This window comes from Mesorhizobium sp. LCM 4577 (assembly GCF_001854795.2).
GTDB classification, from domain to species: domain Bacteria; phylum Pseudomonadota; class Alphaproteobacteria; order Rhizobiales; family Rhizobiaceae; genus Mesorhizobium; species Mesorhizobium plurifarium.
Map to the genome: position 1 here is coordinate 171465 of NZ_MDDU01000046.1, position 115343 is coordinate 286807.

The 115343-nt window shown below is 64.3% G+C and carries 107 protein-coding genes, 1 tRNA gene and 1 riboswitch (2 of these 109 cut by a window edge); of the genes, 69 read left to right on the plus strand and 39 right to left on the minus strand.

The features are described from left to right. Positions 1-1080 carry the 5' portion of a precorrin-6y C5,15-methyltransferase (decarboxylating) subunit CbiE gene (gene cbiE, locus LCM4577_RS27975; RefSeq protein WP_071074395.1) on the minus strand. 162 nt of this gene lie to the left of the window's left edge, so the window shows 1080 of its 1242 coding nt (coding positions 1-1080); the start codon lies at positions 1078-1080; its stop codon lies beyond the left edge, outside the window. A 1-nt stretch (position 1081) separates the two neighbouring features. On the opposite strand from cbiE, the gene LCM4577_RS27980 reads away from it, so the two are divergent. Next, positions 1082-1849 (plus strand): cobalt-precorrin-6A reductase, encoded by a 768-nt coding sequence (locus tag LCM4577_RS27980; protein WP_071031596.1) that lies wholly within the window; start codon positions 1082-1084, stop codon positions 1847-1849. Here LCM4577_RS27980 and LCM4577_RS27985 read toward each other — a convergent pair. The 9 genes from LCM4577_RS27985 to LCM4577_RS28025 form a co-directional block, all read right to left on the minus strand. Beyond that, the gene (locus LCM4577_RS27985; protein ID WP_071074283.1) at positions 1813-2577 is read right to left on the minus strand and encodes a precorrin-3B C(17)-methyltransferase; all 765 of its coding nucleotides are present in this window, start codon (positions 2575-2577) and stop codon (positions 1813-1815) included. The two genes, LCM4577_RS27980 and LCM4577_RS27985, sit on opposite strands and share 37 nt — an antisense overlap. Beyond that, positions 2574-3323, minus strand: coding sequence for a precorrin-2 C(20)-methyltransferase (locus LCM4577_RS27990; protein WP_071074284.1), 750 nt, complete (start codon positions 3321-3323; stop codon positions 2574-2576). The genes LCM4577_RS27985 and LCM4577_RS27990 overlap by 4 nt, the downstream gene beginning before the upstream one ends. Continuing rightward, positions 3320-3952, minus strand: a complete 633-nt coding sequence (locus LCM4577_RS27995) for a precorrin-8X methylmutase (protein ID WP_071074285.1) — start codon at positions 3950-3952, stop codon at positions 3320-3322. The genes LCM4577_RS27990 and LCM4577_RS27995 overlap by 4 nt, the downstream gene beginning before the upstream one ends. Next, positions 3953-5440 carry a precorrin-3B synthase gene (gene cobG, locus LCM4577_RS28000; protein ID WP_071074286.1) on the minus strand — a complete coding sequence of 496 codons (1488 nt, stop codon included), beginning with the start codon at positions 5438-5440 and terminating at the stop codon, positions 3953-3955. It lies immediately after the preceding gene. After that, positions 5437-9195 carry a cobaltochelatase subunit CobN gene (locus LCM4577_RS28005; protein WP_071074287.1) on the minus strand — a complete coding sequence of 1253 codons (3759 nt, stop codon included), beginning with the start codon at positions 9193-9195 and terminating at the stop codon, positions 5437-5439. The genes cobG and LCM4577_RS28005 overlap by 4 nt, the downstream gene beginning before the upstream one ends. A 16-nt stretch (positions 9196-9211) precedes the next feature. Next, positions 9212-10249 carry a cobalamin biosynthesis protein CobW gene (gene cobW / locus LCM4577_RS28010; protein WP_071031586.1) on the minus strand — a complete coding sequence of 346 codons (1038 nt, stop codon included), beginning with the start codon at positions 10247-10249 and terminating at the stop codon, positions 9212-9214. 2 nt (positions 10250-10251) lie between these two features. Then, the gene (locus tag LCM4577_RS28015; RefSeq protein ID WP_071031585.1) at positions 10252-10677 is read right to left on the minus strand and encodes a DUF1636 family protein; all 426 of its coding nucleotides are present in this window, start codon (positions 10675-10677) and stop codon (positions 10252-10254) included. Positions 10678-10716: 39 nt separating this feature from the next. Continuing rightward, positions 10717-10920: riboswitch (cobalamin riboswitch) on the minus strand. Between the two features lie 59 nt (positions 10921-10979). Next, complete coding sequence (locus LCM4577_RS28020; RefSeq protein WP_071074288.1) at positions 10980-11393, minus strand: hypothetical protein; 414 nt, start codon at positions 11391-11393, stop codon at positions 10980-10982. Between the two features lie 66 nt (positions 11394-11459). Beyond that, on the minus strand, positions 11460-12659 hold the full coding sequence (locus LCM4577_RS28025) for a winged helix-turn-helix domain-containing protein (protein ID WP_071031581.1): 1200 nt from the start codon (positions 12657-12659) through the stop codon (positions 11460-11462). Between the two features lie 335 nt (positions 12660-12994). Here LCM4577_RS28025 and LCM4577_RS28030 point away from each other — a divergent pair, with 335 nt between their 5' ends. The 24 genes from LCM4577_RS28030 to LCM4577_RS28145 all read left to right on the plus strand — a co-directional run bounded on the left by LCM4577_RS28030 (position 12995) and on the right by LCM4577_RS28145 (position 38455). Further along, positions 12995-13360 carry an NADH-quinone oxidoreductase subunit A gene (locus LCM4577_RS28030; protein ID WP_040982049.1) on the plus strand — a complete coding sequence of 122 codons (366 nt, stop codon included), beginning with the start codon at positions 12995-12997 and terminating at the stop codon, positions 13358-13360. Next, on the plus strand, positions 13351-13932 hold the full coding sequence (locus tag LCM4577_RS28035) for an NADH-quinone oxidoreductase subunit B family protein (protein WP_015317338.1): 582 nt from the start codon (positions 13351-13353) through the stop codon (positions 13930-13932). The genes LCM4577_RS28030 and LCM4577_RS28035 overlap by 10 nt, the downstream gene beginning before the upstream one ends. Before the next feature lie 4 nt (positions 13933-13936). Beyond that, positions 13937-14542 carry an NADH-quinone oxidoreductase subunit C gene (locus LCM4577_RS28040; protein WP_071074289.1) on the plus strand — a complete coding sequence of 202 codons (606 nt, stop codon included), beginning with the start codon at positions 13937-13939 and terminating at the stop codon, positions 14540-14542. 9 nt (positions 14543-14551) lie between these two features. Next, entirely contained in the window at positions 14552-15742 is a 1191-nt protein-coding gene (locus LCM4577_RS28045) for an NADH-quinone oxidoreductase subunit D (RefSeq protein ID WP_040999123.1), read from the plus strand. Positions 15743-15762: 20 nt separating this feature from the next. After that, the gene (locus LCM4577_RS28050) at positions 15763-16149 is read left to right on the plus strand and encodes a hypothetical protein (protein ID WP_131803533.1); all 387 of its coding nucleotides are present in this window, start codon (positions 15763-15765) and stop codon (positions 16147-16149) included. A 52-nt stretch (positions 16150-16201) separates the two neighbouring features. Next, the gene (locus LCM4577_RS28055; RefSeq protein WP_071074291.1) at positions 16202-17530 is read left to right on the plus strand and encodes an NADH-quinone oxidoreductase subunit E; all 1329 of its coding nucleotides are present in this window, start codon (positions 16202-16204) and stop codon (positions 17528-17530) included. Positions 17531-17540: 10 nt separating this feature from the next. Then, on the plus strand, positions 17541-18845 hold the full coding sequence (gene nuoF / locus LCM4577_RS28060; RefSeq protein ID WP_041007653.1) for an NADH-quinone oxidoreductase subunit NuoF: 1305 nt from the start codon (positions 17541-17543) through the stop codon (positions 18843-18845). Between the two features lie 75 nt (positions 18846-18920). Continuing rightward, positions 18921-19604 (plus strand): NADH-ubiquinone dehydrogenase, encoded by a 684-nt coding sequence (locus LCM4577_RS28065; RefSeq protein WP_041007651.1) that lies wholly within the window; start codon positions 18921-18923, stop codon positions 19602-19604. A 75-nt stretch (positions 19605-19679) separates the two neighbouring features. Next, on the plus strand, positions 19680-21761 hold the full coding sequence (gene nuoG, locus LCM4577_RS28070; RefSeq protein WP_071074292.1) for an NADH-quinone oxidoreductase subunit NuoG: 2082 nt from the start codon (positions 19680-19682) through the stop codon (positions 21759-21761). 2 nt (positions 21762-21763) lie between these two features. Beyond that, positions 21764-22807 (plus strand): NADH-quinone oxidoreductase subunit NuoH, encoded by a 1044-nt coding sequence (gene nuoH, locus LCM4577_RS28075; RefSeq protein ID WP_071074293.1) that lies wholly within the window; start codon positions 21764-21766, stop codon positions 22805-22807. Then, the gene (gene nuoI, locus LCM4577_RS28080) at positions 22807-23298 is read left to right on the plus strand and encodes an NADH-quinone oxidoreductase subunit NuoI (RefSeq protein WP_040982026.1); all 492 of its coding nucleotides are present in this window, start codon (positions 22807-22809) and stop codon (positions 23296-23298) included. Before nuoH ends, nuoI begins: the two co-directional genes overlap by 1 nt. A 129-nt stretch (positions 23299-23427) precedes the next feature. Further along, on the plus strand, positions 23428-24048 hold the full coding sequence (locus LCM4577_RS28085) for an NADH-quinone oxidoreductase subunit J (protein ID WP_071031573.1): 621 nt from the start codon (positions 23428-23430) through the stop codon (positions 24046-24048). A gap of 1 nt (position 24049) precedes the next feature. Continuing rightward, positions 24050-24358: an NADH-quinone oxidoreductase subunit NuoK gene (gene nuoK, locus LCM4577_RS28090; protein WP_027168992.1), complete on the plus strand. Its 309-nt coding sequence runs from the start codon at positions 24050-24052 to the stop codon at positions 24356-24358. 11 nt (positions 24359-24369) lie between these two features. Next, positions 24370-26343: an NADH-quinone oxidoreductase subunit L gene (nuoL, locus tag LCM4577_RS28095; protein WP_071074294.1), complete on the plus strand. Its 1974-nt coding sequence runs from the start codon at positions 24370-24372 to the stop codon at positions 26341-26343. Continuing rightward, positions 26343-27848: an NADH-quinone oxidoreductase subunit M gene (locus LCM4577_RS28100; RefSeq protein ID WP_041011894.1), complete on the plus strand. Its 1506-nt coding sequence runs from the start codon at positions 26343-26345 to the stop codon at positions 27846-27848. Before nuoL ends, LCM4577_RS28100 begins: the two co-directional genes overlap by 1 nt. Positions 27849-27862: 14 nt before the next feature. Continuing rightward, positions 27863-29299, plus strand: coding sequence for an NADH-quinone oxidoreductase subunit NuoN (nuoN, locus tag LCM4577_RS28105; protein ID WP_071074295.1), 1437 nt, complete (start codon positions 27863-27865; stop codon positions 29297-29299). Between the two features lie 4 nt (positions 29300-29303). Then, the gene (locus tag LCM4577_RS28110) at positions 29304-30125 is read left to right on the plus strand and encodes a biotin--[acetyl-CoA-carboxylase] ligase (RefSeq protein ID WP_071074296.1); all 822 of its coding nucleotides are present in this window, start codon (positions 29304-29306) and stop codon (positions 30123-30125) included. Positions 30126-30219: 94 nt separating this feature from the next. Further along, positions 30220-31890: a ribonuclease J gene (locus LCM4577_RS28115; RefSeq protein WP_071074297.1), complete on the plus strand. Its 1671-nt coding sequence runs from the start codon at positions 30220-30222 to the stop codon at positions 31888-31890. A gap of 155 nt (positions 31891-32045) precedes the next feature. Continuing rightward, positions 32046-32450, plus strand: coding sequence for a methylmalonyl-CoA epimerase (gene mce, locus LCM4577_RS28120; protein WP_041011890.1), 405 nt, complete (start codon positions 32046-32048; stop codon positions 32448-32450). Beyond that, entirely contained in the window at positions 32447-32731 is a 285-nt protein-coding gene (locus tag LCM4577_RS28125; RefSeq protein ID WP_071074298.1) for a DUF1467 family protein, read from the plus strand. The genes mce and LCM4577_RS28125 overlap by 4 nt, the downstream gene beginning before the upstream one ends. Before the next feature lie 563 nt (positions 32732-33294). Then, the gene (gene proS / locus LCM4577_RS28130) at positions 33295-34623 is read left to right on the plus strand and encodes a proline--tRNA ligase (protein WP_071074299.1); all 1329 of its coding nucleotides are present in this window, start codon (positions 33295-33297) and stop codon (positions 34621-34623) included. Next, positions 34620-35906, plus strand: coding sequence for a lipoprotein-releasing ABC transporter permease subunit (locus LCM4577_RS28135; RefSeq protein WP_071074300.1), 1287 nt, complete (start codon positions 34620-34622; stop codon positions 35904-35906). The genes proS and LCM4577_RS28135 overlap by 4 nt, the downstream gene beginning before the upstream one ends. Continuing rightward, positions 35903-36586 (plus strand): ABC transporter ATP-binding protein, encoded by a 684-nt coding sequence (locus LCM4577_RS28140; protein ID WP_198541099.1) that lies wholly within the window; start codon positions 35903-35905, stop codon positions 36584-36586. Before LCM4577_RS28135 ends, LCM4577_RS28140 begins: the two co-directional genes overlap by 4 nt. Positions 36587-37204: 618 nt before the next feature. Next, positions 37205-38455, plus strand: coding sequence for an SRPBCC family protein (locus LCM4577_RS28145; RefSeq protein WP_071074301.1), 1251 nt, complete (start codon positions 37205-37207; stop codon positions 38453-38455). A gap of 7 nt (positions 38456-38462) precedes the next feature. Here the strand turns inward: LCM4577_RS28145 and lipB are convergent, their stop codons facing one another. Beyond that, on the minus strand, positions 38463-39206 hold the full coding sequence (gene lipB / locus LCM4577_RS28150; protein WP_041007622.1) for a lipoyl(octanoyl) transferase LipB: 744 nt from the start codon (positions 39204-39206) through the stop codon (positions 38463-38465). A 236-nt stretch (positions 39207-39442) separates the two neighbouring features. On the opposite strand from lipB, the gene LCM4577_RS28155 reads away from it, so the two are divergent. Then, positions 39443-39527, plus strand: a tRNA-Leu gene (locus LCM4577_RS28155). Positions 39528-39673: 146 nt separating this feature from the next. Beyond that, positions 39674-40267, plus strand: a complete 594-nt coding sequence (locus tag LCM4577_RS28160; protein WP_274535012.1) for a CatB-related O-acetyltransferase — start codon at positions 39674-39676, stop codon at positions 40265-40267. A 104-nt stretch (positions 40268-40371) separates the two neighbouring features. Here the strand turns inward: LCM4577_RS28160 and sucD are convergent, their stop codons facing one another. From sucD to LCM4577_RS28185, 5 genes are all read right to left on the minus strand, one after another. Continuing rightward, positions 40372-41271 carry a succinate--CoA ligase subunit alpha gene (gene sucD / locus LCM4577_RS28165; protein ID WP_071074303.1) on the minus strand — a complete coding sequence of 300 codons (900 nt, stop codon included), beginning with the start codon at positions 41269-41271 and terminating at the stop codon, positions 40372-40374. A 13-nt stretch (positions 41272-41284) separates the two neighbouring features. Next, positions 41285-42472 carry a malate--CoA ligase subunit beta gene (locus LCM4577_RS28170; RefSeq protein ID WP_071074304.1) on the minus strand — a complete coding sequence of 396 codons (1188 nt, stop codon included), beginning with the start codon at positions 42470-42472 and terminating at the stop codon, positions 41285-41287. Positions 42473-42490: 18 nt separating this feature from the next. Further along, on the minus strand, positions 42491-43453 hold the full coding sequence (locus LCM4577_RS28175) for a CoA ester lyase (protein ID WP_071074305.1): 963 nt from the start codon (positions 43451-43453) through the stop codon (positions 42491-42493). Positions 43454-43463: 10 nt separating this feature from the next. Further along, positions 43464-44654: an aminotransferase class V-fold PLP-dependent enzyme gene (locus LCM4577_RS28180; protein ID WP_071074306.1), complete on the minus strand. Its 1191-nt coding sequence runs from the start codon at positions 44652-44654 to the stop codon at positions 43464-43466. A gap of 122 nt (positions 44655-44776) precedes the next feature. Continuing rightward, positions 44777-45448 carry a response regulator transcription factor gene (locus LCM4577_RS28185; protein WP_073985920.1) on the minus strand — a complete coding sequence of 224 codons (672 nt, stop codon included), beginning with the start codon at positions 45446-45448 and terminating at the stop codon, positions 44777-44779. A 360-nt stretch (positions 45449-45808) separates the two neighbouring features. Between LCM4577_RS28185 and mgtE the strand changes: the two genes are divergently transcribed. Both mgtE and LCM4577_RS28195 read left to right on the plus strand, forming a co-directional pair. Beyond that, a complete protein-coding gene (gene mgtE / locus LCM4577_RS28190) occupies positions 45809-47227 on the plus strand; it encodes a magnesium transporter (RefSeq protein ID WP_041012222.1) in 1419 nt (472 codons plus the stop codon). A 143-nt stretch (positions 47228-47370) separates the two neighbouring features. Next, entirely contained in the window at positions 47371-47757 is a 387-nt protein-coding gene (locus LCM4577_RS28195; RefSeq protein WP_027168973.1) for a MerR family DNA-binding transcriptional regulator, read from the plus strand. Positions 47758-48081: 324 nt separating this feature from the next. Here the strand turns inward: LCM4577_RS28195 and LCM4577_RS28200 are convergent, their stop codons facing one another. After that, positions 48082-48561: an isoprenylcysteine carboxylmethyltransferase family protein gene (locus LCM4577_RS28200; RefSeq protein WP_071074307.1), complete on the minus strand. Its 480-nt coding sequence runs from the start codon at positions 48559-48561 to the stop codon at positions 48082-48084. Next, positions 48558-49559 (minus strand): heparan-alpha-glucosaminide N-acetyltransferase, encoded by a 1002-nt coding sequence (locus tag LCM4577_RS28205; protein ID WP_071031537.1) that lies wholly within the window; start codon positions 49557-49559, stop codon positions 48558-48560. Before LCM4577_RS28205 ends, LCM4577_RS28200 begins: the two co-directional genes overlap by 4 nt. Positions 49560-49844: 285 nt before the next feature. Between LCM4577_RS28205 and LCM4577_RS28210 the strand changes: the two genes are divergently transcribed. The 8 genes from LCM4577_RS28210 (at position 49845) to LCM4577_RS28245 (ending at position 57311) form a co-directional block, all read left to right on the plus strand. Then, the gene (locus LCM4577_RS28210; RefSeq protein ID WP_071074308.1) at positions 49845-51047 is read left to right on the plus strand and encodes an MFS transporter; all 1203 of its coding nucleotides are present in this window, start codon (positions 49845-49847) and stop codon (positions 51045-51047) included. Between the two features lie 232 nt (positions 51048-51279). Then, on the plus strand, positions 51280-52353 hold the full coding sequence (locus tag LCM4577_RS28215) for an ABC transporter substrate-binding protein (RefSeq protein WP_157900510.1): 1074 nt from the start codon (positions 51280-51282) through the stop codon (positions 52351-52353). Between the two features lie 30 nt (positions 52354-52383). Then, the gene (locus LCM4577_RS28220) at positions 52384-53103 is read left to right on the plus strand and encodes an ABC transporter ATP-binding protein (RefSeq protein ID WP_071074310.1); all 720 of its coding nucleotides are present in this window, start codon (positions 52384-52386) and stop codon (positions 53101-53103) included. Beyond that, the gene (locus tag LCM4577_RS28225) at positions 53100-53864 is read left to right on the plus strand and encodes an ABC transporter ATP-binding protein (protein ID WP_116390191.1); all 765 of its coding nucleotides are present in this window, start codon (positions 53100-53102) and stop codon (positions 53862-53864) included. Before LCM4577_RS28220 ends, LCM4577_RS28225 begins: the two co-directional genes overlap by 4 nt. After that, a complete protein-coding gene (locus LCM4577_RS28230) occupies positions 53861-54748 on the plus strand; it encodes a branched-chain amino acid ABC transporter permease (RefSeq protein ID WP_071074311.1) in 888 nt (295 codons plus the stop codon). Before LCM4577_RS28225 ends, LCM4577_RS28230 begins: the two co-directional genes overlap by 4 nt. Further along, on the plus strand, positions 54748-55821 hold the full coding sequence (locus LCM4577_RS28235) for a branched-chain amino acid ABC transporter permease (protein WP_071074312.1): 1074 nt from the start codon (positions 54748-54750) through the stop codon (positions 55819-55821). The genes LCM4577_RS28230 and LCM4577_RS28235 overlap by 1 nt, the downstream gene beginning before the upstream one ends. Next, complete coding sequence (locus LCM4577_RS28240) at positions 55818-56702, plus strand: MBL fold metallo-hydrolase (RefSeq protein WP_071074313.1); 885 nt, start codon at positions 55818-55820, stop codon at positions 56700-56702. The genes LCM4577_RS28235 and LCM4577_RS28240 overlap by 4 nt, the downstream gene beginning before the upstream one ends. Before the next feature lie 36 nt (positions 56703-56738). Continuing rightward, positions 56739-57311: a cysteine hydrolase family protein gene (locus tag LCM4577_RS28245; protein WP_071074314.1), complete on the plus strand. Its 573-nt coding sequence runs from the start codon at positions 56739-56741 to the stop codon at positions 57309-57311. A gap of 9 nt (positions 57312-57320) precedes the next feature. Here the strand turns inward: LCM4577_RS28245 and LCM4577_RS28250 are convergent, their stop codons facing one another. Beyond that, complete coding sequence (locus tag LCM4577_RS28250) at positions 57321-57926, minus strand: TetR/AcrR family transcriptional regulator (protein WP_071074315.1); 606 nt, start codon at positions 57924-57926, stop codon at positions 57321-57323. Between the two features lie 126 nt (positions 57927-58052). Further along, positions 58053-58859: an SRPBCC family protein gene (locus LCM4577_RS28255; RefSeq protein WP_244508449.1), complete on the minus strand. Its 807-nt coding sequence runs from the start codon at positions 58857-58859 to the stop codon at positions 58053-58055. 472 nt (positions 58860-59331) lie between these two features. Between LCM4577_RS28255 and LCM4577_RS28260 the strand changes: the two genes are divergently transcribed. The 3 genes from LCM4577_RS28260 (at position 59332) to cobO (ending at position 61317) form a co-directional block, all read left to right on the plus strand. Then, complete coding sequence (locus tag LCM4577_RS28260; RefSeq protein ID WP_041007609.1) at positions 59332-60018, plus strand: gamma-glutamylcyclotransferase; 687 nt, start codon at positions 59332-59334, stop codon at positions 60016-60018. A gap of 122 nt (positions 60019-60140) precedes the next feature. Next, entirely contained in the window at positions 60141-60686 is a 546-nt protein-coding gene (gene cobU / locus LCM4577_RS28265; RefSeq protein ID WP_071074316.1) for a bifunctional adenosylcobinamide kinase/adenosylcobinamide-phosphate guanylyltransferase, read from the plus strand. A 1-nt stretch (position 60687) separates the two neighbouring features. Beyond that, on the plus strand, positions 60688-61317 hold the full coding sequence (gene cobO / locus LCM4577_RS28270; protein ID WP_071074317.1) for a cob(I)yrinic acid a,c-diamide adenosyltransferase: 630 nt from the start codon (positions 60688-60690) through the stop codon (positions 61315-61317). A gap of 97 nt (positions 61318-61414) precedes the next feature. On the opposite strand, the gene cbiB is transcribed toward cobO, so the two are convergent. Beyond that, on the minus strand, positions 61415-62422 hold the full coding sequence (cbiB, locus tag LCM4577_RS28275) for an adenosylcobinamide-phosphate synthase CbiB (protein WP_071074318.1): 1008 nt from the start codon (positions 62420-62422) through the stop codon (positions 61415-61417). Here cbiB and cobD point away from each other — a divergent pair. Both cobD and LCM4577_RS28285 read left to right on the plus strand, forming a co-directional pair. Continuing rightward, positions 62421-63476: a threonine-phosphate decarboxylase CobD gene (cobD, locus tag LCM4577_RS28280; RefSeq protein WP_071074319.1), complete on the plus strand. Its 1056-nt coding sequence runs from the start codon at positions 62421-62423 to the stop codon at positions 63474-63476. The genes cbiB and cobD overlap by 2 nt on opposite strands. After that, positions 63473-63982, plus strand: a complete 510-nt coding sequence (locus LCM4577_RS28285; protein ID WP_071074320.1) for a tyrosine phosphatase family protein — start codon at positions 63473-63475, stop codon at positions 63980-63982. The genes cobD and LCM4577_RS28285 overlap by 4 nt, the downstream gene beginning before the upstream one ends. Positions 63983-64000: 18 nt before the next feature. Here the strand turns inward: LCM4577_RS28285 and LCM4577_RS28290 are convergent, their stop codons facing one another. Continuing rightward, entirely contained in the window at positions 64001-64798 is a 798-nt protein-coding gene (locus LCM4577_RS28290; RefSeq protein ID WP_071074321.1) for a creatininase family protein, read from the minus strand. A gap of 61 nt (positions 64799-64859) precedes the next feature. After that, positions 64860-65243, minus strand: coding sequence for a RidA family protein (locus LCM4577_RS28295; protein ID WP_040981965.1), 384 nt, complete (start codon positions 65241-65243; stop codon positions 64860-64862). A 253-nt stretch (positions 65244-65496) separates the two neighbouring features. Between LCM4577_RS28295 and LCM4577_RS28300 the strand changes: the two genes are divergently transcribed. The 7 genes from LCM4577_RS28300 to LCM4577_RS28330 are packed head-to-tail and all read left to right on the plus strand — an operon-like array spanning position 65497 to position 72085. Beyond that, positions 65497-66501 (plus strand): ABC transporter substrate-binding protein, encoded by a 1005-nt coding sequence (locus tag LCM4577_RS28300; protein ID WP_040981962.1) that lies wholly within the window; start codon positions 65497-65499, stop codon positions 66499-66501. Positions 66502-66516: 15 nt separating this feature from the next. After that, positions 66517-67338, plus strand: a complete 822-nt coding sequence (locus LCM4577_RS28305; protein WP_040981960.1) for an ABC transporter ATP-binding protein — start codon at positions 66517-66519, stop codon at positions 67336-67338. Further along, positions 67325-68176 (plus strand): ABC transporter permease, encoded by an 852-nt coding sequence (locus tag LCM4577_RS28310; RefSeq protein WP_071074322.1) that lies wholly within the window; start codon positions 67325-67327, stop codon positions 68174-68176. Before LCM4577_RS28305 ends, LCM4577_RS28310 begins: the two co-directional genes overlap by 14 nt. Before the next feature lie 36 nt (positions 68177-68212). Beyond that, positions 68213-69514, plus strand: a complete 1302-nt coding sequence (locus tag LCM4577_RS28315) for a cytosine deaminase (RefSeq protein WP_071074323.1) — start codon at positions 68213-68215, stop codon at positions 69512-69514. After that, the gene (locus tag LCM4577_RS28320) at positions 69514-70917 is read left to right on the plus strand and encodes an FAD-binding oxidoreductase (protein ID WP_071074324.1); all 1404 of its coding nucleotides are present in this window, start codon (positions 69514-69516) and stop codon (positions 70915-70917) included. The genes LCM4577_RS28315 and LCM4577_RS28320 overlap by 1 nt, the downstream gene beginning before the upstream one ends. Next, entirely contained in the window at positions 70917-71498 is a 582-nt protein-coding gene (locus LCM4577_RS28325) for an NAD(P)H-dependent oxidoreductase (protein ID WP_071074325.1), read from the plus strand. Before LCM4577_RS28320 ends, LCM4577_RS28325 begins: the two co-directional genes overlap by 1 nt. Continuing rightward, positions 71498-72085: an NAD(P)H-dependent oxidoreductase gene (locus LCM4577_RS28330; RefSeq protein ID WP_041011868.1), complete on the plus strand. Its 588-nt coding sequence runs from the start codon at positions 71498-71500 to the stop codon at positions 72083-72085. Before LCM4577_RS28325 ends, LCM4577_RS28330 begins: the two co-directional genes overlap by 1 nt. 167 nt (positions 72086-72252) lie before the next feature. Here LCM4577_RS28330 and LCM4577_RS28335 read toward each other — a convergent pair whose 3' ends face one another. The 4 genes from LCM4577_RS28335 to LCM4577_RS28350 are packed head-to-tail and all read right to left on the minus strand — an operon-like array spanning position 72253 to position 78937. After that, the gene (locus LCM4577_RS28335; RefSeq protein ID WP_071074326.1) at positions 72253-74700 is read right to left on the minus strand and encodes an FAD-dependent oxidoreductase; all 2448 of its coding nucleotides are present in this window, start codon (positions 74698-74700) and stop codon (positions 72253-72255) included. After that, the gene (locus tag LCM4577_RS28340; protein WP_071074327.1) at positions 74697-75878 is read right to left on the minus strand and encodes a pyridoxal phosphate-dependent aminotransferase; all 1182 of its coding nucleotides are present in this window, start codon (positions 75876-75878) and stop codon (positions 74697-74699) included. The genes LCM4577_RS28335 and LCM4577_RS28340 overlap by 4 nt, the downstream gene beginning before the upstream one ends. Further along, entirely contained in the window at positions 75878-78331 is a 2454-nt protein-coding gene (locus tag LCM4577_RS28345) for an FAD-dependent oxidoreductase (protein WP_071074328.1), read from the minus strand. Before LCM4577_RS28345 ends, LCM4577_RS28340 begins: the two co-directional genes overlap by 1 nt. Before the next feature lie 18 nt (positions 78332-78349). After that, the gene (locus tag LCM4577_RS28350; RefSeq protein WP_244508450.1) at positions 78350-78937 is read right to left on the minus strand and encodes a helix-turn-helix domain-containing protein; all 588 of its coding nucleotides are present in this window, start codon (positions 78935-78937) and stop codon (positions 78350-78352) included. A 235-nt stretch (positions 78938-79172) separates the two neighbouring features. On the opposite strand from LCM4577_RS28350, the gene LCM4577_RS28355 reads away from it, so the two are divergent. Continuing rightward, complete coding sequence (locus LCM4577_RS28355) at positions 79173-79877, plus strand: nitroreductase (RefSeq protein ID WP_071074329.1); 705 nt, start codon at positions 79173-79175, stop codon at positions 79875-79877. Positions 79878-79891: 14 nt separating this feature from the next. On the opposite strand, the gene LCM4577_RS28360 is transcribed toward LCM4577_RS28355, so the two are convergent. From LCM4577_RS28360 to LCM4577_RS28380, 5 genes are all read right to left on the minus strand, one after another. Beyond that, positions 79892-81274 carry an MFS transporter gene (locus tag LCM4577_RS28360; protein WP_244508451.1) on the minus strand — a complete coding sequence of 461 codons (1383 nt, stop codon included), beginning with the start codon at positions 81272-81274 and terminating at the stop codon, positions 79892-79894. A gap of 209 nt (positions 81275-81483) precedes the next feature. Continuing rightward, positions 81484-82071: a sarcosine oxidase subunit gamma family protein gene (gene soxG, locus LCM4577_RS28365; protein WP_040982465.1), complete on the minus strand. Its 588-nt coding sequence runs from the start codon at positions 82069-82071 to the stop codon at positions 81484-81486. Between the two features lie 7 nt (positions 82072-82078). Beyond that, the gene (locus LCM4577_RS28370; protein ID WP_071074330.1) at positions 82079-85072 is read right to left on the minus strand and encodes a sarcosine oxidase subunit alpha; all 2994 of its coding nucleotides are present in this window, start codon (positions 85070-85072) and stop codon (positions 82079-82081) included. Next, positions 85069-85362, minus strand: a complete 294-nt coding sequence (locus LCM4577_RS28375; RefSeq protein ID WP_071034075.1) for a sarcosine oxidase subunit delta — start codon at positions 85360-85362, stop codon at positions 85069-85071. Before LCM4577_RS28375 ends, LCM4577_RS28370 begins: the two co-directional genes overlap by 4 nt. 70 nt (positions 85363-85432) lie before the next feature. Next, positions 85433-86692: a sarcosine oxidase subunit beta gene (locus LCM4577_RS28380; RefSeq protein WP_041011860.1), complete on the minus strand. Its 1260-nt coding sequence runs from the start codon at positions 86690-86692 to the stop codon at positions 85433-85435. A gap of 194 nt (positions 86693-86886) precedes the next feature. On the opposite strand from LCM4577_RS28380, the gene LCM4577_RS28385 reads away from it, so the two are divergent. From LCM4577_RS28385 to LCM4577_RS28460, 16 genes are all read left to right on the plus strand, one after another. Beyond that, positions 86887-89376 (plus strand): mechanosensitive ion channel family protein, encoded by a 2490-nt coding sequence (locus LCM4577_RS28385; protein WP_071034072.1) that lies wholly within the window; start codon positions 86887-86889, stop codon positions 89374-89376. Between the two features lie 182 nt (positions 89377-89558). Continuing rightward, positions 89559-89822, plus strand: coding sequence for a hypothetical protein (locus LCM4577_RS28390; RefSeq protein WP_071034071.1), 264 nt, complete (start codon positions 89559-89561; stop codon positions 89820-89822). A gap of 260 nt (positions 89823-90082) precedes the next feature. Further along, positions 90083-91516, plus strand: coding sequence for a UbiA family prenyltransferase (locus LCM4577_RS28395; protein ID WP_071074331.1), 1434 nt, complete (start codon positions 90083-90085; stop codon positions 91514-91516). Further along, positions 91516-92868 carry an FAD-binding oxidoreductase gene (locus LCM4577_RS28400; protein WP_071074332.1) on the plus strand — a complete coding sequence of 451 codons (1353 nt, stop codon included), beginning with the start codon at positions 91516-91518 and terminating at the stop codon, positions 92866-92868. Before LCM4577_RS28395 ends, LCM4577_RS28400 begins: the two co-directional genes overlap by 1 nt. 123 nt (positions 92869-92991) lie before the next feature. Then, positions 92992-93441 carry an EamA family transporter gene (locus tag LCM4577_RS28405; protein WP_041011856.1) on the plus strand — a complete coding sequence of 150 codons (450 nt, stop codon included), beginning with the start codon at positions 92992-92994 and terminating at the stop codon, positions 93439-93441. Then, positions 93438-94445, plus strand: coding sequence for an NAD(P)-dependent oxidoreductase (locus LCM4577_RS28410; RefSeq protein WP_071034066.1), 1008 nt, complete (start codon positions 93438-93440; stop codon positions 94443-94445). The genes LCM4577_RS28405 and LCM4577_RS28410 overlap by 4 nt, the downstream gene beginning before the upstream one ends. Before the next feature lie 24 nt (positions 94446-94469). After that, positions 94470-95945: an aspartate aminotransferase family protein gene (locus LCM4577_RS28415; RefSeq protein ID WP_071074333.1), complete on the plus strand. Its 1476-nt coding sequence runs from the start codon at positions 94470-94472 to the stop codon at positions 95943-95945. Between the two features lie 12 nt (positions 95946-95957). Beyond that, on the plus strand, positions 95958-97190 hold the full coding sequence (locus tag LCM4577_RS28420; RefSeq protein WP_071074334.1) for a hypothetical protein: 1233 nt from the start codon (positions 95958-95960) through the stop codon (positions 97188-97190). After that, positions 97187-97945: an FkbM family methyltransferase gene (locus tag LCM4577_RS28425; protein WP_071074335.1), complete on the plus strand. Its 759-nt coding sequence runs from the start codon at positions 97187-97189 to the stop codon at positions 97943-97945. Before LCM4577_RS28420 ends, LCM4577_RS28425 begins: the two co-directional genes overlap by 4 nt. Before the next feature lie 143 nt (positions 97946-98088). After that, positions 98089-100650 carry an FAD-dependent oxidoreductase gene (locus LCM4577_RS28430; protein ID WP_071074336.1) on the plus strand — a complete coding sequence of 854 codons (2562 nt, stop codon included), beginning with the start codon at positions 98089-98091 and terminating at the stop codon, positions 100648-100650. A 99-nt stretch (positions 100651-100749) separates the two neighbouring features. Then, the gene (locus LCM4577_RS28435; protein ID WP_071074337.1) at positions 100750-101517 is read left to right on the plus strand and encodes a site-2 protease family protein; all 768 of its coding nucleotides are present in this window, start codon (positions 100750-100752) and stop codon (positions 101515-101517) included. Between the two features lie 58 nt (positions 101518-101575). Then, positions 101576-102517 (plus strand): phosphoribosylaminoimidazolesuccinocarboxamide synthase, encoded by a 942-nt coding sequence (locus LCM4577_RS28440; protein ID WP_071074338.1) that lies wholly within the window; start codon positions 101576-101578, stop codon positions 102515-102517. Positions 102518-102596: 79 nt separating this feature from the next. Further along, a complete protein-coding gene (locus LCM4577_RS28445; RefSeq protein ID WP_071074339.1) occupies positions 102597-103439 on the plus strand; it encodes a DUF1194 domain-containing protein in 843 nt (280 codons plus the stop codon). 147 nt (positions 103440-103586) lie between these two features. After that, the gene (locus tag LCM4577_RS28450) at positions 103587-104537 is read left to right on the plus strand and encodes an ABC transporter substrate-binding protein (RefSeq protein WP_071034051.1); all 951 of its coding nucleotides are present in this window, start codon (positions 103587-103589) and stop codon (positions 104535-104537) included. 67 nt (positions 104538-104604) lie between these two features. Further along, positions 104605-105381: an ABC transporter permease gene (locus LCM4577_RS28455; protein WP_071074340.1), complete on the plus strand. Its 777-nt coding sequence runs from the start codon at positions 104605-104607 to the stop codon at positions 105379-105381. Then, positions 105378-106169, plus strand: a complete 792-nt coding sequence (locus tag LCM4577_RS28460; protein WP_071034106.1) for an ABC transporter ATP-binding protein — start codon at positions 105378-105380, stop codon at positions 106167-106169. The genes LCM4577_RS28455 and LCM4577_RS28460 overlap by 4 nt, the downstream gene beginning before the upstream one ends. A 20-nt stretch (positions 106170-106189) precedes the next feature. On the opposite strand, the gene LCM4577_RS28465 is transcribed toward LCM4577_RS28460, so the two are convergent. From LCM4577_RS28465 to LCM4577_RS28475, 3 genes are all read right to left on the minus strand, one after another. Continuing rightward, positions 106190-107128 carry a GlxA family transcriptional regulator gene (locus LCM4577_RS28465; RefSeq protein WP_371410086.1) on the minus strand — a complete coding sequence of 313 codons (939 nt, stop codon included), beginning with the start codon at positions 107126-107128 and terminating at the stop codon, positions 106190-106192. A gap of 301 nt (positions 107129-107429) precedes the next feature. Beyond that, complete coding sequence (locus LCM4577_RS28470; RefSeq protein WP_112099240.1) at positions 107430-107564, minus strand: hypothetical protein; 135 nt, start codon at positions 107562-107564, stop codon at positions 107430-107432. Positions 107565-107909: 345 nt separating this feature from the next. Further along, positions 107910-108095 carry a hypothetical protein gene (locus tag LCM4577_RS28475; protein WP_040981897.1) on the minus strand — a complete coding sequence of 62 codons (186 nt, stop codon included), beginning with the start codon at positions 108093-108095 and terminating at the stop codon, positions 107910-107912. Positions 108096-108316: 221 nt separating this feature from the next. On the opposite strand from LCM4577_RS28475, the gene LCM4577_RS28480 reads away from it, so the two are divergent. Next, complete coding sequence (locus LCM4577_RS28480; protein WP_040981895.1) at positions 108317-109216, plus strand: LysR substrate-binding domain-containing protein; 900 nt, start codon at positions 108317-108319, stop codon at positions 109214-109216. A gap of 1 nt (position 109217) precedes the next feature. Here the strand turns inward: LCM4577_RS28480 and LCM4577_RS28485 are convergent, their stop codons facing one another. Then, complete coding sequence (locus LCM4577_RS28485) at positions 109218-110180, minus strand: alpha/beta hydrolase (protein ID WP_071074341.1); 963 nt, start codon at positions 110178-110180, stop codon at positions 109218-109220. Positions 110181-110490: 310 nt separating this feature from the next. After that, complete coding sequence (locus tag LCM4577_RS28490; protein ID WP_071074342.1) at positions 110491-110676, minus strand: hypothetical protein; 186 nt, start codon at positions 110674-110676, stop codon at positions 110491-110493. A 292-nt stretch (positions 110677-110968) separates the two neighbouring features. On the opposite strand from LCM4577_RS28490, the gene LCM4577_RS28495 reads away from it, so the two are divergent. Beyond that, positions 110969-112009 (plus strand): acyltransferase, encoded by a 1041-nt coding sequence (locus LCM4577_RS28495; RefSeq protein WP_071074343.1) that lies wholly within the window; start codon positions 110969-110971, stop codon positions 112007-112009. Positions 112010-112015: 6 nt separating this feature from the next. Here the strand turns inward: LCM4577_RS28495 and LCM4577_RS28500 are convergent, their stop codons facing one another. Then, complete coding sequence (locus tag LCM4577_RS28500) at positions 112016-114085, minus strand: ASKHA domain-containing protein (protein WP_040981889.1); 2070 nt, start codon at positions 114083-114085, stop codon at positions 112016-112018. A gap of 101 nt (positions 114086-114186) precedes the next feature. Here LCM4577_RS28500 and LCM4577_RS28505 point away from each other — a divergent pair, with 101 nt between their 5' ends. After that, complete coding sequence (locus LCM4577_RS28505) at positions 114187-114429, plus strand: hypothetical protein (RefSeq protein ID WP_116390195.1); 243 nt, start codon at positions 114187-114189, stop codon at positions 114427-114429. Positions 114430-114508: 79 nt separating this feature from the next. Here LCM4577_RS28505 and LCM4577_RS28510 read toward each other — a convergent pair whose 3' ends face one another. Further along, a protein-coding gene (locus LCM4577_RS28510; protein WP_071074345.1) for a methyltetrahydrofolate cobalamin methyltransferase crosses the window boundary here: on the minus strand, positions 114509-115343 show its 3' portion. The gene runs 143 nt beyond the window's last position; only the last 835 of its 978 coding nucleotides appear in the window; the start codon falls outside the window, past its right edge; the stop codon is at positions 114509-114511.

The following is a 115343-nucleotide window of genomic DNA, read 5'->3' on the forward strand; positions in this document are numbered from 1 at the left end:
GGCGACGAGCCGGCCACCAGGACGCAGCGCCTTGATCGCCTTTTCCAGCACGCCGGCATCGCTGCCGCCGCCGCCGATGAAGATGGCATCAGGCGTCTCCAATTTTGCCAGCGCCTTGGGCGCGGCGCCTTCGACCACGACGAGGCCGGGCGCGCCACAATGCGCGGCATTGCGCCGGATGCGGGCGGCGCGCTCGCCGTTAGCCTCGATGGCGATGGCGCGCAGCGAAGGGTGCGCCAGCATCCATTCGATACCGATCGAGCCGGAGCCGGCGCCGATGTCCCACAGCAATTCGCCGCGCCGGGGCGCCAGCGCGGACAGGGTGACGGCGCGGATCTCGCGTTTGGTGATCTGGCCGTCATGCTCGAACAGATGATCGGCAAAGCCGACAGTCAAGGGCAGGATGCGCGCATCCGGCGTCGATTCAATTTCAAGCGCCAGCACGTTGAGCGGGTTGATGTTTTTGAGATCGAAGGCGTCGGCGCTGGCTGTGCGCCGCTTCTCGTTCGATCCGCCAAGCGCTTCGAGGACCGTCAACCGCGACGGGCCGAAGCCAAGTTCATCGAGCAGTGCGGCGATGGCTACCGGCGCGTCGGCGTCCGATGTCAGGACAAGGATGCGCGCGCCGGGATGGAGCAGGGGGCGGATCAGGTCGATCGAATGGCCGTGCAGCGAGATGGTCTCGATGTCCTGCAAGGCCCAGCCGAGACGGGAGGCCGCCAGCGATAGAGACGACGGCGCGGGCAAGACAAGCATCTCATCCGGACCGACCTTGCGCGCCAGCGTGACGCCGACGCCGTGAAAGAACGGGTCGCCGGACGCGAGCACGCACACGGCTTTGCCACGAAGCGCCAGCACATCGCGCATTCCAGTGTCGAAGGGCGTCGGCCACGGGCGGGCTTCGCCTTTGGCCAGGGATGCCACCAGAGCGAGGTGCCGCTTGCCGCCGAAGATGATTTCGGCCCCGGCGATCCTGCGCTTGGCCTCGTCGCCGAGACCCGCTACACCGTCCTCGCCAATGCCGACGATGGTGAGCCATTTTGAGGCGCGCTTGGCGGCGAGCGGACCCTTAGCAGGCATGATGACCCACCGCATTCTGATCCTCGGCGGAACGACGGAAGCCCGGCAACTGGCTGCGAAGCTGGCTCGTCGCGCGGATTTCTCGGTCACGCTGTCGCTGGCCGGCCGCACCGAAAGCCCTGTCGCGCAGGGCGTGCCGGTGCGTGTCGGCGGCTTTGGCGGCGCCGGCGGGCTGGCGGGCTATCTTCACGAGGAACGTATCGATCTGCTGATCGACGCCACGCATCCATATGCCGCGCGCATCTCGGCCAATGCCGCCGAAGCAGCAACGAAATCCGGCGTGCCGCTCCTGGCGCTGCGCCGTCCCGGCTGGGAGCCCGTCGCGGGCGATCGCTGGACGCTCGTCGACAGTGCCGCCGAGGCGGCAAGTGCGCTCGGTACGGCGCCGCGCCGCGTTTTCCTTGCGATTGGCCGGCAGGAGGCCGGCGCCTTCGAGGCTGCGCCGCAGCACCGTTACCTGATCCGTAGCGTCGATCCGGTCGAGCCGAAGCTCGCGGTGCCCGATGCGCTCTACTTGTTGGCGCGCGGACCGTTTCCGGAAGCCGACGAGCGGGCGCTGCTCGAAAAATACGGCATCGACGCGATCGTTTCCAAGAACAGCGGCGGCGAGGCGACCTATGGCAAGATCGCCGCTGCGCGGGCGCTCGGCATCGACGTGGTCATGATCCGCCGGCCACCTTTGCCGGACGTTCCTTCGGCCGAGACCGTCGATGCGCTGGCGGCAAAGCTCGATCATCTGTTCGACCCCGTTGCCGAACGCGGCGTGTAGACGAGCGCGGGTCTTTCGTCGCGCTTGATGATACGGGTCTCGGGCGAGCCGATGATGATGCAGGTCGACATGTCGGCTTTTGCCGCATCGGCGTCCGCCAGCAGGAAAACCTCGATGCGCTCGTCGGGACGGCCGGCGGCGCGGCCGAAGATCACCGGCGTTGTGCCGGGCAGGATCGCCTTCAGGCATTCGAAGGCGCGGCCAAGCTGCCAGGGGCGGGCCTTGCTGATCGGGTTGTAGAGCGCGATGACGAAGCCGGCTCCGGCCGCCGCCAGCAGGCGCAGCTCGATCAGCTCCCACGGCTTCAGGTTGTCGGACAGCGAGATGGCGCAGAAATCGTGCCCGAGCGGCGCGCCGATGCGGGCGGCGACGGCAAGCATGGCGGTGACGCCCGGGACGACCGAAAGGTCGATGGCACGCCATTCGGCGGGACCGGCTTCGATCGCCTCGCAAACGGCCGCGGCCATGGCGAAGACGCCGGGATCGCCGCCGGAAACGACCGCGACGCTGTGGCCCTCGGCCGCTTTGGCCAACGCTTCGTTGGAGCGCGCAAGCTCCTCGCGATTGTCGGAAGCGATGCGGGTCTGGTCGGACCGCAATTCGAGGCGGTCGAGATAGGGTTTGTAACCGTAGAAGAAGGAAGCCTCGGCGACGGCATTGGCAGCCTGCGGCGTAACCTGGTCGGCGTTGCCGGGTCCGAGACCAATGACGGTAAGGCGGCCGCTCATGGCTTGGCTCCAGGGCGCGCCGACCAGCCGGCGACCAGCACGATGGCGAAATAGGGCGCCTTGTCGTCCGGCTTGTCGGCGAGCCGCATGGAGACGCTGCCCGGCATGGTGCCGCGCTCGACATAGACGGCCTTGGCCAGCTTGCCGGTGGCTTCGAGCGCGCGCCTGATCTTCGGCAGGTTGCGGCCGACCTTCATGATCACCGCTGCATCGGTGTCGGCCAGCCGACGGGTCAGCTCGAACTCGCTCATCGTGCCCGGCAACACTGTCAGCACATCGTCGCCCTGGACGATCGGCACGCCGGTCTGCGACCAGCAGCCGGACATGGCGGTGATGCCGGGGATGACCTCGGTCGGGAAGCGGTGCGCGAGGCGCACATGCAGGTGCATGTAGGAGCCGTAGAAAAGCGGATCGCCCTCCGACAGCACCGCCACCATCCTGCCGGCGCCGAGATGCTCGGCGACCTGCTCGGCCGACTGCTCGTAGAAATCGGTGATCTGCGCGCGGTAGTCGTCGTGATCCTTGTCGATCTCGGTCGTCACCGGATAGAGCAGCGGCAGCTCGACCATCTCCGGCCGGAAGCGCGCCTCGACGATGGCGCGCGCGTTGCTGTTGTTGCCGCGCTTGGCGAAATAGGCGACGACGTCGGCCTCGGCCAGGGCCCGCGCCGCCTTCAACGTCAAAAGCTCGGGGTCGCCGGGACCAGTGCCGACGCCAACCAGACGGCCTTTCAAAAGAGCGTTCACAGGCCGGGCCTCGCCAATGAATTAAGCGCGGCGGCGGTCATGGCGCTGCCGCCCAGCCTGCCGCGCACGATGGCGTAGGGCACGCCATAGGAATTCTCGGCCAGCGCGTCCTTGGATTCGGCAGCACCGACGAAGCCGACCGGCATGCCGATGATCGCGGCAGGCTTGGGCGCGCCGTCACGCAGCTTTTCGAGCAGGTAGAAGAGCGCGGTCGGCGCGTTGCCGATGGCGACGACCGAGCCTGCCATACGCTCGCCCCATAGGTCGATCGCGGCCGCCGAGCGGGTGTTGCCGATCGCCTTCGCTATGTCGTGCGTGCGCGGGTCGCGCAGCGTGCAGATCACCTCGTTGCCGGCGGGCAGGCGCGCGCGGGTGACGCCGTGCGCCACCATCTCGGCATCGCAGAGGATCGGCGCGCCGGCGGCAAGGGCCGCGCKGGCCGCATCGACGAAACTGTTGGAAAAAACGAAATTCCTGGCGGCTTCGACCTGGCCGCAGGCATGGATCATGCGGATCGCGACATCGGCTTCCGCCTCTGAGAAGCGCGACAGGTCCGCCTCGGCGCGGATGATGGCGAAAGAGCGCTCATAGATCGCCATCCCGTCATGGATGTAGTCGTAGGCGGCCATTTACTGGTTCCGTCGATAGAGTTCGGCGATGCCGGCCGCGCCAAGCCTTGCGAGGCAAGCGGCGGCGGTTTCGCCTTGATGTCTTGCGTCGTCGATCGCCGCCGCAATGCCGGCGACCCCGCGCGCGGCGTCATAGCCCGGCCTGTATCCGGCAGGAAGGGCCTTTGCCGTCCCGTCCACGACAAGTCCGGCTCCGTTTTCGTCGCCGACCAAAGTGAGCGTCGCTGCGCCGGGATGCGCGCAGCCCTTGGCGCAGCCGGAAATGTGCAGGGTCAGGGAGGCGTCGAGGAGGTCGGCGCTTTGTTTTGCGATCGCCTCGGCGATGGMGCGGGTGGCGATGCGGCCCGAGGCGCAGGCCGGCGTGCCCGGGYAGGCGGCGATGCGCGTGCGGGGGTCGGTGGGGGACGTGACAAAGCCGAGGGCGGCGGCGGAGGACTGGAGCAAGGAGGGGGCGGAGAGGCTGAGGAACAGCAAGGCGCGGCCGGGGGCGAGGCGAATTTCGGTGGCGCCGAGGGTTGAGGCTTGTGTGGCGAGGTCGATGAGGGGTTGGGCTGGCATGCTGCCATAGGGCAGGCCAATGCCGAGGGCGTGACCGGTGCTGAGGTCGAAGATGCCAATAGAGGATCGATGGCGCTCTACGGCGCCCCCCTCTGTCCTGCCGGACATCTCCCCCACGAGGGGGGAGATCGAGCCGTCGCCGCCGGTTTCGCCAATCGCCGACCTGGAAAGATGAGAGTTCGCTGCAGAGAGGGAGCCGCCGCGCAAGCTGCTAATCTCCCCCCTTGTGGGGGAGATGTCCGGCAGGACAGAGGGGGGCGCGAAGGAATGCCAGCCAGCGAGAGACGCCAGCTGCCGCTCCGACAAATCGCGGGTGTGGGCCTCGCGGCCTTTTTCAGCGACCATCCTCAACGCCGCCACAGCGATGTCGCGCGCAGTCTCCGCATCGGCCGTCGCGAGCGCCTTTACGCTTCGACCATCCCCGCTGAACGACACGGCCCAAACGGCACCGGTGCCGGCCCGCACCGCTCTCAGCCTCACGTCAGCCGTAAGCGCGTCCATGTTCAATTGCCCGCTGCCATCGACAACCACCGACACCTTCGRCCCTAGCCGTGCCGTCAGCCCGGCCTCTTCGATCGCCAGCCTGATCCGCTCGGCCAACGGTCTCGGATCGGCAATCTCCTCAGGGTCGATCCCCGCAAGCGGCCCCGTCTCGACCGGCACGCCGCTCCGCACCTCGATGCCCAGCACATCCACCTCCGCCGCCAGCAGCCGGGCGCTTTCCGCTGTCAGCCCCCGGATCTGCAGGCTGCCGCGCGCGGTTACTTCCATGATGCCATTGCCGTGGCGCAATGCGGATTCGCCGAGTCGGATCAGCAAGTTGGGAGCAAGTCCTCCAGCGACCGGATTGAGCCGCACCAAAAGCCCGTCGCCGGTCTGCATCGGCGCGCTCAACGCAGGGCAGGCGCCGCGTCGCGAGAAGGCGTTCATGCCGCCACCCCGCTCGCCCGGGCCTCGGCGATCAAAGCCGCGAGATCGTCGTCGATGGAATTCCTGAGCGGATGCCAGAGGCCGCGCCGCCGCGCGGCGAGGAAGCGCTCGGCGATGACCTTGGCGGCGGCAGGGTTCTCGCGCAGCAGAAAGGCGCGGACGTCCGGATCACCGACATAGGCGTCATGCACCGCCTCGATCAGCGCGCCTGATATGGCATGGGTGGTCTCGGCGAAGCCGACCAGCCGGTCGACCGTTTCGGCGAATTCCGAGGCGCCGCGCGGCCCGTGGCGCATCTGGCCGGCGATGAAGCGCGGGTTGACGGCGCGGGCGCGGACCACGCGCGACACCGCTTCGCCGACCGAGCGCGGCTTCGGCTTCTTCGGATCGGTCGTGTCCAGCACGATGACGTCGGCGTTGCGGCCAAGCGCGGCAAGAGCCGCCGAAAAGCCGCCAATGAAGGCGACATCGGCCGAACCTTCGAGGATGTCGCGGCCCGGGTCGTCGCCGGTATGGACGAGAAGGTCGGCTTCGGCGATCCGTCCCTCGAAAGCGCCGGGCGCTGAAATCGCCTCGCCATCGGCGCCGCCATAGGCATGCGAGGTGGCGTCGAGATAGGCGCGGCCGATCTCTTCGCGCAAGACCCATTCGCCGCGCGACAGCAGGTCCTCGACGCCGGCGCCATAGGTGCCGGGCGATGTGCCGAAAATGCGCGGCTCGATCTTGCCTTGGGCACGGGTGGCTGCGGCAAGCGGGTTTTCCGAATCGTCTTCGTCGCGGCCGGCGACGGCGTTGGCGGCTGCATCGATCAGCGCGATCTGGGTCGGGAACATGTCGCGGAACAGGCCGGAGATACGCCAGGTGACGTCGACGCGCGGGCGGCCGAGCGTGGCCGGCGACAAGACCTCGATGCCGGTGACGCGACCGGTGGCGGCATCCCATTGCGGCCGGCAGCCCATCAGCGCCAGGCCTTGCGCGATCTCCTCGCCGCCGGTGCGCAACGAGGCCGAGCCCCAGAGGTCGATGACCAGCGAGCGCGGCCAGTCGCCATGGCTCTGCATGTAGCTGCGCACCACTTCCTCCGCCGCCGCCTGGCCGAGATCATAGGCGGTCGGCGTCGGCATGGTTCGGGGATCGGACGTGAAGAGGTTGCGGCCGGTGGGCAGGACATCGGAGCGGCCACGCGCCGGCGCGCCGGCGGGGCCGGCTTTGATGTGGCGGCCGTCGAGCGCGGCGAGCAGGTTGCGTTTCTCGGCCGCCGCGCTTTGCAGGCGCAGCGGATCGGCTTCATCCTCCGGCGCGCGGCCATAGACGTGCAGCCCGTCCTTGACGGCGAAATCCTTGAGGTCGCAGAGCCAGGCGTCGATGCGGCGCAGCGCTTCGTCGGGTTGGTCGGTCTTGGCGACGCCAGCTTCCGAGGCAAGCCCGGTCTTGCGCGCCGTCTCGACGATCAGCTTTGCCAGGCGATCGCGGCGGCGACGGTCGAGCCCGTCGGCCTGCGCATATTCATCGACCAATCGCTCGAGCTTCTGCTGCGCCTCGTCGAGGCCCGCGCCGGTCAGCGGCGGCGGCAGATGGCCGAGCGTGACGGCCGCAATGCGGCGCTTGGCCTGCGCCGCTTCGCCCGGATTGGAGACAATGAAGGGATAAATGACCGGCAGCGAGCCTGTGACGATCTCGGGGAAACAGGCGTCGGAGAGCGCGACGGTCTTGCCCGGCAGCCATTCCAGCGTGCCATGCGCGCCGACATGGACGATGGYGTGGACGCCGAGCGATTTTTGCAGCCAGAGGCCGAAAGCGATGAGTTCGTGGCGCGGGGGGAGCGTCGGGTCGTGGTAATCCGCGCGGCGATCGGCGGAGCGGCCACGGTCGGGGGCCAGCGCGACGGTGACGTTGCCGAAGGTGGCGGCGCGGAAGGGGAAGCGGTTCTGGGGGGTAGCTTGCAAGAGTTCGCGTTCTGTCGCCCCCCCCTCTGTCCTGCCGGACATCTCCCCCTCAAGGGGGGAGATTGGCAGTTCCGCCGCCGGCTCTCCCCTTGCCAGGCCGGAAATTGGCGAAAGCCGAGGTGAAGGAATAATCTCCCCCCCTGAGGGGGAGATGTCCGGCAGGACAGAGAGGGGGGCCTCGCGCAGACCTATCCGTTCAGCCTTTCCCCACGCTGCCTCAAGCGTATCGCGTGCAACTGCAGGCAGTTCGGCCGAATAAGCCAGGTAGTCACCCAAAGTAAGGCTTTCCCCACTCACCTCCAACGCATCCAGCAAATCCCGCGGCGATTGCGGAATCCCTTCAACCGCATAACCCTGTTCCTTCAGGTCCTGCAGCATCGCAAGCACACTGGAGGGCACATCAAGCCCAACGGCATAGCCGGTCCGTCCCGGCGCGCTCGGGTAATCCGGGATCAGGATGGCGAGCTTGCGCTTTGTCCGTTCCRCCCGCTGCAGGCGAATAAACGCTGCGATGCGCTTGGCCACCTGCGACACGCGGTCGGCTTCCGGCCGGTTGGCGAAAGCGCGGAAGGCCAGCGCCGGATCGGTATCGACCTCGCCCTTGAAGGAGATTGCGCCGGCGAGGATACGGCCGTCGAGCTCGGGCAGGACCACATGCATGGCGAGATCGGCGGGCGCCAGGCCGCGCTGGTTCTTTTCCCAGACCTCGCGCCTCGTCGTGGCGACGATGACCTGGAAGACCGGCACGCCGGCGCGGTCGAACAGGGTTTCGGCGCCGGGTTCCGCGCCGGAGGCAAAGGCGGTGGCAGTGACGATGGCGGCGGGACTTAGCGAGGCGATGGCGTTCTCGACGAAGGCGAGGGATGTCGGGTCTTTGAGGCTGGAGACGAAGATCGGCACGGGCGCCAGGCCTTGCTGCTCCAACGCTTCCGCGAGAGCGTCGATGGGCGCTACGTCTGCCGCCAATAGCATCGAGCGGTAGAAGAGGATGGGGATGACGCCGAACTTGTTGGCGTCGAGTTCCGTCGCCCCCCTCTCTGTCCTGCCGGACATCTCCCCCTCAAGGCGGGAGATTGCTTTGTCGTCGACGGTTTCGCCAATCGCAGACGTTGCAGATGGTTCTTTTGACGCCCTTGAAGAAAACGCGCCAGGGTTGATGACGGCTGATCTCCCCCCTTGAGGGGGAGATGTCCGGCAGGACAGAGAGGGGGGCGAAGGATCGCCGACCTCTGAAAGGTCCGGCTTCTCAACGACACCAACTCCCGGCTCATAAAACCCCGCCTTCGGTACGCTCACCAGCTCGGCAACCGCCGCTTCAGCCCCCGCCAGCCTCGCCAATCTCCGCACCAGCGCCGCCATGTTCGCCGGACCGCCCTCTCGGAAATAGCCGAGCAAGGCGTCCAACTCCTCGCGCGGCAGGGTCGAGGCTTCGATCAGGCGCTGGTCCTCGTCATGGCTTTCACCGGGCAGCAGCGCCAGCTTGATGCCGCGCTCGCTCGCCACTGCCGCCAGTTGGTCGCAACCGTAGCGCCACCACTCATAGCCACCGAGGATGCGGACGAGGATGACCCTGGCGTGGCGGGCGACGCTGTCGATCCAGAGATCGACCGACATCGGGTGGCGAAGGTCGCGCAGCGCCGCAAGCCGCATCGAGGGCAGCCGCGCCGCATCGGCCTTCCAGGCGGCGGCCAGGCCGGCGAGATCGCTGTCGGTGAAGGACAGGGCCACGACATCCGCAGGCGTCTGCCTGAGGTCGATCGGCTCGGCAAGATCGTCGAGCGAAGCGGATGTGGTGGCGAGGATATGCATCGCTGTCCGATTTGCCTCAGCCGGCGAGGATACGCTCGATCGCCGGGCGGTTCAGCCCCTTGAGGCCGATGACGACGAGCCGCGAGCGGCGGTCGTCCTCGGCTGTCCAGGCGCGGTCGTAATAGTGGTTGACACGTGGGCCGACGGCCTGCAGCAGGAGGCGCATCGGCTTGCCGCCGACTTCGACGAAGCCTTTGACGCGCAACACGTTCTCCTGTTCGGCGGCAAGGGCGACGCGCTTTGCCAGTTCGTCCGGATTGGCGATCGACGGGATGTCGATGACGAAGGAATCGAAATCGTCATGCTCGTGGTCGAGCTCGTCGTCGTGATGGGTCTTGCGGTTCTCGATGTCGTCCTCGACGGCGAGGCCGAGGCCGAGCAGCACCGACGGGTCGACTTTACCGTGAGTGGTCGGGACGACCTTGACGGCGCGCGCCACGTGCTCGCCGATAACGGCGTTGGCGCGCTGCGAGCCGGCGGCGTCCATCAGGTCGCTCTTCGACAGGATGATCAGGTCGGCGCAGGCGATCTGGTCCTCGAACACCTCTTCGACTGGATCGTCATGGTCGAGCGAGTCGTCCGCCGCGCGCTGCGCCTGCAAGGCGTCCATGTCGGATGCGACGCGGCCGTCGGCCAGCGCCGGGCCGTCGACCACGGCGACGACGCCGTCGACCGTGACGCGGCTCTTCACCGTCGGCCATTGGAACGCCTGGACCAGCGGCTTCGGCAGAGCGAGGCCCGAGGTCTCGATCAGGATGTGGTCGACCTTCGGCGTGCGGGACAGGATCTGGTCGAGCGCCGGCACGAAGTCGTCGGCGACGGTGCAGCAGATGCAGCCATTGGCGAGCTCGACGATGTTTTCTTCCGGACAGGTGTCGACGCCGCAGCCCTTCAGGATCTCGCCGTCGATGCCGACATCGCCGAACTCGTTGACGATGATCGCCAGCCGCTTGCCCTTGGCGTTTTCGAGCAGGTTGCGGATCAGCGTCGTCTTGCCGGCGCCGAGGAAGCCGGTGACGACGGTGCAGGGCACGCGGGATAAGGAAGCGGTCATGGTCAGTCCTTCAGCATGTCGAGGGGAGGGATGCGGGCAACCAGGCCGCGCTTGAGGGAATCGGGCCGGCCCCGCCAGGGGATCAGGCCATCGGTCGAGGTGGCGAAGAGCTTTGCGCCGGCAACGAGGTCGGCGCCGCTGGTCGTGTCCAGATCGCCGAAGACGTAGCTCCAGCAGCCGTCGCGCAGCAGCGCGGCGCTCAATCGGCGCTTGCAATTGCCGAGGCATTCGACGGTGCGAATGCGGATATTGTCGCTCGAGGCGGCGCGGCGCGTGTCTTCGGCCAGCAGCGCGCCGGCGCGGGGATGTGCGTCGGATCCGGTTTCGTCGCGGCAGGACGAGCAGACGATGACGGTCACGCCGGCCAGCGCATCGGGCTCGGACGAAATGTCCGCACTGTTTGCCGGGAAACTGCCGTTGCGATCCAAAACCAGGCTCCTTGCCCGGAAAACCCGCCGGGCATTCGGATACTTTTAGTCTCAGACGGCAGGTCTCCTGGCTCGCGGGTCGTCGCCTCAGATGCCGCCTTCCCGGGAACATCCCAGTGGTTTTCGGCCGGGGCTCGTCGCTTACAGTTGCGGGGACAGCCGCGGATTTGGGTTTTGGCCCGCACCGCATTCCCTCTTGGCTCCTCCCTTTGCCGGGAGAAGACCGTCTGGGTCAGGATTTAGGCTTACGGCCAGGCGCCTGTCAACGCGTGGCTACGACACGGTCGTGTGGGCCAGYGCCATTACCAGCCCTCCCAGCCCTTCGGCGGCTTTATCGGTTTAAGATATGTTCCCACGAGGCGACGGGGCGCAGCGGCTGCCGGAAGCATGGTTGGCGAACAACCTCTCGGGCAGATCGGGCTCCACATCAAGATAACCCGGCTCCTATCCGATTCTGGTTGCTGATCGTCGAGCAGATATTGATCGCCAACCGTCAGCAGGCCACAGGACTGCTTGATGTCGTCGTCGATCTCTCCGTGTTCGGAACTCAGCCAGCGCAGCAGCAAAAACGCCGCCGCGTCGGCGTCTACGCCGCCGCAGTAGATTACGGGTTTGGTGACTTCTACCCATTTCGACTGGGACGCAGCGTTTGCATCGAGCGTAGAAGACAGCATTAGAGCTGCTACTACCAGACACTTGAAACCATTGAGGGTCATCAAACCAAAGCTCGGTTCATAGCAAGCTTTGTTCTATTTTTGTTCTTTTTGTTTGTCAACGCGCTGCTATGGCATCGCCATGTCGATCAGCGCCGGTCCGAGGTCGCCGGCCGGCGTCACTTCGATCGCCTGCAGGCCGAGCCATGCCTGCATTTGCTTCAGTTCGTCGAAGAGCTGTGCGGCGGTTTCAGCGGGAGCACCGGCTTCGGCATAAGCGGCATGGACGCGCAGCACGCTGGCCGGGCGGTCGGCGCGCAGATCGACGCGGGCAACGATGCGGTCGCCGAGCAGGAAGGGCAGCACGTAGTAGCCGTATTGGCGCTTTTCGGCCGGCGTGTAGATCTCGATGCGATAGCGGAAATTGAAGAGCTTTTCGGTGCGCGTGCGTTCGAAAACCACGGGATCGAACGGGGCAAGCAGGGCACGCGCCTCGATCCGGCGCGGGATTCGCGCGTCCTTGTGGAGATAAGCGGGCTTGTCCCAGCCTTCGACCTTCACCGGCAGCAAATCGCCGGCTTCGACCAGTTCCTCGATGCGGTCCTTGGTGTCGCCGGGCGCCAGCCGGAAATAGTCGCGCAGGTCGCCATAGGTGGCGATGCCGTGGGCGCGTGCCGAGATGCGCAGCAATTCGCGATGCGCGTCCTCGACCGAGGGCACGGGCAGGTCGAGCACGGCCTGCGGCAAAACGCGCTCGGGCAGGTCGTAGTAGCGTTCGAAGCCGCGCCGGTAGGCGGTGGTGATGCGACCGGCCCAGAACAGCCATTCGAAAGCGTGCTTGGCCTCGCTCCAGCCCCACCAGCCGCCATTGCCCTTATGGCCTTCGATATCTGAGGCGGCGATCGGACCGCGATCGGCGACCTCTCTATAGATCTCATCAATCATGTCCTTGCGTTCACGGCCCCATTTCGCCAGGCCGAGATACATCTCGTCGCCCTGCTCGGCGCGCTGCATGCGCCAGCGCATCAAGGGATAGGTCTCGACAGGCAGGAACGAGGCCTCGTGCGCCCAATATTCAAAGACCGCACGCTTGCGGGTGACCGCCGCATTGTCGAGCAGCGCCAGCGGGTAGGGGCCAAGGCGTGAATAGAGCGGCATATAATGTGCGCGCACCACCGCACTGACGGAATCGATCTGCAGCAGGCCGGTCCGCGAAAGCACGCGGGCAAGATGGCGTCGGTCCGGAACACTATTGGGCCTGGGGTCGTTGAACCCCTGCGCGCCGAGCGCGATGCGCCTGGCCATGGCGAGCGAGATTTTCTCCTTCATCAAGGTGTCCTTGCCCCGATCGTCCGTCGGATTTTTAGCCGGTGATTCCGGCCATGCTAGCAGGCAAATGGCGGGAGATATGTCAGGAGAGAAAAGTGGAGTAAAAAGTGAAGGAAATCAAACAGGAGCGGATCGGACCAGTTTCTTCCGATAAGGCGTCCAGGGCCGCGATTTGAACAAGGTTTGACTTGCGTCACCGAAACCGCTGCGCTAACCCTCGCCGCGTTGCAGCATGGGCCCTCTTAAAACGGTTCAGCGGTTAAACTGTCACGCTTCCGCATTAGAGTTCGTTGCTGTAATCAAAGTGAACTGCCCCGCCGAAGGAAAGCCGCCGCATGAGCGCACTCCTGAGTTCTTACCTGCCTATCGTCCTGTTCATCGCCGTGGCGATGATCGTCGGTCTGGCGCTGATCGTCGCTCCTTTCCTGGTGGCCTACCGCAATCCCGACCCGGAAAAGCTTTCCGCCTATGAATGCGGGTTCAATTCGTTCGACGACGCCCGCATGAAGTTCGACATCCGTTTCTACCTGGTGTCGATCCTGTTCATCATCTTCGATCTCGAGGTCGCCTTCCTGTTCCCGTGGGCCGTGTCCTTCTCGAAGCTCGGCATGCTCGGCTTCTGGTCGATGATGGTGTTTCTAGCGGTGCTGACCATCGGCTTTGCCTATGAATGGAAAAAAGGAGCGCTGGAATGGGATTGAACGACAGTTCAGGCACCCTCGTCGCGCCGAAGCCCAAGGGCATCATCGACCCCAACACCGGCAGGCCGGTGGGGGAAGACGATCCCTTCTTCCTCGAAATCAACAATGAGCTGGCCGACAAGGGTTTCCTTGTCACCTCGACCGAAGCGCTCATCACCTGGGCGCGCAGCGGCTCGCTGATGTTCATGACCTTCGGCCTCGCCTGCTGCGCGGTCGAGATGATCCATACCTCGATGCCCCGCTACGACTCGGAGCGTTTCGGCGTCGCGCCACGCGCGTCCCCGCGCCAGTCAGACATCATGATCGTCGCCGGCACGCTGACCAACAAGATGGCGCCGGCGCTGCGCAAGGTCTACGACCAGATGCCGGAGCCGCGCTACGTCATCTCGATGGGCTCCTGCGCCAATGGCGGCGGCTACTACCACTATTCTTATTCGGTGGTGCGTGGCTGCGATCGCGTCGTGCCCGTCGACATCTATGTGCCCGGCTGCCCGCCGAGCGCCGAAGCGCTGCTCTACGGCATTCTCCTTCTGCAGAAGAAGATCCGCCGCACCGGCACGATCGAACGGTGAGCCGATGACCCTGGCGTTGAACGAACTCTCCACCTATCTCGGCGAGAAGCTCTCCGGCCGCATCGGCGAAGCCGTGCTTGCCTATGACGAACTGACCATTTCCGTCGAGCCGGGCAATCTGATCGAGGTGGCGACCTTCCTGCGCGACGATCCGCGCTGCCAGTTCATCTCGATCATCGACATTTGTGGCGCCGACTACCCGTCGCGCGCCAGGCGGTTCGATGTCGTCTATCACCTTCTGTCGCCGAAGCAGAATGTGCGCATCCGCCTCAAGGTCCAGGCCGACGAGGAAACGTTGGTGCCGTCGCTGACCGCCGTCTATCCAGGCGCCGACTGGTATGAGCGCGAGACGTATGACCTTTACGGCGTGCTGTTTAGCGGCCATCCGGATCTGCGCCGCATTCTCACCGACTACGGCTTCGAGGGGCACCCGCTGCGCAAGGATTTCCCGCTGACCGGCTTCGTCGAGGTGCGCTACGACGACGAGGCCAAGCGCGTGATCTACGAGCCGGTCGAGCTCAAGCAGGAATTCCGCAATTTCGATTTTCTTTCTCCTTGGGAAGGGACGGACTACGTCCTGYCCGGGGATGAAAAAGCCAAGACGAATTGAGGCGCCGCGATGGCTGAAACCTCCGTCCGCAATTTCAACATTAACTTTGGGCCTCAACACCCTGCCGCGCACGGTGTTTTGAGGTTGGTTCTCGAGCTGGACGGCGAAGTTGTCGACCGCGTCGATCCGCATATCGGTCTGCTCCACCGCGGCACCGAGAAGCTGATCGAGGCCAAGACCTATCTGCAGGCCGTGCCCTATCTCGACCGGCTCGACTATTGCGCGCCGATGAACCAGGAGCATGCCTTCGCGCTCGCGGCCGAGCGGCTGCTCGGCATCGAGGTGCCGAAGCGCGGCCAGCTGATCCGCGTGCTCTATTCCGAGATGGGCCGCATCATGTCGCACATCCTGAATGTGACGACGCAGGCGATGGATGTCGGCGCGCTGACCCCGCCGCTGTGGGGCTTTGTCGAGCGCGAAAAGCTGATGGTGTTCTACGAGCGCGCCTCGGGCTCACGCATGCATGCGGCCTATTTCCGGCCGGGCGGCGTGCACCAGGACCTGCCGCAGAAGCTGGTCGAGGATATCGGCAAGTGGATCGACCCGTTCCTGAAGTCGATCGACGATCTCGACGCCCTGCTCACGCCCAACCGCATCTTCAAGCAGCGCAATGTCGATATCGGCACGGTGTCGCTGGCCGACGCCTGGGCCTGGGGGTTTTCGGGCGTGATGGTGCGCGGCTCGGGCGCGGCCTGGGACCTGCGCAAGGCGCAGCCCTATGAATGCTATTCGGAGATGGACTTCGACATCCCGGTCGGCAAGAACGGTGACTGCTACGACCGTTACCTTGTGCGCATGGAAGAGATGCGCCAGTCGGCCAGGATCATGCGCCAGTGCGTCGATCTTCTGCTCGGCAAGGAAAGCGCCGGCCCGGTGTCGAACCTCGACGGCAAGGTGGTGCCGCCGAAGCGCGCGGCGATGAAGCGTTCGATGGAAGCGCTGATCCATCACTTCAAGCTCTATACCGAGGGCTATCGCGTGCCGGCCGGCGAGGTCTACGCGGCCGTCGAAGCGCCGAAAGGCGAATTCGGCGTCTATCTGGTCTCCGACGGCACCAACAAGCCGTATCGCTGCAAGCTGCGCGCGCCTGGCTTCGCGCATCTGCAAGCCATGGATTTCCTGTGCCGCGGCCACATGCTGGCCGACGTCACCGCCGTGCTTGGCTCCCTCGACATCGTGTTTGGTGAGGTCGATCGGTAATGCGGMAGGTGATTGCAGCTTTGTCGCTTACTGCAATAGCCGGTCAATCGGCCCTTGCAGCCGATTGCCCTGCGTCGGTAACGTCTTTGGAATTGGCAAAAAAGCACTACAAGCTGCACTACGTCACTTTGAACATGCGCGACAGTGCGACTAGTGACCAAGCTGTTGTCGACGCGTTCTATTTCGGGGATGCGTCCTGCGAATATCGCTTTATGGCGCCGCAGGATGTGACATTTACCAAAGCCGAGATTTCTGAAGCCGCGCTCAATCGGCAGGGGTTCAAAAAACTTGCCAAGAAGCTGGGTCATCAAGCGGGTGTTTCTCCTGCCGTCATGACAAATTCGCCGACCTTTCAGTGCTTCGACAACCAGTCGAAGGTTTGCAAGGAGGCGGCGGCTCGGCAATGACACCGTTTCCTGACCCCCGCCCTTTCGACTGCTACAACAGAGTTCAAACCTAATGTCAGTCCGCCGTCTTGCAGAAGCCAGCCTCCAGCCAGCCTCGTTCGCCTTCAACAAGGAGAACGCGGCGGCGGCTGAGCAGTGGATCGCCAAATATCCGAAGGGGCGCGAGCAGTYGGCCATCATCCCCTTGCTGATGCTGGCGCAGGAACAGGAAGGCTGGGTCACCAAGGCGGCGATCGAGACGATCTCGGACATGCTCGGCATGCCGCGCATCCGCGGCCTCGAGGTCGCGACCTTCTACACGCAGTACCAGCTCAATCCGGTCGGCACGCGGGCCCATATCCAGGTCTGCGGCACTACGCCCTGCATGCTGCGCGGCTCGGAAGCGCTGATGGATGTGTGCCGGTCGAAGATCCATCACGACCAGTTCCACACCAACGACAAGGGCACGCTGTCGTGGGAGGAGGTCGAATGCCTCGGCGCCTGCGTCAACGCGCCGATGGTCATGATCTTCAAGGATACGTTCGAGGACCTGACGCCCGAGCGGCTGGCCGAGATCATCGATCTCTACGACGCCGGCAAGGGCGCGGAGGTCAAGCCGGGGCCTCAGAACGGCCGCCACGGCTCCGAGCCGGCCGATGGTTTGAAGACGCTAACAAATGAAAAGGCGATCCTGAAGTCGACGCGCGACAAGGAAGCCAAGGCGGCCGCGAAGGCTGCCAAGGATGCCGCCGCCGCAGCGCCGGCTGCCGCTCCTGCGGCCGTCGTCTCGCAGGCGGCACCTGCCGCAGCCCCGGCACCCGCTGCACCGCCGGCCTCGGGTCCGGTTGCGCCGTCCAAGTCCAGCAAGCCGAAGACCGATGCGCCGGAGACCAGCCCGGCCTTGACGACGCCGTCGCCGGTCAAGGTCGCCCCGGCCACCGAGAAGGCGGCCAGCGTCAGGGCGCCGCGCCATTCGGCCGCCAACGCCAACCAGGCCGATCCTGAAGTCGAGGCGGTTTCCAAGCCGCGCAGCGGACCGAAGACGAAAGCCGAGCCGGCCACCGCCTTCAAGGCGCCGGAAACCAAGCAGCCGGTCGCCAAGACAGCGAAGCCTTCGCTGGAGGACAAGAACCGTCCGTCCGGCATCGAGCGGCCGGCAACCGTCGACGATCTCAAGCTGATCTCCGGCGTCGGCCCGAAGATCGAAGGCATTTTGCACTCGCTGGGCATCTACACCTTCGCGCAGGTCGCAGGCTGGAAGAAGGCCGAGCGCGAATGGGTCGACGGCTATCTCAATTTCCGCGGCCGCATCGAGCGCGACGACTGGGTGAAGCAGGCCAAGGCGCTCGCCAAGGGCGGCGTCGCCGAATACATCCGCGTCTTCGGCAAGAAGCCGGTCTGAGGGACGAAAAATGCTTCAGGACAAAGACCGCATCTTCACCAACATCTACGGCCTGTTCGACAAGTCGCTGGCCGGCGCGCAGTCGCGCGGCATCTGGGACGATACGCCCGGCCTCATCGCCAAGGGCCGCGACTGGATCGTCAACGAGATGAAGGCGTCCGGCCTGCGCGGCCGCGGCGGTGCCGGCTTCCCGACCGGGCTGAAGTGGTCGTTCATGCCCAAGCAGAGCGACGGGCGGCCGAGCTATCTGGTCATCAACGCCGACGAATCCGAGCCCGGCACCTGCAAGGATCGCGATATCCTGCGCAACGATCCGCACACGCTGGTCGAGGGCGCGCTGGTCGCCGGCTTCGCCATGGGCGCGGTCGCTGCCTATATCTATGTGCGTGGCGAATTCATCCGCGAGCGCGAAGCGCTGCAGCGCGCTATCGATGAGGCCTACGCGGCCAAGCTGATCGGCAAGAACAACACGTCCGGCTACGACTTCGAGGTCTACATGCACCACGGCGCCGGCGCCTATATCTGCGGCGAGGAGACCGCGCTGCTCGAAAGCCTCGAGGGCAAGAAGGGCCAGCCGCGGCTGAAGCCGCCATTCCCGGCCAATGTCGGCCTCTATGGCTGCCCGACCACCGTCAACAACGTCGAATCGATCGCGGTGGCGCCAACCATCCTGCGTCGGGGAGCGGCCTGGTTCTCGTCCTTCGGCCGTCCGAACAATGCCGGCACCAAGCTGTTCTGCGTCTCCGGYCACGTCAACAACCCTTGCACCTTCGAAGAGGCGATGTCGATTCCGTTCCGCGAACTGATCGAGACGCATTGCGGCGGCATCCGTGGCGGCTGGGACAATCTTCTGGCGGTCATTCCGGGCGGCGCTTCGGTGCCGCTGGTGCCGGCCGAGCAGATCATGGACGCGCCGATGGATTTCGACGCGCTGCGCGACCTGAAATCCGGCCTCGGCACGGCGGCCGTCATCGTCATGGACAAGTCGACCGATGTCGTGAAGGCGATCGCCAGGCTGTCCTACTTCTACAAGCATGAGAGCTGCGGCCAGTGCACTCCGTGCCGCGAAGGCACCGGCTGGATGTGGCGGGTGATGGAGCGATTGGTGCGCGGCGAGGCGCAGAAGCGCGAGATCGACATGCTGCTCGACGTCACCAAGCAGGTCGAGGGCCACACGATCTGCGCGTTGGGCGACGCGGCGGCCTGGCCGATCCAGGGCCTCATGCGGCATTTCCGCGGCGAGGTGGAACGCCGCATCGACGAGTTTTCGCGCAACGCGCACCGGGTCGAGCCGGTGATGGTCGCGGCGGAATAGGATTTTGGAATATGGGCGAAAGCCCAAGACTGACAGCAGGGGCGGGGCATACGAAGAAACGACCAGGAGATCTCTATGGCGCCGTATTCGATACCCTATCCGTTCATGCCTGATTTGGAACAACTCGAGAAGATGAACCAGGACCTGACCAAGATGATGCCGAAGGAGATGGCCAGCGCCGTCAACCTTCTGGCGCATCCGGTCGCGGGCGCCGCTGCGATGTCGGCGCTCAGCATCGGTCTTGCCAATCATGCCGTCGGCATGTGGATGGGCGCCTTCACCGGCGCGCTGGAAGCCTCGCAGCGCATGTTCCAGCCTTTCCTCGACGATCTCGAGGCGCAGAGCGAAGCGGCCGCCAACGCCACCAAGGCGCGCAAGGCGACAGAGACGCTGATCGCCAGGGCGCAGACCTTCGCCAGGGACGTGACCGACATCGCGGCGAACGCGACCGAGAAGGCGCTCGACGCGACCGGGTCCGGTCTCGTCGCCCAACCGGCTGCAACCGGGCTGATGCCTGAGGATTTCAGGCAGCCGAAGGCGCTCGACAAGCCAGCGAAACCGTCGGACCTGAAGGCGATTTCAGGTATCGGGCCGAAGCTGGAGAAGGTGCTCAACGGTCTCGGCATCTGGACCTATGGCCAGATCGCCGCCTGGACGTCGGAAGAGATCGCCTGGGTGGAAGATTATCTGTCGCTCGCCGGCCGCATCGGCCGCGACGACTGGACTGCTCAAGCGGCGGCGCTCGCCGCGAAGAAGTGAATTGAGATGCCAGGCGCGGCGCAAGCCGCGCCCGGAAGATAGAGATTGCGGAAATCCGCAAGGGGTTTGAGGCGAATGGCAAAGCTAAAGGTCGACGGGAAAGAGATCACGGTACCCGACCATTACACGCTGCTGCAGGCGGCCGAGGACGCCGGCGCTGAAGTGCCGCGCTTCTGCTTCCATGAGCGGCTGTCGATCGCCGGCAATTGCCGCATGTGCCTGATCGAGGTGAAGGGCGGCCCGCCCAAGCCGCAGGCGTCCTGCGCCATGGGCGTGCGCGACCTGCGCCCGGGCCCGAATGGCGAGCCGCCGGAAATCTTCACCAACACGCCGATGGTCAAGAAGGCCCGCGAAGGCGTGATGGAATTCCTGCTGATCAACCATCCGCTGGACTGCCCGATCTGCGACCAGGGCGGCGAATGCGACCTGCAGGACCAAGCGATGGCCTTCGGCGTCGATTCCTCGCGCTATCACGAGAACAAGCGCGCGGTCGAAGACAAGTATATCGGCCCGCTGGTCAAGACGGTGATGAACCGTTGCATCCATTGCACGCGCTGCGTCCGCTTCACCACCGAGGTCGCCGGCATTTCCGAGCTCGGCCTGATCGGCCGCGGCGAGGATGCCGAGATCACCACCTATCTCGAACAGGCGATGACGTCGGAGCTGCAGGGCAACGTCATCGATCTGTGCCCGGTCGGCGCGCTGACCTCCAAGCCGTTCGCCTTCCAGGCGCGGCCGTGGGAACTGACCAAGACGGAATCGATCGATGTCATGGACGCCGTCGGCTCGGCGATCCGCGTCGACTCCAGGGGCCGCGAAGTGATGCGCATCCTGCCGCGCGTCAACGAGGCGGTGAACGAGGAGTGGATTTCCGACAAGACCCGCTTCATCTGGGACGGCCTGCGCACGCAGCGCCTCGACCGCCCCTATGTGCGCAAGGACGGCAAGCTCGTTCCGGCAAGCTGGGCCGAAGCCTTCGCCGCAATCAAGGAACAGGTGTCGAAGACCGCGCCCGAGCGGATCGGCGCGATCGCCGGCGACCTCGCGGCCGTCGAAGAGATCTATGCGCTGAAGCTTCTGATGAACGCGCTCGGCTCGAAGAACATCGACTGCCGCCAGGACGGTGCAGCGCTCGATCCCTCGCTCGGCCGCGCCAGCTACATCTTCAACCCGACCATCGAAGGTATCGAGCAGGCCGACGCGGTGCTGATCATCGGCGCCAATCCGCGCTTCGAGGCTTCGGTGCTCAATGCCCGCATCCGCAAGCGCTGGCGCGTCGGCAACCTGCCGGTCGGCGTGATCGGCGAGATCGGCGATACGCGTTACGATTACGAGCTGATCGGCGCCGGCCCGGAATCGCTCAAGGATCTCGCCGACGGCAACGGCAAGTTCTTCGAGGTGCTGAGCAAGGCCACGCATCCGCTGATCATCGTCGGCCAGGGCGCTCTGGCGCGCCCGGACGGCGCGGCAGTGCTCGGCCAGGCGGCGAAGCTAGCCACCGCCGTCAACGCGGTCACGGCCGAATGGAACGGCTTTGCGGTGCTGCACAACGCTGCGGCAAGAGTCGGTGGCCTTGATGTCGGTTTCGTGCCGGGCGAGGGGGGCAAGGATGTCGCCGGCATGCTGGGCGAGACCGATCTGCTCTTCCTGCTCGGCGCCGACGAAATCGACATGGCCAGGACCGGCGGCGCCTTCGTCGTCTATATCGGCACGCATGGCGATGCCGGCGCGCACCGCGCCAACGTCATCCTGCCGGCCGCCGCCTACACGGAAAAGTCCGGCACCTATGTCAACACGGAAGGCCGCGTGCAGCAGACCAACCGCGCCGGATTCGCTCCGGGCGAAGCACGCGAGGACTGGGCGATCCTGCGGGCGCTGTCGGACGTGCTCGGCAAGAAGCTGCCCTTCGATTCGCTGGCGCAGCTGCGCGCCAAGCTCTATGGCGAGTTCCCGCATCTCGCCCGCATCGACCAGGTGCARGCGGGCAGCGCCGACGATGTCGCTAGGGCGGCAAAGCTTGGCGGCCGGCTGAACAAGGGCACCTTCACCTCACCGGTGAAGGACTTCTATCTGACCAACCCGATCGCGCGGGCGTCGGCCGTGATGGCCGAATGCTCGGCGCTGGCCAAGAGCGGCTTCAAGCAGGCGGCGGAATAAGCATGGACACCTTCTTCTCCTTCTACGTGCTGCCGGCGCTGCTGATCCTTCTGAAGTCGGTCGTGCTGATCGTCGTGCTTTTGATCGGCGTCGCCTATCTGCTCTATGCCGACCGCAAGATCTGGGCGGCGGTGCAGCTGCGCCGCGGCCCGAACGTCGTCGGTCCTTGGGGCACGTTGCAGGCTTTTGCCGACCTTCTGAAATTCGTCTTCAAGGAGCCGGTGATCCCGTCGGGCGCCAACAAGGGGGTGTTCCTTCTGGCGCCGCTGGTGTCGGCGGTGCTGGCGATCTCGGCCTGGGCGGTCATTCCGGTCAATGAGGGCTGGGCGATCGCCAACATCAATGTCGGCATCCTCTATGTCTTCGCCATCTCCTCGCTCGAGGTCTATGGCGTGATCATGGGCGGCTGGGCGTCCAACTCGAAATATCCGTTCCTCGGCGCGCTGCGCTCGGCCGCGCAGATGGTGTCCTACGAAGTCTCGATCGGCTTCGTCATCGTCACCGTGCTGCTCTGCGTCGGTTCGCTCAACCTCTCCGACATCGTCATGTCGCAGCAGGACGGGCTCGGCACCAAGCTTGGCCTGCCGAACACCTTCCTCGACTGGCACTGGCTGTCGCTGCTGCCGATGTTCGTGGTGTTCTTCATCTCCGCGCTTGCCGAGACGAACCGCCCGCCCTTCGACCTCGTGGAGGCGGAATCGGAACTCGTCGCCGGCCACATGGTCGAGTATTCGTCGACGCCGTTCCTGCTCTTCTTCCTCGGCGAGTATGTCGCCGTCGTCCTGATGTGCGCGCTGGCGACCATCCTGTTCCTCGGCGGCTGGCTGCCACCGTTCGATTTCGCGCCCTTCACCTGGGTACCAGGGGTGATCTGGTTCGTGCTGAAGATCTGCCTGATGTTCTTCATGTTCTCGATGGTGAAGGCTTTTGTGCCGCGCTACCGCTACGACCAGCTGATGYGGCTGGGCTGGAAGGTCTTCCTGCCGATCTCGCTGTTCATGGTCGTCGCCACCGCGGCCTTCCTCAAGATCACGGGGTTTGCGTGATGTCCGCTCTGGCCCAGGCCGCAAAGTCGCTGCTGCTGAAGGATTTCGTCAGCGCCTTCTTCCTCTCGATGCGCCAATTCTTCGCGCCGAAGGAAACGATCAACTACCCGCACGAGAAGGGGCCGACCAGCCCGCGCTTCCGCGGCGAGCATGCGCTGCGCCGTTATCCGAACGGCGAGGAACGCTGCATCGCCTGCAAGCTGTGCGAAGCGATCTGCCCGGCGCAGGCCATCACCATCGAGGCCGGTCCGCGCCGCAATGACGGCACGCGCCGCACCGTGCGCTACGACATCGACATGGTGAAGTGCATCTATTGCGGCTTCTGCCAGGAAGCCTGCCCGGTCGACGCCATCGTCGAGGGACCGAACTTCGAGTTCGCGACCGAGACGCGCGAGGAGCTTTACTACAACAAGGAAAAGCTGCTCGCGAACGGCGATCGCTGGGAGCGTGAGCTGGCGCGTAACATCGCGCTGGATGCTCCCTATAGGTGATTAGCGTGCTTCTCCCCGTAAACGGGGGAAGGAACAAGAAAGTGGACGGCGCAACGTCGTCCGTCTAAGGAACACGCGGTTTCGAACCGGAGGCGGGTCGGAGTCGGAATTTGGAACCCGGGGGAACCCATGCTGAGTGGACTAGAGGCGGCCTTTTTCTACCTCTTCGCCTTTATCGCCGTGGCGTCGGCCTTCATGGTCATTTCGTCGCGCAACCCCGTGCATTCTGTGCTCTTCCTGATCCTCACCTTCTTCAACGCGGCCGGCCTGTTCATGCTGACCGGCGCCGAGTTCTTGGCGATGATCCTGCTCGTCGTCTATGTCGGCGCGGTGATGGTGCTGTTCCTGTTCGTCGTCATGATGCTCGACGTCGACTTCGCCGAGATGAAGCAGGGCGCCCTGCAATACGCGCCGATCGGCGCGCTGGTCGGGTTGATCCTGGCGGCGGAGCTGATCATCGTGCTCGGCGGCTACACATTCGCGCCGCAGCTTGCCTCGACGGTCGCCAAGACAACGCCGGATCTTGCCACGCGCTCCAACACGGCCGCGCTCGGCGACATCCTCTATACGGACTACCTCTATTATTTCCAGATTTCCGGCCTGGTGCTGCTGGTCGCCATGATCGGCGCCATCGTGCTGACGCTGCGCCACAAGGAAGGCGTCAAGCGGCAGTCGATCGCCGCACAGGTCGGCCGCACGCCGGCTACGGGCATGGAAATCCGCAAGGTCAAATCGGGCGAGGGCATCTGAGATGGTCGTCGGCATTGCACATTACCTGACCGTATCGGCGATCCTGTTCACGCTCGGCGTGTTCGGCATCTTCCTGAACCGTCGCAACATCATCGTCATCCTGATGTCGATCGAGCTCATCCTGCTGGCGGTCAACATCAATTTCGTCGCGTTCTCGGCGGCGCTGCATGACCTCGTCGGACAGGTGTTCGCCCTGTTCGTGCTGACGGTAGCGGCCGCTGAGGCCGCGATCGGTCTTGCCATTCTTGTCGTCTTCTTCCGCAACCGCGGCTCGATCGCGGTCGAAGACGTGAGCGCGATGAAGGGTTGACGGGAACCATCATGTATCAGGCTATCGTCTTCCTTCCGCTGCTTGGCTTCCTGATTGTCGGCCTGTTCGGCAATTCGCTCGGCGCCAAGGCTTCCGAATACATCACCTCCGGCTTCCTGGTGATCGCGGCGGTGCTGTCGTGGATCGCCTTCTTCACCGTCGGTTTCGGGCATGGCGAGGTGTTCACCGTGCCGGTGCTGCGCTGGATCCAGTCGGGCGGCATCGACACGTCCTGGGCGTTGCGGATCGACACGCTGACGGTGGTGATGCTGATCGTCGTCAACACCGTGTCGGCGCTGGTCCACATCTATTCGATCGGCTACATGCACCACGATCCGAACCGGCCGCGCTTCTTCGCCTATCTGTCGCTGTTCACCTTCGCGATGCTGATGCTGGTGACGGCCGACAACCTCATCCAGATGTTCTTCGGCTGGGAAGGCGTCGGTCTGGCCTCCTATCTGCTGATCGGCTTCTGGTACAAGAAGCCGTCGGCCAATGCCGCCGCCATCAAGGCTTTCGTCGTCAACCGCGTCGGCGACTTCGGTTTCGCGCTCGGCATCTTCGGCGTGTTCGTGCTGTTCGGCTCGGTCAATCTGAGCACCGTCTTCGCCAATGCGGCCTCGTTCCTGCCGGCCGAAGGAGCGCCGGCGGGTGCCGCCGTGCTCACCTTCCTCGGCCATGCGCTCGACAAGCAGACGGCGCTGACCGTGGTATGCCTGCTGCTCTTCATGGGCGCCATGGGCAAGTCGGCGCAGGTGCCGCTGCACACATGGCTGCCGGACGCCATGGAAGGCCCGACGCCGGTCTCCGCGCTCATCCACGCGGCGACCATGGTGACCGCCGGCGTGTTCATGCTGGCGAGGCTCTCGCCGCTGTTCGAGCTGTCACACACCGCGCTGACCGTCGTCACCTTCATCGGCGCCTTCACCGCCTTCTTCGCGGCGACCGTCGGCCTCGTCCAGAACGACATCAAGCGCGTCATCGCTTATTCGACCTGCTCGCAGCTCGGCTACATGTTCGTGGCGCTCGGCGTCGGCGCCTATGGCGCGGCGATCTTCCACCTGTTCACCCACGCCTTCTTCAAGGCGCTGCTGTTCCTCGGCTCCGGCTCGGTCATTCATGCGGTGTCCGACGAGCAGGACATGCGCAAGATGGGCGGGCTCCGCAAGCTGATCCCGACCACCTACTGGATGATGATCATCGGCACGCTGGCGCTCACCGGCGTCGGCATCCCGGCAACGGTGATCGGCACCGCCGGCTTCTTCTCCAAGGACGCCATTATCGAGACCTCCTTCGCCGGCCATAATGCGGTCGCGGGCTTTGCCTTTATCCTGCTGGTGGTCGCCGCCTGCTTCACCAGCTTCTATTCGTGGCGGCTGATCTTCATGACCTTCCACGGCGAGCCGCGCGCCAGCCACGAGGTCATGCATCATGTCCACGAATCGCCGCCGGTGATGCTGGTGCCGCTTTACGTGCTTGCCGCAGGCGCGCTGTTTGCCGGCGTCATCTTCCACGGCGCCTTCATCGGCGAGGGCTATGCCGAATTCTGGAAGGCGTCGCTGTTCACGCTGCCGGACAACCACATCCTGCACGAGATCCACGAGCTGCCGCTCTGGGTGGAACTGGCGCCGTTCGTTGCCATGGTGATCGGTCTGCTCGTCGCCTGGCAGTTCTACATCCGCAAGCCGGAGACGCCGAAGGAACTGGCGGCGCAGCATCGCGGCCTCTATGCCTTCCTGCTCAACAAGTGGTACTTCGACGAGCTCTACGACTTCCTGTTCGTGCAGCCCGCAAAACGTCTCGGCAGGTTCCTGTGGAAGACCGGCGACGGCGCCATCATCGACGGCCTCGGCCCCGACGGTGTCTCGGCGCGCGTCATTGACGTCACCAACCGTGTCGTCAAGCTGCAGACCGGCTATCTCTACCACTACGCCTTCGCCATGCTGATCGGCGTGGCCGCTCTCGTCACCTGGATGATGCTCTGATGACCGACTGGCCAATCCTCTCGCTGGTCACCTTCCTGCCGCTGGTTGGTGTTCTCCTCATTCTGCCGATCAGCGACGACAGCGAAAACGCGCGCCGCAACATCCGCGCCATCGCCTTCATCACGACGGCGTTCACCTTCGTCATTTCGCTGTTCATCTGGACGGGCTTCGACAATTCGCAGGCCGGCTTCCAGTTCGTCGAGAAGCACGCCTGGCTGGATTCAGGCATCTCCTACCATATGGGCGTCGACGGCATATCGATGCTGTTCGTCATCCTGACCACCTTCCTGATGCCGCTTTCCATCCTCGCCTCCTGGGAAGCGATCGAGAAGCGGGTCAAGGCCTATATGATCGCCTTCCTGATCCTCGAGACGCTGATGATTGGCGTGTTCTGCGCGCTCGACATCGTCTTGTTCTACGTCTTCTTCGAGGCCGGCCTGATTCCGATGTTCATCATCATCGGCGTCTGGGGCGGCAAGCGGCGCGTCTATGCCTCGTTCAAGTTCTTCCTCTACACGCTTGCCGGCTCGGTGCTGATGCTGCTCGCCATCATGGCGATGTTCTTCCAGTCGGGCACCACCGACATCCCGACGCTTCTGACGCATCACTTCCCGGCCAACATGCAGACTTGGCTGTGGCTCGCCTTCTTCGCCTCCTTCGCGGTGAAGATGCCGATGTGGCCGGTGCACACGTGGCTGCCCGACGCGCATGTCGAAGCGCCAACGGCGGGCTCGGTCATCCTGGCCGCCATTCTCTTGAAGATGGGCGGCTACGGCTTCCTGCGCTTCTCGCTGCCGATGTTCCCGGAAGCCTCGGCGATGTTCGCGCCGCTGGTGTTCACGCTCTCCGTCGTCGCCATCATCTACACCTCGCTGGTGGCGCTGATGCAGGAGGACATGAAGAAGCTGATCGCCTATTCCTCGGTCGCCCATATGGGCTTCGTCACCATGGGCATCTTCGCGATGAACCAGGAAGGCGTGCAGGGGGCGATCTATCAGATGCTCAGCCACGGCCTCGTCTCGGGCGCGCTGTTCCTGTGCGTCGGCGTCATCTACGACCGCATGCATACGCGCGAGATCGATGCCTATGGCGGCCTCGTCAACAACATGCCAAAATACGCCACCGTGTTCATGATCTTCACCATGGCCAATGTCGGGCTTCCAGGCACCAGCGGCTTCATCGGCGAATTCCTGACCATGCTCGGCGTCTTCCGGGTCAACACCTGGGTGGCGTTCTTCGCCGCCACCGGCGTCATCCTGTCGGCGGCTTACGCGCTGTGGCTCTACCGCCGGGTGATCTTCGGCGCGCTGACCAAGGACAGCCTGAAGAACCTGTTGGATCTCTCGCCGCGCGAGAAGGCGATCATGTATCCATTGGTGGTGCTGGTCATCTTCTTCGGCGTCTATCCGGCGCCGGTGTTCGACGCGACCGCCCAATCGGTCAAGGCGCTCGTCACCAACGTCACCGCTTCCATCAATTCCGCGCAGACCGCGGCGGCGAACTGACTGGGGAATAGACCATGACGCCGGACCTTCTCTCCAGCTTTTCGCTTTCGACGCCGGAACTGATCCTGGCGGTCGGCGCGCTGGTGCTCCTGATGATCGGGGCCTATTCGCGCTCCAACAGCACCATGACCGTGACCGGCCTGGCCGTCCTCGTGCTGGTGGTGGCCGGCCTGTGGCTCGCCTTCTCCGGCGGGCAGGGCGCTGCCTATGGCGGCGCCTTCGTGCAGGATTCCTTCAGCGCCTTCATGAAGATGCTGGCGCTGATCGGCTCGGCGGTGACGCTCGTCATGTCGATGCGCTTTGCCAAGCAGGAACATTTCGACAAGTTCGAATTCCCGGTGCTTATCTTGCTCTGCACGCTCGGCATGATGCTGATGATCTCGGCCAACGGCATGATCGGGCTCTATCTCGGGCTCGAGCTGCAGTCGCTGGCGATCTATGTGCTGGCGGCGATCAACCGCGACAATCTGCGCTCGACCGAAGCTGGCCTGAAATATTTCGTCCTCGGCGCRCTGTCCTCGGGCATGCTGCTCTACGGCATCAGCCTCGTCTACGGCTACACCGGCAACACCGGCTTCCAGGAAATCGCGACGGCGCTGGGCAGCGGCGAGCGGCAACTCGGCCTTGTCTTTGGCCTGGTGTTCGTGCTTGCCGGCCTCGCCTTCAAGATCTCGGCCGTGCCGTTCCACATGTGGACGCCGGACGTCTATGAAGGCGCGCCGACGCCGATCACCGCCTTCCTGGCAGCCGCGCCGAAAATGGCGGCGATGGCGCTGATCGTGCGCGTCACCATGGGCGCCTTCAAGCCGATCGCCTCGGACTGGCAGCAGATCGTGGTCTTCATCTCGATCGCCTCGATGGCGCTCGGCGCCTTCGCGGCCATCGGCCAGACCAACATCAAGCGCCTGATGGCCTATTCCTCGATCGGCCATATGGGCTACGCGCTGGTCGGCCTTGCCGCCAACAGCCAGTCCGGCGTGCGCGGCGTCGTCATCTACATGCTGATCTATCTGGTGATGACGCTCGGCACCTTCGCCTTCATCCTCGCCATGCGGCGCAAGGAAGGCAATGTCGAGCAGATCGGCGATCTGGCCGGCCTTGCTTCGACCAACCCGATCATGGCCACCATCCTCACCATCCTGATGTTCTCGCTGGCCGGCATTCCGCCGCTCGCCGGCTTCTGGGGGAAGTGGTACGTGTTCCTGGCCGCCATCAACGCGCATCTTTACGCGCTGGCGATCATCGGCGTGCTGGCCTCGGTGGTGGGCGCCTACTATTACCTGCGTATCATCAAGATCATGTGGTTCGACGAGCCGGTCGGCGGTTTCGTGCCGATGGCGAGCGAACTGCGCCTGGTGCTCGGCGTCAGCGGTGCCTTCGTGCTGTTCTACGTGCTGATCGGCGGGCCGATCGGCAATTATGCCGAAGCCGCCGCGAAGACCTTCTTCTGACCGGATGGCGTTTCGACTGGCTCCAACCGCGGCGTCGGAGGGGTTCCGGCTCGAGACGCATGACAGCGTCGGCTCCACTAACGCGCTGGCGCTGGACCATGCGCGCGCCGGCGATGCGGGAAAACTCTGGGTCGTTTCGAAGAAGCAGGAAAGCGGTCGCGGTCGACGTGGCCGCGCCTGGGCGACGCCGGAAGGCAATCTTGCGGCGACATTGCTCCTGGTTCCGGGCGGCGAGCTGCGGCTTGCGGCGACGCTCGGCTTCGTCGCAGGGCTGGCGCTGGCCGACGCGCTCGACGCCGTCGTGCCGAAAGGCCGGATCGCCGTCGCCGTCGATGGCGCGAGCCAGGGCCGCAACCGTTTCGAGCTGAAATGGCCGAACGACGTGCTGGCTTCGGGCGCCAAGCTTGCCGGCATCCTTTTGGAATCGAGCATGCTGGAAGGCAGCCGTTTCGCGGTCGCCATCGGCATCGGTGTCAATGTCGTGGCTTATCCGCAGGATTTGCCTTATCCGGCGACGTCGCTGCAGGCATTGGGCGCCGATTGCGATGCCGAAACGCTGTTCCTGGCGCTCTCGGATGCCTGGAGCGAGAATGCCCGGCTGTGGGATGACGGGCGCGGGCTCGATGCCATCAGAAGGCGCTGGCTTGCCCGCGCGGCAGGCCTCGGCGGCGAGGTTGCTGTCAGAATTGACGGCAATGTGGTGCGCGGCGTCTTCGAGACCATTGACGAGGACTGCCGTTTCGTGATCCGCGACGATGAGGGATCGGTTTTGACGATCGCGGCCGGCGACGTGCATTTCGGCGCGGTCGCCTCGGCCCGGGTATAGTTTTGTTTTGTGCAATTCCGGACGGAAAACCGTGACACACTTTTCCCGGAACTGCCCCAACGGCTTGGCCTGACGGCCAGGAAGGAAAGAATTCATGGCGAATAGAGAAAACGCCGAGCTCGTCTTCGCGCCGCTGGGCGGCGTCGGCGAGATCGGCATGAACTTCGCCCTCTACGGCTATGGGCCTGCCGACGCGCGGGAGTGGGTCATCGTCGATGTCGGCGTCACCTTTCCGGACTCGGCGCATCCCGGCGTCGACCTGATCCTGCCCGATACGCGCTTCATCGAGGAGAACCTCGACGGCTTGCGCGGCATCGTCATCACCCATGCGCATGAGGACCATTACGGCGCGCTGCTCGACATCTGGCCGAAGCTTAAAGCGCCTGTATGGATGACGCCGTTCACCGCCGGCCTGCTCGAAGCCAAGCGGCAGGGCGAGCAGAACGCGCCGAAGATCCCGGCGTCGATCTACCGGGCCGGGGAGAAATTCACCATCGGGCCGTTCGAGATCGAGGCCATTCCCGTGGCGCATTCGATCCCCGAGCCGATGTCGCTGGCGATCACCACGCCCGCCGGCACCGTGATCCACACCGGCGACTGGAAGATCGATCCGGCGCCGACGATCGGTCCGAAGACCGACGAGGCGCGCTTCCGCGCCTATGGCGACAAGGGCGTGCTGGCGCTGATCTGCGATTCCACCAATGCGTTGCGGGAAGGGGAGTCGCCGTCGGAAGTGGCGGTCGGCGAGGGGCTCAAGGGCGTCATCGAGCAAGCCAAAGGCCGCGTCGCCGTCACCACCTTCTCCTCCAATGTCGGGCGCATCGTCTCGATCGCCAGGGCGGCGCGCGATGCCGGCCGGCAATGTCTCGTGCTCGGCCGCTCGCTGAAGCGCGTCATCGATGTGGCGGGCGAGCTCGGCTACATGGACGGCCTGCCGGAATTCATCGCCGAGGAGGACTATGGCTATATCCCGCGCGAGAACCTGGTGATCATCTGCACCGGCAGCCAGGGCGAGCCGCTGGCGGCATTGGCAAAGCTTTCGCGCGACGAGATGAAGTCGGTGGCGCTGACGGCCGGCGATACGGTGGTGTTTTCCTCGCGCACCATTCCCGGCAACGAAAAGGCGATCCTCGAGATCAAGAACCGGCTGATCGACCTCGGCATGAAGATCATCGAGGACGGCGATGCGCTGGTGCATGTCTCCGGCCATCCGCGCCGCAGCGAGTTGCGCAAGATGTATGAATGGGTACGGCCGCAGATCGGCGTTCCCGTGCATGGCGAGGCGGCGCATCTGGTGGCGCAGGGCTCGCTGATGTCGATGTCCGGCATCGGCCAGGTGGCGCAGGTGCGCGACGGCGACATGCTGAGACTATGGCCCGGCCCGGCGACGATCATCGACCAGGTGCCGTTCGGCCGGCTCTACAAGGACGGCCTGTTGATCGGCACCGACCAGGCGATGGGCATACGCGATCGCCGCAAGCTTTCCTTCGCCGGCCATGTCGCGGTCAATGTCGTTCTCGACGACAAATATGAGCTTGCCGGCGACCCCGACCTGGTGGCGATCGGCGTCGCCGAGGCGGATGCCAGCGGCGAGACGCTGGAGGACCTGATGCTCGATGCGGCAATCGGCGCGGTGGACTCTATTCCGCGTCAGCGCCGAAAAGACCTCGACCTGGTGCAGGAGGCGGTGCGCCGCGCCGTGCGCGCCGCGGCCAACGAAGCCTGGGGCAAGAAGCCGCTGGTGACTGTGTTCGTTACGAGATGAGGCAGTGGGGATTAGGCAATAGGCAATAGGCAATAGGAAGGCGATTGCCTTTCATCTCGCCAAATTTACTTCTTCTCTACTGCCTACTGCCTACTGCCTACTGCCTACTGCCTACTGCCTACTGCCTACTGCCTACTGCCTAAGGAAAACCGCCAATGCTTGGACGCCTCAACCATGTCGCGCTTGCCGTGCCGGACCTGGCCGCGGCGATGGCCGCCTATCGCGATACGCTGGGCGCGCGATTGAGCGAGCCGCAGGCGTTGCCGGAGCATGGCGTGACCGTGGTGTTCGTCGATGTAGGCAACACCAAGATCGAATTGCTGGAGCCGCTGGGCGAGACATCGCCCATCGCGGCGTTCCTCGAGAAGAACCCTTCGGGCGGCATGCATCATGTCTGCTACGAGGTCGACGATATCCTTGCTGCCCGCGACCATCTGAAGGCAAGCGGCGCGCGCGTGCTGGGCGACGGCAACCCGAAGATCGGGGCTCACGGCAAGCCGGTGCTGTTCCTGCATCCCAAGGATTTCTTCGGCACGCTGGTCGAACTGGAGCAGGCATGAACTGGGTTCTGTTTGCCGCGCTGTTCTTCGTCACCTGGTGGCTGATGCTGTTCATCGTTCTGCCGTTCAGCCTGCGCACGCAGGACGACGACCAGGATGTCACGCTCGGCACCGTTTCCAGCGCGCCGCGCGGCCCGCATATGCTGCGCGCCTTCATCCGCGCGACGATCGTGACGGTGGTCGTGATGGGCATCCTCTACGGCCTGACGATGGGCCTGGGATTCAGCTTCGACGACATCATGCGGATCATGCCGGACTTTAGTCCGAACGTCAGTCACTGACAGTTTCCGCAAGTATTGAAGAGCACACGCGCGCCAAGGTTGAAATTGGAAGCCGGCTTCCGATTTCAACGGCTGATCATGCCTGATGCTGTTTGGCAGATGGTCGTGCTAAGCAGATGATTGCACAAAAAAAATGCAAGGCACGAGGCCTTGCAATTTAAACGCGTCCGATCCGTTTCCGGTGTCCGGCGGCAGCGAGTTACCGCGCCTAGATCGCATCCTCCCAAGACTTTGACCGCGTAGGAGAGCAGATTTTTCTCCGCCCTCTCGGTTATCGGCGCACACTAGACCAAGGCAGGTGAAAATGTCACGAAGAATTTTGCCTCGAAACAGGCAATATCGTGCTGCACTGCACAATAGTGCGGCAGCGCTTGCTTGTGAATCGATCAAAAAGCCATTTGCGGCACTTTGCAGCCAAAATCGCCTTTTTGGTAAGGTGCAGAAGGCCCGACACTTTGGGGCACTCGGGTTTCCATTCGGCCATGAAATGGCTATGAAGCCCGGGCAAGCAGCCTGAGGCGCGCCGATTCCCCGCGCCGCCATCTTCATTCACGGACCAGTCCATGCGTTTGTCGCGCTACTTCCTGCCCATTCTCAAAGAAAATCCCCGCGAGGCCGAGATCGTCTCGCACCGGCTGATGCTGCGCGCCGGCATGATCCGCCAGCAAGGGCAGGGCAGCTTTTCATGGCTGCCGCTGGGCAAGCGCGTGCTGGACAAGGTCTGCCAGATCATCCGAGAGGAACAGAACCGCGCCGGCGCGCTGGAAATCCTGATGCCGACCATCCAGTCGGCGGATCTGTGGCGCGAGAGCGGCCGTTACAACGACTACGGCAAGGAGATGCTGCGCATCAAGGATCGCCAGGACCGCGACATGCTCTACGGTCCGACCAACGAAGAGATGGTCACCGAGATTTTTCGCGCTTACGTCAAGTCCTACAAGGACCTGCCGCTCAATCTCTACCACATCCAATGGAAGTTCCGCGACGAGGTGCGCCCGCGCTTCGGCGTCATGCGCAGCAGAGAGTTCCTGATGAAGGATGCCTATTCCTTCGACCTCGATTTCGAGGGCGCGAAGGCCGCCTACAATCGCATGTTCGTCTCCTATCTCAGGACGTTCACGCGCATGGGTCTGCAGGCCATTCCGATGCGCGCCGACACCGGCCCGATCGGCGGCGACCTCAGCCATGAGTTCATCATCCTGGCCGAGACCGGCGAGAGCCAGGTGTTCTGCGACCGCGCCTATCTCGCGCTCGACGTGCCGGGCGCGGACACCAACTTCTCCAACGATGCAGAGATCGGCGACATCGTGAAGAAATGGACGACGCCTTACGCCGCCACCGACGAAATGCATGACGAGGCGGCCTGGGAGAAAGTCGCCGAAGGCGACCGGCTCTCGGCGCGCGGCATCGAAGTCGGCCATATCTTCCATTTCGGCGAGAAATACTCCAAGCCGATGAACGCCAAGGTGACCGGCCCCGACGGCAAGGACCATTATGCATCCGGCGGTTCCTACGGCATCGGCCCGTCGCGCCTTGTCGCGGCGATCATCGAGGCGAGCCATGACGAGAACGGCATCATCTGGCCGGAAGCGGTGGCGCCCTTCGATATCGGCCTGATCAACATGAAGATCGGCGACGCCGAATGCGACCGTGTCTGCGACGAGCTCTACGCGGCGCTTACTTCGGCCGGCAAGGACGTGCTCTATGACGACACCGACCAGCGTCCGGGCGGCAAATTCGCCACCGCCGACCTGATCGGCCTGCCGTGGCAGGTGATCGTCGGCCCGCGCGGCGTGGCCGCCGGCGAGGTCGAGATCAAGAACCGCAAGTCGGGCGAGCGCGAGACGCTGCCGATCGCCGAGGCCAAGAAGCGCTTGGGTATCGCCGCATGAGCGAGGCGGCGGCAGCGGCCAGATCAGGGGCGGGCGCTTTCTCAGGCTTCGAGCGCATGGTGGCGTGGCGCTATCTGCGCTCGCGGCGTAAGGAGACGGTGATCTCGGTCATCGCCTCGATCTCCTTCCTCGGCATCATGCTGGGCGTCGCGACGCTGATCGTCGTCATGGCGGTGATGAACGGGTTCCGCGCCGAGTTGCTCACCCGCATCCTCGGTGTCAACGGCCATCTCATCGTGCAGCCGCTCGATTCGCCACTGGAGGACTACGCCCAGGTGGCGAGCCGCATCAACGGCGTTTCGGGCGTCAAATACGCGATCCCGCTGATCGACGGCCAGGTGCTGGCGCAGGGTAATGTCGGCGGCGGCACGGGCGCGCTGGTGCGCGGCATCCGCGGCGAGGACCTCAATAAGATTTCGATCGTCGCCAGCAACATCAAGCAGGGCACGCTCGACGGCTTCGACACCGGCGACGGCGTGGCGATCGGCAAGCGCATGGCGGAAAGCCTCGGGCTGGTGCTCGGCGACACCATCACGCTGATCTCGCCGGAGGGCGACGTGACGCCGCTCGGCACCACGCCGCGCATGAAGGGCTACAAGGTGGCGGCGATCTTCGAGGTCGGCATGTCGGAATATGACAGCTCGATCGTCTATATGCCGTTTTCGGAAGCCCAGCTCTATTTCAACATGGACGGGCGCGCGCAGACGATCGAGATCTATGTCGACAATCCCGACAATGTCGACGCGCTGAAGCCGCTGGTCGAACAGGCGGCGCAGCGGCCGGTCGACCTCGTCGATTGGCGCCAACGCAACGAGACCTTCTTCTCGGCCCTGCAGGTCGAGCGCAACGTCATGTTCATGATTCTCACGCTGATCGTGCTGGTGGCGGCGCTCAACATCATTTCCGGCCTCATCATGCTGGTGAAGGACAAGGGCCACGACATCGCCATCCTGCGAACGATGGGCGCCTCGCGCGGCGCGATCCTGCGCATCTTCCTGATGACGGGCGCGGCGATCGGCGTCACCGGCACCATCGCCGGCGTGCTGCTCGGCGTCGTCATCTRCATCAACATCGAATCGATCCGCCAGTTCTTCTCCTGGATGACCGGCAGGATCCTGTTCAACCCCGAGCTCTATTTCCTTAGCCAGCTGCCGGCGAAGATGGATCCGCGCGAGACGACCTATGTCGTGATCATGGCGCTGGCCCTGTCGTTCCTCGCGACGGTGTTTCCGGCCTGGCGGGCGGCCCGGCTCGATCCCGTCGAAGCCTTGAGGTACGAATGATGGCCGAGGCCATTATCGAGTTGAAGGGCGTCGAGCGGCACTATGTCCAGGGGCCGCGCAAGCTCACCATTCTGAACGGTGCCGACTTTTCGCTCAGGCGCGGCGAGATGGTGGCGCTGGTGGCGCCTTCGGGCACCGGCAAATCTACCCTTTTGCACACGGCCGGGCTGCTGGAGCGGCCCGATGCGGGCGACGTGATCCTCGCCGGCCGTGCCTGCGGCCGGCTGTCGGACGAGGAACGCACCGCGATCCGCCGCAACGATGTCGGCTTCGTCTATCAGTTCCATCATCTGCTGCCGGAGTTCTCGGCGCTCGAGAACATCATGATGCCGCAACTGATCAAGGGGCTCGGCCCCAAGGAGGCATCCGAGCGGGCGGCGCAGCTGCTCGACTATATGCAGATCGGCAAGCGCGCGCAGCACCGGCCGGCCGAGCTTTCCGGCGGCGAGCAGCAACGCGTCGCCATTGCCCGCGCCGTCGCCAACGCGCCGCTGGTGCTCCTGGCCGACGAGCCGACCGGCAATCTCGATCCGGTCACCGCTTCCTACGTCTTCGACGCGCTGGAGGCGCTGGTCAGGCAGTCGGGCCTTGCGGCGCTGATCGCCACCCACAACCACGAACTCGCCGGGCGCATGGACCGGCGGGTGACATTGGCAGAGGGCAAGGTGGTGCCTCTCTGAGGCCCCAATGTCGTCATCCTAGGGCGAAGCTCCGCGAAGCGGAGCGAAGACCCTAGGATCCATTCCGTTACCTCTGCCGAAGAATGCAATGCCGCAGAAGGGGCAGAGGCGGCTCCTAGAAGCTTGTTCCGCACCGTAGCGAAGCATCAATTTCACGGAATGGATTCTAGGGTCTGCGCGCGTCGCTTCGCTCCTTGCTCCGCCTAGAATGACGAAGCCATCGGCCGTTGGCCAATCGCAAACGGCTGCGGTGTGCTCGCACAGCAAGCCCGATAACCTTTCCTTAACCCTGCCCAAACGCGCCGCCCAGATTCGTTCCGACGGGCCCTTCGCTATCGTTGACATTCGAACAAAATTAGAACAAATTACGAACATATCAACAACGGAGAGAGTTATGTCTGATCTGGTTCAGGATGTCGTCTCGCTGGTTTGCATGAGCACCTTTCTCGTTTCCATGGCGATCTGGATCGGCGCCATGTGACCAGGCGGCTTTGCCGCTGTACGGGACGGGCAAATGCCCGTCCGTTGTTCGGGCGGGTACAAGCCCGCCCATTGTTGTTAAGTCTTTCTTGGCCGCGCCGGCGCTAGGCTGTTCCTTCAAGACAGGGAGCGAATTCGGTGTCGGTCGTCGTCACGGTCACCCTCGTGGCCGGCAATCTCGGACTGATCTTCCTTTTGATGACTGTACCGCTCGGACTGCGTACGGTGACGGCGAGCCGCCTGATCAAGGCCGACCGCAATCGCCTCTGGCAGGCGCTATGGCCGTTCGGCAGCGATGCCGGATGGTCCGGCGAAATCCTTTCCGCCGAGCTCCTGGACGGCGACGGGACGGCGCTGATCAGATTGTCCTGGGACGGCCGCGACGGGCGGCCGATCGAACGCAAAGCGCGCTTCGAGGACGTCAGCGAGGGCAGCCGCTTCTCGATGACGGTCATCGAGGACACGGCGCTCGATCCCTCGTTCTGGGCGAACTATCGTGAGACCGCCGAGCTCGTGCCGGAGGGGAATGCCACGCGGGTCACGCTTACCCAGACCGATCGCTATCGCGGCGTTGCCTTCCTGGTCTTCCGCTTCTTCGCCGTGCGCCGCGAACTGCGCAAGCTCGACGTCTGGGCGGCAACCGGCACGTATCGCAAGGGCGGCTGGTTCGAGCATCCGCTGAGCCAGATCGGCTTTGCCGTGCTCTCGGCCCTGATCCTGTGGCCGTTCTTCGGCCTCAATATCGGCGGCTTGGCGCTGGCGGCGATCCTGACCTCGGTGGTCGCCCTGCACGAGCTCGGCCATATGGCGGCCTTCCGGCTGACGGGGCATCGCCGGGCGCGGATGATCTTCATACCGCTGCTCGGCGGCATTGCCATCGGCGGCAGGCCCTATGACAGCCGCTTCGAGGTGGCGTTCGTGGCGCTGATGGGCGCCGGCTTCTCCGCTTTCCTGGTGCCGGTGCTGATCGCGGCCAGCGGCCTTGCCAGTACAGAAGGCCATCGATTGGCAGCAGCCCTTTTGGCGACGCTTGCCGGCTGTGCTTCATTGTTCAACATCGCCAATCTGGTGCCGGTGTGGAAATTCGACGGCGGCCAGGTGCTGCGCCAGATCTGCCCGGGACCGGTCCCACTGGCGCTGGCGTCCTTCCTGCTTTTGTCGTCGCTTCTGGCGCTCGGCTGGCGGGCCGGTTTCTCACCGAGCTTCCTGCTGATTGCCGGCGCGGTGTTCGCGATGCTGAGCCTGATCACCGTGGGCAGCGGCGTGAAGCCGCGACACGAGCTGAAGCCGATCAAGACCTTCGACCGGCTGGCCATGGCCGGCGCGCTGCTCGCCGTCTTTGCCATCCATGGCTATGGGATGCTGTGGGCTTCAGCGCAGCTCATGTAGGGACGGCTTAGCCTGCTTTTCTGGCCATCTCGGCAGCCGGGACGGCTGCGGGACCGAACACATCCTCAAAGGCTGATTTTAGCGCCAGGTCCAAGTCGGCCATGGTGACGGGCAGGCCGAGATCGACGAGGCTGGTCACGCCATGGTCCGAGACGCCGCAGGGCACGATGCCGCTGAAATGGCCGAGGTCCGGCTCGACATTGATGGCGATGCCGTGAAAGCTCACCCAGCGCCGCAGCCGGATGCCGATTGCCGCGATCTTGTCCTCGGCCGGCGTGCCGTCGGGCAGGGCCGGTCGGTCCGGCCGCACCACCCAGACGCCGACGCGGTCCTCGCGCCGCTCGCCACGCACGTTGAAGGCGGCGAGCGTGGCGATGATCCATTGCTCAAGCGCCGCGACGAAGGCGCGCACATCCTCGCGCCGGCGCTTGAGGTCGAGCATGACATAGGCCACGCGCTGGCCGGGACCGTGATAGGTGTATTCGCCGCCGCGGCCCGCGGCAAAGACCGGAAAGCGGTCGGGATCGATCAGGTCCTCGATTCGTGCGCTGGTTCCGGCGGTGTAGAGCGGCGGATGCTCGACCAGCCAGACCATCTCGCCGGCAGCTCCGCTGCGGATCGCCTCGGCGCGCGCCTCCATGAAGGCCAGCGCGTCCGGATAGGACGTCAGGCCCGGTTCGATCACCCATTCCACCGGCGCCGAACCGGGGAGAGGAAGGAACGACGTGGCGATCTGGCTGCGTTCTGTCATGGATTGTTCGTTTATCGGCTATGCATGCCGCGATCCCAAAATCGCGTTTCACCTTTGGGTGGCATGCGTCTGCCCTTATATGGCGGCAATCGGCCGAAACGTCCAGTTCCGGCCGTGCGCCGCCGGCCTGTAGGGGGTTATGCAAATGAGCGACGAATATTCCGCTCAGCGCACTTGTTTCGCCGGAAACGATTTGCTACAGGCCCCGGGCCGGACGGTTCCGGCTCCTACCACGTGCGGTCGTGGCGGAATTGGTAGACGCGCAGCGTTGAGGTCGCTGTGGGGCAACCCGTGGAAGTTCGAGTCTTCTCGACCGCACCAATCAAGCCTTGAGTTATCAAGCCGCCAGTTTGCGGCGATGATGCCAAGCTATTCTCATCGCTCTGGTTTCAGTCTCTACTCGGGAAATCTCTTGGGTTGTGAAGAATCGTCGGCTATGGACGAATTCGAACAAGCCGGGGGGACTGATGTCGAGACTATCTAACTGGGCTCGGAGGAAGGGCCTATTTGGCCTGAAGCCGAAAATACCAGACTTTGCTACCGTTGGACGCTACACCTACGGTGTGACCGGCGAAAGTGTCTGGATGGCATCTGAGGACGCTCCGCTGATCGTCGGGTCGTATTGCTCAGTCGCAAGTGGCGTACAGTTTTACTRCAAAAGCGGTCACGTTCACGACTGCGCGACGTCTTTCCCGATCCACTTTTGCGTTCTCAAACAGCCGGCGCCGGCCGCAAGCCTTGGAAAGCGCAAAGGCATTCAYGTTGGGCACGATGTATGGATCGGCCGTAACGCCGCCATTATGCCGGGAGTGAAAATTGGCGATGGCGCAGTCATTGGCGCTCATGCCGTCGTGGCAAGAGATGTGCCGCCTTATGCTGTTGCGACAGGCAATCCGRCAAAAGTCGTCAAGTATCGCTTCGACGACCAGGTCATTTCAAAGCTGCTGACCATTCGTTGGTGGGACTGGGACGAAGGCAAGATCAAACGGGAAGCAGAAGCGCTGACCGGCCCTATCGATGTCTTCGTGACACGCCATTTTAGGGCCCCGCGACAGCAATGACAAAGGCCACATACGCTTGGTCGAGGTCAAGCCAAGCCGACGCATCCTCAGCCGCAGACCCTTGTGCGGTTTCCACACAAGGGTAGCCGGTATCGATCGGCGCGCTACGCAGCCTTCTTCGTCCGCGCCAGCGTATCCGCCACCACTTCGCCGAAGGAGGCAGGCGTCGGCACGATGGCGACGCCGGCTTCCTTCAGGATCTCGACCTTCTCCTGCGCCGACTCGCCGAAGGCGGAGATGATTGCGCCGGCGTGGCCCATGCGGCGGCCCTTCGGGGCGGACAGGCCGGCGATGTAGGCGATGAGCGGTTTGCGCATATTGTCGCGCGCCCAGATCGCGGCTTCGGCTTCCTGCGGGCCGCCGATCTCGCCGATCATCACCACGGCGTCGGTGTCGTCGTCGCGCTCGAAGAGCTGCAGAATGTCCTTGAAGGACGAGCCGTTGATGGGATCGCCGCCGATGCCGACGCTGGTCGACACGCCGATGCCCAGCGCCTTCATCTGCGAGGCGGCTTCGTAACCCAGCGTGCCGGAGCGGCCGACGATGCCGACGCGTCCAGGCAGATAGATGCTGCCCGRCATGATGCCCATCAGCGCTTGTCCGGGCGTGATGACGCCGGCGCAGTTCGGGCCGACCAGCCGCATACGGTCCTCGAAGCGGTAGCGGCGCATGTAGCGCTTGACCCGCATCATGTCCTGCGAGGGGATGCCGTCGGTGATGCAGACGCAGAGCTTTATGCCGGCATCCGCCGCCTCCATGATCGAATCGGCGGCGAAGGGCGGCGGCACGAAGACGATGCTCGCCTCGGCGCGGGTCTCGCGCACCGCACCCTTGACGGTGTTGAAGACGGGCAGGCCGAGATGCGTCTGGCCGCCCTTGCCGGGGGTGACGCCGCCGACCAGCTTGGTGCCGTAGCGCTTCATGTCGTCGGCATGGAAGCTGCCGATCTTGCCGGTGAACCCTTGCACGATCACGCGCGTGCTGCGGTTGAGCAGGATTGCCATTTCTCGACCTCCCTCAGGCTGCTTTTTTGTTCTTGGCGGCTTCACGCCAGGCGGCGACAGCCTTTTCGGCGGCTTCGGCCAGCGTGTCGGCGACGATCACGTTCTCGCCGGAATCGGCCAGGATCTTGCGGCCCTCCTCTACCTTGGTGCCGGAAAGGCGCACCACCAGCGGCACGTCGACGCCGACCTCGCGGATCGCCTTGATGACACCTTCGGCGACCCAGTCGCAGCGGTTGATGCCGGCGAAGATGTTGACCAGGATGGTCTCGACATTCTTGTCGCCAAGCACGGCGCGGAAGGATTTCGCCACCCGCTCCGGCGAGGCGCCGCCGCCGATGTCGAGGAAATTGGCCGGCTCGCCGCCGGCGATCTTGATCATGTCCATCGTCGCCATGGCGAGACCGGCGCCGTTGATGATGCAGCCGATATTGCCGTCGAGCCCGACATAGGAGAGGCCGCGGTCGCTGGCGAAAGTCTCGCGCGGGTCTTCCTGGCTCTTGTCGCGCAGCTCGGAGATTTCCGGACGCCGAAACAGCGCGTTCTCGTCGAACGACATCTTGGCGTCGAGCGCGACGAGGCTGYCGTCGCGCGTCACCACCAGCGGATTGATCTCCAGCATCGTGGCGTCGTAGTCGCGGAACACCCGGTAGCAGCCGAGGATGGTTTCGGTCGCCTTGCCGATCAGATTGTCCTCGAGCCCGAGCCCGAAGGCGATCTCGCGCGCCTGGAAGCGCTGCATGCCGACGCCCGGATCGACGGTGGCGCGGATGATCGAATCCGGCGCCGTCTCGGCGATCTCCTCGATCTCCATGCCGCCGGCGGCCGATGCCACGATCATGACGCGCTCTTCCTTGCGGTCGAGCACGAAGCCGAGATAGAGCTCCTGCGCGATGTCGACGGCTTCCTCGAGATAGAGGCGCGAGATCAGCTTGCCGCGCGGGCCGGTCTGCTGGGTCACCAGCTTGCGCCCGAGCATGGCTTCGGCCGCATTGGAAATCTCCTCGTCGTTCGAGCAGAGCTTGATGCCGCCGGCCTTGCCGCGCGCGCCAGAATGGACCTGCGCCTTCAGCACCCATTTCGAGCCGCCGATTTCGCGCGCACGGTAGGTCGCTTGTTCGGGGCTGTAGGCCAGCCCACCGCGCGGCACGTGCACGCCGTGGCGGGCGAGCAGTTCCTTGGCCTGGTATTCGTGGATGTCCATCTTGTCCTCCCGGTATTTTTAGTGCGCCGCGCCACGCACCTGGCTAGCGCGCTCGATCGCCTCGTTCACCACCAGCACGTTGCGCGCCATGCGTTCCGACGCAGCGTCGATCATCTTGCCGTCGAGCGCCGCGGCGCCCTTACCGGCCGCTTCCGCTTCCTTCAGCACCTCCAGGATGCGGCGCGCGCGGGTAACCTCCTTTTCCGGCGGTGAGAACACGTCGTTGGCGAGAGCGATCTGCGAAGGATGGATCGCCCATTTACCCTCGATGCCGAGCGCCGCGGCGCGTCTGGCGGCCGCCTTGTAGCCTTCGGGATCGGAGAAATCGCCGAACGGCCCGTCGATGGCACGCAGGCCATAGGCGCGGCAGGCGACCGTCATGCGCGACAAGGCGAAATGCCATTGGTCGCCGGGATAATCGGGGTTGAGCCCACCGATGTTGACGGTGCGCGCCTTGTTGGAGGCGGCATAGTCGGCGACGCCGAAATGCATCGCTTCGAGCCGGCCCGGCGTGGCGGCGATCGCCTCGACATTGGCCATGCCCAACGCCGTTTCGATCAAGGCTTCGAGGCCGACGCGGGTCTGGAAACCCTTGGCCATCTCGATCTGGTTGACCATGGCCTCGACCATATAGAGGTCGGCCGGCACGCCGACCTTCGGCACCAGTATGGTGTCCAGCCGGTCGCCGGCCTGTTCCATGACGTCGACGACGTCGCGGTACATGTAGTGGGTGTCGAGGCCGTTGATGCGCACCGAGACGGTCTTGCCCTTGGCGCGCCAGTCGATGTCGTTCAGCGCCTGGATGATGTTCTTGCGGGCGCGCTCCTTGTCGGGCGGCGCCACCRCGTCCTCGATGTCGAGGAAGACGAAGTCGGCGGCACTGTTCGCCGCCTTGTCGATCATCTCCGGGCTCGAACCCGGCACGGCGAGCTCGCTGCGCTGCAGCCGCAGTTTCTTCAGATGGTTGATGGTGTGGCTCATGGTCGGCTCCTCACGCAGCCTTGGCGACAGGCACGTCGGCCGTGCGGCGGAAATGCTCGATCGCCGCGGCCACGCCCGAACCCGGCGCCAGGCGCACGCCGCAATCGAGCAACGCCATTTCGGCCGCCGACAGCGAGGCGCAGACCATCACCTCGTTCAGCCAGCCGAGATGGCCGATGCGGAAGACCTTGCCGAACACCTTGTTGAGGCCGCCGCCGAGCGATGTCTTGTAGGCCTGGTAGGCGCGCTTGACGACGTCGCCGCTGTCGATGCCCTCCGGCACCAGGATGGCGCTGACCGTATCGGAATGCCATTTCGGCGCCCTGGCGCAGAGTTTCAGACCCCAGGCGTCGACCGCCTTGCGCACGCCTTCGGCCAGTCGATGATGGCGCGCGAAGATGTTGTCCAGCCCTTCCTCCTCGATCAGGTCGAGCGAGGCGCGCAGGCCGCGCAGCAGCTGCGTCGCCGGCGTGTAGGGGAAATAGCCGGCATCGTTGGCGCGGATCATGTCTTCGAAGGAGAAGTAGCAGCGCCGGTGCGTCGAAACCCGCGCGGCGGCAAGCGCCTTCTTGCTGACCGACAGGAAGCCGAGGCCGGCCGGCAGCATGAAGCCTTTTTGCGAGCCGGAGACGGCGCAGTCGACGCCCCATTCCTCCTGCCGGAAGTCGATCGAGCCGATCGAGGAGACGCCATCGACGAAGAGGAGGGCAGGATGGTTGGCAGCATCGAGCGCGGCGCGGCAGCCGGCGACGTCGCTGGTGACGCCTGTCGCGGTTTCGTTCTGCGTGCAGAACACCGCCTTGATGAGGTGCGCCTTGTCGGCTTTCAGCCGCTCTGCATAGAGCTCGAGCGGAACGCCCGTGCCCCATTCGCAGTCGATGACGTCGACATCGAAGCCAAGACGCTCGGCCATGTCGACCCACAGATGCGAGAACTGGCCGAAGCGCGACATGAGCACCTTGTCGCCGGGGCTGAGCACATTCGTCATCGCCGCTTCCCAGGCGCCGGTGCCGGAGGAGGGATAGATCAAGACACGGCCGGTCTCGTTCTTGAAAACTCGCTTGATGTCATCGAACAGCGGCAAGGTCAGGTCGGGGAAGGAGGCGGCGCGCATATCCTCCATCGGCAGGTTCATCGCCTGCCGGACTTGCTCGGGAATGTTGGTGGGCCCCGGGATGAAAAGATGCGTGAACCCAGCCATGCGCGAAACTCCTCCGATCGTTTGGGATAGTGGAGGCAGTTTCGTTTCGACGAGGCCCGGCAACAACACCTTGCCGGGTAAGTTGTTTGCTCTTGCGGGTGGGATGGTCCTACCCGATCAGCCTACCCGACGGGCGATTTGGGCGTGCGTTGTTTCTCGCTGGAATAGAGCGCGACGGCCATGGCGCGGTTGCGGACGTCCAGCTTGTCGTAGAGATTCTTCAGGTGGTACTTCACCGTGTTCTCGGAAATCCCGGTCCGCGTCGCGATCTGCAGATTGGTCCATCCGTCGGAGAGCACCGCCAGCAACTCCCGCTCGCGCACGGTGAGCCGGGACAACGGCGTGTCGTTGACCTTGTTGATGTCGATATAGGGAATGCAGATGCGGCCATGCGCGACCGCCAGGATCGTCTCGAAGATCACAGGCGGCTCGTCGAACTGGAAGCAGTAGCCTTGAGCGCCCAGGCGCACGCATTGCTTGAGAATGCCGATGTCGTGGTCGTTGGAAAAGATCGTGATGCGCACGCCAAGCTCGCGGCTCTGAACTTCCGTAAGCACATCGGCGCCATCCATGTCGGCGAGCTTCCAGCCGACGACGGCGACATCGAACTGCGTAGCGGCGGCCATATCGAGGAATTGCGCGCCGCTGTGCACGGAACCGAGCAAATCGAAACGGCCGTCGCATTCGAGCATTTCGCGCAGCGCCGAAACCACGAATGGATTGCGTTCGGCAACGACAACGCGAACGCGCCGCTCGGCAATTCCTCCGCTCGTCTTTCCAGACTTGATGTTCAAGGGCAGCGTTTGTCCTCGGAGCGTTTAGCGATGCGCTGATCCTGCTGGATCATCCATCACGACAATTCTGCCTCAATGGGGAAGGGGTGCTCTTTCCCCAGCGACATGCGCTGTCGCGCCGGCTGAAGCGATTGTCACGCCTGCGACTCGGATGCGCCGCACTGTTCCTGAGTGGTCGCGAGGCGAAGACAACGCCACATTTCCTTGGCTATTCCGCGCGCTAGAGCGACATCTTTCCAGGACGAATCCCATTGCCGCGCTATCTACCGAACAGGGTTTGGATTTCCCGAAAAGCGGTTTCCCCTTTTCGGGATCATGCACTAGACCTCATTTCGGGATTCCTCGTTGCGGGAGGCGCTGGTGGAAGGCCAGGACAGACAGACGACCGGCGCCGCGCCCGGCGAGGAGCATCACGCCGACATCTATGGCGAGGATGGCGCCGTACGCGCCTCCTTCCTTGCCCAGATCGGCGCGGCGATCGCCGACCGCGACACGATCACCCTCAAGCGCGAAGTCGATGACCTGCACCAGTCGGAACTCGGCGACGTGCTGGAGGCGCTTCACCCTGAACAGCGCCGCGCGCTGGTCGAATTGCTCGGCTCAGATTTCGACTTCTCCGCGCTGACCGAGGTCGACGAGGCGATCCGCCTCGACATCGTCGATAACCTACCCAACGAGCAGATCGCGCAAGCGGTGCAGGAGCTCGATTCCGACGACGCCGTCTACATTCTCGAGGACCTCGAGAAGGAAGACCAGGACGAGATCCTGTCGCAATTGCCTTTCACCGAGCGCATCAGGCTCAGACGCGCGCTGGACTATCCGGAAGAGACGGCCGGCCGGCGCATGCAGACCGAGTTCGTCGCCGTGCCGCCGTTCTGGACCATCGGCCAGACCATCGACTACATGCGCGAGGACAAGAACCTGCCCGAGCGCTTTAGCCAAATCTTCGTCATCGACCCGAGCTTCAAGCTGGTCGGCGCCATCGACCTCGACCAGATCCTGCGCACCAAACGCGCGGTCAAGGTCGAGGAGGTCATGCATGAAACCTTGCACGCGATCCCGGCCACGATGGATCAGGAAGAGGCGGCCCGCGAGTTCGAGCAATACAATTTGCTCTCCGCCGCCGTGGTCGACGAGAACGGGCGGCTGGTCGGCGTGCTCACCATCGACGACGTGGTCGACGTCATCCAGGAGGAGGCGGAGGAGGACCTTCTGCGCATGGGCGGCGTCGGCGACGAAGAACTGTCCGACACGGTGCTCGCCACCTCGCGCTCGCGCGTGCCCTGGCTGCTGGTCAATCTGCTGACCGCTTTCCTCGCCGCCTCGGTCATCGGCCTGTTCGACCGCACGATCGAGCATATCGTGGCGCTGGCGGTGCTGATGCCGATCGTCGCCGGCATGGGCGGCAATGCCGGCTCGCAAACCATGACCGTCACCGTGCGCGCGCTGGCGACCAGGGACCTCGATATCTACAACGCCGCGCGCATCATCCGCCGCGAGTTGGGTGTCGGCTTCATCAACGGCATGGTGTTCGCGGTGCTGATCGGCATGGTCGCGGGCTTCTGGTTCCACGACCCCAATCTGGGGGGCATCATCGCGGCGGCAATGATCATCAACATGTTTGCCGCCGCGCTTGCCGGCATCCTCATCCCGCTGGTGCTCGACCGTTTCAAGATCGATCCGGCTGTGGCCTCGGCGGTCTTCGTCACGACGGTTACGGACTGCGTCGGCTTCTTTGCCTTCCTCGGACTGGCGACATGGTGGTTTAGAGTGCCCTAAATCACCACGGCCGCGTTAATTGACTTTTACGTAAATGCCGTGCGAGGTTGCCGCGGGGTCACGTGCCGATTCCGGCGCTGCATGGGTATCACCGGAGGGAAGGGCGACGCTTAAGGAGGCGATGCCCGGGCTTGGGAGCAGGAATGCGGGAATATTATACGATCACCGAGCTGACGCGTGAGTTCGACGTGTCGACGCGGACGTTGCGTTTTTACGAGGACGAGGGGCTGGTGCAGCCTGTGAGGCGCGGCCGCACGCGGTTGTTTCGGCCGTCCGACAGGCATCTCATCCGTCAGATCATGCGGGGAAAAAGGCTCGGCTTCTCGATCAACGAGATCCGCGAGATCATCCAGATGTACAAGGAGCCGCCCGGCGAGGTCGGCCAGCTCAAGCTGATGATCAAACGCATCGAGGAAAAGCGCGAGGACCTGCGCCAGAAGCGGCGTGATCTGGAAGAGACGCTGGCCGAGCTCGACCAGGCCGAGGAGTCGTGCGTGGAGCGGCTGGCTGAGCTGGGTGTGAATACCTAGGCGCGATGAGCCGGAGACTTGCAGGGCAACTATCGCAGACGTTCGAGATTAGCCGGTGCCTCTCAGCTTCGTCATCCACGGGCGGAGCGGGAGCGAAGCGGACGCGGAGACCCGAGGATCCATTCCGTGACCTTAGCCGACGAATGCAACGGAGTAGAATTCTGCACCGTGGCGACGCCTTGACGTCACGGAATGGATTCTAGGGTCTGCGCGCGTCGCTTCGCTCCTTGCTCCGCCCTAGAATGACGAAGTCGCGGATGCCCCTGCCAATCGCCGAGGTGTGCGGTCTGATCACACCAAGCAGCCGTCATCGCGGCAGCCGCCTCAAATCCAGCGCCGCACCCTTTTTGCATAGTCGCGGTATTTCTTGCCGAACTTCGCCGCCAGGATCTTTTCCTCCTTCTCGATCGCCAGCTTTTGCGTGGCGAAAGCGGCGAGGAAGGCAAAGAGCAGGAACCAGGCGATGCCGGTGATGAAGGCGACGCCGATCAAAAGCAGCGTGTTGGCGAGATACATCGGATTGCGGGTGATGCCGAAGGGGCCCGACGTCACCAGATGATCGGGCTCGGCGTTGGGGTCGAGCGTCGTCTTGGCCCTGAACATGGTGCGGATCGCGGTGATCCACAGCATGGCGACGCCGAACAGCGCCACCCAGCCGACGCCGAACAACAGATCGCCGAAGATGTCGCCGATCCAGGGCAGCGGGTAGAGTATGCCGAGGGCGACGCTCGCCGCAATCGCCACGACATAGATCACCGGCGGCCAGGGAATGATCCCGTGTCTGGGCTTCACGATGCCCGTCATTGCTGCCCTCCCTCCACCTGGTCCTCGGTCGCGGCGGTGCAGGTTTCCGCGAGGTCGGCCAGATGCGATTTCCAGACGCTGGACTGGTCGTTGGCGTAGAGCTTGTCGAGAGACCCTTCGCCCTTCAGCGTATCCAACATGCAGCCACAATAGCTCGTACAGAACTTGCTGTCCCGCTGCTGTTCGCACTGCGCCTGGCAAGCCGGCAGGAAGCCGGCTTCCTTGTCCTGYGGGGCGGCGGGCATGACCTGCGAGAAAAGCCACACCGAGCCGAACAGAAGCGGCTGGTGGATGAGGTAGAAGGCGAGGCTGTGCCGGCCGATGAAGGTCAGCGGGTTCGACCAGCGGCCGGGCAGCCATGCCCCCAGGCGGGCGAGCAGGCCTGTGGCGGAAGCGAGCTTGACCGCGGCGATGCCCGCAAGCACGGCGCCAAACCACGGGAAAAGCGGCACATAGTCGTTGGACCGCGGGTTGGTCGCGGAAAGGCCGACCCACCACAGCGCCGGATGGTCGAAGAATTCCGAGCGCAGATAGTAGGGGGCTGCAATGACCGCCGCGGCAATGATCGCCGTCAGCAGCCAGGGCAGCCTGAGAAAGGCGAGGCCGAGCAGGCTCGCCAGCGCGATCTCGTGCAGGATGCCGAAGAAGATGAAACCGTCCGGCGTGACGATGTAGGTGACGGCCGAGATAGCGGCCGCGGCGACTGCGACCATGGCGAAGCGCTTCCAGAAGCCCGGCCAGCGGATTTGCTTGCCATGGGCGAGGAAGAGGCTGACGCCGACCAGGAACAGGAAGGTCGAGGCAATGCAGCGCGCGTAGAACTTCCACCAGCCGAAGGCGGTGAGCGCGGGCGTCGTGTAGCCGAAATTTTCGAGATCCCAGGTGAAGTGGTAGCTCGCCATCGCGATCAGCGCGATGCCGCGCAGGATATCGATGGCCTGGATGCGGCCCTGCTTTTGGGTGTCCTGAACGGGTTCGCCGGTCGTTTGAACGCTCATTGATCTCGCAATCCGATTCAGTCCTGCCGAACGACTATCACGGTTCGAGCCGACGACATAAGCAGGCGGCCATCAATGCGTTTCATGGCAGCCATGAAATTCCGCTTTAGGCCAGAGGCGGAAAGCCTTTGGCAGGCTTCGCTTTTCGGCCTCTCCGGGTCGGTTTCCTGCTACTGGCCGGCGGCTGGTCCGGCCAGATTTGACAAAGTTTGGATGCATGTCGTTGCCCCAGAACCGCAGCACACTTCTGGCGACATGCATTGTGATTCACGTCCCGGAGGGCCGATGTCCACCCATGTGCGCCATCCGATCTGGCTTCCGGCCCTGCGGCCGGCGGATGCCCGCACCTTCGCCTCGCTCTATGCGGTGGAATCCTTCGCCCGGGCCACGATCTCCAGCGTGATCCCGATCCAGGCCTACGAGATCCTGCACAACGAGCGGATCGTCTCGATCCTCTACACCATCGTGTCCCTGATGGGCCTTTCGGTCACGCTCTTCATGCCGATGCTGATCCGCCGCTTCGCGCGGCGCTGGGTCTACACGGCCGGCTGCGTGCTGCTGGCGATCGGCTCCGCGTTCTTCGTCACCCATACGCTGCCTGGTCAGATTGCCGGCATGCTGTGCCGCGTCATGGGGGCGAGCGCGCTGTCGATCACGCTCAACCTCTACATCATGGACCACATCCGCAAGACCGACTTCATGCAGGCGGAATCGCTGCGCATGGCTTGGTCGATGTTTGCCTGGACGGGCGGGCCGACGCTCGGCATCTTCCTCTACACACATTTCGGCATCTATGCCGCGCATGGCGCGGTCGCGGTGTTTGCGTTCGCGCTGCTTTGCCTGTTCTGGTTCTATCGGCTGAGCGACAACCGGTCGATCCGGCCTGGCGGCAAGACGCGCCCGGCCAATCCGCTCGCCAATATCGGCCGCTTCGTGAAGCAACCGAGGCTCAGGCTTGCCTGGCTGATCGCTTTCGGTCGGTCCTGCTTCTGGACGACCTTCTTCGTTTACGGCCCGCTGTTCATGGTGATCACCGGCCAGGGCGAGCTCGCCGGCGGCTTGCTGGTTTCGGCCGGCAACGCGCTCCTCTTCGTGGCGATCTTCTGGGGCAGGGCCGGCAAACGCTTCGGTGGAAGGCGCGTCATGACTTTCGCCTATTTCGCCATGTCGGCCGTGCTGTTCGCCGCAGGCGGCGTCGGCGAGGCCGCGCCGCTGCTCACCGGCGCGCTGCTGCTCTGCGGCGCCTTGTTCACCATCGCGCTCGACGCGCTCGGCTCGACCGCCTTCATGCGCTCGGTGCGTTCTTACGAGAAGGCGCAGATGGCGGCGGTCTACCGCACCTATCTCGATTTCTCCGAGCTGACGCCGCCGCTCGTCTATTCGGTCGTGCTTACCTTCTTCGGGCTGGGATCGGTGTTCGTCACGCTCGGCATCCTGGCCGCCTTCTGCGGCTTCGTCACTTGGCGCTATCTGCCGAAGGCGTTTTAATCGGCGACCGGCTTCAGCCCCGACGTCATCCCCTCTTGCAGTCCGCGCAAAAGTGAATAGCATTCTGTTTTGATGCAGGGGGCGTTTCGCACCTGCGTCTAACAATGAATGGGGAACACAGGAGCTTCATATGACCAGGCGTGCATTGCTGACAGCAGCGTGCGTTGCGACTGCTCTATCTGTCGTGTCGTCTTCCGCCCGAGCGCAGGACAAACCGGTCTTTGGTTTGGTGATGTCCTTCAGCGGCTGGTTCCAGCCGATCGATGCGGACACGATTGCCGGTGCCAAGCTGGCCGTCGATGACATCAATGCGGCCGGCGGCGTGCTGGGACAGCCGATCGAGACCGTCGAGTTCGACAACAAATCGGAGCCGCAACTCGGCGCCGACGGAGCGATCGACGTGATCGACAAAGGCGCCAAGGCGATCCTTTTTCCGTCGGACTTCGATTTCGGCGCGCCGGGCGCGTTCGTCGCGCAGCAGAAGAATGTCGTTGCCTTCTCGGCGGCGTCGGACCCGAAGTTCGGCGTGCAGGGCATCGGCCCGCTTGCCTACTCCGTCTCCAATGCCGGCCAGGCGCAGGGCGCATTGATGGCGGAATGGGCTTACAACAAGAAGGGCTGGAAGAAGGCCTATGTGCTGCTCGACAACACCATTTCCTACACCAAGTCGCTTTGCGGGAGCTTCGCCGAGCGCTGGAAGGAAATAGCCGGCGCTGAAGGTTTGCTCGGCCAGGATACTTTCCTCAATGGCGACGCCTCCATCGCCGCGCAGGTGACCCGCATTACCGGTCTTGCGGAGAAACCGGACCTTGTCTTCCTCTGCTCCTATGCACCGGGCGGACCGAGCGCTATCCGCCAGATGCGAGCGGCCGGCATCGAAGCCGCAGTGATGACCGGGGAGTCCATGGACGGTGACTACTGGATCGGCAGCGTTCCCGGCCTCAGCAACTTCTACGTCGTGAACTACGGCTCCAAATATGGCGACGATCCCGACCCCGACGTAAACGCCTTCTTCGAGCGCTTCGAGAAGAAATACGGCAAGAAGGCTGATGTCTCTTATGGTCTGCGCGGCTATTCCGCAGTCCAGGCCTGGGCGAAGGCGGCCAACAAGGCGGGCTCGCTCGATGGCGACAAGGTGGCCGCGGTGCTCAATACCTTCGACAAGGAGCCACTGGTTCTCGGCCCGACGACCTGGACCGCCGACCGCCATATCGAGACGACGCGCCCGATGGCGATAATCGGCGTGCAAAACGGGAAGTTCGCCGCCGAGGGTCGTTTCTCGGTCGAGAAGTTCCCGCAGTTCTGACAATATTGCCCGGATTGGGAGGCGAGAGCCTTGAAACTCGCGGCCGAACGCGTGTCTGTCCGCTTTGGCGGGCTGGTGGCGAATGACGATGTGTCGCTCGCCATCGCGCCCGGCGAGGTGCTTGGCCTGATCGGGCCGAACGGCGCCGGCAAGACCACGCTGGTCAATATGTTGTCTGGCTTCCAGCGGCCGCACTCAGGTGCGATCACGCTGGCCGGCCGCGACATGACGGGGCGCAGACCGCGCGCCTTCGCTCGCGCCGGCATCGTGCGCAGCTTTCAGGCGGTGCGGCTCTTCCGGGGGCTCACTGTCTCCGAGAATGTCGAGGTTGGCCTTGTCGCGTGCGGTGTCGGCCGCGCAGAAGCGAGACGGCGGGTACGCACGCTGCTAGCTGATTTCGACCTCCTCCATCGCGCGGCACAGCCGGCGAGCGCGCTGAGCTACGGCGAGGAGCGCCGAGCCGGCCTGGCGCGCGCGCTGGCGCTCGCGCCGCGTTTCCTTTTGCTCGATGAACCTGCGGCCGGACTGGCGGCGGCGGAAGCCGAGGAACTGAAGCGCGCGATCCTTTCGATCCGCGACCGCTACGGCTGCGGCATCCTTGTCATCGAACACAACATGGCGCTGGTGATGAGCCTCTGCGACCGCATCCATGTGCTGGGCGGCGGCAAAACGATCGCGTCAGGACAGCCCGACGAGATCATGGCCGATCCGGCCGTGCGCACCGCTTATCTGGGCCGCGCCGCCGCATGAAAGCAACTCCCTATCTCACGTCGCCGGGCGGACGGCTGGTCGAACTTAGCGGTCTGGTCATCCGGTATGGCGCTATCGCCGCCGTGCAAGGCGTCGACCTGGCCGTCGATGCCGGTGAAGCCGTTGCCATCGTCGGACCGAATGGCGCCGGCAAGACCTCGCTCCTGTCGGCAATCGCAGGCATCGTCCGCCCCTCGGCCGGCTCGATCCGCATTGCCGCCAAGCCGCTCGCCGGCATCGCGCTTTCCGATGTCGTGCGCCAGGGCATCGCACTGGTTCCCGAGGGGCGCAACATCTTCGGCAGCCTGACCGTGATGGAGAATCTCCGCCTCGGCACAACGCCGAGATGCGACGCGTCGGTCTCCGCCGACATCGACCGTGTGTTTACCGACTTCCCGATCCTCGGCGAGCGCCGCGATCAGCCGGCAGGCCAGCTTTCCGGCGGCGAGCAGCAGATGCTGGCCATAGCCCGCGCGATGCTCTCCAGGCCGCGCCTGCTGATGCTAGACGAACCCTCGCTTGGGCTTGCGCCCAACATCGTCGACAAGGTCTACGACATCTTGCGCCAGATACGCAGCCAGGGCGTGTCGCTGCTTCTGGTCGAGCAGAACGCGGCGCGCGCCTTTGCGCTTGCCGACCGCGCCTGCGTCATGAGCCGTGGGACTTTCACTCTTACCGGCACGCCGGCGGAGATCGAGCGCCACGAGGCTTTCGATGCGGCCTATTTTGGCGTCGCCATGGCGAAAGCGGGAATGGCATGATCGGGCAGGCAATCCAGGTTCTTGTCGACGCGGTCAGTGTCGGAGGGCTCTATGCGCTCACCGCGCTCGGCATCGGCCTTATCTTCGGGGTGATGCGCCTCATCAACTTCGCGCACGCGCAGCTCATCATGATCGCGGGCTACGCTGTGCTCCTCTTCTTCGCCCAATCAGTGGTGCTTGCGGTGCTCGGTRCCGTCGGCGGCGCGGTGCTGCTGGCCCTTCTCGTCGAGCGCATGGCCTTCCGCCCCTTGCGCGGCGCCGACCCGGCGACACTGCTGATTGCCTCCTTTGCGGTCAATTTCCTTATCGAGAAGGTGATGATCATGCTGGTCGGTTCCCGGCCGAAGGGCGTGGACTTCCTGCCGATGCTCGCGGGCCAGGTCGAGGTCGCGGGCGTCAGGCTGCAGCTTCTCCAACTCGTCACAATCCTTGTCAGCGTCTTGCTCCTGGTGGCGACGACCTGGTTCTTGAAATCGACCCGACTCGGCCTCGAAATGCGTGCTGCCGCCGAGAACTTCCGCATGGCAGAGGTGCTCGGCATCCGCGCCAATCGCGTCATCGCCTCCGCTTTCGCCATCAGCGGGTTGCTCGCCGCGGCGGTCGCTTGCCTGTTCGTCGCCCAGACCGGGCTAGTGCAACCGCGCATGGGGCTGCAACTGGTCATCATTGCCTTTGTCGGCACCGTCATTGGCGGGCTGGGCAGCCTTCCAGGCGCCGCCTTTGGCGGATTTCTCGTCGGTGTTGCCACGATCCTGCTGGAGGCGTTGCTGCCACCCGAGCTGCGCGTCTTTCGCGAAGCCTTCCTTTTCCTGGCCGTCGCTGTCGTGCTGATCTTCCGGCCGCAAGGCCTGATCCCGGCACGTGGCCTCGCGGGGCGCATCTGATGACCACGCTTCCCACCGTTGCCGCAAGCGAGAGCGCCGGCCGCCGCTGGCTTCCACTCGTCGCCCCGATCATCGTGGTACTTGCGCTTGCCGGCGCGGCCGAATTCGCACCGATCGTCATGCAGAGGCGCATCACCCAGGGGCTCATCAACCTCGTCGCGGTGGTCGGGCTCTATGTCTTCGTCGGCAATTCCGGCGTGCTCTCCTTCGGCAATGTCGCGTTCATGGCGATCGGCGCCTATGTCTCTGCCCTGGTGACCATGCCGGCGGCCGCGAAGAGCGTCTTCCTGCCCGATCTGCCCGCCTTGCTTGCCGCCGCCGAATGGCCCGTGCTGGCCGGCGCGCTGGCGGGCGGAGCATCCGCCGCTCTCGTCGCGCTGGTCGCCGGCTTTCCACTGATGCGCCTTTCCGGCATTTCCGCGAGCATCGCCACTTTCGCCATCCTGGTCGTGACCTATGTCGTGCTCGGCAACTGGACCTCGGTGACCGGCGGCCAGAACTCGCTGATGGGATTGCCGATCTATGTCGGCCTGTGGACCGCCGCCGGCTGGGCGGTCGCCGCGATCGTCGTCGCCTTCCTACACCAGGAATCGCGCTCTGGCCTGCTGCTCAGGGCCTCACGCGAGGACGAGGTCGCCGCCATAGCCTCCGGCGTCCACATGGTTTTGCATCGGCTCGCGGCCTTCGTCGTCAGCGCGTTCCTCTCCGGCATCGCCGGCGTGCTGCTTGCTCATTTCCTCGGCACGGTCAGGGTCGAGACCTTCTACCTCGACTTAACCTTCCTCATCATCGCCATGCTGGTGATCGGCGGCATGCGAAGCCTGACCGGCGCGGTTGCCGGGGCGATCGTCATTACCGCGCTCACCGAGCTGATGCGCCAGGCCGAGGTCGGCGTCACGATCGGAACGACGACTTTCGCCGCTCCGGGCGGGCTCGGCGACGTGCTTCTGGCGCTGCTGATGCTCCTCATCATTCTCTTCCGCCCGGACGGCATAGCCGGCGGCCGGGAGATTTCGTGGCCGTTCCGGTCATCTGTCGCCGCTCCGGAAATCCAGTCGAGGAAACTGCAATGACCGATAATCTGCCGCCCGAGGTCGATCCCAACGAAACGACGGAGGTCGCGCCAGGCGTTTACGTCATCGGCGATCGTCGCGTGCCGCTGGTGCCCAATATCGGCATCGTGCTCGGCAAGGACGCCGCGCTCGTTGTCGATACCGGCATGGGGCCGGAGAATGGCTGCAGGGTCCTGGATGTCGCGAGGCGCCTTGCGGGCGACCGAAAACTCATCTTGACGCTCACGCATTTCCATCCCGAGCATGGTTTCGGCGCCCAGGCCTTCAAGGGCGCGGCAACCATCCTCTACAACAGCGCTCAGCGTGACGAACTGGCCGCAAAGGGGGCTGCTTATCTTGGCATGTTCCGCGGCTTTGGTCCCGGCGTCGCCGCCGCGCTCGAAGGCACCGCGCTCGTCATGCCGGACGAGGTCTACGAGGGGCCGTCAAAGACGATCGATCTTGGCGGCCGCGGGGTGACCCTCAGCACATACGGCCTCGCGCATACCAGGGGCGACCAGGTCGTAAGCGTCGACGACGCAGGCGTCGTCTTCGTCGGTGATCTCGCCGAGGAGCGCATTTTCCCTATCTTCCCCTGGTTCCCCCCTGACGATGCGGACATCGATGCCGACAACTGGGCGTCCGTGCTCGCTGCGATCGAGGCGAAAGGGCCTAAAATCGTCGTTCCCGGTCATGGCTCGGTCGGCGGCGTCGAGATCCTGTCGGCCGTGCGCGGCTATATGCTCGACCTCGGATCGCGCGTCGCCGCCGAGTTGAAGGCCGGCAAGGGCGCGGACGAGATTGTCGCCACCCTCGGCCCTCGGGTGCGCGCCCAGCATCCCACCTGGGACGCGCCGGAATGGATCGATTTCGCCATACGCTATTTCGCCGCGAAGGCTTGAGGCGGGCTTCGCCAGCGACGGTATGAGGATGGAGCGATGAAGGCGCTGATCGCCTTGCACTTTCAGAACGACATCTGCCATCCGGAGGGGTTGATCCCCTTCGCCGTCGATCGCTCGGGGCCGGCCCCTGACCTGTTCCTCGACAGGTCACGAGCGCTGATCTCCCGCGCCCGCGAAGCGGGCTGGCTGGTGGCCCATGTGCACATAGCCTTCCAGCCGGACTATTCGGATCTGTTGCGCAACGCCCCGCTGTTCAGGGCGGCGGGCGAGTTCGGTGCGCTGAAGCGTGGCACGTGGGGCGCAGCGCCCATGCGGGGCTTCGAGCCGGCGTCGGGCGACGTAACGTTGATCCACACCTGCAACAACGCTTTCCAGGGCACCGGCCTCGAGGATATCCTGCGCGAACGCGCCGTCACCCATGTCGCCGTCGCAGGCCTGGCCACGCAATACTCGGTCGAGCACACCGTCAGGCATGCCGCCGATCTTGGTTATGTCGTCACCATGGTGCGTGACTGCTGCGGCTCCGCCAACAACGCGGCCGCGCAGGCCTCCTTTGCGGCGATGGCAATGCTCGCCGAAGTCGTCACGCTCAACGAGATGGAATTGTGAGGCCTGCGGTCAGCCTTTGACCGGCTTCAGGTCGGGCGCCGACGCGCCGACGATGAGGTCAGTCATCGCTTCGATGGCCGGCACGGTTTTCTCGCCGCGCACCCCGAGATAGGCGCCAACGACGAAGCCGTTGAACGACATGAAGAGCACATGCGCCAGGCTGGAGTAGTGCGCCAGGCCATGCAGCGGCTTTGGTTCGGCCGCTTTCAGCATCCGCGCCACGTGTTGTTCGCACCATTCAAGCAGATTGCCGCTGTAATGATCGGCGGGGGTGGCCGTCGATACGGCCTGCATCAGATTGTTGGCAAAGAAGTTCTGTTCATTCGGGATTTCGTGCCAAATCGTCGCGACGATGTGCTGCACCTTCGCCCTATGGCCGTCGATCGATTTCAGCTCCCGTTCAAGCTGGTCAAGCCTGGCCTTCAGCCAGGGACTGTATACCTGAAAGAAAAGATCGAGCTTCGAGTCGAAATATCTGTAGATGGCCGAGGGCGCGACGCCGGCGCGCTGACCGATCTCGCTCGCCGAGGTGCCAGCATAGCCGTTTTCGAAGAAGAGCTGCGTGGCGGCTTCGAGGATCGCCCCGCGCACCTCCGCCTTCTTTACCTGCACCATGGAGCACCTCAGACATTCGACATTCTGCCCTAGCTGCTTGCCAAATCCCGATCAAGGTGCAGCCCTTCTGTCAAAACCCCTCTGCTATGGCCACGCCCGCTTCTTAACCGGCGCTATATGCCGAAGTCATTTTGATTGCTGGAACTCCGTGTGGTGCCCGCGCAGCCAATCATGGAAGCGGTGCAAATCGTATTCCTCCGGCATGAGCACGCCGGTCTGATGGCGCATCGAGCGGAGCCCCTTCTGGTTGACCTCGCAGATCGCGGCGTCTTCCTCCAGCACCTGGGTGCCGAAAGCGACGATGTTGTCGATATCGGTCTTTCCCAGCGCATCCGGGGCGAACAGCCATTCGGCGGTGAGCTCGGTCTGCTCGGGGCCGAGCGGGGCCAGCCGCACGGTGCGCATGTAGTCGATGTGTCCGACGACGAACATCGAGGGCAGCGAGGTGGCATAAGTCTGGCCGGCGGCGCGTTCGGCTGGAGTCAGGCCGGAAAAGACAGGGCCATGGACATGGCCATCCCGCGACCATGTCTCGGCGCCGGCGCGCAGGCGGCCGGAAAACTCCGGACCGTCATTGTCGGCGTGGCGCGCCCATTCGGGATCGTCATGCCTCGCCATCAGGCCGCGCCCATAGATCGGCACCAGCCGCGACAGATCCTTATGCACGCCCGGGCAGTGCAGGCATTCGTTGAAGTTCTCCCAGAAAATCTTCCAGTTGCAGTTCATCACCTTGGTGAGCCGGTGGCCGGTGACGAGCGTTTCCAGCGGCCAGTTGGAAAGATCGCCGGAGGCCCGATCGAAGGAGCTTTCCGCCGAGCTGTCGGGATGCTCGGCGAGGTTGATGAAGACGAAGCCGCGCCAGACCGAGAGCGCCACGCGGTAAAGCGGGTAGTCGGCCTTGTCGAAGCCCTCGGGCAGCGATTTCGACGGCACGCGTACCAGATCGCCGCGCAGCGAATAGGACCATGCATGGTAGGGACAGGTGAGCAGCCTGGCCTTCAGCCGTCCGGCGCTCTCCTGGCAAAGCTGCGAGCCGCGATGACGGCAGGTGTTGTGAAAGGCGCAAGGCGCCGGTCTCGTCGCGCAGCACGACGATTTCCTGGCTGCCGATGCGCACCGTGCGGAAGGCGAGGGGTTCCGCCAGGTCGGCCTCGCGGCAGACCATCAGCCAGCTTCGGTACCAGATGGCGTCCAGATCGCGCCGGTAGGCGTCGGCGTCCCAATAGGCGGCCGAGGGCAAGGTCGGCTGCAGGCTGGTCAGGCCGTTGTAAGGGTCGCGCTTGCTCGGATTGGGCTGCATCGGCTTCTCCTTGGCTGACGACCAGCCGACACCCCGGCAAAGCTGTTGTCAATTGCCGGCTTTCCCCGATTGTAGCGGCGGAACGAGGACCTTAAGGTCGCGCTTATGCTGCCGAGAACCATGTCGCTTACCGAGGAACTGGTCGCCCGCTGTTTTCGCATCGTCGAGGACAGCGGGCCCGATCCCGATGCCGAGCATCTGGATGACGCCGACTATGACGCGATGGCGCGCACGCTGGAGGCCCAGCTTCCCGCCGATGAACCCCTCTGGCTGTTTGGCTACGGCTCCCTGATCTGGAAGCCCGAGATCGAGCATGTCGAGGAACGGGTGGCTCTGCTACGCGGCTGGCACAGGTCCTTTTGCATGAAGATGACGCGTTGGCGCGGCACCAAGGAAAGCCCGGGTCTGATGATGGCGCTGGACCGCGGCGGACAGTGCAAGGGCGTCGCCTTTCGGCTCGGCGACGGCGACCGGGTTGAGCAACTCGACAGGCTCTTGCGGCGCGAGGTGACGCTGAAGCCGACCAGCTACCATCCGCGTCTGCTCAATATGACGAGCGATGGCGGGCCGCTGCGGGCGCTGGCCTTCGTCATCAACCGTAACGGGACCACCTATGCCGGTCCGTTGAGCGAGGAGGCGGTTGTCGAAAGGCTGGCGACCTCCTGCGGCCATTGGGGCTCGGGCGCCGACTATCTCTACAACACGGTGAAGAATCTCGAGCAGCGCGGCATCCATGACGCGCATCTGTGGCGGTTGCAGCAGCTGGTCGCCGCCCGGATCGCCAGCTCGTAGCGGTCGTGCCGCAATCGCGCCGAGCGGTGGCGGAATTTGGTTTGCCGGGAGGAGGGCTTCTGCCTAAAGTCGCGCCGTCGGCCTGATGGTAACGACAATGTTCGTCCAAGGTGAAGGCAGGAATGACCRGCGCGACAGCCGCGAGCGGCAATAGAGCTTCCGATCGGAAACTGACCTTCATCCTGGGCGGTGCCCGCTCGGGCAAAAGTTCCTATGCCGAGAAGCTGACGACTGCTAACCCCTCGCCCTGGACCTACGTCGCCACGGCGCAGGCTTATGACGACGAGATGCACGAGCGCATCGCGCTGCACCGGTCGCGGCGTGGCGAAGGCTGGGTCACCATCGATGCGCCGCTCGATCTGGTCGGCGCAATCGAGGCCTTGCCGAATCACGAACCTGCGCTGATCGACTGCCTGACTTTGTGGCTCACCAATCACATGCTGGCCGAACATGATATCGAGGCCGAATGCCGGCGGCTCAAGGATGCGCTGTCGCGGYCACGCGGGCCGTGGTTCGTGGTCTCCAACGAGGTCGGATTGGGCATCGTGCCCGACAACGCTTTGGCGCGCCGCTTCCGCGACGCCGCGGGCCGGCTCAACCAGCAGGTCGCGGCCGCTGCCGACAGCGTTCTCATGATGGTGGCGGGGCTGCCGCTCAAGGTGAAATGACATGGCCGACATCGAAGACAAGCCGATCGACGAAAAGGACGCAGAGCGCCATCGCGCCAAGATGGCCAAGCGCAAGGCGGTGCAGGATGCCGAGGTCGCCGGCAAGACGATCGAGAAGGGGCTGCTGATCGTCAACACCGGGCCGGGCAAGGGCAAGACCACGGCGGCCTTCGGCCTGGCGCTGAGAATGCTCGGCTATGGCAAGCGCGTCGGCGTCGTCCAGTTCATCAAAGGCAAATGGCATACCGGCGAGAAGGACGCCTTCGCTGCTTTCGGCGACCGCGTCGTCTGGCATGCGATGGGCGAGGGGTTTACCTGGGAGACGCAGGACCTCAAGCGCGACATCGCCGCCGCCGAGGCCGCCTGGGCCAAGGCGCTGGAGCTGATGGCCGATCCGTCGATCAGCCTGGTGGTGCTCGACGAGCTCAACATCGCGCTGCGCTACGACTATCTCGATCTGGAAAAAGTGGTCGCGGCGCTGAAGGCGCGCCGCGACGATCTGCATGTGGTCGTCACCGGCCGCAACGCCAAGCCGCTGCTCGTCGAGGCGGCCGACCTCGTCACCGAAATGGGGCTGACGAAGCACCATTTCTCCGCCGGGGTGAAGGCGCAGCAAGGCATCGAATTCTAGAGCAGGATGACGTTTCGTTGAATCGTCACCCTGCTCTAACTCTTTGTTGGAGCATGATCTTTTCCGAAAACCGGTTCCCACTTTTCGGGATCATGCTCTAAAGTGTGCTGGCGCCTTGGCCGCTGATCAGAATGGTCAGATAGATCACGATTGCCGACAGGATCGCGAACAAGCCCAGCAGCAGCCAGTCGGCGACACGGTAGAGTTTGAGCGCCTGGCGGATGTCGGTGCTTTCGGCCTCGCGGCGGCCGCCTTCGCCCATGAAGGCGTCCTCTACGACTTCGCCGCCATAGCTGCGCGGTCCGGCCAGCGATAAGCCGAGCGCGCCGGCCATCGCCGCCTCCGGCCAGCCGGCATTGGGCGAGCGATGTTTCCTGGCGTCGCGCCGCATGACTTGCCAGGCAGCGCGCGGATCGGCGCCGGGGACCAGAAAGGCAGCCAGCACGATGAGCAGGCCAGTCAGCCGCGATGCGGGCAGGTTGATCAGATCATCGAAGCGGGCAGCCGCCCGGCCAAAGGCTTCGTGTTTCGGCGTGCGGTGGCCGATCATCGAATCGGCGGTGTTGGCGGCCTTGTAGGCAGCACCGCCGCCAAGCCCGCCGATGCCGGTCCAAAAGGCGGGCGCGACGATGCCGTCCGAAAAATTCTCGGCCAGGCTTTCGATCGCCGCGCGCGCGACGCCGGCCTTGTCGAGCTTTTCGGGATCGCGGCCGACGATGCGCGAAACGGCGATGCGGCCAAGCGTCAGGCCGCCGGTCTCCAGCGCGTTGGCGACGTCCTCGACATGCTCGGCGAGGCTTTTCTGCGACAGCAGCGTGGAGCCGAGGATGGCGGCAATGACCAGACCCGTCGGGAACATCAGCCACAGCAGGACATGCAGCGCCAGGCCGATCAGGCCGGGGACCAGCAGAATGACAAGCAAGGCCTGGACGCCGCGTCGGCGACGCAATTCGTCGGAATCCGTCGCGCGGTTGAGCCGGCGATCGAGAAAGGATATCAGCCTGCCGATCCAGGTTACCGGATGGCCGATGGCGTTGAACAGCCAGTCCGGGTAGCCGAGGGCGCGTTCGACGGCGAGTGACAGGAAAGCGATCAGAACAGACATGAAGCTTCTAAGCGGCGCGATTGCGGCGGTTGATCATGGCGGCAGCCTTGGCCGGGCAAGCGCGCTTTTTCCTCATGCGCCACAACCTTTCGTGGACCTCTCGACAGGTATCAACCCGCACTCCTATCCGCTTTTCGAACTGCCCGCCACCGCCCTGACCCGATTGCCGGAGGCAGGACAACTGCGCGAATTGGCCGAAATTGCGGCTGGAGCCTATGGCGCGCCGTCGGCGGCGCATGTGGCGGCGGCACCCGGCACACAGATTCTTTTGCCGCGCGCTGCTTCGCTGGTACGGCCCGGCAAGGCGCTGGTGCTTGGCCCGACCTATGCCGAACACGCCCGCGCTGCGGCCATAGCCGGCCATGCGGTCGCAGAAGTCGGTGATTTCGACTCGCTGGTCGAGGCGGACCTTGCGGTGCTGGTCAATCCCAACAATCCTGACGGGCGGGTGATCGAAAAGGCCCGCCTGCTCGACCTTGCCGCGCGGCTTCGCGCCAAGGGCGGGCTGCTGGTCGTCGACGAAGCCTTCATGGATGTCGGCCCGATCGAGCAAAGCCTGGCGGGGGATGTCGCGGAAGGCGGCATTGTCGTGCTGCGCTCGTTCGGCAAGTTCTTCGGGCTTGCCGGCGTCAGGCTCGGCTTCGCGCTGACGGATCCGCTGACGGCTGAGCGGCTGGATGCGCAGCTCGGGCCTTGGGCGGTAGCCGGTCCTGCGCTCGAATATGGCATTCGTGCGCTGTCGGATGCGAATTGGCAGGCCGATATGCGCAAACGCCTGGCACAGGATGCCGGACGGCTCGACGCGCTGCTTGACCGATTCGATGTCCCGGTCTCCGGCGGCACCAGCCTGTTCCGCTATCTGTCATCTCCTGAGGCTTCGAGCCTGTTTTCTGCACTCGGCGAGTGTGGCGTGCTGGTCCGTCATTTCGCCGAGCGGCCGCAAGTCTTGCGCTTCGGCCTGCCGGGCAATGACGCCGAGTGGCAGCGTCTTGAAAGCGCGCTTGCCGCCTGGGCCTCACGGCGCGAGGATGGGCCGAAGGAGATCGAAAGATGATCCACGTCTGTTCGCTGTCGAAGGTCGACGAAACGGTGGCAAGGACCGGTGCGCAGCGCTTGCTGTCGCTGCTTGCAGCCGGCACCGAGGTGGTCCGCCCGGCTTCGATCCCGGCGGAAAACCACCTGCATCTCGTCATGCACGACATCGCCGTCGCGCAGGAAGGCATGACGATGCCCGGCGAGGAGCATGTGCGGGCCTTGCTCGATTTCGCCTATCGCTGGGACCGGGCAAAGCCGATGGTGGTGCATTGCTATGCCGGCGTCAGCCGCTCGACCGCGTCGGCCTACATCATCGCGACGGCACTTTCGCCAAAGCGCGACGAGATGGAACTCGCCAAGACGCTGCGCTTTCTCTCGCCGACGGCGACACCCAATCCGCGGCTGATCGCCGTCGCCGACATGCTACTTCAGCGCGACGGCCGCATGATTACGGCGATCGAGGCGATCGGGCGTGGCGCTGATGCTTTCGAAGGCATTCCCTTTGAACTGGGGATTGAGGCCTAAGTCAAAGCGGACCAGCCGCTACGGCAGCCATTCGGCAAGCTTCGCCTTACGCACATCCCTGACCAGGTTAATAAAACCGTCGGCCTGCATTTCCGCCGTCAGGCGGCCCTTCTCGGCCGTAGCGATGGAGGCGTCGCCGACCACGCCGTTCGGATTGAGGTCGCTGGCGATCCAGGCGAAGGCGTGCGTTCCGGTGTGGCGCAGCAGGGCGAATTCCTTTTCGGCGCGGCCGACATTGGAGACGAAATTGTCCGCCTTGCTCATGTCGACGAGGTCGGGCCGGAAGTGCAGCATCAGCGAGGTCTCGACATCGCCGCCATGGATGCCGTGACGGTCCTCGAGCTCGGTATACATGCCGGCCGGTCGACCGAAACGCTGCCAGCTCGTCTTCACCGACAGCATTTTGGCGCGCACGCGCAATTCGCGCGAAACGATGCCCATGATCTCTTCATTGCCGCCATGCGAATTGACGATGATCAGCTTTCTCACCCCGGCGCGGGCGACCGACAGGCCGAGTTCCGTCCAGGCTTCGACCAAGGTGGTGGCGGGCAAGGTGAGCGTTCCCGGCGCATGCAGGTGCTCGTTCGACTTGCCGACCGCCTGCACCGGCAGGATGCGGATGTCGAGGTCGTCGGGCAGGCGCGCGATCACCGTCTCCAGCATGCCCATCATGATCGATGTGTCGGYCGATACAGGCAGATGCGGGCCATGCTGTTCGATTGCCGCAACCGGCAGCACGGCGATGGTCGCCTCGGCATCGATCGAGGCGTATTCGGTCGTCCGGTAGTCACCCCACCACACGCGTTTTGTCGTCACTTTTCGTCTCCCGAAGGTCTGATTGGGATGATCTAAAGCGCCTCGCGGTTGCGGGCAACCATCAGCCGGCGGCAAGCACCTCGACCTCGACCTTGAACTCGGGACGGGCGAAGCCGGAAACGATCATCAGTGTCGATGCCGGCGCGGGATCGGAAAAGAGCCGGTTGCGGACATCCATATAGGCCTGCAGGTGCTCGCGGCCGGTGACGAAAGCGTTGATGCGCACGGTGTCGTTCAAGGTCAGCCCGGCCTCACTGAGGATTGCGGCGATGTTCTTGAAGCAAAGCTCGGTCTGCGCCCCTGCATCCTCCGGGACGGTGTCGTCGGGGCCGATGCCCAACTGCCCCGAGCACAGCACCAGCCGTTTTCCGGCGGGTATTTCAACGCCGTGGCTATAGCGGGCAAAAGGGGGCTTGATGGTCTTGGGGGCGAGGTATTTCAGCATCGCATTCTCCTGTGCGCCTGCAGACTAAGGCTCGATTCATGAAACCTTCAAGATGCGGTGTATGCCGCTGGGGCGATTATGGACAGGCGTTCAAAAAATAGGCACGATGCCTCGCGTACGGCATGACCCGTCCGGTCTCGGCAATGACTGCCGCACAAGCAGGCGGCCCAGGCGGTGGCATGTGTCTTGCTTCTTGAATCAACGGTGTCGAGCCCAGCGCGTCGCGCGCCCGGGCCAAGAGAGGGTGATGTTTATGATCGGACAAGGAAAGATGCTGGCGGGTGCCGCCGTCCTGCTGGCGGCGGGCACGCTGAGCGCGGCCGCGAACGAGAAGGTTACGTTCGGCACCAACTGGCTGGCCGAGCCGGAACATGGCGGCTACTACCAGGCCATCGCCGACGGCACCTATGCCGCCTGCGGCCTCGACGTCACCATCATGCAGGGCGGCCCACAGGTCAGCGGGCGGCCGATGCTGCTTGCCGGCAAGATCGATTTCTACATGGGCGGCAATCTGCTTTCGGCCTTCGATGCCGTGCAGCAGGGCATTCCGATGCGCGTCGTTGCCGCCGACTTCCAGAAGGATCCGCAGGTCATCATGTCCCACCCGGGAGAGGGGTTGGACAAATGGGAGGACCTGAAGAACGCCGACCAGTACATCATGGGCGACGAGGGCGCGCAGACCTTCTTCCAATGGATGGTCACCGATCTCGGCTTCGATGCCGCGAAGCGCGTGCCTTACACGTTCAATCCGGCGCCCTTCATCGCAAACAAGAAGTCGATCCAGCAGGGCTATGTGACGTCCGAGCCGTTCGCGGTGCAGAAGCAGGGCGGCTTCATGCCGAATCAGTTCCTGCTTGCCGATAATGGCTGGGACACCTATGCGACGACCATCGAGGTGATGCAGGATACGATCGACAAGCGACCGGAGGTGGTGCAGTGCTTCGTCGATGGCTCGGCCAAGGGCTGGTACAAGTACCTCTACGGCGACAACAAGGCCGCCAACGACATGATCAAGAAGGACAATCCGGACATGACGGATGAGCAGATCGCCTTCTCGATCGAGCAGATGAAGAAGTTCGGCGTGGTCGATTCCGGCGACTCCGAAAAGCTCGGCATCGGCACCATGAACGAGGCCCGCATCCAGAGTTTCTACGACAAGATGGTCAAGGCCAAGGTCGCGCAGCCGGGCCTCGACATCAAAAAGGCCTATACGCTGGCCTTCATCAACAAAGGTGTCGGGCTGGAGCTGAAGAAATAAGGCGGCCTGCCTGAGATGATCCAGGAGAAAGTGCCGGAGACGCGGGCGGCATCGGGCGAGGCCGCGATGCTGCTTGCGTTGCGCAATGTCGGCAAGGTCTTTTCCAATGGTGTGACGGCGCTGAGCAAGGTGGATCTTGCGATCCGCGAAGGCGATTTCCTCAGCCTGCTCGGCCCCTCGGGCTGCGGCAAGTCGACGGCGCTCCGGTTGATCGCGGGCCTGTCGACGCCGACCTCCGGCCAGCTCGACTGGCGCGGCTCGATAGACCGCTCGAACACCGGCTTCGTCTTCCAGGAGCCGACGCTGCTGCCTTGGGCCAGCGTCTTCGACAATGTCTGGCTGCCGCTCAGGCTGAAGGGCGTGTCGCGCGCCAAGGCGGAGCCGGCCGTGCTGGAGATGCTGTCGCGCGTCCATCTCACCGGCTTCGAGAACGCCGTGCCGCGCGAGCTTTCCGGCGGCATGAAGATGCGCGTCTCGATCGCGCGGGCCATGGTGACGAAGCCGCGCATCCTTCTGATGGACGAGCCGTTCGCGGCGCTCGACGAGATCACCCGCTTCAAGCTCAACAACGATCTCCTGGAACTGTGGCAGGACGAGCGCTTCACGGTGGTCTTCGTCACCCACAGCGTCTTCGAGAGCGTCTTCCTGTCCAGCCGCGTCGTCGTCATGGCCGCGCGCCCTGGCCGCGTCCATGGCGAGCTTGCCATCGACGCGCCCTATCCGCGCGACGAGGCGTTCCGAACCTCGCCCGACTATGCCGCGCTTTGCCGGCAGGCCTCGGACGCGCTGGTCGACGCCATCAACTCAACCGCCGGATCCCATCATGACGGCCATTGACGACACCACGCTGAAGCTCGATCCGGAAGAGGCGCGCCGCGCCCGCCAGGAGCGGCTGGAACGCATCGGCAAATGGGTGCTGCCGCTGGCGATCATGGTGCTGGCGATCGTACTGTGGGACCGCATCTGCGTCTGGAACGAGATCCCGCAATATATCCTGCCGCGGCCGGGCGTGGTGCTGCAGACGCTGCACAACGACGCGGGCCTGCTCTTCTCCTCTCTGCTGGTGACGCTCAGGATCACCTTCCTCAGCTTGGYCCTCGCCGTCATCGGCGGCGTCGGGCTGGCGGTGCTGTTCGCGCAATCGAAATGGGTGGAGATGTCGTTCTTCCCCTTCGCCATCGTGCTGCAGGTGACGCCGATMGTCGCCATCTTCCCGCTGATCAACATCTATGTGAACAACCAGACCGTCAAACTGCTACTCTGCGCCTGGATCGTCGCCTTCTTCCCGATCCTGTCCAACACCACGCTCGGGCTGAACTCGGTCGACCGAAATCTGCGCGACCTGTTCAAGCTCAACGGCGCGACGCGCTGGCAGCAATTGCGCTATCTGCGGCTGCCGGCGGCGATGCCCTATTTCCTCGGCGGGCTGAAGATCGCCGGCGGCCTGTCGCTGATCGGCGCGGTGGTTGCGGAATTCGTCGCCGGCGCGCAGGGACAGTCGTCGGGGCTTGCCTCGCGCATCATCGAGGCCGGCTACCGGCTCAACGCGCCGCGCCTGTTCGCGGCGCTGATCCTGATCTCGCTCACCGGCATCCTGATCTTCCTGGTGCTGTCGCTGGTTTCGCATCTCATCCTGCGCCGCTGGCACGAGAGCGCTCTGAAACAGGAGCGCTAGGGTGGTAGCAGGGAAAATCGCGAAGAGGACCAGATCTTGATACCTGCCTCTGGATCCTACCAGCTCGCCAATGCCCGTGTTCATCGGTCACTGACGCCCGGCCTTGCGGCACCGTTCGATGCGGATGGTTTCGCGCTGGCCGAACTGCTCGTCGCCGACGGCAAGATCGCGAGCATTGTCGCCCAAGCCAAGTCGAAGGCGCCGGCCGACGCGATCGACCTTGCCGGCCGGATCGTGCTGCCGTGTTTCGTCGACTGCCACACCCATATCGACAAGGGGCATATCTGGCCGCGGAAGCCCAACCCCGACGGCACCTTCATGGGCGCGCTCAACGCCACCGGCGCCRACCGCGCCGCGCGCTGGAGCGCCGAGGATGTCGCGCGCCGCATGGATTTCTCGCTGCGCTCGGCCTACGCGCACGGCACCAAGGCCCTGCGCACGCATCTCGACAGCGTGCCGCCGCAGGAGGAGATCTCCTGGCCTGTGTTCGAGACGATGCGGGAGAAATGGCGCGGGCGCATCGATTTGCAGGCGGCCTGCCTGCTCGGCATCGAGGGCGTGCGCGACAAGGCCTGGTTCGAGCGGCTGGCGAAGCGCGTCGCGGCGGCCAAGGGTGTGCTCGGCGTCGTCACCTATATGGTGCCCGATCTCGAGGAACTGCTCGACCAGGTGTTCGCGCAGGCGATCGAACACGGGCTCGACCTCGATTTCCATGCCGACGAGACCGACGACGTCGCGGCGATCTCGCTGAAAAAGATCGCCGAGGCGTCGCTGTGGAACAGTTTCGAGGGCAACATCCTGGTCGGCCATTGCTGTTCGCTGGCGCGCCAGCCGGACCTCGAGGTGCTCGACACGCTGGACAAGGTGGCGAAGGCGCGGCTCGCCGTGGTGTCGCTGCCGATGTGCAACCTCTATCTGCAGGACCGCCGCAACAACGGCACCACCCCGCGCTGGCGCGGCGTGACGCTGCTGCACGAGATGAAGGCGCGCGGCATCAAGGTGGCGGTCGCTTCCGACAACACGCGCGACCCGTTCTACGCCTATGGCGATCTCGACATGCTCGAAGTCTACCGCATGGCGACACGCATCCTGCATTTCGACCACCCGGTTGGCGACTGGCCTAGGGCGGTGGCGGCAACGCCGGCCGAGGTGATGCGGCTCGATGGCGCCGGCACGCTGGCCGCGGGCGGCAGCGCCGATTTCATCGTCTTCAAGGGACGGAACTGGACGGAATTGCTGTCGCGGCCCGAATCGGATCGCATCGTGGTGCGCGAGGGCAGGGCGATCGAACGCCAACTGCCCGATTATGCCGAACTCGACGAATTGATGGTGGGATGATGGATATCGCAGCGCTGAAGCGCGATCTCGACGGGATCAAGGTCGACGACCATCCGGCCATCGTCCAGCAGAAGAGCCGCGACTTCTACTGGTACAGCCCGGTGCTGAAGGCGCAGCTCGATCACATCAAGGGCGACCTGATCGTCACGCCGAAGAACGAGGCCGAGGTCATCCGCGTGCTTGCCGCGTGCCACCGGCATGGCGTTCCGGTGACGCCGCGCGGCAGCGGCACCGGCAATTACGGGCAGGCGATGCCGCTGTCGGGCGGTGTGGTGCTGAACCTCGCCGAGATGAACGAAATCAAGACGATCGCCTCAGGACGGGTGGTGACTGGGCCGGGCGCAATCCTTGCCGACATCGACAAGGCGACGCGGGCGCATTCCGGACAGGAGCTCAGGCTCTCGCCCTCGACATACAACACCGCCTCGATAGGCGGCTTCATCGCCGGCGGCTCGGGCGGGGTCGGCTCGATCAATTTCGGCGGCCTGCGCGATTTCGGCAATGTGCTGCGGCTGCGCGTCGTGACCATGGAGGCCGAACCGAAGGCGATCGAGCTCACCGGCGAGGATCTGCATAAGGTCACGCATGCCTATGGCACCAACGGCATCATCACCGAGGTCGAGATGCCGCTGACCGCCGCCTATGAATGGGTCGACGTCATCGTCGGCTTCGATACTTTCATGGGCGCTGCCCGCTACGGCAACGCGCTGGCCTGCCAGGACGGCATCCTGACCAAGCTGATCACGCCGATCGCCGCACCCGTGCCGCAGCTCTATTTCAAGCGGCACCAGAAATTCCTGCGCGAAGGGCAAAGCATCTGCGTCGTCATGGTCGCGAAGCACGGGCTCGACGCCTTCCTTGCCTTCACCCGGCGCGCCGGCGGCGAGGTCATTCTCAACGCGGCAACCGCGACGGACGAGGACAAGAAGGGCCTCCCGCCTGCCTATGAGCTCGCCTGGAACCACACGACGCTGAGGGCGCTGCGCGTCGACCCCTCGATCACCTATCTGCAGTCGCTCTATCCGTTCCCCAACCAGCTGGCGCTGGTCGAGAAGATGGATGCGATGTTCCCGGGCGAGGTGTTCTCGCATCTGGAATTCGTGCGGCTCGACGGCAACATCACCTGCTTCGGCCTGCCGCTGGTCAAGTTCACCACCGAGGCGCGGCTGGACCAGATCATCCGCCTGCATGAGGAGAATGGCTGCCCGATCTTCAATCCGCATCGCTACACGCTGGAAGAGGGCGGCATGAAGCAGACCGACGAGATCCAACTTGCCTTCAAGCGCGAGACCGATCCGCAAGGGCTGCTCAACCCCGGCAAGATGATCGCCTGGGAAAATCCGGACTACGATTATCGCTCCGGCCGGACGTTCCTGTTCAAGGGCCTGCAAAGGGCGAGTTGATGAACATCCTCGTGCTCTTCGCTCATCCGGTGGAGACCAGCTTCAACGCCGGCCTGCACAAGACGATCGTCGAGCGGCTCGCCGCGGCGGGCCATGCGGTCGACGACTGCGACCTCTATGCCGAGGATTTCGATCCGCGGCTGACGCGCGCCGAACGGCTCGGCTACCACAATCCGCGCGGGCCGAACGACGCGGTTGCCGGCTACGTGGAAAGGCTCCAGAGAGCCGAGGCGCTGGTGCTGTCATTTCCGGTCTGGAACTACGGCTATCCGGCGATCCTGAAAGGCTTCTTCGACCGCGTCTTCCTACCCGGTGTGTCGTTCAAGCTGGTCGACGGCAAGGTGCGGCCGACGATGCACAACATCCGCAAGATGGCGGCCGTCACCACCTATGGCGGCAGCCGTTTTCGCGCCGTGCTGATGGGCGACCCGCCGCGCAAGATCGTCAAGCGCATGCTGCGGGCCACCATCAAACCCGGCGCTCCCGTTTCCTATCTCGCGCATTATTCGATGAACCTCTCCACCGACGAGACGCGCAACGCCTTCATGGCGAAGGTCGCGGCCAACATGGATCAATTCTGATGCGCGTGCTGGTGGTCTATTGCCATCCGGTGCCGGAAAGCTATTGCGCGGCGATCCGCGACACGGCGGTGGAGGTGCTGAGGGGGCGAGGTTGGGATGTGCGGCTGCTCGACCTCTATGCCGAGGATTTCGATCCGGTGATGAACTGCGAGGAGCGGCGCTTCTACAACGACGGGGCGCCGGACGACCCGGCGCTCAAGCCGCATTTCGAGCACCTGCAATGGGCCGAGGCGATCCTGTTCATCTATCCGACCTGGTGGTACGGCCTGCCGGCGATGCTGAAGGGCTGGTTCGACCGGGTCTGGGCCACCGACATCGCCTTCAAACTGCCCGCCGGCAAGGGGCGGATCACGTCGCTGATGCGGCATGTCACCAGGGTCGGCGTCATCACCACCTGCGGCGCGCCGACCTGGTGGAGCGTGGTCGTCGGCCAGCCGGGCCGCAAGACGATCCTGCGCGGCATGCGGGCGCTGTGCGCCACGCGCTGCAAGACGTTCTTCCTGGCGCATTATCTGATGGATTCGTCCACGCCGAGGAGCAGGGTGGCGTTTCTGTCGAAGGTAAGGGCGAGGCTGGAGCGGTTTTGAGGGCCAGTTTTCCCTTCTCCCCTTGTGGGAGAAGGTGGATCGGCGCGCAGCGCCGAGACGGATGAGGGGTGTTCCAGCGGAGTGAGACGCTGGCTTTCCCTGGAGCACCCCTCATCCGTCGCCTTCGGCGACACCTTCTCCCACAAGGGGAGAAGGAGAGGCCGGCGCTACATCTTCACCCGCTCCGCCTTCGGATCATACATCGGCTTCAGCGAGGCTTCCGCGGCGAACCGCTCGCCGGCGATCTCGACCTCGTAGGACGAGCCAAGCACATCCGCCTCGCTCTGGCCCTCACAGGGCACGTAACCCAGGCCGATCGCGCCGCCGAGGTGGTGGCCGTAATTGCCGGAGGTGATCGGGCCGACAATCCGGCCGTCGCGCAGGATGGCTTCGTTGTGGAAGAGCAGGGGCTCAGGATCCTTCAGGCGGAACTGCACCAGCCGGCGCGACAAGCCGGCTTCCTTCTTCCTGAGCACCGCGTCGCGGCCGATGAACCCGGCTTTGCTCGTTTTCACCGCGAAACCCAGGCCGGCCTCCAAGACATTGTCCTCGTCGGTGATGTCGTGGCCGAAATGGCGGAAGGCCTTTTCGATACGGCAGGAATCGAGCGTGTGCAGGCCGCAAAGCTTCAGGCCGACATCGGCGCCGGCTTCCGTGATCGCCTCGAAAACATGGGCCGCCTGCTCGGTCGAGACATAGAGCTCCCAGCCGAGCTCGCCGACATAGGTGACGCGGTGGGCGCGGGCCAGCCCCATGCCGATCTCGATCTCCTGGAACGTGCCGAACGGATTGGCTTCGTTGGAAAAGTCGTTCGGGCTGACCTTCTGGATCAGTTTTCGCGAGTCGGGGCCCATCAGGCAGATGACGGCTTCGGCGGCGGTGACGTCGGTGACGACGACGAACTCGTCGGCGACATGCTTGCGCAGCCAGGCAAGGTCGCGCTGCAGCGTGGCGCCCGGCACGACCAGGAAATAGGCGGTTGCGGACAGCCGCGTCACGGTGAGGTCGCTCTCGATGCCGCCGCGCTGGTTGAGCATCTGCGTGTAGACGATTTTGCCCGGCGCAACGTCCATGTCGTTGGCGCAGAGCCGTTGCAGGAAGGCACAGGCATCCCGGCCCTCGACGCGGATCTTGCCGAAGGAGGTCATGTCGAACAGGCCGACGCCGTTGCGCACCGCAAGATGTTCCTCGCGCTGGTTGTCGAACCAGTTCTGCCGCTTCCAGGAATAGCGGTATTCGCGCTCCTGGCCCTCGCGGGCGAACCAGTTGGCGCGCTCCCAGCCCGCCACTTCGCCGAAGACGGCGCCGCGCGCCTTCAAATGCTCGTGCAGAGGCGATCGGCGCACGCCGCGCGAGGTCGCCATCTGGCGGTAAGGGAAATGGTCGGCATAAAGCAGGCCGAGCGTCTCCGAGACGCGCTCCTTGAGGTAGCGGCGGTTCTTCTGGAACGGCTGGGCGCGGCGGATATCGACCTCCCAGAGATCGAACGGCGCCTCGCCGTCATTGATCCATTGCGCCAGCGCCATGCCGGCCCCGCCAGAAGAAACGATGCCGATCGAATTGTAGCCGGTCGCCATCCAGTAGCCGGAAAGCTCCGGCGCTTCACCGAGATAGTAGCGGTCGTCCGGGGTAAAACTCTCGGGGCCGTTGAAGAAGGTATGGATGCCGGCAGTGCCCAGCATCGGCATGCGGTTGACGCCCATTTCGAGGATCGGCTCGAAATGGTCCATGTCCTCGGGCAACTGGTCGAAGCAGAAATCCTCGCGGATGCCGTCCATGCCCCACGGCTTCGCCACTGGCTCGAAGGCGCCGAGCATCATCTTGCCCGCATCCTCCTTGTAGTAGGCGCACTCGTCCGGCACGCGCAGCACCGGCAGGCGCGACAGGCCGGGGATCGGCTCGGTGAGGAGATAGAAATGCTCGCAGGCATGCAGCGGGATGGTGACGCCGTTCTGCCGGCCAAGCTCGCGCGCCCACATGCCGGCGCAGTTGACGACGATGTCGGTCTCGATCGTGCCTTGCTCCTCGCCCTGCGCCCAGGAGACGCCGGAGACGCGACCGTTCTTCGTGTGGACCTTGGTGACCTTGACGTTCTCGATGATCGTCGCACCGCGCTGGCGCGCGCCCTTGGCCAGCGCCATGGCGATGTTGGCGGGATCGCATTGGCCATCGAGCGGCAGATGCACCGCGCCGACCACATCCGAGACGTTGAGATGCGGGTACATCTCCTTGACCTCGCGCGGCGAAATCTCGCGCACATCGACATCGAAGGCGCGAGCCAACGAAGCCTGCCGATAGATCTCGTGCTTGCGCTCCTCGGTCAGCGCGACGGTGATCGAGCCGACCTGGCGCATCCCGGTGCCGACATCGGTTTCGGCTTCGAGCTTGACGTAGAGGTCGGCCGAATATTTCGCCAGCCGGGTCATGTTCTGCGAGCCGCGCAACTGGCCGATCAGGCCGGCGGCATGCCAGGTGGTGCCTGAGGTGAGCTGCTTGCGTTCCAAGAGCACGATGTCGGTCCAGCCGAGCTTGGCCAGATGATAGGCGACCGAGCAGCCGGAGACGCCGCCGCCGATGATGACGGCGCGGGCCTTGCTGGGAATGGTCTTGGTCATGCGGCCTCGCGGCGATAGTTGGAAGCGAAGCGGCGCACGCGAAGCGCTGCTTCCTTGAGGATGGGTTCGGGCTGGCAGAGGCTGATGCGGATGTGCCCGGCGGCTGCCTCGCCGAAGCTCGAACCGGGCATGACGCCGACCTTTTCCTTGTCGAGCAGCGCCCAGGCGAATTTCTCGTCGTCGGGCTCGACGGCGGAGATGTCGAGCATGACATACATGCCGCCTTCGGAGCCGCGCACGGTGACTTCGTTGGCACCGCGTATGGCATCGAGGAAGATCTTACGTCGCGCGGCGTAGCGCTCGGCAATGTCCTTCACGCCATAGTGGTTTTCCAGAGCCTCGGCGCAGGCGATCGAGATGAAGGCCGGCAGGCCGTAGGTGGTGACCAGATTGAGGTCGATCATCAGCGCGATCATCGCCTTCGGTCCGGTCAGCCAGCCCATGCGCCAGCCGGTCATGCCGTGGCTTTTCGACATGGAGTTGATGACCAGGGTGCGCTCGGCCATGCCGGGAAGCGAGCGCGGCGAGATGTGCTCGTCGCCGCCGAGCGTCCAATAGACCTCGTCCGACAGCAGCCAGAGATCATGTTCCTTGCAGATTCCGGCCAGCTCTTCGAGCCGTTCGCGCGAATAGACGGCGCCCGTCGGATTGTTCGGCGTGTTGATCAGGATGGCGCGCGTGTTGGGTTTCAACGCCGCCCGGATCATGTCCGCGCGAGGTTGAAATCCATCTTCGGCCGGCGTCTCGACCACGGTGAAACTGGCGCCCGCGGCGCTGAAGGTGTTGGGGTAGGTGGCATAGTAGGGCGCCACGACGATGGCATGGTCGCCCGKGTCGAGCACGCCCTGCACGGCGGCATAGAGCGCCCCCTGGCCGCCGGCCGTGGCGATGACCTCGTCGGGCTCCGTCAGGATGCCGCTGCAGGCGGTGGAGGCCGCCGCCATCGCCTTGCGCAAGCGCGGCAGGCCGGGGAGCGGCGTGTAGTGATGGTTGCTCTCGCGCACGGCGGCCACGCAGGCCTCGATCGTTTCCGACGGCGTATCGAAATCGTGGTCGCCGACCGAGAGCACGATGATGTCCTCGCCGGCCTGCTTGCGGTTCCAGGCGGCGAAGTGGACTTCCCAGCCATCCTTGCCGGAAGGCACGATGGCGGTAATGCGCTTGGAGGGTTTGGGCATCAGGCTCTTAACCTCTCATTCTTCGGATCCCACAGCGGCTCGTCCTTCTGGACGACGGCTTTGAAGCGATCGCCAAAAATCTCCACCTCGATCGCCGTGCCCGGCTCCGTGAGATCGGCGCGCAGCATGCCGAGCGCGATCGATTTGCCGACACGGTGGCCCCAACCGCCCGACGTGGTCTCGCCGACGATCCTGCCGTCATGCCAAAGCGTCGACATATAGGGCGCGTCGCAGTCGCCGGGATTTTCGACGACCAGCGTGACGAAGCGCTTCTTCACGCCCTGCTGCTTCTCATTGAGCAAAGCCGCCTTGCCGCGGAAGTCCGGCTTGTCCCATTTGACGAAGCGCTCCAGCCCGCCCTGCAGGATCGAATAGTCGGTCGAAAGGTCGCCCTTCCAGGCGCGGTAGCCTTTTTCCAGCCGCAGCGAATCCAGCGCATACATGCCGAAGGGTTTCAGGCCGTGCTTCTGGCCGGCTGCCCAGACGGCGTCGAAGACCGCCAGCGTGTCGGCGACCTTGGTGTGGATTTCCCAGCCGAGCTCGCCGGCGAAGGACACGCGCACCAGCTTCGCCCAGCGCCCGGCGATGATCGTATCCTGATGCGTCAGCCAGGGCAGGGTCAAATCGGCCTCGCAGACCTCGGCCAGGATTTTGCGCGAGTTCGGACCGGCGAGGATCTGGGTCGAATATTCTTCCGTCCGGTCGGTCAGCGTGAAGGCAGCATGGGCTGGCATGCGTGACTTCAGCCATTCGAAATCGTGCCATTGCGCCACGGCCGCGGTGATGAGCGTCATCTGGTCCTCGCCATGGCGAACCACCGACATTTCGGTGACGATGCGCCCCTTGTCGTCGGAAAAATAGACGAGGCCGATGCGGCCGGGCTTCGGCACGAGGCCGGTGACCTGCAGCGACAGCCAGTCGGCCGCGCCCGGGCCTTCGAGGCTGAAGCGCGAGAAGCCGGGCAGGTCGAGGATGCCGGCGGCGTCGCGCACGGCAAAGCATTCCTCGCGCACCGCGCGTTGCCAAGGCCCGTCGCGGCGGAAAGTGAGCGTCGCTTCCTCGGAGGTATCGTCGCCGGGCTTGGCATACCAGGTCGCGCGCTCCCAGCCATTATAGGCATCGAACTGGCCGCCCAGCGCCTTGATGCGCTCATGCAATGGCGACAGCTTGCGGTTGCGCCCCTCCGGCCAGGCATGGCGCGGGAACTGGATGGCGTATTCGTTGCCGTAAATCTCCATGCCTTTGGCGACGCAATAATCCGGCGCCGAGGCGAAACTGGTGAAGCGGCGCGGGTCGCAGGACCACATGTCCCATTCGGTCTGGCCCTCGGTCACCCATTCGGCCAGCACCTTGCCGGCGCCGCCGCCTTGCGCGATGCCGAAGGTGAAGACGCAGGCCTCGAAGGCGTTCGGYACGCCGGGCATCGGCCCGATCAGGGGGTTGCCGTCCGGCGCGTAGGGGATCGGTCCGTTGATCACCTTGGAGAGGCCGGCGGTGCCGAGGATCGGCACGCGGGCGACGGCGTCGGCGAGGTAATGCTCGAGACGGTCGAGGTCGTCGGGGAAAAGCTGGAAGGAGAAATCCTCCGGCATCGGATCGTTATGGGTCGCCCAATGCGCGCGGCAATTGCGCTCATAGGGGCCGAGATTCATGCCGCTCTTTTCCTGGCGCAGGTAGTAGGACGTGTCGACGTCGCGCAGCAGCGGCAGCTTGTGGCCCTGCTCCTTCGTCCAGGCGGCAAGCTCGGGGATCTCCTCGAACAAGATATACTGATGGCTCATCACCATCATCGGCACGTCGCGGCCGAACATTTTTCCGACCTCGGCGGCGCGGTAGCCAGCCGCGTTGATGACGATCTCGCAGCGGATCTCGCCCTGCGGGGTGGCGACCACCCATTCGCCGTTCTCGCGGCGAACGCCGGTGACCGGGCAGAAGCGGATGATCTTGGCGCCCATGTCGCGCGCGCCTTTGGCGAGCGCCTGCGTCAGTTGCGCCGGGTCGATGTCGCCGTCGCTCGGATCGTAGAGCGCGCCTTTCAGCTCATGCGTCTCGATGAAGGGGTAGCGTCGCTTGATCTCGTCGAGGCCGACGACGTCGATATCCATGCCCTGGTAGCGGCCCATGCCCTTGGCGCGCTGGAATTCCTGCATGCGCTCCTTCGTGTGCGCGAGCCGGAGCGAGCCGGTGACATGATAGTTCATCGGATAGTCGACCGCTTCGGCCAGACCCCGGTAGAGCTCGGTCGAGTAGCGCTGCATGTTCATCAGCGACCAGGACGAAGAGAAGGTCGGCACGTTGCCGGCGGCATGCCAGGTCGAGCCGGAGGTCAGCTCGTTCTTTTCCAGAAGCACGCAGTCGGTCCAGCCCGCCTTGCATAGGTGATAGAGCGATGAGCAGCCGACGACACCGCCTCCGATGATCACCACGCGCGCCGTGGTCGGCAAACCGGCCATGTTCTCCTCCAAAGTTACTCAATATACCGGCGGTGAAACCACCCAGATGACGACGGCCGGCTCGACGCCAGGATTGCGCCAGCGGAACGGCTTGCCCTCGAAGCGGAACGAGTCGCCTTCGCCGAGACGATGCCAGACGCCATCGATCTCGATCTCGAACGTGYCCGACGCGACATAGCCCGCTTCTTCCGTCGGACGGCGCGCTTCGGTCTTCAACTCCGCGCCCGGCGCGAAGACCGAGCGCAGCATCTCGAAGCTACCGCCGAGGTCGGGCGACAGAAGCTCCTCCACCAGGCCGGATTCACTTGTGCCAAGCGAACGGCGGCTGCCGGCGCGCACGACCACGCCGCGCTCCTCTTCGACAGGCACATCATGGCTGAAGAACAGGCTGATCGGGACATCAAAGAGGCTGGCGAATGCCCTGAGGTCGCTAAGCGAGGGGATGGAAAGACCACGCTCGACCTGGCTGACCCAACCGACCGAACGGCCCAGCTTCAGCGCAATTTCAGCGAGCGTGAGGCCGCGCGCCTTGCGGAGCGCACGGATGTCGCCGGTCAGCAGCCGGTCGCCATTGTCCTGCTCCGATTTGGTTGCGGTCGAGGTCAAAGGTTGCTCGTGAAAAAATCCGGATAAATTTCATGAAGCGGTAAATTCATGAAAAAATCAAGGGGATTTTCATAGGCCACAAGATTTGCTTGCGCGTTTTCGGCCGTTGATGCAAAGGCTCGCGCACGAGCGGCGAGTGGGGCGCCCGGTCGGGGACCAGTTTAGCTTAGAGTCTGCGGATGGTCGTCAGGAAAACCGTATTTGCGGTTTCCGGCCATGCGCAAAGGGACGGCCCATGCTTGAGAAGAACATCCGGATCGCATCGGACGCGGTGATCGTCGACGAGGCGATCACCTCGCGCCGGTCGGTGCGCGCTTTCCTGCCCGACATGGTCGATGACGAGACGATCCGCGCGATCCTTGCGGTCGCCGCGCGTGCGCCGTCCGGCACCAACATGCAGCCCTGGCGCGTCTATGTGACCAAGGGCGAGGTCAAGCAGCGCATCAGCGACGCCATCCTCAACTCCGGCATCCGCGCCGAAAAGGCGGAGTGGGACGAGTACCGCTACTATCCCGACCAGTTCTTCGAACCGTATCTCACGCGTCGCCGCGCCAACGGCTTCGGGCTTTACGGCGCGCTGGGCATCGGCCGGCGCGAGGTCGACAAGATGCGGGCGCAGCACGACCGCAACTTCATCTTCTTCGACGCTCCCGTCGGCATGATCTTCACGATCGACCGGAGACTGAACCAGGGCTCCTGGATCGACTACGGCATGTTCCTGCAGAACATCATGGTCGCGGCGCGCGGCAGGGGACTGCATACCTGCCCCCAAGCGGCCTTCGCGCCCTATCACCGCCAGATCCGGCCGGTGCTCAACATTCCCGACGAGGAGATCGTCGTGTGCGGCATGGCGCTGGGTTACGAGGACACGTCGAAGCCGGAGAACGAGTTCCGCACCGACCGCGCGCCGCTCGAGGACTGGGTGACGTTCGCGGAATAGTTTCGGCAGAGGCGTCAGTCGGTGCTCATATGCGTGCCATGGCCGCTGACATGGGCGCCGTCCTGCGGCGTCAGCCTAAGATACGCCGACAGCGCGCAAAGCGTGATCAGGCCTTCGATGACGAACAGCATGCGATAGTCGTTGACGCTGGCCTTGCCGCCGCCGGCAAGCAACGACAGGAGCGCCGACGCGAGGCCGACGCTGATCGCCACCGCAAGCTGCCACAGGATGTAGTAGAGCGCGCTGAAGCGGGCGAGCTGCTCCGGCGCGATGTCCGAATAGGAAAGATTGCCGGTCGAGGCCCATTGCACGGACCTGAAGACGCCGAAGGTGAAGATGTAGGCCAAAACGATCCAGGCCGGCAGGCTTTCCTGCATCAGGGCAAAGCCGGCGACCAGCAAGGCGACGACCGGCGTGTTGGTGACCAGCACGCGCTTGAAGCCGAAACGGTTCAAAAGGCGCGGCATGAAGAAGCGCATCAGCAGCGACCCGATCGCGGCGACGAAAGTCAGCGATCCGGCCTGCACCGCGCTCATGCCGAAGCCGAGCTGGAACATCAGCGGCAGCAGGAAAACCACCGAGCTCAGGCCGATCGTGTCGAGGCCGCCGCCGGTGAGGAAGGAGATGCGGAAGGTGCGGATGCGCAGCAGGTTGAGATCGAGCAGCGGGTTGCGCGCGCGCAGGCAATAGAAGGCGGCAACCGTCAGGATGACGATCGCCAGGCCGAGCTCGATGCCGATGAGGCTGCTCGCGGCATCCTTGGCGGCAAGCGAATCCATGCCGAAGACCAGCAGGCCCATGCCGCTGCCGACGAGCAGGAAGCCCGGAAAATCGAACGGCGTGCGCACCGGCTTGGTCGTGGTCGGAAACAACGAGGCAGCCAGAAGCGCCGCGGTCAGCGCAATTGGGATGTTGATATAAAAGATCCAGCGCCAGGAGACGTAGGTGGTCAGCGCGCCGCCGACGAGCGGTCCGACCAGCGGCCCTGACTGGCCGGCGAGCGAGATATACATGTTGATCTTCAGCGTGCGGTCGCGCGGGAAGCTCGACAGGATCACGACCTGGCCAAGCGTCCCCATCAGCGCGCCGCCGCACCCTTGCAGGGCGCGCGAGCCGACCAGGATCCAGATGTTTTCCGAAAGGCCGCACAATGCCGAGGCGCTGGCGAAGACGAGGAGGGCGAAGCAATAGACGTTGCGCAGACCGAAGCGGTCGGCCAGCCAGCCGCCGAGCGGCATGGTGACGATGAGGCTGGCGACATAGACGGTGATCAAAAGGCCAAGCTGGCTTGGCGGGCGGTCGAGGCTCTCGCCGATGCCGGGCAGCGCGGTGACCACGACGTTCTGGTCGAGGCTGGTCATAAACACGCCGCAAGCGACGGTTGCCGGCAACAGCATCGACGGACCCTCCGCCGGAGCAAAGCGGGTCGTGGCCGTCGCCGAAGTCTCAACAGTCATGGAAGGGTATGGTCGAATTGGTTGCCTGAGCGGGCGTTTGCCCTGGCAAACGCCCGTGATTCCTTACCTATCGCGCCTGCTGGCCCAACGCTCAAGCAGCAGTTGTATCCGTCGATAGTGCCAGATTGCAGGCTGGACCAAGGTCGAGCCTATTGCACCTCGTAGCCGACTTCCTCCGAGGCGTGGCACAAGGCCTTCCAGAACGAGCGCGCGAAGGAGCGGAAGACGTAGATGTCGAACTGGTCGGCGCCGCTGCGCTGGATCTGGGCGAAGATGTCGTGGTGGTTGGTCGAGCGGCCGGCGCCGAGCGGGAAGGCGGGCAAGGCGAAGTCGATGGCGAAGAACTTCGCCATCACCCATTCGGCCTTCGGGCCGGCGATACGGATCGCGGTGCGGCCGTGCGAGAGATCGGTCAGCGTGCCGATGGCCGGCGTGATCGATCCGGCAAAAGCCTGAGCCAGGCCCTCGGCCTCGTCCACCACCGTGAATTTCCCCGGCGCGAAGCCGAAGGCGGCACGGCCGCCACTGCTCACGCCGCCGCCGGCGCCGTCGGGCAAAGCGAGCCCGGTGACCTTGCGGATGATTTCGATCAGCCTTTTCTCTTCGCCCGGCCAGGCGGCGAGCTGCAGGATCGAGCCCGGCCGCGTCTCGGACAGGATGACATCGACGCCATGCTCGAAATTGCCGTGCGAACCCGGATGATACTCGGGCTCAAGCGGCGATTGGCGTTCTGGCAAAGGCTGCTCAGCCATGCATGCGGCTCCCGTCCGGATCGTAGAAATGGTTGGAGACGATCTCGACCGGCCCGAACCGGTTTCGCAGCGGGTCGGAGACGAAGGCGCGGGTCCCGTGGCGCGCCTTGCCGCCCTTGACCAGGGCAAGCGCAATATATTTGCCCAGCGCCGGCGAATAGCAGCAAGCGGTGATGTGACCGAGCGAGCCGTGCGGATTGGCCTCGTCCAGTTCCTCGACGATGTGGCCGCCGCCGTTGAGCGGGCGGTTGTCGAGGGCGACCAACCCGACCAGCTCGAGCCGGTCGGGAGCGATCAGGCCTTCGCGGTCCATCATGGCCGAGCCGATGAAAGGCTTCTTCTTCGACAGCATCCAGTCGAGATGGAGGTCGCGCGCTGTGGTGCGGCCATCGATTTCGGCGCCGGTGACATGGCCCTTCTCGATGCGCATCGTGCCCAGCGCCTCGAGCCCGTAGGTGACAAGGCCGAAAGGCTTGCCGGCCTCGATCAGGGCTTCCCAGACATGGGTGCCGTAGCCGGCGCCGGAATAGACCTCGAAGGCCATCTCGCCGGAGAAGGACAGGCGGCAGATCATCACCGGGACGCCCGCGATCCGGCCTTGGACGATGCCCATGAAGGGTAGGGCGGCGTTGTCGACGGCGGTGCCGGTGACGCAAGAAGCAAGGATGGCGCGCGCGTTCGGGCCGCCGATCGCAGCGCCCGCCCATTCGTCGGTGACGGAGGTGACTGTGACCTTCAGCTCCGGCCAGATGACGTCGAGGAAGTATTCCAGATGCTGCATCACCTTGCCGGCATTGGCGGTGGTGGTCGTCATCAGGAATTCCTGCTCGCCCAGCCGCCAGGTGGTGCCGTCGTCGAAGGCAAGTCCGTCCTCGCGCAGCATCAGGCCGTAACGGGCCTTGCCGACGGCCAAGGTGGAAAACATGTTGGTGTAGACGCGATCGAGGAACTCGGCCGCGTCGGGTCCCTGCACTGCGATCTTGCCCAGCGTCGAGACGTCGACGATGCCGGCGCTTTCGCGAGTCGCCCTGGCCTCGCGGACATAGGCCTGCTCGACCGTCTCGCCGGCGAGGCCGTAGATCATCGGCCGGTACCAGAGGCCGGCTGAATACATCCGCGCGCCGTTGGCGAGGTGCCAGTCGTGCATCGGAGTCAGCCGCTCGGGCTTGAGGTCGCCGAAGCGTTCGGCGGCCAAGGAGCCGATCGACACCGCCGTATAAGGCGGGCGAAAGCGCGTCGTGCCGACTTCGGGGATCGGCTTGCCGAGCGCCTCGGCCATGATGGCGAGGCCCGGGACGTTGGAGTTCTTGCCCTGGTCGGTCGCCATGCCGAGCGTGGTGTAGCGCTTCAGATGCTCGACCGAGACGAAGCCTTCGCGATGCGCCAGCCGCACGTCCTCGGCGGTTACATCGWGCTGGAAGTCGACGAAACTCTTGCCCTTGGCCTTGATCTCGAAGACCGGCGCCGGATCGGGATTACCGGGGGCAGCCTCAACGACGGGCAGGGGCGCGGATGACTCTGCCCCGCCGGCCGCCTGAAGACCGGCCGCTCGGCCCTCGGCGATGGCTTCGGCGGTCGAAAAACTGCCGGTGAAAGCGCCGGCACCGATCCAGCGCTGCGTCGGCTTCGGCGGCAGGAAGGCTTGTCTCGCCGGGTTCCATTCGGCCTTCGCGCCGGCCTGGCTGGCGAGATGGATGGTCGGCGACCAGCCGCCCGACATCAGAAGGCTGTCGGCATGGATGCTGCGTTCGTCGCCGCTCAGCGCGCCGCTCATGGCGTCGAAGCGCTGCACCTTGAGGCCGGTGAGAGCCTTGCCGCCTTCGGTCGCAACCACGGCGTGGCCGGCCAGCAGCTCGGCCTCGGCATCGCTCGCCAGCCGGCGCATCTCGTTCGAGACGTCGCCGCGGACATCGATGATGGCAACGATGGCGGCGCCGGCCTTCTTCAAGGCGACGGCCGAGCGGTAGGCGCTGTCATTGTTGGTGAAGAGCGCGATGCGCTGTCCCGACAGCGCGCCATACTCATTGGCGTAGCGTTCGGCTGCATGCGCCAGCATGACGCCGGGACGGTCGTTGCCCGGGAACACCATCGGTCGTTCGAAGGAGCCGGTGGCGAGAACCACCGTGCCTGCGCGGATCGCCCAGTAGCGCTGGCGCGGCTCGCCCTTGGCGGCCACTTCCTTGTGATCGGTCACCCGTTCAAGCGCGGCAAGCGTGTTGCCGTCGTAATAGCCCCACACCGTCGTGCGCGGCAAAAGCCGCACATTGTCATTGCCTCCGAGCTGCGCAACCGTGCGCTGGGCCCAGTCGGCGGCGGACATGCCGTCGATGGTTTCGCCCGACCAGTTGGCGGAGCCGCCGAAGTGGGCTTCGAGATCGGCTAGGATGACGCGGGCGCCCTGGTCGGCGGCGGCTTTGGCCGCCATCAGGCCGGCCGGACCCGAGCCAACGACCAGCACGTCGCAGAAAGCGTTCATACGCTCGTAGCGCGCCGGATCGGGGGCGGTGCCGGCCTTGCCCAAGCCGGCGGCGCGGCGGATGAAATGCTCGCAGAACATCCAGAAGCGCGTGCCCTTCAGCGGACCGATCACCGGCCCCATGAAGGTCTTGTAATAGAAGCCGGCCGACAGGATCTTGCCGCCGAGCTGGTTGAGGGCGCCGATGTCCCAGGCGAGCGATGGCGTGCGGTTCTGGCTGACGGCGACGAGCCCGTCATAGATCTCGACCATGGTGGCCGGGATGTTCGGCTCGCGCACTTCGCCGCGCAGCACCGTCACCAGCGCGTTCGGCTCCTCGACGCCCGCGGCAAGCAGGCCGCGCGGGCGGTGATATTTGAAGGAGCGGCCGAACAGCGTCACGCCATTGGCAAGCAGCGCCGAGGCCAGCGTGTCGCCGGCATGGCCGGTGTAGGGCGCGCCGTCGAAGGTGAAGCGGATGGTGCGCAGCCGGTCGATCCGGCCGCCGGTTTCCGTGCGGCGCGGGCTCACGAGCGGTCCTCCGCCCTGTTGTCGGCAGATTTGTGGCCGCCACGCGCGAATTCGGTGCTCAGGATCTCATGCGTGATGGTGTTGCGCACGACCCTCAGATGCGCGCGGCAGCCGCCGGAATGCTGCCAGATCTCGTTGTGGTCGCCGGCCGGGTTCAGCCGGTCGTAGACATAAGCATTCCAGGCGTCGAGATCCTGCGAGGCGGGCTGCGGCCGCTCGCGGTTGCCGTCGCCCTGATAGGTGAATTCGATGACGTCGCGCAGCCCGCAATAGGGACAGGTGATCAGCATTTTCTTGTATCTTCTTGTTCAACCATGATCTTTTCCAAAAACCGGTTCCCACTTTTGGGATCATGGTTCCCTAATGCAGCCGCGGGTTCGCACCCTGGCCTTTGTCGTCGATGATCAAGCCACGATAGAAACGGTCGAGCGTGAAGGGCGCGTTGAACTCGTGCGGCTCGTCCTTGGCGATGGTGTAGGCAAAGCACCAGCCCGAGGCAGGCGTCGCCTTGAAGCCGCCGTAGCACCAGCCGCAATTGAGATACATGCCCGGCAGCGGACCGGTCGTGATGATCGGCGAGCCGTCCATCGTCATGTCGCACAGCCCGCCCCATGAGCGCAGCATGCGCACCCGGGCCAGGCCGGGGAACAGCGCCAGCATCTCGCTCATCACCTCGTCGACGATCGGCAGGCTGCCGCGCTGGGCGTAGCTGTTGTAGCCGTCGAGGTCGCCGCCATAGACGAGGCCGCCCTTGTCGGATTGCGAAATGTAGAAATGGCCCATGCCGAAGGTGAGAACGGTGTCGACGATGGGTTTCAACGATTCCGAGACGAAGGCCTGCAGCACATGGCTTTCGATCGGCATGTGCGAAATGCCGGCAAGCTGCATGACGTGCCCGGTGCTGCCGGCAACCGCGAGCGCGACTTTCTTGGCGCGGATCTCGCCGCGTGTCGTCGTCACACCGGTGATGCGCCCGCCGTCGCGCAGGAAGCCGGTCACCTCGCAGTTCTCGATGATGTCGACGCCGCGCCGGTCTGCGCCGCGCGCGTAGCCCCAGGCGACCGCGTCGTGCCGGGCGGTGCCGGCGCGCGGCTGCATCAGCCCGCCAAGGACCGGGAAGCGCGCCGACCCCGAGACGTCGAGCGCCGGCACTAGCCGCTTGATCTGGTCGACATTCATCAGTTCGGCGTCGACGCCGAGATGGCGCATGGCGTTGCCGCGCCTGGCGTAATCGTCGAGCTGGGCAGGCGTGTGCGCGAGGTTGAGACAACCGCGCTGCGAGAACATGACGTTGTAGTTGAGGTCGTGCGAGAGGTTCTCCCACAGCTTCATCGAATGCTCGTAAAAGCGGGTGTTCTGCGGCAAGAGATAGTTGGAGCGCACCGCTGTGGTGTTGCGGCCGACATTGCCGGAGCCGAGCCAGCCTTTTTCCAGCACCGCGACATTGGTGATGCCGTGTTCCTTGGCAAGGTAATAGGCGGTCGAAAGACCGTGGCCGCCGCCGCCGATGACGATCACGTCATAGGAAGCCTTGGGGTCCGGCTTGCGCCAGGCGGGCTTCCAATCCTTGTTGCCGGTCAGCGCGTTCTTGAGCAGCGAAAAGGCTGAATATTCCGCCATTCTTCCCATCGTCCTTTTGATGCGAGGCGGCAGACTATAGAGCAGGCGGGAAGCGCAAAGCCAAGATTACGCCATCGCTTTTCGCCAGGCCGACTCTCGCCGATGCGATCGGGACGGCTTGCCGCCCGATAGGCCGGTCTTTATCAAAGGCGGAAATTTCGAGGATTTTTCGGCCGCGAGTCGCCAACACAATCATGTTCTTTCGCCTGCTGCGCCTGCTTCTGGTCGTTATCGTCGCTGTCTTCGGGCAGCCGGCGCTCGAGGCGTCGGCGCAGGCGATCGGCCATGGTTCCTCGCAGCTCATCGCCGATCAGACCAAGGCCATCCAGGACCTGACGACCAAGACCGATGGCCTGGAAAAGAAACTCAGCGACCCCGACCAGGACGATGCCGGGCTTGTCGACATCCGGTTGCAGCTTGAGGACATTTCGCGCGCGGCGCTGAACAGCGCGCTGGCATTCCGGCAGCGCCTGACCGACATCAACAATCGCGTCGAGGTGCTCGGCCCGCCGCCGGCGCAGGGCCAACCTGCCGAGCCGGTGATCGTCAGCAACGAGCGCAGCGCGCTCGCCTCGGAAAAGGCTCAGATCAACGCGGTCGTCGCCAGCGCGCAAAACCTGTCGATCCGCGTCAACGGGCTGGTCGACAAGATCGCGGCGATGCGCAGCGAGCTTTTCCGCAGCGTCATCACCAAACACTATGATCTGACCGACGCGCTGAGCCCGCAGGCCTTTTCCGATGCGCATGACCAGTTCACAGGCCTCTACAATGCGGTGTCGTCCTGGCTGACCTTCGCCGTCAGGTTCAAGTTCCAGGCGATCCTTGCGGCGACGCTCATGGCGCTGGCGCTGGCGGCGGTGCTTTTGATCGGCGGCAGGCGCCTGTTCGGCCGCATATTCGAGGCCGATCCGACCGTCGAGGACCCTTCCTATCTCAGCAGGCTGTCGGTGGCCTTCTGGTCGACGCTGCTGCCGACCCTGGCGCTTGGCGTCTTCTTCGCCTCCGCCGTGTTCTTCTTCAACTATTACAATGTGTTGCGTGGCGATATCGGCACGTTCCTCAATGCCCTGCTGACGGTGATCGGCATGGTGTTCTGCGTCAACCGGCTGACCAACGCGGCGCTCGAACCGCGCCTGCCCAATTGGCGCCTGATTCCGGTCGCTACCGGCCCGGCGCGCTGGCTGGTCGGACTGACGACCGCCATGGCGCTGGTGCTGGGGTTCAATTACTTCCTGTCGGTGGTCAACGAGAAGATGGGTTCGCCGCTGTCGCTGACGATCGGCAGGGGTTTTGTCGCCACCATCATCGTCGGCGTCATCCTGATCCTGATGGGACTGCTGCGGCCGTTCAGGGCCGCAGACGGCTCATGGCGCCCCTGGCCGGCATGGCTTCGCTTCGTGGCCATCGTCCTCGGCTTGTTCACCATTGCGGCGGCGCTGCTTGGCTATATCGGCCTGGCGCTTTTCGTCTCGTTCCAGGTCGTGGTGACCGGCACCGTGCTGGTGACGGCCTATATCGGCTTCCTGTCGGCACGCGCGATCGGCGAGGAGGGCGGCTTCGCCGACACTTCGGTCGGGCGATGGCTTTCGGAAAATTCAAGCTACGAGGATACCGCCCTCGACCAGCTCGGCCTGGTCGTCAGCATCGCCATCAACCTGATGATCGTGGTGGTGTTCCTGCCGCTGATCCTGTTGATGTGGGGCTTCCAGCCCGGCGATATCGAGGCCTGGGCCTACAAGCTGGCGACTGGGGTCACGATCGGTTCGGTGACCATCTCCTTCCTCGGCATCCTCAGCGGCATCGTCGTCTTCGTCATCGGCTATTTCCTGACGCGCTGGTTCCAGGGCTGGCTGGACGGTTCGGTGATGGCGCGCGGCAAGGTCGATGCCGGCGTGCGCAACTCGATCCGGCTCGGTGTCGGCTATGCCGGCGTGGCGGTTGCCGGCCTGGTCGGAATCTCGGCCGCGGGCATCGATCTTTCCAATCTGGCGCTGGTTGCCGGCGCCCTTTCGCTGGGTATCGGCTTCGGCCTGCAGAACGTCGTGTCGAATTTCGTCTCGGGCCTGATCCTGCTTGCCGAGCGGCCGTTCAAGGTCGGCGACTGGATCGTCGCGGGCGACGTCAGCGGCACGGTGCGGAAGATCAGCGTGCGCGCGACCGAGATCGAGACCTTCCAGCGGCAAGCGGTGATCCTGCCCAACTCGAACCTGATCAACAATGCGGTCGGCAACTGGACGCATCGCAACAAGCTCGGGCGCATCGACATCAAGGTCGGCGTCGCCTATGGCAGCGACGTCAAACGCGTCCATGCCATCCTGACGGACATTGCGCGCGCCCATCCGATGGTGCTGAAGAATCCCGAACCGTTCGTCCTCTTCGCCAATTTCGGGCCTGCCGCGCTCGAATTCGAAATCCGGGTGTTCGTGGCCGACATCATGAACGGCAGCGTCGTGCAGAACGATATCCGCTTCGCCATCTTCGATATCTTCGAGGAGGAGCAGATCGAGATTCCATCGACGCCGCGCGCCGTGGTCGAGACCAAGAAGCACGAGGCCTGGCCGATCGACGACGACAAGATCGAGGCCGAATTCGCCGAGCGCGAGAGGCTGGAAGCCGAGGCCGCGGCCGAGCGGGAGCGGCTCGCCAAGACGAAGCGGAAGGGCCGCAAGCCGGACCCCGGCTGAGGTGCATCGGTATTCGGGTGAGGCCAGCCTGCAATGGCGGCGCTGCGGCCCTCCGAAACCGATTGTGGCATGAATGCGGCATTCAGTTGCGGTTCAGGTAACATCTCATATAAGCTTCGATGCAAAGGGCGAGAATGCCTTGCAAATTTGAACAGAGGCGGTGTGCAAACACCGGAATTGCAATGTGGAAGTCTGTCGTTGCCGCCATCGCTTTGCTGGCCCTGGGCGGTTCGGCTTTCGCCGCCAGCGCGATCAACAGGGACGCCCAGACGCGGACCTTGGTCGTGACCGAAGGCGGCGCCAAGAGCGAGCTGACGCTCGCCGCCGGCGAGACGGTGGAGTTCTGCTCGAACGGCTGCTTCGTCACCCTGCCCAATGGTGACCTTGAAGCCCTGACCGGCTCGGAAACGGTCGAAATTTCGGGCGGGTCGGCTCGCATCAAGTAACTCTCGCCACGAGTTGGCGCCGCAAGATTGGCAAAGGCCGGACCGATGTCCGGCCTTTTATCGTTTCCGGTAGCCGACACTTAACGATGACGCCCGAAAACCGGTATGACCACGCGCTGCAACCGGACGTTTTAACGTTCGCTGCGTCATCCCCGGCTATATCTGCCCCGAGGACGCCGGCACACGGCATGGGTTGAATTGGCGCGTGATCCTTTCCGAGATCGGAGTTTCGGAATCCCGCGCTCGATCGGGGCGGGGCAATGGACGCGAGATCGGACAGGAACGCAATTCCGCTTGCGGTCGATCTCGACGGCACGCTGATTGCAACGGACCTTTTGTGGGAAGGCCTGTTCATCCTGCTCAAGAAGAACCCGCTCCATGTCTTTCTTCTGCCGCTCTGGCTGATCGGCGGACCGGCCCGGCTGAAGCAGGAGATAGCCCGGCGCATCGATATTGACCCGGCCTCGCTGCCTTACCGCCAGGACCTGCTCGACCGGTTGCGCGCCGAGCATCGGGAGGGCCGCAAGATCGTGCTGGCGACAGGAACGCCGCGTAAGTTCGCCGAGGCGATCGCAGCGCATCTCGGTATTTTCGATCATGTGCTGGCGACCGACGGCCCGCACAACATGACGTCGGCCACGAAATGCGCGGCCCTTGTCGCCGCCTATGGCGATGCAGGCTTCGACTATGCCGGCAACAGCCGTCACGACCTCAAAGTGTTCGACGCCGCGCGCAACGCGCTGGTCGTGGCGCCCGACCGCAGCGCCCGGCGCTGGCAGGCGGCGCATCAGGCCGAGGCCATGCCCGCGCCGAAGCCGACGCTCAGGACCTACATCAAGATGCTGCGCATGCATCAGTGGCTGAAGAACGCGCTGATCGCCGTGCCGATGATGCTGTCGCACGAATATTTCAATCCGAACATGATCTGGGAGTGCCTGCTGGCATTCCTCTCCTTCAGCGCCGTGGCATCCGCTATCTATATCCTCAACGATTTCTTCGACCTGGCGCTCGACCGCAAGCATCCGACCAAGCGCAACCGGCCTTTCGCCAGCGGTGCTTTGTCGATCCCGTTCGGACTCGGCGCGATTGCGGTGCTGCTCACGATCGGCGTCGTCGCCAGCCTCTTCCTTCCGATCGAATTCCTCGGCGTGCTTTTGGGCTACATGGCGGTCACCACAGCCTATTCGCTGTCGTTCAAGCGCATGCTTCTGGTCGATGTGCTGACGCTTGCGGGCCTCTACACGATCCGCGTTCTGGCTGGCGCTGCCGCCACCGGCGTGGACGTCTCCTTCTGGCTGCTTGCCTTCTCGATCTTCTTCTTCCTGTCGCTGGCGCTGGTGAAGCGCTTCGTCGAACTGCGCACCACGGCCATCCCACCCGGCGAGCGCATCGCCGGCCGCGGTTATCGCACCGAGGACCAGGAAATCGTCGCGCAGGCCGGCATGGCGTCGGCTTTCTCCTCGGCGCTGGTCCTGGCGCTCTACATGGACAGCCCGGCGGTGCGCGAGCTCTATCCGCATCCCTGGCTGATATGGCCGCTGGCGCCGATCGTGCTCTACCTCACGATGCGCGTCTGGATACTGGCCCGGCGCGACGAGATGCATGACGATCCGGTCGTCTTCATCATCCGCGACTGGCGCAGCCAGATCGTCGTCGCCATCGGCGCGGTCTTCCTCGTCGCCGGGGGCTGGTGATGGGCCAGGAACGCTTCGGCAGCTTCGGACTGGCGACGTCGCCCGCGCGCAAGGCGATCCCGGCGGACGAGGCGATCGCCTTGCTGAAGCGCGGCGAGGCGAAAGCCGGATCGCTGCTCGGTTACGGCAATGGCCGCTCCTATGGCGACAGCTGCCAGAACGATGCGGGCATGGTGGTCGACATGCGGCCGCTCGACCGCATCCGTTCCTTCAACGCCGAGACCGGCGTGCTCGAGGCGGATGCCGGTACGCTGCTTTGCGACATCATCGCCCACGCCGCGCCCTACGGCTTCTTTCCGGCCGTGGTTCCAGGCACGCAGTTCGTCACGCTGGGTGGCGCGATCGCCAACGACGTCCACGGCAAGAACCACCACCGGCGCGGCACGTTCGGCTGCCACGTCGAGGCCTTGACGCTGCTTCGATCCGACGGCCAAACCTATCGCTGCTCGCAAACCGACAATGTCCGGCTGTTCGCGGCAACGATCGGCGGCATGGGGCTGACCGGGCTCATCCTGTCGGCATCAATCAAGCTGATGCGCGTGCCCTCGCTCGACATAACGGAAAAGACGACGCGGTTTCGCGATCTCGGCGAATTCTTCGATCTTGCCGAGGCTGCCGACCAGGCCAACGAATATGCCGTCGCCTGGATCGATCAGCTTGCCGGCGGCCACGGACGCGGGCGTGGGCTCCTGTTCACCGGCAATCATGCCGAGCACGGCTCGCACGCGGCGGACCACGCCGGCAGCCGGCTTTCCGTGCCGGTGCAGCCGCCATTCAATGTGCTGAACCGGCCCTTTCTCACCGTCTTCAATGCGGCCTACCGCTGGAAGAAGGGCAAGTCCGCGGTTCCGCGCCAGGCTGGCTACCAAGGCTTCTTCTTTCCGCTCGACGGCGTCCGCGACTGGAACCGGCTCTATGGGCCGCGCGGGCTTTTCCAGCACCAAAGCGTGGTGCCGGAGGAGAAGGCCCGCCGCATCGTGCCCGCGCTGCTCGATGCGGCGCGACGAGCAGGGCAGGGATCGTTCCTGACGGTGCTCAAACGCTTCGGCGGTGTCCGCTCGCCGGCGCTGCTGTCATTCCCGCGGCCCGGCTACACGCTGACGCTCGATTTTCCCAACCGGGGTGACAGGACGTTGCGGCTGCTCGCCGAGCTCGACCGCATCACGGTCGAGGCGGGCGGCGCGGTCAATCCCTACAAGGACGCCCGGATGGGGCCTGAGACATTTGCCGCGTCGTTCCCGCAATGGCAGCGGCTGGAGGCGCTTCGCGACCCGGCTTTCATATCGAGTTTCTGGGCGCGTACCGCAAAGAGACTGGAGGTCGGAGAAGGGAGAGCCGAAGCCGCGGAATAGATAAAAATCGAACAAACCATGGTAAATTAAGTGTTACGCCGTGGTTTACCCAAAATACCGGTCCGGCTTCACGAAATATTTGCAGGTTTGTAATAGGACCGCCCAAGGGGCGGGGTGGCAACAATGAAATACATAATCTTCATTCTCTTCACGGTCATGACCAATGCCGCGGCGCAGCTGATGCTGAAGCAAGGCATGATGTCGATGGGGCCGATTTCCTTCGAAGGCGTCAATCCGCTCGTCAAGCTGTTGCAGATCGTGTTCAGCCCTTGGGTGTTCCTGGGCCTCTGCACCTTCGTCATCTCGATGGCGTCGCATCTCTACGTGCTGTCCAAGGTCGAGCTCAGCTTCGCCTATCCGTTCCTCAGCCTCGCCTATGTCGCCGTGGCGATCTTTGCCTATTTCGTCTTCCGCGAGGACCTCAATGGCTGGCGTATCGCCGGCATCGCCTGCATCTGCGTCGGCACGATCCTGATCGCGCAAAGCGGCAGGGAAATGGGCAGTCGCGGGCATGAGGACCAGACCGCATCCGTCAATCCCGACAAGATCGGCACAAGCGAGATCGTTCGATGAGACATGTGATTTTCGGCGGCGACGGCTTCGTCGGCCGTCATCTTGCTCCCAAGCTCGCCGCCGATGGCGAGACCGTCGTCGTTGCCGACATCGTCAAGAGCGACCTGCCGCATTACCGCTCCATGCGCTTCGTCACCTGCGACGTCACCGATCCGGTCTCGGTCGCGGCTGTCGGGCTCAAGGCCGACGACATGGTCTACAATCTGTCGGCCAAGATGCTGTCGCCGATCCAGGTGCGCGCCAAGCGGCATGATTTCTTCTTTCCGGTGAATTTCCACGGCACCGAGAACATCATGCAGGCGATGGACAAGGCCGGCGCCGCGAAGCTGGTCCATTACACGACCGACATGATCTACGGCCACACTGTGGTGCTGCCGATGACCGAGGACCATCCGGTCGCGCCGCTCGGCGAGTACGGGCTGTCGAAGCTGAAGACGGAGGAACTCGCCGCCGAATGGCGCAAGCGCGGCATGTCGATCTCGCTGTTTCGGCCGCGTTTGATCATCGGTCCCGGACGCCTCGGCATATTGGAAAAGCTGTTCAAGCTGATCGACTGGAATCTTCCCGTGCCGATGATCGGCTCGGGCAGGAATCCCTATCAGTTCATCTCGGTGTTCGACTGCGCGGAGGCCGCCCGCGCGGCCTGGAAAGCCGGCGTGCCGAACGAGGCCTATAATCTGGGCTCCCTCAACCCGCCGCCGGTCAAGAAACTGCTCGGCGACCTCATCCGCCATGCCGGCTCGAAGTCGATCCTGCTGCCGACGCCCGGCTGGGCGGTCAAGCGCACGCTCGATCTGCTCGATCTGTTGAACATGCCGATCATGGATCCGGAGCAGTATCTGATCGCCGACGAGGAATGCGTGCTCGACGTGTCCAAGGCCGAGCGCCAGCTCGGCTGGGCGCCGCAATATCGCGACGAGGACATGCTGATCGCGGCCTACAGCGAATACCGCGCCAAGAAGGACGGCCACGCCGTCGCCACCGAACACGTGCCTGCCGAATAGGGCGACGAAGGGGAGATTTTTCAGATGACCGTCATGGCCAAGCCGGAACAGACAGGCGCGCGCACGCTGGTCGAAGCGCCGGCGCTTTCGCCCGCTTCCATCGCCAAGCCCGAGCTGATCAGCGTCGAGCAGGCCAAGGCGATGAACGTCGCCCGCATCACCGACCTGTTCAAGGCGCATCTCAATCCGGGACAGCTGCATTTCATGAAGCTGCTCGGCTTCCACAAGGTCAAGATCGAGCGCGCTGAGGGCATGTTCTATATCGACCAGAACGGCCGCAAGATCCTCGACTTCTTCGGCGGCTTCGGTTCGCTCGCCTTCGGCCACAACCATCCGCGCATCCTGGAAGCGCGCAAGACATTCCAGGAGGAAAAGCGCCAGGAGATCGCAATCGCCTTCATGTCGCAATACGCAGCGGCGCTCGCGCATAACATCGCCAAGTGCTCGCCCGGCGACCTCGATATGGTGTTTTTGGGCTCCTCCGGCTCGGAAGCGATGGAAGCGGCGGTGAAGCTCGCCGAGCGCGCCGCAGGGCCGAAGCGGCCGAAAATCGTCTATGCCGAGAATTCCTTCCACGGCAAGACCAAGGGCGTGCTGGCGATCACCGACGGACAGCTCTACCGCGCCGACTTCAAAGTCGCCGACAATGTCGTGCGCGTTCCCTTCGCCGACATCGACGCCGTCGAGCGGCTGTTCAAGAGCGATCCCGAGATTGGCGTCATCGTGCTGGAAACCATCCAGGGCGGCGGCGGCATCATCCAGGCGCCGAGCGAATACTGGCAGAAGCTGCGCGCGCTTTGCGACCGGCACGGCGTGCTGTGGGTCGCCGACGAGGTTCAGTGCGGTTATGGCCGCTCGGGCCGCTTCTATGCCTTCGAGCATTACGGCGTGGTGCCGGATGTGACGGCGCTGGCGAAATCGCTCGGCGCCGGCAAGGCGGCGGTCGGCGCCATGATCGCCAGGCGCGACGTCTACATGAAGGCCTATGGCACGCCGAAGACGGCGATGATCCATGCCATGGCGACCTTCGGCGGCATGGGCGAGGCCTGCGCCACCGCGATCGAGGGCATCAACGTGCTCTATGACGAGGGGCTGATCGACAATGCCGCCTCGACCGGCGCGTACCTTCTGCAGCGGCTGCAGGCGCTGAAGGAAAAATATCCGAAGATCATCAAGGATGTGCGCGGCAAGGGTTTTATGATCGGGCTCGAGTTCCACGATTTCTCGCAGACCCTGCCTATGGTGCTCAGACCGGTGGTGAGCGTGCTCGACGACAAGTTGAAAGGCTCGCTGTCCGGCTTCGTCGGCTCGCTCTTGTTGCGCGACTACGACGTGCTCGTCGCCTTCACCGAATACAACCGCAATGTTATCCGGCTCGAGCCGCCGCTGATCTGCCAGCCCGAGCATGTCGACGGCTTCGTCGACGCCTTCGACAACCTGTTGTCGCGCGGCATCGTGGCGATCGTGAAGGATTTCGTGAAAAGCCAGGTCGGGAAATAGAGGCCGCCGAGCATGCTGACGAGGCCGTCCGCTCCGACCAAACCGCTGGAACGGTTGACCGGCGCCGGCCTGGCGTGGGGCGAGGGAGCTTACGCGAAATGGGCGGCGTCGATCRGGGCGATCGCCTTCTCGCTCTATATCCTGCTGACCGCCGCGACCGCCTGGTTCATGCCCGACGCCAACTGGGACATGCTGCCCTATCTGGCGATTGCCGAGGAGGGCGCCTATCCCGATCCACAAGCGCTGCATGACTATGCCTACAGCACGGTCAAGGGTGGCGTGTCGGCGGGCGACTACAAGACGTTGACCGACGACGGCGGCGGTTTTCGCAGCCACATGGCGGAGAATGCCGCCGACTTCCATTCGCTGCTCGGCATGTACAGGATCAAGTTCCTTTATGCGGAAATCCTGTCGAGCCTGAGCCATGTCGTCTCGCCGGTCGAGGCGATGCGGCTGGTGCAGGTGTTTTCCGTGCTTCTGTTTGGCATCATCACGCTGGCCTGGCTGCGCTCGGAGGGCGCGCTGGCGCTGGCGCCGGTCGCCGGCGCAATCCTGATCATGGCCGATTTCGGCGATGCGGCGCGCGCCTCGACGCCCGACCTTTTGTGTTCGGCGCTGTTCCTTGGCGGGCTCTTTGCCTACGTGCGCAAGCGCGAGGCGGCGACGGCGGTCCTGCTTTTCCTGGCTTTCATGGCGAGACCCGACAACATCGTCTTCCTCGCCATCTTCGCGGTGCTGCTTATCGCTTTCCGCGAGAGGGCATGGGGCGCGCTGGCCGGTTTCGCAGCCTCTTTCATCGCCTATTTCGCCATTTCGCACTGGGCCCAGCATCCCGGCTGGTGGCCGCATCTGTGGTTCTCCAGCATCGARCAGCATTACAACATGGACGGGTTCGACCCGCCATTTTCGGCGGCCGCCTATCTCAAGGCCTTTGCGGCGTCGGTGGTGCGCGCCATCAGCGTCAACAGTTGGGTCGGCGTCTCGGTCCTGGCACTGGCCGGCTGGTTCGGGCTCGAGCGCACCGGCTTCCGACTCGACCGCCGTGCCGGCATCCTGCTGGCGGCGCTCGTGCTCGGCGTGCTGGCGAAGTTCGCCGTCTTCCCGATCCACGACACCCGCATCTATTTCCCCAACCTTCTGCCGCCCTTCCTGCTGATCGCAGCGCCGTTGATGGCGCTGTGGGCAGCGGCGAGCCGGGGCGGGCCTCGCGCTGCGCTGCAGGCCAATTCCGGAGATAAGTCATGAGCTCGGTGTCCAGCTTCGCGCGCATCCTGTTGTCGCTCGGCCTTCCGGCAGGCCTGCTCGATCGCGGGCCGGCGTTGCGCGGTACGAAGTTCCTTGCCAAGGCGGCGCTCAAGGCGCGCTTCGGCGGCAATGGCCGGCCGTTCCAGATGGTCAATGTCGGCGCCTGCGATGGCGCGCTGTTCGACGACGTGACGCCGTGGCTGCACAGCATCCGCGGCGCTCGCGCCATGCTGGTCGAGCCGATCCCCTACAATCAGAAGCGGCTGCGCGCCAACTATCCTGATACCGACCGCTTCATCATCGAACCGGTGGCGGTGACCAGGGCCAAGGGCACGATCACCGTCCATACGTTTGACGCCGCCGCGCTCGAAGCCGGCACGCTGCCGATCGAGTTCATCGGCTGCTCGTCCGTCACCGACACCAATCTGATGTCGGGCAAGAATGCCTGGGGCGAGGCCGACGCCAATTTCAACAAGTTCGCGCCCCATCTGAAAGACATCGAGGTGCCGTCGGAGACCCTGCAGACGCTGCTCGACCGCAACGGCATCGTCCATATCGACGCTTTCCTGGTCGACTGCGAGGGCGCCGACTGGATGGTGTTCGAGCAGCTCGACCTCGAGCGCTACCGCCCCGGCATGATCAAGATCGAGGTCGGCGCGCTGCCGGCGGCCGAGATCGGCCAGGTCGTGGTCAAGCTGAAGACCGCCGGGTACCAGGTCGGCTTCCAGGCCGAGGACATCTGGGCCTTCGCTTGAAAAGAACACCCCCCGCACGAGCCGTCGCGCCGCACTTGCGGCGTGTCGCAAACAGGCGGTAGCTCAATCCGCGTCCTCTGCATATTGTGCGCCATTCGAAGGGCGCGCAAACGCGCCCGTCTATCCCTTTGGAGTCGCGGGCAATGGCAGAGTTTCCGAAAAAGGCGAAGGTCGTCATCGTCGGTCTGGGCGGTATCGTCGGCGCGTCCGTCGCCCACCACCTGATCGAGCGCGGTTGGGACGACATCGTCGGTATCGACAAGTCGGGCATCCCGACTGATATCGGCTCGACGGCGCATGCCTCGGACTTCTGCTACACGACCAGCCACGATTTCCTGTCATGCTGGACGACGCTCTATTCCATCGATTTCTACGAGAAGATGGGGCATTACGCGCGCGTCGGCGGCCTCGAAGTCGCCCGCGTCGGCGACGATGGCCGTATGGACGAGATCAAGCGCAAGGTCGCCTCCGCCAAGGCGTTCGGCACCCGCGCGCGGCTGATCGAGCCGGCCGAGATCAAGAAAAAGTTTCCGCTGATCGAGGAGCATCTGGTGCAAGGCGGCCTGTGGGACCCGGATGCCGGTCTCGTCATCCCGCGCTCGCAGACGGTTGCCGGCAAGCTGGTCGACCAAGGGGTTGCAGCGGGCAAGCTGCAGGCGTTCGCCAACACCTCGGCCAAGGAGCTGATCGTCGAGAACGGCCGCATCAAGGGCGTGGTCACCGAGCGTGGCACGATCGAGGCCGATTATGTGGTGGTCTGCACCGGCATCTGGGGCCGGCTCACCGCGGCTCTGGTTGGTGAGGACCTGCCGGTCATGCCGATCGACCATCCGCTGACCTTCTTCGGCCCCTACAACGAGTTCGCCGGCACCGGCAAGGAGATCGGCTGGCCGCTGCTGCGCGACCAGGGCAACTCGGCCTATATGCGCGACACCGGCGATCCGAAGACCGCCGAGGGCGGGCAGATCGAATGGGGTTATTACGAGGAGACCAATCCGCGCCTCTGCCACCCGCGCGATCTGCTCGAAAAGCATGAGGCGCGGCTGTCGCCGTCGCAGCGCGACCTCGACATGGAGCAGATCATGGCGCCGCTGGAGCGCGCCATGGAACTGACGCCGATCCTCGGCGGGCTCGGCTACAATGAAGGCCACTCCTTCAACGGCCTCTTGCAGGTGACCACCGATGGCGGTCCGTCCATGGGCGAGAGCCAGAAGGTGAGAGGCCTGTGGTACGCCGTCGCCATCTGGGTCAAGGACGGCCCGGGCATGGGCAAGCTGATCGCCGACTGGATGACCGACGGCCGCACGTCGATCGACCATCACCAGATCGACTATTCGCGCTTCTATCCGCACCAGATGCAGGAACAGTTCATCTGGGACCGCTGCACCGAAACGGCGATGAAGGTCTACAATCCGGCGGTGCATCCGCGCGAGCCGTTCTCCAAGGGCCGCAACGTCCGCCGCTCGCCCTTCTGGGAGCGCGAGAAGGAGCTCGGCGGCTATTTCATGGAGCTGGGCGGCTGGGAGCGCGCCCATGGCTACGCCGCCAACGAGCATCTCCTGGAAAAATACGGCAACCGCGTGCCGGTGCGCGAGAACGAGTGGGACAACCGCCATTTCTGGCGCGTCTCCAATGCCGAGCATCTGGCGATGAGCGAGGATTGCGGCATCGTCAACCTCTCGCATTTTTCGATGTACGACGTCGAAGGCCCCGACCATGTCGCGCTGCTCGAATGGCTGTGCGCGGCCAAGATCGGCGGCGACAACAATATCGGCAAGGGCATCTACACCCACTTCCTCGATGAGGAAGGCATGGTGCGCGCCGACTTCACCGTCATCCGCATGGCCGACCGCTGCCGGGTGATCGACGGCGCCGACGCCGGCCCGCGCGACTTCCGCTACATGCAGCGCACCGCGCAGGACAAAGGCTTTGACGCCACCGTCACCGACGTGACCGAAAAATACGTCACCATCGGCATCTGGGGGCCGAATGCCCGCACGACCTTGCAGAAAGTGGTCGAGAACCCGGAAGGCCTGACGCCGGAGAATTTTCCCTTCGCCGCGATCAAGCCGATCAGGATCGGYGGCAAGGACGTCACCGCCTTCCGTATCTCCTATGTCGGCGAGCAGGGCTGGGAGCTGCATATGCGCTACGAGGACGGGCTTGCCGTCTGGGACGCGCTGCGCTCCACTGGCGTGATGCCGTTCGGCGTCGAGACCTACGCCAACACGCGCCGCATGGAAAAGAGCCTGCGGCTGCAGAACGCCGATCTGCTCACCGAGTACAATCTGCTCGAGGCCGACCTTGCCCGCCCGAAGGTCAAGGAGAACGACTTCTGCGGCAAGGCCAAGCATCTGGAATACCGCGCCCGCGCGCATCAGCCGGCGATGCTGTGCACGCTGGTGATGACCGAGAACACCGATTCCAAAGGCGTGGCGCGCTATCCGGTCGGCTCCATGCCGGTGATGGACCCGGCGACCGGCGAGACACTGGTCGACGAGCTCGGCCGCCGCTCCTTCACAACTTCGGTCGCCTATGGTCCGACGATCGGCAAGAACATCGCGCTTGCCTATCTGCCCTGGGCTTATGCCCAGGAAGGCCGCAAGCTGCAGGTCGAGTATTTCGGCGAGACCTATCCGGTCGAGGTCGCCGGCGTCGGCTACAAGCCGCTCTACGACCCGGAGAACCTCAAGCCGAGAAGCTGAGGGCTAGACGATGGACGCAACAGCCCGGCTTCGGCCGGGCTTTTTTCTTTTGYGCAGCAGGATTCTCGCATAGCGTTTGCACCAGGCGGAGTGGGTAGCTTGCAACGGTTCGGCTGGGACAGGAAGAACGACGCGTTCGTCTTCACGATGACGGGGAACATTCCCGTCCATGTCAGCTGGACCTTTGCCGTTCCCGCCGCCTTGCCGTTCCTGCATGAGTGGTCGAGACGTCCCCAGGCCGCCCTGACTCATACGCTCATCTTTGCCGCGCTGCTGTTCCTGTCGGTGTTTTTGCACGAGCTTGCCCATGTCTGGGCCGCGCGACGGCGAGGCATCGGCACCCAACGGATAGACCTGTACCTCTTCGGCGGAATTGCCTGGTTCAAGCCCGGCGCCGCGGCTTCGCCCTATGGCTGGGCGTGGATCGCCTTCGCCGGGCCGTTGGTGAACATCATCCTGGCGGCGGGTTTCGCGACTGCCTATTACCTTTTTGCCCGGCCCTTGTTGCCGGTCGAGCCGGACGGTCTTTTCAGTTCGCCGGCGCCGAGACCGGACACGCTTCTCGGGTGGACGCTTTGGCTTGGCGCCCTGGTGAATGCGGTTCTGGCCGTTCTCAACCTCCTCCCGGCCTATCCGCTCGATGGCGGGGCGATCGCCAGGCATCTGCTTGCGCCGCGTTTCGGCCCGGATACCGCCACGCGGATCGTCGGCTTCTGCGGCGTCGTGCTTTCAATTTTGCGCTTCGCGGTCATTGTGCYTGCGGCAACAGCCGGAATTCTGTTGTGGATTCCGCCTTCGTTCAGGCCGAACTGGCGGGCGTTTCGCGCTGCCGGCAAGAAGAAGCCCGTTCCGCAGCGCCCGGCTTGATGTGCAGGGGCCCAGCGGCTTATGTGGCCCATCAGAGTCCGCGAAAGCAACACGCCCCATGCGCATCCTGTCCGACGCCTTCATTCCCGAATTGCCCAACCGCTACAACGGCAAGGTGCGCGAGAACTACGATCTGCCGGACGGGCGCCGTATCATCATCGCCACCGATCGTCTGAGCGCGTTCGACACGATCCTGGCCTCGATCCCGTTCAAGGGGCAGGTCCTCACCCAGACGGCGCGCTACTGGTTCGAGGAAACCGCCGACATCTGCCCTAATCACGTGCTGGAATATCCCGACCCCAACGTCGTGGTCGGCAGGCGGCTCGACATGCTGCCGGTGGAAATGGTCGTGCGCGGTTATCTGGCGGGGACCACCAGCACCTCGATCCTGACCAAGTACCGGAAAGGCGAACGCAGCTTCTACGGCCACAGCTTTCCCGACGGGCTGCGCGACAATGAAAAGCTGCCCCAAGCGATCATCACGCCGACCAGCAAGGCCGCCCATGGCGGCCATGACGAGCCGCTGTCGGAAGCCGAGATCATCGACCACGGGCTGCTCACGCAGGCGCAGTGGGATACTGTATCGCGCTATGCGCTGCAGCTGTTCGCCCGCGGCCAGCAGCGCGCCGCCGAACGCGGCCTGATCCTGGCCGACACCAAATATGAATTCGGCACCGCGCCGGACGGCGCAATCGTGCTGGCGGACGAAATCCACACGCCAGACAGCAGCCGCTACTGGATCGCGCAGAGCTACGACGAGGCGTTCGAAAGCGGCGGCCGGCCGCGAAGCTTCGACAAGGATTTCATCCGGTCCTGGGTGTCGGCGCGGTGCGATCCCTACAAGGATCCGATCCCGCAAATTCCGGACGAGATCATCAACCAGGCCTCGGCGGTCTATATCCAGGCCTATGAAGCGATCACAGGCGCGAAATTCGTGCCTGATCTTTCCGGCGATACCGTGCTGGAACGTATCCGTTCGAATCTAGCGCGATATTTCTAGAAGACCCACGCCGGCCGAAAATCCAATGCCGGGAAATTCCCGGCTTTTGCGCGGGACGATTTTCGCCTAACCTTCGTCCATGTCCGCTTATGCCCGCGCAAGGCATATCGTCTTGGCCGGTGCCGCCCTGGCGCTGGCGCTTTGGCTGACGCCGGCAGCTTCTCCCGCCGAGCCCGTCGATGTCGAACTGGTGCTGGCGGTCGATGTTTCGCTCTCCATGTCGCCGGCCGARCTGGAGATCCAGCGCCACGGCTACGCCGCGGCGCTCACCCATGACAACGTGCTCAAGGCCATCGCGGACGGCGCCTATGGCAAGATCGCCGTGACTTATGTCGAGTGGGCGGGCACGACCTGGCAGCGCGTCGTCGTGCCGTGGACGGTGATCGCCAATCGCGACGATGCCGAGAAGGTGGTGGCGCGGCTCAATGCCCGTCCGCCGGACAGCGCCCGGCGGACCTCGATCTCTGGCGCGCTGAGCTTCGGCAGCGACCTGTTCGCCGAGAGCGGTTTCCAGGGCACGAAGCGCGTCATCGACGTTTCCGGCGATGGACCCAACAACCAGGGCGCGCCGGTCGATCTCACGCGCGACGAGGTGGTCAGGCAAGGTATCACCATCAACGGACTGCCGCTGATGACGCGCGGCGGTTTCAGCGGCGCCTTCGACGTCGAAAATCTCGACCGCTATTACAGCGACTGCGTCATCGGCGGGCCGGGCGCCTTCATGATCCCGGTCAACGACTGGACGCAGTTCCCGGAAGCGATCCGCCGCAAGCTGGTGCTCGAGCTCGCCGGTCCGGCTTCACCGCAATGGGCGGCCGAGGAGGCCGCGCATCCGCCGCTCGTGCTCGCCGACGACAGGCCGGCAGCGGACTGCCTTGTGGGCGAAAAGATGTGGCGCAACCGCGGCTGGGGGCAGCCATAACGGATCGAACAGCTGCTCCGAAAAGCCGGATCCACTTTCCGGGATCATGCCCTGGCTTGGACCATCGTCCGGTGAGGCTTCTGCTTCATTGACAAGCCTTTTGGGGTCTGTGAGACAATTCGCGTCACCACAAAAAGGGGAACCACAATGAACAGAACCTCCATTTTCGCGGCGGCGCTGACGGCGGCCGCCGTGCTTAGCGCGCCGGCGATGGCTGCCACCTCGCTCACCATCGGCATCAGCGGCTGGACCGGCTTCGCGCCGCTGACCCTGGCCAAGCAGGCCGGGCTTTTCGAAAAGCACGGGCTCGATGTCACGTTGAAGAAAGTGCCGCAGGCGAGCCGCCCGCTGGCGATTGCCAGCGGCGACCTGCAATGCGCGGCGACCACGGTCGAGACCTGGATGGTGTGGAACGCCAGCGGCGTCACCACTAAGCAGATCTTCCAGCTCGACAAATCCTACGGTGCCGACGGCATCGTCGTGCGCAACGACATCAAGAGCGTCGCCGATCTCAAGGGCAAGACGGTCGCTTCGTCCGCGCCCGGAACCTCGCCCTATTTCCTGCTTGCCTGGGTGCTCAACAAGAACGGCATGTCGACCAAGGACGTCACCGTCGTCAACCTTGAGCCGGACGCGGCGGCGCAGGCCTTCCTGGCCGGCCAGAATGACGCCGCCGTTACTTACGAGCCCTTCATCTCGGCCGTACGCGACAAGGCCGACCAGGGCCACATCCTGGCGACCACGCTCGACTATCCGATGGTGATGGATACGGTCGGCTGCACGCCGGACTTCCTCAAGGCCAATCCCGATGCCGCCAAGGCGCTCGCCGACAGCTATTTCGACGCGCTCGACATGATCAAGAAGGACCCGCAGAAATCCTACGAGATCATGGGCGCCGACGTGAAGCAGTCGGCCAAGGAGTTCGAGGATTCGGCCAAGTACCTGAAATGGGCCGACAAGGCGGAGAACAAGCAGTTCTTCACCAAGGATTTCCAGGACTTTTCCAAGACGGCCGCCGAGCTCTTGCTGCAGATGGGGCTGATCAAGGAAGCGCCGGATGTGACGACGCTTGCCGACACCAGCGCGGTTGCCAACTGATCTCGCGTCCTCCGATCGGTGGCGGCGCCAAGCCGCCATCGGCTTTTCTCCTCAAGGACAGGGCCTGATGCTGCGTCCCTTGTACCCCGTTGCGCCGGGCACGCGAACCGTGCTCGGCATCGCCTTCTTCGTGCTGTTCGTGGCCTTCTGGGCATGGATCACACTTGGCGGCCATGTGAACCGGATTTTTCTCGCCGATCCGCTGTCGATGCTGAAGGACGGCTGGCGGCTGCTCGTCGAAGACCGGTTCTGGCTCGATATCCTGATCACCATCTGGCGTGTCTTCGGCGGCTTCGTGCTGGCCTCGATCGTCGCGGTGCCGATCGRCATCGCCATGGGCGCCTGGAAGCCGGTCGAAGCCTTCCTCGAACCGTTCGTATCCTTTGCGCGCTACCTGCCGGCGTCGGCCTTCGTTCCGCTGCTCATCCTGTGGGCCGGTATCGGGGAACTCGAGAAGCTCCTGGTGATCTTCGTCGGCTCGGTGTTCCAGATCATTCTGATCGTCGCGGTCAAGGTCGGCAGCACGAGGCGAGACCTGGTCGAGGCCGCCTATACGCTGGGTGCGACCGACAACGGCATCGTCAAGCGCGTCATCATGCCGGCCAACGCGCCGGAGATCGCCGAAACGCTGCGGCTGGTGCTGGGCTGGGCCTGGACCTATGTGATCGTCGCCGAGCTGATCGGCTCGTCATCGGGCATCGGCTATATGATCATCAACAGCCAGTCGCGGCTGGCGACGGGGCAGATCATCTTCGGCATCATCGTCATCGGGCTGATCGGGCTTCTGTCCGATTTCGCCTTCAAGGCGCTCAATCGCTGGCTCTATCCGTGGAGCCTGGCATGAGCAAACTTCAGATCGAGGGCGTCTCGCGGACCTTTGCCGGGGTCGGAGGCGGGGAGCCGGTGCAGGCGCTGCAGCCGGTCGACCTCGCGGTCGCGGCGAATGACTTCATCACCATCCTGGGACCATCCGGTTGCGGGAAGTCGACTTTGCTCAGGATCGTCGCCGGACTGGAAGCGCCGAGCACAGGCCGCGTGCTGCTCGACGGCAAGCCGGTCACACGGCCGGGACCGGACCGCGGCATGGTGTTCCAGTCCTACACTTTGTTTCCCTGGCTGACGGTTGCGCAAAACATCGGCTTCGGCCTACGCGAGCAAGGCAGGCCTGAGCGCGAGCGTAACGAGATCGTTGCTTCCTATGTCGATCTGGTTGGGCTCAAAGGCTTCGAGAACCACTGGCCGAAGCAGCTGTCGGGCGGCATGCAGCAGCGCACGGCGATCGCGCGGGCGCTGGCCAACGACCCGGAAATCCTGCTGCTCGACGAGCCGTTCGGCGCGCTGGACAACCAGACGCGCGGGCTGATGCAGGAACTGCTGCTCGGCATCTGGGAGCGCCGCAAGAAGACGGTGCTGTTCGTCACCCACGACATCGAGGAGGCGATCTTCATGGCGTCGCGGGTGATCGTGATGAGCGCCCGGCCCGGCCGCATCAAGTCGGACGTGCCGGTCGACCTGCCGCATCCGCGCCACTACACGCTGAAGACCAGCCCGGAATTCTCGTCGCTCAAGGCACAGCTCACCGAAGACATCCGCGTCGAGGCGATGCGGACGGCGCAGACGCAGTCTGTTTAGAGGACTGCGTCTCTGCCTGCTTAAGCCGCCAGCAGTTGCTTGCGGTCGACGCGCTCCTGCTGCGGCGAGCGGGCATAAAGCTCGCGGTAGCATTTGGAGAAATGCGAGGCCGAGACGAAGCCGCAGGCGACCGCCACTTCGACCACCGGCATCGACGACTGGATGAGCAGGTGCCGGGCGCGGTCGAGGCGGATCTCCAGATAGTAGCGGGCGGGGGAGCGGCCCATCTCGGTGCGGAACAAACGCTCGATCTGCCGGCGGGAAAGATCGACATGGTCGGCGATCTCGATCAGCGACAGCGGCTCGGCAAGGTTGGCCTCCATAAGCTCGATGATGGTGAGCACCTTCGAGTTCTGAACGCCGAGGCGGGCGCGCAGCGGCAGGCGCTGGCGGTCGGTCGGGCTGCGCACGCGGTCGGTCAGCACCTGCTCGCAGACGCGGTTGACGAGGCTCTCGTCGAAGTCGTCGCCGATCAGCTTCAGCATCATGTCGAGCGCGGCGGTGCCGCCGGCGCAGGTATAGACGTTCTGATCCACCTCGAAGAGGTCGGCAAAGACATTAGCTTTCGGAAAGGCTTCCGAGAAGCCCGGCAGGTTCTCCCAATGGATGGCGCAGCGCTTGTTGGAAAGCAGGCCGGCGGCGGCCAGGATATGGGCGCCGGTGCACAGGCCGCCCACGGCGACGCCGCGGTTATACTCCTCGCGCAGCCAGGCGAAAGCGGACTTGTTCTGGTAGCGCTCGACATTGATGCCGCTGCAGACGATCGCCATGTTCGGCCGGTCCGGTCCGGCCATCTTCCTGCGCTCTTCCTCGAGCGAGGTGTTGACGGCGCATTCGACGCCGTTCGAGGCGCGGACCGGCTTGCCGTCGATGCTTGCCAGGCGCCAGCTATAGGCTTCGTAGCCGAGCATGCGGTTTGCCGAGCGCAGTGGATCGAGCGCCGTCGCGAAGGCGATCATAGTGAAGTCGGGAACGAGGAAGAATACAAACGATCTCTTGATCGGGTGCTTTACGGCATTCACGGGGAAACCTCACGCAGCCATGACGCGAACAGGATGTCGCGAACAGCATAGCGACAACAGGAAAAACCATTCCTGTCAATCGGGTAGGCGGCTAAGTGAAGATTAAATTTGCGACACGGGTCGCAAATGGGCAATTCGTGCAACTGCAAGCTGTCCCCCGCGCCGAGATCAGGTCGACGCCCATACAAAAACGCCGCCTGGCAAGCCGGGCGGCGTTGAATTCAGTAACCGAATTGTCTTAGGCGATAAAGCCGAGACGAGCGGCGGCCACGGCGCCGGTCTGGCCAGGCATGGTCTTGGCGAGGCGCTGACGCTCCAGAGCGGTCGTCAGGTTCATTTCGCGGCGGGCGAACAGGCGGGCAAAGAGCTTCATCATCCATCTCCATTTGGTTGCTCAGACGGGTCGCCTTCGCTTAAGGAGTGGGGCAGCTCGTTTTTGCTGCGGCCGATATAGGCTCACTTCAGCAAAAACTAAATCGCAAAAACGAAGCGCTTGATATGAAAAGCGACATGGTTTGCGACATTTTCGGGCAATATGCCCACAATTTCCTATTGTTTCCAGTGCTTTAACTGGCCTGTTAACCCGCTATGCGAGTGGTTCATATGCGTCATGCAGCGGCCGCATGGCTGGAAAACTCATTTGAATGCAAACAAAAACCATAAACAAAAGGCCTGCCGAGCTGACACGGCAGGCCTTCAGAACTTCATACACACTTGATTACTTCGCTCCGGCCCAGCTTCCGACACCGAGGCGCAAGCCGGTCTTGACGTCGGCGGCTTCAGGCCAGCCGATATCCTTCTGCAGTTCGATCGGCAGCGCATGGATGGCGCGTTCGGTCTGGTAGCGGGCACGGGCCGCACTGAATTCGGTCGCAAGCCGACCGATGGACGACAGGATAGACATTTCTCTCTCTCCTCTATGCGGGCAGGGAGGCGCCCGTCATTGGGTTAAATCAGGTCTGTTTCAGCTTCATTTCATGTCGATTGCAGGACTGTGTCAGGGGCGTTTCATGGCTGCTTTTGGCAGCATCCCGCATCGATCGAGTTGACTATGCGCCTGGAGTGATGTTCAATCAAACGAAATGGAATGATGGATTGCATCAGAAAAATTGAAAGCAGGCTCCCATGAACGCCCCGCTCAATCATCCGCTGCCGCTGCTTGATCTCGATGTGCTGCGCACCTTCGTGGCGATCGCCGAGACCGGCAGCTTCACCACGGCCGCCAATGCGGTGTTCCGCACGCCGTCGGCCGTCTCCATGCAGATCAAGAAGCTTGAGGACATCCTCGGCCGTTCGGTCTTCGCGCGCGATGCGCGCTCGGTGACGCTGACCACGGACGGTGAGATGCTGCTCGGYTATGCGCGCCGGCTTTTGTCGATCAACCGCGAGGTGGTGTCGAAGTTCATCATCCCCGACATTGTCGGCGTGGTGCGGCTCGGTTCCCCCGACGATTATGGCGAGCGCGTGCTGCCGCATGTCTTGAAGCGCTTCGCCCAGTCGCATCCCTCGATCGCCGTTGACGTCACCATCGACCAGAGCATCAATCTGCGCCGCCGCATGGACGACCGCGCGCTCGACATCACGCTGCTCACCAATTCCTACAAGACCAGCGCGATCGGCGCGGAGGTGCTTTTGACCGAGCCGATCGTGTGGGCCGGCGCCAAGGGCGGCTGCGCGCATCTGCGCGAGCCCTTGCCGGTCTCGCTGTGGGAGGAAGGCTGCGCCTGGCGGGCCGGGGCCTTGGAAGCGCTTGGACGTGAAGGCCGCAATTACCGCATCGCCTATATGAGCGCCCACACGGCCGGCCAGCGCGCCGCCATCATGGCCGACCTTGCGGTGGCGCCGCTGCCGAAGTCCTTCCTCGGCGACGAGATGGTCTCGCTGGGCGCCAAGGACGGCATGCCCGAGATCGGCACTTACAATCTCGCCATGGTGGTGGCGCCCGACGCCAGCGCGCCGGTGAAGGCCGTGGCCGATCACATCCGGGCGACGTTCGAATTGTTCCGGGAAACCGGCAAGTTCTGAGCTACTCGGCCGCGGGCGCCGTGCGGGCGGCGAGGGCAGCCCTTGCCTTGCGCCGCACCCGAGCACGGGGCGGTGCCGGCAGGCTGAGAAAGTCGACGATGCTGTCGCGTGCGCGGCGCGCCTCGGGCATCTCGATCAGCGGCCAGACGTGGAACATGCCTTCCTCATAGACCACGTCCACCTCGACGCCGGCAGCCCGTGCCCTCTCGGCGAAGATGAGATTATCCGGTGTCAGCATGTCGCGTGAACCAGTCAGCAGCAGCGTTTTCGGCAACACGGATAAGTCGCCGTAAAGCGGGCTGATGTGCCAGTCTTTGCGGTCGAAACCGGCGCTGTAGAGCCGCACCGCTTCCAGCCCACCCGGAATACCCAGCCACGGATCCTGCCGCTCGGCCTCGAAGACTTCAGGATTTGCAAGCGAAACATCGAGGCCGGGCGAGATCAGCACGTGATGCGACGGCGCAGGCAGGCCTTCCTCGGCCGCCATCATGGTCAGCACGACGGCCATGTTGCCGCCGGCGGAATCGCCCATGAAGACGATGTCCTCGGCGTCGGTCTGTTCGAGCATGCGCCGGTAGACGTCGCCGACCATGCCGAACATGTCGTGGAAATCGTGCTCGGGGGCGATTGGGTAGATCGGCACGGTGATGCCGAAACCGAGACGCTCGGCCATCTCGGCGATCAGCCCCCAATGGTAGGAGGTGATCTGAAAAACATAGGCGCCGCCATGCATGTAAAGAATGCGCCGGCGTTCGCCCGCCTTCGGGGCGATCTCATAGACCGGAAAGCCGTCGATTTCGGTCTCGGTGATGTTCAGCCGCGCCTTGAGCAAGGCCGGCGGATGATAGTCCTCGGTCTTGCGGGCGTAGGCGATCCAACGCTGCAGGTTCTCGGGACTGGAAAACGCCTTCTTGCGGCTGTGCCGGAGAACGAACGAAACGAGATGGCTTTTCAAACTGGGCATGCGGATACACGGACTTCGGCAGAGCCAACTAAGAGAATTTCCCCCGCTCTGCGAAGATTGTACCTCAGTTTGAAATGTCAAGGAATCACCCTGGCACATCGGCGTGATCCGATGGCGCCAGTGTCTTTGTTTCGCGCAATTCCGGACGGAAGGCTACGGCGAAGTCGCCAAGCCCGACCGCTGCGCACTTTCCTTTAACTGCTCTAGCGCCGCTTCGGCAGCAGTGCTGCGCGCAACCTGTTGTCGCCGGCCGGAGTCACGTTGCGGTCCTGGCGCTTGCCGAGCAGCTTGCATTTGTCGGCGAAGGTCATCAGCGCGGCGTGCCCAGAAGCAGCGCATGAAGGACTGCCTGCGGGTCGCTTGGCGGCGAGGCCGGCCAACCGATATCCTTCTGGACATGCGCCGGCAGATCGTTGAGCGCGCGGATCGCCTTGTTCCTGGCATGAGCCTRCCGGATGGTGACACCGAAGCGGCTGAGATTTCCGAACATCGACATTTTCATCTCCCTTGAAGAGCAACGACGGCCGAGGATGGTCGCTGGCCGCCGTTGGATGGCCGCTAGATGCGTCACGCATGTATCGGGTCGATTTCGCGAGAACAGCGTTTTGGTTTCCGGATCGCGCGGATCCGGAAACATTTGCATACAAATGAATTGAGCAGGCCGGCGTGCCGGCCCGGTCGGAATAGCTGCCATCGGCGGTTGACAGAGGCGACCGGCTGCATTGTTATTGTGCGATGCGGCGTGGGATATGTGCACTGCAGCATGATGCGATACGGGTCAGGGCATCGTGACGAGCATACATAGTATTCAATATCTGCGCGGGCTCGCCGCGTGCGCGGTCGTTTGCTTCCACGTCAGCGAGCAGTTCGGCGGTCCGTTCAATGTCGGAGCAGCCGGCGTCGACGTCTTCTTCGTCATCAGCGGCTTCATCATGTGGGTTACGACGGCGGGCCGGCCGGCCGATCCCTGGCGTTTCATGGGGCGCCGGATCACCCGCATCGTGCCTCTCTACTGGATCGTCACGCTGCTGACCGCCGCGGGCATCCTGCTCAAGCCGCAGTTCTTCTACGGCCATTTCTTCAGTGTGCCGAATTTCCTGGGCTCACTGTTCTTTCTGCCGGCTCTGCAGGAGGGAGCGCTGCATCCCATCGTCATACAGGGTTGGACGCTCTGCTATGAGATGATGTTCTATCTCGTTTTCACGCTCGTCCTGTTCCTCAGCGAGCGCTGGCGGTTCGGCGTTCTCGTGGGCGCGCTTGTCGCCATCGTCGCGCTGCACTTCGTCCTGCCCGCGGGATATGCGCAGGCCTTCACCGATCCTGTGGTGATCGAGTTTGCGGCCGGCGTCGTCGTCGGGAGCCTGTGGCTCCGGGGCGCAAGGCTGCCGCTCGGAGTGGCGCTGGCGATGGTTGGCGCGGGATTCCTCCTGCTTGCGGCCGGCCCGCTGTTCGATGCCGGTTTGCCTCGTGCCTTGCGCTGGGGGCTCCCGGCCGCATTGATCGTAGCGGGCGCGGTTTTTGCCGAGCGGGCACGGCCGTTCAAGCCGGCCGCCTTGCCCACATTTCTCGGCGATGCGTCCTATTCGATCTATCTGTGGCACGTCGTGGTCGGCGTGCTGGCGACTGGTGTCGTCCTGAGGATCGGGATTCCCTCAGCTTTGCAGCCGGCGACGATCCTGGTCGCCACGGTTGCGCTCTCGGCAATGCTCTATCTGATTGTCGAAAAGCCATTGATCGGGCTGCTGCATCCGCAACGTCCCAAGACCGTCGTGAAGGCAAGCAATGCCGCGGCCGCAGGGGCCGCGGAACGAGGCCGGCTGCAAGCTTGAGCTTGGCTAGCCGCGGCCGCGCCGTGCCGCGCGCTCCTCGCGCGAGCGCCGGCGAGGGGCGGCGTCGCCGGCGGCGCCGTCCTCGCTCATCACCTTGCGCGGCGGCAATTTCACCGCTGCCGCCAGCTTCGGGAACGGGTCGACCTTGTTCGGCAGCGCCATGGCGTAGACGAAGTGCTCCTGGAATTTCGGCTCCAGCGCCGTCTCGATCTTCTCGATCCTGCTCACCGTCTCCTCGATCTCGCGGCGGTAGCCGCGATTGAGGAGCGCCATGCGCGCGCCCGCGCCGGCGGCGTTGCCGACAGCCGAGACCTTGTCGAGGTCGCAATCCGGGATCAGGCCAAGCACCATGGCGTATTTCGGATCGATGAAGGATCCGAAAGCGCCGGCGAAATGGATGCGGTCGACATGGTCGGTGTGCTGCTTTTCCATCAAAAGCTTGGTGCCGGCATAGAGCGCCGCCTTGGCAAGCTGGATGGCGCGCACGTCATTCTGGGTGATGGTGATCTTCGGCTCGCCTTCCTTCAGCACGTAGGAGAAGGTGCGGCCGTTGGGCACGATGCGCGGCGAGCGCATGCTCAGCGATCCGTCGACGACGCCGTCCTCGGAAATGATGCCCGACAGATACATCTCGGCGATCACTTCGATGATGCCGGAGCCGCAGATGCCGGTGACGCCCGTCGCCTGCACGCTCTCGGCGAAGCCCGGCTGATCGGACCAGAGCTCCGAGCCGATGACGCGGTAGCGCGGCTCGAGCGTGTCCGGGTCGATGCGCACGCGCTCGATGGCGCCTGGCGCCGCGCGCTGGCCGCCTGAGATTTCCGCGCCCTCGAAGGCCGGGCCGGTGGGCGAGGAGGCCGCGACGACGCGCGTCCTATTGCCGAGCACGATCTCGGCATTGGTGCCGACGTCGACGATCAGCATCATCTCGTCCTGGCGATGCGGCCCTTCCGACAAGGTGACGGCGGCGGCATCGGCGCCGACATGGCCGGCGATGCAGGGCAGCATGTAGAGGCGCGCGCCCTGGTTGAGCTTCAGGCCGATGTCGGAGGCCTTGATGCGCACCGCGCCGGAGACGGCGAGCGCGAAGGGCGCGCCGCCGAGCTCGGTCGGATCGATGCCGAGGAACAGATGATGCATGATCGGATTGCCGACGAAGACGGAATCCAGGATGTCGGCGCGCTGGACGTTGCCTTCGGCGCAGACCTTGTCGACGAGACCGGAAACGGCCTCGCGCACGGCGACTGTCATGCCTTCGCGGCCGTCCGGATTCATCATCACATAGGAGACGCGGCTCATCAGATCCTCGCCGAAGCGGATCTGCGGATTGGACGTGCCGGAGGAAGCGGCGACGCGGCCCGAGAGCAGCGACACCAGATGCATGGCAATCGTGGTCGAGCCGATGTCGCAGGCGAGGCCGTAGGCCTCGTTCTTGAGACCGGGCCACAGCGCGATGACGCGCGCGATGTCGCTGTCGGCATCCTTGTGGATGGCGGCCGTCGCGGTCCAGTTGCCCTTGCGCAGGATGCCCTGCACCTGCGGCAGCAGATAGAAGTCGAATTCGAGGTTCTTGAGGCCCCAGTCCTTCATCAGGGCGATCTTCAGCCGGTCGAGGTCGCCGAGCGGCTTGTGCATGTCGGGCTCTTCGATCTCGACATAGCACATGCGGATCGCCGTATCGCGGGCGATCACCCTTGTGTCGGCGTCCTTGCGGATGGTCTGCGCGTTGATGACCGTATCCTGCGGCACGTCGATGACAAGGTCGCCGAGGATCTGCGCCGAGCAGGAGAGGCGGCGCCGCTCGGGCAGGCCGCGGACGCGCTCGTAGCGCTCTTCCTTGGCGCCCTTGGGCGAGATGTGGTCGTTGGACGAGACGATCTTGTGCTTGGCGAAATTGCCTTCCTGCACTTCGATCTGGCAGCGCCCGCAAGTGGCACGGCCGCCGCACACGCTTTCGACATAGACGCCGAGCTGGCGCGCGGCATCGAGGACCGGCGTTCCAACGGGGAACCGGCCGCGCTTGCCCGACGGCATGAACAGGACGAGCGGATCGGTGATGTTGGGAGGAGGATTCATGCTGGCACGTGTCTCGATGGCAATTGCCGATGCCGTTTAACGGATCGTTTTACTATTGGGCGGAGAGTCCGTTGGTCCAGGGGCCAACCCAAGGGCCAACCATGTCGGATCTTCTGCTCTCCGCCATCTTCACCGCGTTCACCATGGTGCGCGTGATCAAGGGCTCGTGGCTGCGCAATCCGCAATATCTCGCCACCGGGATTCTCGGCGCAATCGTCGGAACCCTGGTGCTGCACGCATACTGGCCCGCCTATGACGATGATTTCATCGTCGGCGGCGTGACGGGCATCTTCGGATCGTGGGCGGGAATGGCGTTGTTCGACGCCATATTGGGCGTGGCCTGAACGCAAAGCAGAGCTGTCCGAGCGCATCCGCGATGCGATCGGATCAGCCTTGTTTGCGGTGCGGTTCACGATTGCGCGCTTATCCCCTGGCCATGCGGGCTTCGCGGCCGCCGCGGCGACGGCCGCCGGCAGCGGCGGCGCCGTCGCCGGGAGCGGTCACCGCGACCGGAGCGGCAACGGCATGGCCGCCCTCGGCCGGCTTGTAATCCTTGTAGGTGCGGATCCAGTTGGTGCAGTTCTCGTCGGTGCCGTTGAGCACATTGGCGCCGCGCACGGCTTCCATCTCCTGCGGCCGGACCGGGTTCATGATGGCGCTCGTCATGCCGGCGCCGATCACCATCGGAATGAAGGCGGCGTTGATGCCGTGGCGATGTGGCAGGCCGAAGGAGATGTTGGAGAGGCCGCAGGTGGTGTTGACCTTCAGCTCCTCGCGGAGCCGGCGCAGCAGCGCGAACACCTGGCGGCCGGCATCGCCCAGCGCGCCGATCGGCATGACCAGCKGGTCGACGACGACATCATGGGACGGAATGCCGTGGTCGGCGCAGCGCTCGACGATCTTCTTGGYGACGGCGAAGCGGACATCCGGGTCCATCGAGATGCCGGTCTCGTCGTTGGAGATGGCTACGACCGGAACGTTGTATTTCTTGACCAGCGGCAGGATGGCCTCGAGCTTCTCTTCCTCGCCGGTGACGGAGTTGACCAGCGGACGGCCCTTGGCGACCTTCAGCGCGGCCTCGATCGCGGCGGTCACCGAAGAGTCGATCGACAGCGGCAGATCGACCAGGCCCTGCACGATCTCCAGCGTCTGAACCAGAAGCGCCGGCTCGGTGGCGTTGGGGTCGACGGCGGTGACGCCGGCGTTGACGTCGAGCATGGTGGCGCCGCAGGCGGCCTGCTCCAGCGCGTCCTTGATG

What these genes read in the sequence shown, in the direction of transcription:
- LCM4577_RS27980 (WP_071031596.1), top strand. Translation starts at nt 1,082, where the DNA reads ATGACCCACCGCATTCTGATCCTCGGCGGAACGACGGAAGCCCGGCAA.
- LCM4577_RS27985 (WP_071074283.1), bottom strand. Translation starts at nt 2,577, where the DNA reads ATGAGCGGCCGCCTTACCGTCATTGGTCTCGGACCCGGCAACGCCGAC.
- cobW (WP_071031586.1), bottom strand. Translation starts at nt 10,249, where the DNA reads ATGACCGCTTCCTTATCCCGCGTGCCCTGCACCGTCGTCACCGGCTTC.
- LCM4577_RS28020 (WP_071074288.1), bottom strand. Translation starts at nt 11,393, where the DNA reads ATGACCCTCAATGGTTTCAAGTGTCTGGTAGTAGCAGCTCTAATGCTG.
- LCM4577_RS28025 (WP_071031581.1), bottom strand. Translation starts at nt 12,659, where the DNA reads ATGAAGGAGAAAATCTCGCTCGCCATGGCCAGGCGCATCGCGCTCGGC.
- LCM4577_RS28030 (WP_040982049.1), top strand. Translation starts at nt 12,995, where the DNA reads ATGAGCGCACTCCTGAGTTCTTACCTGCCTATCGTCCTGTTCATCGCC.
- LCM4577_RS28035 (WP_015317338.1), top strand. Translation starts at nt 13,351, where the DNA reads ATGGGATTGAACGACAGTTCAGGCACCCTCGTCGCGCCGAAGCCCAAG.
- LCM4577_RS28045 (WP_040999123.1), top strand. Translation starts at nt 14,552, where the DNA reads ATGGCTGAAACCTCCGTCCGCAATTTCAACATTAACTTTGGGCCTCAA.
- LCM4577_RS28065 (WP_041007651.1), top strand. Translation starts at nt 18,921, where the DNA reads ATGGCGCCGTATTCGATACCCTATCCGTTCATGCCTGATTTGGAACAA.
- nuoI (WP_040982026.1), top strand. Translation starts at nt 22,807, where the DNA reads ATGTCCGCTCTGGCCCAGGCCGCAAAGTCGCTGCTGCTGAAGGATTTC.
- LCM4577_RS28085 (WP_071031573.1), top strand. Translation starts at nt 23,428, where the DNA reads ATGCTGAGTGGACTAGAGGCGGCCTTTTTCTACCTCTTCGCCTTTATC.
- nuoK (WP_027168992.1), top strand. Translation starts at nt 24,050, where the DNA reads ATGGTCGTCGGCATTGCACATTACCTGACCGTATCGGCGATCCTGTTC.
- nuoL (WP_071074294.1), top strand. Translation starts at nt 24,370, where the DNA reads ATGTATCAGGCTATCGTCTTCCTTCCGCTGCTTGGCTTCCTGATTGTC.
- LCM4577_RS28100 (WP_041011894.1), top strand. Translation starts at nt 26,343, where the DNA reads ATGACCGACTGGCCAATCCTCTCGCTGGTCACCTTCCTGCCGCTGGTT.
- LCM4577_RS28110 (WP_071074296.1), top strand. Translation starts at nt 29,304, where the DNA reads ATGGCGTTTCGACTGGCTCCAACCGCGGCGTCGGAGGGGTTCCGGCTC.
- LCM4577_RS28115 (WP_071074297.1), top strand. Translation starts at nt 30,220, where the DNA reads ATGGCGAATAGAGAAAACGCCGAGCTCGTCTTCGCGCCGCTGGGCGGC.
- mce (WP_041011890.1), top strand. Translation starts at nt 32,046, where the DNA reads ATGCTTGGACGCCTCAACCATGTCGCGCTTGCCGTGCCGGACCTGGCC.
- LCM4577_RS28125 (WP_071074298.1), top strand. Translation starts at nt 32,447, where the DNA reads ATGAACTGGGTTCTGTTTGCCGCGCTGTTCTTCGTCACCTGGTGGCTG.
- proS (WP_071074299.1), top strand. Translation starts at nt 33,295, where the DNA reads ATGCGTTTGTCGCGCTACTTCCTGCCCATTCTCAAAGAAAATCCCCGC.
- LCM4577_RS28140 (WP_198541099.1), top strand. Translation starts at nt 35,903, where the DNA reads ATGATGGCCGAGGCCATTATCGAGTTGAAGGGCGTCGAGCGGCACTAT.
- lipB (WP_041007622.1), bottom strand. Translation starts at nt 39,206, where the DNA reads ATGACAGAACGCAGCCAGATCGCCACGTCGTTCCTTCCTCTCCCCGGT.
- LCM4577_RS28180 (WP_071074306.1), bottom strand. Translation starts at nt 44,654, where the DNA reads ATGGCTGGGTTCACGCATCTTTTCATCCCGGGGCCCACCAACATTCCC.
- LCM4577_RS28195 (WP_027168973.1), top strand. Translation starts at nt 47,371, where the DNA reads ATGCGGGAATATTATACGATCACCGAGCTGACGCGTGAGTTCGACGTG.
- LCM4577_RS28200 (WP_071074307.1), bottom strand. Translation starts at nt 48,561, where the DNA reads ATGACGGGCATCGTGAAGCCCAGACACGGGATCATTCCCTGGCCGCCG.
- LCM4577_RS28210 (WP_071074308.1), top strand. Translation starts at nt 49,845, where the DNA reads ATGTCCACCCATGTGCGCCATCCGATCTGGCTTCCGGCCCTGCGGCCG.
- LCM4577_RS28215 (WP_157900510.1), top strand. Translation starts at nt 51,280, where the DNA reads ATGTCCTTCAGCGGCTGGTTCCAGCCGATCGATGCGGACACGATTGCC.
- LCM4577_RS28225 (WP_116390191.1), top strand. Translation starts at nt 53,100, where the DNA reads ATGAAAGCAACTCCCTATCTCACGTCGCCGGGCGGACGGCTGGTCGAA.
- LCM4577_RS28235 (WP_071074312.1), top strand. Translation starts at nt 54,748, where the DNA reads ATGACCACGCTTCCCACCGTTGCCGCAAGCGAGAGCGCCGGCCGCCGC.
- LCM4577_RS28240 (WP_071074313.1), top strand. Translation starts at nt 55,818, where the DNA reads ATGACCGATAATCTGCCGCCCGAGGTCGATCCCAACGAAACGACGGAG.
- LCM4577_RS28245 (WP_071074314.1), top strand. Translation starts at nt 56,739, where the DNA reads ATGAAGGCGCTGATCGCCTTGCACTTTCAGAACGACATCTGCCATCCG.
- LCM4577_RS28250 (WP_071074315.1), bottom strand. Translation starts at nt 57,926, where the DNA reads ATGGTGCAGGTAAAGAAGGCGGAGGTGCGCGGGGCGATCCTCGAAGCC.
- LCM4577_RS28260 (WP_041007609.1), top strand. Translation starts at nt 59,332, where the DNA reads ATGCTGCCGAGAACCATGTCGCTTACCGAGGAACTGGTCGCCCGCTGT.
- cobO (WP_071074317.1), top strand. Translation starts at nt 60,688, where the DNA reads ATGGCCGACATCGAAGACAAGCCGATCGACGAAAAGGACGCAGAGCGC.
- cobD (WP_071074319.1), top strand. Translation starts at nt 62,421, where the DNA reads ATGAAGCTTCTAAGCGGCGCGATTGCGGCGGTTGATCATGGCGGCAGC.
- cbiB (WP_071074318.1), bottom strand. Translation starts at nt 62,422, where the DNA reads ATGTCTGTTCTGATCGCTTTCCTGTCACTCGCCGTCGAACGCGCCCTC.
- LCM4577_RS28285 (WP_071074320.1), top strand. Translation starts at nt 63,473, where the DNA reads ATGATCCACGTCTGTTCGCTGTCGAAGGTCGACGAAACGGTGGCAAGG.
- LCM4577_RS28295 (WP_040981965.1), bottom strand. Translation starts at nt 65,243, where the DNA reads ATGCTGAAATACCTCGCCCCCAAGACCATCAAGCCCCCTTTTGCCCGC.
- LCM4577_RS28300 (WP_040981962.1), top strand. Translation starts at nt 65,497, where the DNA reads ATGATCGGACAAGGAAAGATGCTGGCGGGTGCCGCCGTCCTGCTGGCG.
- LCM4577_RS28305 (WP_040981960.1), top strand. Translation starts at nt 66,517, where the DNA reads ATGATCCAGGAGAAAGTGCCGGAGACGCGGGCGGCATCGGGCGAGGCC.
- LCM4577_RS28320 (WP_071074324.1), top strand. Translation starts at nt 69,514, where the DNA reads ATGGATATCGCAGCGCTGAAGCGCGATCTCGACGGGATCAAGGTCGAC.
- LCM4577_RS28325 (WP_071074325.1), top strand. Translation starts at nt 70,917, where the DNA reads ATGAACATCCTCGTGCTCTTCGCTCATCCGGTGGAGACCAGCTTCAAC.
- LCM4577_RS28330 (WP_041011868.1), top strand. Translation starts at nt 71,498, where the DNA reads ATGCGCGTGCTGGTGGTCTATTGCCATCCGGTGCCGGAAAGCTATTGC.
- LCM4577_RS28335 (WP_071074326.1), bottom strand. Translation starts at nt 74,700, where the DNA reads ATGACCAAGACCATTCCCAGCAAGGCCCGCGCCGTCATCATCGGCGGC.
- LCM4577_RS28355 (WP_071074329.1), top strand. Translation starts at nt 79,173, where the DNA reads ATGCTTGAGAAGAACATCCGGATCGCATCGGACGCGGTGATCGTCGAC.
- LCM4577_RS28360 (WP_244508451.1), bottom strand. Translation starts at nt 81,274, where the DNA reads ATGCTGTTGCCGGCAACCGTCGCTTGCGGCGTGTTTATGACCAGCCTC.
- LCM4577_RS28375 (WP_071034075.1), bottom strand. Translation starts at nt 85,362, where the DNA reads ATGCTGATCACCTGTCCCTATTGCGGGCTGCGCGACGTCATCGAATTC.
- LCM4577_RS28380 (WP_041011860.1), bottom strand. Translation starts at nt 86,692, where the DNA reads ATGGCGGAATATTCAGCCTTTTCGCTGCTCAAGAACGCGCTGACCGGC.
- LCM4577_RS28385 (WP_071034072.1), top strand. Translation starts at nt 86,887, where the DNA reads ATGTTCTTTCGCCTGCTGCGCCTGCTTCTGGTCGTTATCGTCGCTGTC.
- LCM4577_RS28390 (WP_071034071.1), top strand. Translation starts at nt 89,559, where the DNA reads ATGTGGAAGTCTGTCGTTGCCGCCATCGCTTTGCTGGCCCTGGGCGGT.
- LCM4577_RS28395 (WP_071074331.1), top strand. Translation starts at nt 90,083, where the DNA reads ATGGACGCGAGATCGGACAGGAACGCAATTCCGCTTGCGGTCGATCTC.
- LCM4577_RS28400 (WP_071074332.1), top strand. Translation starts at nt 91,516, where the DNA reads ATGGGCCAGGAACGCTTCGGCAGCTTCGGACTGGCGACGTCGCCCGCG.
- LCM4577_RS28405 (WP_041011856.1), top strand. Translation starts at nt 92,992, where the DNA reads ATGAAATACATAATCTTCATTCTCTTCACGGTCATGACCAATGCCGCG.
- LCM4577_RS28410 (WP_071034066.1), top strand. Translation starts at nt 93,438, where the DNA reads ATGAGACATGTGATTTTCGGCGGCGACGGCTTCGTCGGCCGTCATCTT.
- LCM4577_RS28415 (WP_071074333.1), top strand. Translation starts at nt 94,470, where the DNA reads ATGACCGTCATGGCCAAGCCGGAACAGACAGGCGCGCGCACGCTGGTC.
- LCM4577_RS28425 (WP_071074335.1), top strand. Translation starts at nt 97,187, where the DNA reads ATGAGCTCGGTGTCCAGCTTCGCGCGCATCCTGTTGTCGCTCGGCCTT.
- LCM4577_RS28440 (WP_071074338.1), top strand. Translation starts at nt 101,576, where the DNA reads ATGCGCATCCTGTCCGACGCCTTCATTCCCGAATTGCCCAACCGCTAC.
- LCM4577_RS28450 (WP_071034051.1), top strand. Translation starts at nt 103,587, where the DNA reads ATGAACAGAACCTCCATTTTCGCGGCGGCGCTGACGGCGGCCGCCGTG.
- LCM4577_RS28460 (WP_071034106.1), top strand. Translation starts at nt 105,378, where the DNA reads ATGAGCAAACTTCAGATCGAGGGCGTCTCGCGGACCTTTGCCGGGGTC.
- LCM4577_RS28465 (WP_371410086.1), bottom strand. Translation starts at nt 107,128, where the DNA reads ATGATCGCCTTCGCGACGGCGCTCGATCCACTGCGCTCGGCAAACCGC.
- LCM4577_RS28470 (WP_112099240.1), bottom strand. Translation starts at nt 107,564, where the DNA reads ATGAAGCTCTTTGCCCGCCTGTTCGCCCGCCGCGAAATGAACCTGACG.
- LCM4577_RS28475 (WP_040981897.1), bottom strand. Translation starts at nt 108,095, where the DNA reads ATGTCTATCCTGTCGTCCATCGGTCGGCTTGCGACCGAATTCAGTGCG.
- LCM4577_RS28485 (WP_071074341.1), bottom strand. Translation starts at nt 110,180, where the DNA reads ATGCCCAGTTTGAAAAGCCATCTCGTTTCGTTCGTTCTCCGGCACAGC.
- LCM4577_RS28500 (WP_040981889.1), bottom strand. Translation starts at nt 114,085, where the DNA reads ATGAATCCTCCTCCCAACATCACCGATCCGCTCGTCCTGTTCATGCCG.
- LCM4577_RS28505 (WP_116390195.1), top strand. Translation starts at nt 114,187, where the DNA reads ATGTCGGATCTTCTGCTCTCCGCCATCTTCACCGCGTTCACCATGGTG.